Consider the following 115,343-nt stretch of genomic DNA (forward strand, 5'->3'; position numbering starts at 1 on the left):
CCGGCGCCGTCGCGGGGGGGTGGGGGGGGGGGGCGGGGGGGGGGGCGGCCCCGCCGGCCCCCCCCCCCCCCCCCCCCCCCCCCCCCCCCGCGGCGGGAACGGCGGCGCTCTTCGCGAGCGTGAAGCCGCGCAGAAGCGGCGATTGCGGCGGACCGTCGGCGTCGCCATGCACGGCGGGCGATGCGCCGTCCGCGTCCGCATCCTGAGCGCCGCGCAGGAGCGAGGACTGAGGCACATCGTCGGAAGCCGCGCCGCCGACATCGTTTTTTGCGTTCTGCGTGCTCACGCTGCCTTCTTCCAGATCGATCTCCACGCCGCGCACCAGAATCTTGCGACCCTTGCTTCCCGCGCTCGCGACGGGCGGATTGAACGCGAAGCCGTTCTGTTCCGCATAGGCGAGACGGATGACGCTCTTGCCGTCGGGCAGCACGATCTTTCCCGCGCCCTGTAATTGCATAGAGTAGAGCATCGCGGGGTCTTCCACATAGGCGAGCACGGGCGCGCGGCTCATGCCGCGCTCGATATCGGCGCGCGCGTAGTAGGGCACGATATCCGCGCCTTCGCGGCGCAGCCGCAGCTTCTTGTCGCGGATGTCCGGCACGCTGTCGCCGACGCGCAGCGTGTACGTCTTGCCGCTCATCGATACGGTCGACAGCGGAACGACGTTGCGTCCTTCGATGCGCGCCGGAACCGGCGTGCCGCGCGCGCCGGGCGGCAGGCGGCGGGCGTCGAGGAACAGCATGTCGGTCGGCACGCCGTAGACCGGATAGACATACGGCGCGCGGCGCTCGCGGCTGCCCTTCAGGATCGGCTCGTAATAGCCGGTCAGGACGCCGCGCGCGCTTCTGTCGACATTGAGGATCTGATAGACCGTGAAGTTGTCCTCGAAGAAGCGGCGCACCGCGGCGGCGTTGCGCGCATCCACGCCGCGCGAGGCCGCGCAGGGCGCCGCCCACGCCGGCTTGCCGCTCAGCACGCCGCAACTGCGCCGGAACGCGTCCCAGGATTCGGCGACGTTGTCGGTCGCCCAGCCGGGCAGGCTCGCGAAGGCGACGGGCGTATAGAGTGCGTTCTTCGTCGCGAAAGGCGTGGCGTTCATGCCGACCGACGCCGACGGACTCGCCGGCGACGGATTCGCGATGCCCGGCTCCGCGCCTGTCGCGCTGACCATGCGCGCGTCGTCGCCTGGCGCGGAGGGCGGCGCGGCCTCATCGGCGCGCACGGCGGGCGAGGGCGGCGCGCCCGCGCATCCGGCGAGCGTGGCCGCGGTCAACGCAAGGGCGGCGAAGGCGGCGAGCGGATGCGCCGTTCCGGATGAAGCGCCCGGCGCGATGCCCGGCTGCGCGGCGACGCCGCTCGTTCGTGATGCCATGGTGCCCTCGTCTCGCGGCCGAAGCGCTTCGCTTTCGCTTCGAATTTCTCTATTTAGACGAACGGACGACATCGATTTTGAAGGTCGCCGCGCCATACGCGACGGGACACGACGGCGCGTTGCCGCCGCACGCCGGCACGCCCGCGAACGGCGATGCGCTGAGCGTCCGCTGCGCGGCCGCCGCGTTCTGCGCCTCGGGGGAGAGACTGGCGAAGACGGCGTCGTGCGCGAGACCGAGCGCCGGGAACTCGCGCGGCGCGGCGGAAACGATCGCGACGAAATGATTCGCGCCGACGGGCTCGCCCGCCTGCATCGGCCAGCTCGGACGCGGCAGCACGAGACGCTTCTTCCTGCCGATGCGATTGTCGGTATCGAGCGCGTTCGGAAACAGTTGCAGATATTGATTCGCCGGATCGACGACGAAAACATACACATAGCCGTCGCGATTGCTCGTGATCGCGAAGCGCAACAAGTCGCGGTCGACGACGGCGCGCGCGACGGGCACGTCCACCTTGACATCGAACGACGGATCGGCGAGCGAAACGATGCGCGCGAATTCGCCATCGGGCGTGAAAGGCGGCAGCGCGGCGGGCGGCGGAGGCGGCGGCGCTTCGGGCGCGACCTCCGGCGCAGGCGCCGAAGCCGTGACGACCGCCGAAGCAGCGACGCGCTCGGCCGAAGGCGCATGATGCGACGTGAAGCGCGGCACGAACCATCCGAGCGTCGCCGCCGCGCCGAGCAGACACGCGGCGCCGGCCGCCCAGCCGATACGCCTGCGCGCCGCGCTTTTCGCCGTGCGCGGCGCGGGCGCGTCGTCGAGCGAAATGCCGAGCTCGGCGGCGAACTGCCGGTCGGTCTGCGGCCGATGCGCGGGCGCAACCGCGAGCGCATGATCGATCGCCTTCAGGAATCGGTCGGAGTAACGGCCCGCCGCCAGTTTCGCGAGCGGCTGATAACTGTCCTTGACCACGCGCCCGACCGAAGGCGGCGGCGTTCGCCCGGTGATCGCGAAATACACGAGCGCGGCGAGCGCGTAGTGATCGGTCCACGGTCCTTGCCGCATCGACGGCACTTCGGCGTACTGTTCGATCGGCGCGTAGCCCGGCTTGAGAATCACCGTGAGCGCCTGCGTCATGTCGCCGATCACGCGCCGCGCCGCGCCGAAATCGAGCAGCACCGGCCGATGGCTTTCCTCCAGCAGGATGATGTTGTCCGGCGCGATATCGCGATGAAAACAGTCGGACGCGTGCAGCACGGCGAGCGCGTCGATGAGCGGCGTGAGCAGCGCGCGCAGCCAGGCTTCGTCGGGCGGCTTTTTCATCGCCCGGAGCGTTTCCTTGAGCGTCACGCCCTTGTAGTAGGGCATCGCCATGTAGGCGGTGCCGTTGGCCTCCCAGAAGCGGTACACCTTCACGAGCGACTGATGATCGAAGCGCGCGAGCAGCCGCGCCTCGTCGTTGATGAAGCTCTTGAGACCGGCGCGGAACATCGGCTCGTAGCGGCCGGACTTGACCTGAACCTGCGTCACGCCGACGCGCGAGGCGAGCGCCGCCGGCATGTATTCCTTCACCGCGACGTAGCGGTCGAGCGAAGTATCGAAGGCCAGATAGACGATGCCGAAGCCGCCCTCGCCGATGAGCCGCACGATCTCGAACTCGCCGAGCCGCGTGCCGGGCGGCAGGATGCTGTGCGCGGGCGGCGCGTCGGACGTCGATGAAGGCGCGCCCGCGCCCGCCACGTCGGACCGACGCACGCGCGCGCCGCTGACGATCACCGTCTTGTCGTCGCCCGCGTCGCCCGGATTGGTTTCGGTCTTGCCGGCGTTGCCGGTCGTGCCGCCGCCTTCTTCCGGTAGCCTGCCCGTCGCATTCATGATCCGCAGTCCCGCAGCAGGGTGATGAAAAGCGCCGTGTCGGGCAGGCCGTACGCCGGCCAGATCGTGATCGGGCGCGGCGCGCGATCGTCGCGATCGTCGCGATCGTCGGGCTCGTCGGAAGCGGGCGCCGTCTGCGCGGCGGTCCACAGGCTCATCCCTTGGATCTCGGCTTGCCAGAGCGGCGCGAGCGTGCGCGCGAGTGAATCGGGCAGCGTCGCGGCCGATTGCGCGATCCACGGTTCGTCGAGCATGGCGGCGCGCGTGCCGGCGTTCGCCGGCTGCGGCACCGGCAGCGCGGCGAGCTGTTCGTCGAGCCGCTCGATGCTGTGATCGAAATCGAGCGCGGCGAGCGCGACATGTTCGATCGCCGAAAGCCATTGCCAGAGCGCGGCGACTTCGCCGCCCGTCGATGGCGCCGCCTGCAGCGACGCCGCGATCGTCAACGGAAAATGCCGCCCGACGCGGTCCACCGACGCCATCACCACGCCCGTCCAGCATGCGCCCAGCGTCGGCGCGATGGCGCCGGGCATCGCGAAAAAGCGCCACACCGGGCACGTCAGATAGATCGAGAGCCACGCGTCGCCGAGCGCGAGCTGCGTTTCGCCGACGCGCTCGGCGAGCCATGCGTCCCACGGCGCGACAAACGCGTCCGACAGCCGCCGCGCCGCGAAATCGCCGAGCGACGGCAGCTTGCCGTACCAGCCTGCGATCGCCGCGCCGTCGTCCGCGAGCGTGCCGCCGAGCGCGTCGTTCATAGCCGCTCCGGACAGGAGAACTTGCGCAGATCGGCGAGCCGGAACGGATTCTCCACGCTGTTCGCCGTCACTTCGAAGCGCGTCTTGCGCCCTTCGACATCGAACGTGACGATGAAGCGCTCCGGCTGATCGGTCGGCTGCACGTCGAGCCGGTCGAACATGCGAAACAGCGCCCACGGCCCCTCGAACACCAGATTGCTCGCGCCGCTCGTCGGCGGCGGCGTGAGTTGCAGGCTCACGCGTCCCGAGCCGCGCGTGCCGGGCCACTGAATCGCGGTCGCGATCTGCGGGCCGTGCGCGTAGGTGAGCACTTGCCCGTCGACGTCGAGCGTGAAGGAGAGGATCGACGGGTCCATGTCGAGCGGCTTGAACTGCAGCGCGAGCGCGGGCGACTTGCCGCCGCCGCGGAAGAACACGCCGCGGATCGTCGCGGCGCGCTCGAACTGCGCCAGACCGGCCGGACTGATCTGCGACGCCGACGAATCCGACTTCTTGAACGCCCACGGCTTCGCGGAAACATCGACGTCGGGCGCGAGGTTCTTCTGGAAGAAATCGTCGAACTTGCCGCCCGGCGCGAACAGCGCGCCGAAGTCTTCAGGCAGCACGTCGCGCGCGGAATTCGGGTTGAACGGATAACGCCCGCCGACCGCGCGAACGCAGAACGCCGAGATCGACTCCTTCAGGTCCGCCGACAGATTCACGCGCCGCGCCTCCTGCGACTGCGCCGCGCCCTGGCTGCCGAGATCGAGCAGCGCGGTGCGGATCGGCTCGGGCATGCGCGCGGCCTGCGTGCGCAGCTTCGCCGGCGCGTCCGATGGCGGCGGCGCGGTCTTCTGCTGCAGGGCTTCGTCGGTGGCGCTGAGATACGTGTAGACATCGTTGATGACGGCGAGCGTCTGCGCGATCGGCGCGGGCTGCCCCGCGCCCGGGCTCGTCACGAGCGCGCGCAGGCCGGTGAACCGGTCATCGACGATGCTTTCCAGTTGAGCGCCCGGCGCGACCGGCGCGATCTGCGTCGGATCGGCCCCGCGAATCACCTTCAGCAGCTTTTCGCGCGCCGCGCCGAGCTTGTCGCCCGCGCGATCGACGACGGTCGTTTCGCTTTCGGGCTTCGCGCCGAGCGTCGTTTCGCGCGACGCCGCCTTCGCGAGCGCGGCGAGCGGCGAATCGGGCGCGGAGAGAATGCGCGCGATCTGCGTCGATTGCGACAGCGTGTCGGCGCGCACGATGCGGACATCGTTCAGGAACTCGGTCCAGATCCGCGCGTAATCCTGAAGATAGAGCAGCCGCACGTCCTCGGTGATGCGCTGCATCGCCGCCGGATCGCCGCGCGGCAGGCCGCCCTGATCGCGGATGCCGAGCACCCACGGCTCTTCGGCGGCGAGCTGGGCGGCGGTTTCATCGACGGCTTTCAGGAACGCCTTGTGATAGCCGTCGAACGAATAAAGCCCCGCCACGCCGCGCGTGAGCGGCGCGCCGCTCGAACGCGTGAACACGAGCGACGCGTTCGGCCCGCCCGCGTGCGCGATCGTGAACTCCGGATAATCCGTGCCGACGCCTTGCTGCTTCACGCGCCCGTACACGCGCTGCGCGAGCGTGTTGGCGGCGAGCATGGCGCGCAGATGCGCGACGAGACGCTCGTCGAACGGCAGATTCGGATGCACGAGGCCGCGCGCCAGCAACGCATCGAGATGCCCGGCGAGCGCCGCGCGCTCCTCGTTGCCGACCTCGCGCGGCAGCGAGCGGTCCCAGTCGGTGAGAATCCACGCCTTGAGCGAATCGGCATCCTGATGATCGGGCTGATTCAGCATCAGATACGCCTTGAGCGCTTCGTACGCGTAGCCGGGATTCGCGGGCGTCGCGCCGCGCGCCTGTTCCTCGATGCGCGCCGCGAGCTTCGGCAGGAACAGATCGGTCAGAAGGCGCTCGTACGCGAGCGTCGCGGCGGCGTCGAGTTTCGCGCCTTGCCAGAGGCCCCATTGCATCGCGATCGGTGGATGCGCGGCATCGACCTGAGGCGTCGATGCGAGGCCGCGCACCGCCGACAGCAACGGCAGCAGCGCGACGAGATTCGTGCCCGCCGCCGATGTCCCCGCCACGGCTTCCTTCGCCGCGCGCGCGGTGTGATCGACGTTCGCGACATAGCTGCGATTGCGCACATAGCTCGTGCCCCAGAGTCCGAGCACGCCAGCCGTTAGGGCCGCGATGACCGCATACGCGCCGAGCCGCCACAGATGCCGCTTGCGCGCCCATTGCAGATTCGATCCGGCGAGTCCCTGTTCGGCGAACACGACCTGCGTCAGAAGCCGCTCCAGAAAGAAGCTGCGCCCGCTCGACGGACGCGGCGGCTGCACGCCCCGCTCGATGCCGAACGCGCGCGCGAGCGAGCCGAGCACGCGATCGATCGGCGTGCCTTCCTGCGTGCCGCTCGTGAAATAGACGCCGCGCAAAAGCGGTGCATCGTCGTGTTTCGACTGGACGAAGGTCGCGCGCAGCGCATCGGCGACGAGCGGCTTCAACGCGGCGAACTGCTGCGGAAAACTCATGATCGCGGCGCGTTGCGCGAGTCCGCTTTCCGCGTTCAGGCGCTCCGGCAGACGCGCGACGAGCCGGGCTTCGAGCGCGTCCAGCTCGGCATCGATCCGTTCGCCGAATGCGGCCTGCGTGAGCGTGCGTTTCGGCTCGTAGGCAAACGTGAAGCCGAACACCTGCGCGCGCTCTTCCTTCGACATATCCGCGAAAAACTCCGTGAAGCCCGCGAGCAGATCCGTCTTGGTGACGAGCACGTAGACCGGAAAGCGCGTGCCGAACGCCTGCATCAGTTCGCGCATGCGCGCGCGCAAGGTCGATGCGGTTTCGTCGGTGCTCGCGGGCGTCGCGGCGAGCAGATCGGGGACGGCGAGCGTCAGCAGCACGCCGTTGATCGGCTGGCGCGGGCGCGTCTTTTTCAGGAGCGCGAGGAAGCCTTGCCATGCGGTCTGGTCGGCGTCGCGGTCGCTTTCGTGGGTCGTGTAGCGCCCGGCCGTGTCGATGAGCACGGCGTCGTCGGTGAACCACCAGTCGCAATTGCGCGTGCCGCCGACGCCGCGAATCTTGTCGGTGCCGAAGCGCTCGGCGAGCGGAAAGCGCAGCCCCGAATGCACCAGCGCAGTGGTTTTGCCCGCGCCCGGCGCGCCGATGAACATGTACCACGGCAATTGATACAGATATTGCCGGCCGGAGAGCGTGACCCAGTCGCGCCAGCCGGGTTTTCTGCCGGACGCGGTAATGCGCGCCTCGCGCAGCACGGCGAGCGCTTCGTCGAAACGCTTGCCGAGCGTCGCGACTTCCGCTTCGCCGGCGCTCGGTGCGGCAGCCTCGCGGCGCGGACTTTCGCTCTGCGCGGCGAGTCCCGCCGACAGCGCCGCCTGCGTGCGCCGCGCGCGCCACGCGGCCCAGAGCCGCCGCAGCACGAAGAGCAGCACGACGCAGCCGATCGCGATGTAACGCGACATCGCCGATTCGAGCGGATAGCTGCGCGCGAACGACAGGAGCGGCCCGGCGATCCAGATCGCAGCCGCAACGAGCAGCAGCCCGACGATCAGCAGCAGCACCGGATGAAACAGGATCGAGAGGATTTTTTTCATGTCAGGACCCGGGCTTCGCGAACACCGTCACTTCGACGCGCCGGTTGCGCGCGCGGCCGGCGGGCGAATCGTTCGGCGCGACGGGATCGGCGTCGCCCTTGCCTTCCGCTTTGAGACGCGAAGGCGCGATTGTCGCCGCGAGCAGGTCGCGCACGTTCGCCGCGCGTTCCTGCGACAGCTCCCAGTTCGAAGGAAAGCGCGCCGAGCGGATCGGCCGGTCGTCGGTGTGGCCCGTCACGAGCACGTTGCCGGGCACCGCCTTCAGCGCCGCCGCGATCCGTTCGATGAGCGGCCGCGTCTGCCCCGACACTTCGGCGCTGCCGGGTTTGAAGACGTTGTCGCCGTGCAGCGTGACGACTGAACGGTCGACGCGGTCATCGACGGCGACGAGGCCATCGCGGATTTCCTGCGCGAGGAATTCCGCGAGACGGGGTTTCGCCGCCTGCGTCACGACGAGAGGACGCTGCGCGCCCGCGCGGATCGAGGCGAGCGTGCCGAACGCGGGATCGGAGAGGCGTCCGAGCTGGAAGCTCATCGCGAGCCACGCCAGCGCGAGCACGAGCAGCGCGAACGCGCCGACGACCCAAACCGGCAGCACGTCGGTCGTGCGCCGCCGCGCCGTCGGCACGCCTTGCCAGTGCGGCGACAGCGCGCGCTCCGGTTCGCCGCGCTCCTTGCGGATCAGTTGATACAGCCGCGCGCGGATCGCGTCGAGCGTCTGCCGGCCTTGCGCCGCCACGCGGTAACGTCCCTCGAAGCCGAGCGCGAGCACCATGCTCGCCAGTTCCAGCAGATGCAGATGTTGCGCGGGCTTCTGCGCGAGCCGCGCGAGCAGTTGAAAGACCTTCTCGCCGCCCCACGCCTCGTTGTGAAACGTCACGAGCAGGCTTTGCCGCGCCCAGACGCCCGCGCCCCACGGCGTGCCCGACGCGGCTTCGTCGAGCATCGTGCAGACGATGTAGCGCGCCGCCGTCACCTGTTCCGCCGGGATGCCATTGGTGCGCGCCTCGTCCTCGAAGCGGCGCACGCCCGCGGCGAGCGCGTCGCGCAGCGCGGCGGGATCGGCGCACGCGCTCATCGTGCGGATGCGCGCGGCGAGCTGCAACAGCGGCGCGCACGCGGCGACCAGCGGATTCACCGCGCCGCCCGTCGCGAAGGCGGCGTCGAACGCGCGCTGCCCGGAGGCCGCCGCGCCGCTCGCCGAGAACGGTCCCTGCGTGCTTCCGCCGCCCGCGCGGCGCCGCCGCGCGCCGGGGTTGGGCTTGATCATCGTCTGATCGGATTCGAATCCGGCGAAGGGATCGTCGTCGTTCGTCATGTTCGTCGATGACCTCGCTCAATGACGGATCGCCCAGAATTCGAGTTCGAGCGCCGGAAACTCGCCAGCGATGTACATCGCCAGGTTGCCGGTCTGCTCCAGCTCCTTCCACAGCTCGCCGCCGCGATCCAGCTCGAAATAGGAAAAGCCCGCGTGAAACGGAATCTGCCGCGGCGCGACCGGCATCGCGCGCAGGCCGATGCCCGGCAGCGCGAGATTGACGAGATCGCGCAGCTTTTCAGCGGGCGCGATCTTCACCTGCGTCGGAAAGCGCGTGCGCAGCGCTTCGCCCGGCATCTGCGCGTTCGCGGCGAGCACGAAGCCGGCGCTCTTCACGAGCTCCAGATCGTTGATGAGCGCGACGCGCACGCCGGGCTTGCGGCTTTGCAGCTCGATCGCGACGGCGTCGGGTTCGCGCACGATGCCGATCAGTTGCCGCACGTCGCGCATGAGCGGCTCGAACGACGTCGCGACATCGTCATGGCAATACGGCGGATACGCGAGCACGCGGCGGCGCTCGTCGAACGCGGCGAGATCGCCGGCGAGCGCGAGCGTCGTCTGATACAGGCGTTCGGGATGCAGTAGCGGCACTTGCAACAGATGCGCGTACTGCGGCTCGAAGCGATTGAGCGTTTGCAGCAGCAGAAAATCGGCGATCTCCGCGACGCCGCCGCGCCCCGGATTCGCGAGGCGGCTCGCCAGGCGATCCGCATGTTGATGCACGAGGCCGGCGAGTTCCTGCGCATAGCCGAAGAGACGCGGGTCGGCGTGCGCGTGGAGCATCGGCGGGATGTAGCCGGGATCGAGCACGACGCGGTTGTCGGCGCGCCGTTCCAGCACGCGCGCAAGCCCGATGGTCGCGAAGGCGTCGGTCGCGTCGCGCGCGAGCATGAGCCGCACGTTCGGCGCGCCGACGCGAATCTGCGCGACGCGGTCCGTGCTCGTCGTTATATCGGCGACGGAAGTATCCGTCGTGCGAAAGCGCAATCCGTCGATGCGGCCATCGGCAGCGCCATCGGCGTCGAATTCCTTTGCGCCCGCGCGCGCGAGCGGCAGCGCAAGCAACACGAGCTCGTCGCGCGTGCCGGCGGGAATGTCGAGCGGCGGCGGCGCGGGGAAGTCGTCGGGAAAGGAGAACGCGGTGCCGTCGGGCAGCACGCCGAACGCCGACGCAAGCGCGATCTTGCCGAGCCCGAGCGCGATTTCGTCGAGCATCACGGCGGCCCAGCCCCACGACCACGCCTCGGTCGCGCGCGCGTGCGAGCGCACGAGATGCTCGATGAAGCGGTCGTGCTGCTGGAAGTGCTGGGGTTCGAGGAACAGGCCCTCGGACCAGATCATGCGTTGGTGCCAGGTCATGGTGCCTCGTATGGGCTTGGGCTCGATGCTCAAAGAACGATTCAGCGCGGCGGATTTGCAAACCGGCGCGCGCTGTCACTTCTTCTTGCCCGATGGCGGCGGCGCGGGCTGCGCGGCGATCGATACGTCGGCGGCGTCGATACGCACGTTCATCAGCGTCGTCTGGTTCGGCGGCACCGGCGCGCTCGCCCGCCAGCGCGATCGCTCGATGTCGCGATACGCCGCCACGACCGCGACGAACTTCGTGCCGGGCTGCACCGTCTGCTCGACGCTGCGGCTGTCGCCGGGCCGCAGCACGTATTCGTTCTTCGCGTTGAGATCGCCGCCGAGCGTCGCCTGCTCTTTGCCGTAGAGCGTGAAGAAGTCGGCGCTGTCGAAGGCGGCCGTCGTCTTCAGCTCGTACACGCGCACGACGACCGGCGACGGGCGGCCCGCGTGATCGGGATTCGCGCCATCCAGCGCGCTCACGCTGATACGCACGACCGTCGGCGCGGGCGGCGGCGGCGGCGACTTGCAGGCGCTCGCCGCGAGCGCGCAAAAGAGCAGTGCGCAAAGACGCGGACGCGGGTTCTCCATCATCGGATCGTGTGACTTCGCAAGTGGCTTCGGACACCACAACAGACGAACGAAAACGCCGCGCTTTTCAAATCGCTCGCGGTGTTTCGTCTAGTGAGGGCACCGCGCTGGCGCTTCGCCGGTAGCGCCAGTGCGAAGCGGCGGTCATCGAGGAGGGCGTTCGTGAAACCGATCGGGCGGACATGCGCGGGGCTCGCGCTCTTTGCAATGCTTAACGTCTGCGCGCAGACGGCGCAGAAGGCGCATGCGGCCACGGCGGATCAGGCGCTCACGCCGGCCGCGCGTCAGGCCGAAGCCCGCGTGCGCGACGCGGAAACCATCGCGACGCTGTCGCAGGAAGGGCGGCTCCTGCTCGCGCGGGATCAGGTGAAGCTCGACGGCTACGCGTATTGCAGCATGTCGGTGGCGGCGGCCGAGCGCGGCGATTTCCGCGAGAGCATCGAGGCGGCGTCGCGGGCGCTCGTCGTCGCGCGGGAGACGGACAACGCCCATCTCGCCGCGCTGTCGCGGCGCGATCTCGCCATCGCGTACAGCTATGCGGGCGATCTCGACGATGCCGAACGCTACGCGAAGGAAGCCATCGCGGCGGGCGGGAAGAATCCGGAGCAGGTGCTCGCGCCCGCGCACAAGATCCTCGGCGATATCGCGGCGCGGCGCGGCGATCCGTCGGCGGCGCTCGGGGAATATCGCGCGGCGCTCGCGACGGCGTCGGCGCGCTACCGGCCGATGGTGCTCCTCTCGATCACCAACGCGCAGATCGAGACCGGCGACGCGGCCGGCGCGCGCGCCACGTTCGAAGAAACGTCCGGCGTGAAGGACACGTTGCTTGCGCCGTTGCGCAGGCGCATCGAAGGCAATCTGCTGCTCGCGGAGCACAAGCCGCAGGCGGCGCTCGAAGCGTTTTCCGCAAGCGCCACAAAAGGCGGCTCGGACGCGAGCTACGACAACCTGTGGGCGCACGAGGGCATGGGCCGCGCGTATCTCGCGCTCGGCGACCGCGGCAAGGCGCGCGAAGCCTGGCTCGCCGCGCTCGACGATTCGGAAACGATCCGCGCGCGCTTTCGCAGCGACGAGTTCAAGACCGGCCTGTTCTCCGATACGCAGACGGTCTTCGAGGAAACGATCGCGCTCGTCGTCGAGGACGGCGACTACAAGCAGGCGTGGGCGCTTTCCGAGAGAAGCCGCAGTCGCGCGCTGCTCGATGTCGTGCGCAACCGGCTCGCGACGAACGTCGATGAAACGCAACTGAACGGCCGCGCGCTCTCGCTCGACGACGTGACGAGCGCGCTGAATACCGGCGAGGCGATCGTCGAATATCACGGCCTGCCCGACAAGCTGATCGCGTGGGTCGTGCGCCGCGACGGCATTCAGGGCTTCACGCTGCCGGTTCCGCGAAAGGACATGACGCTCGCCGTCGGCGATTTCCGCACGTCGATCATCCGCGGACGTCCGCAGGCGCTGACCTACGGCGCGAAGCTCGATGCGCTCCTGATTCAGCCGCTCGGCTTGCGGCCGAACGAACGGATCGTCATCGTGCCGAACGGCTCGCTGCATTACATGCCGTTTCAGGCGCTGAGGAACGCGCAAGGGTTTCTGATCCAGCGGCATGCGCTTGCGCTCGCGCCATCGGCGAGCATCGCGGTGCAGCTCGTGCGGCGGCAGCAGCGCATCGCGAGCAATCTCGTCGCGTTCGGCAATCCGCGCATCTCGCCGGAATTCGATCTGCCCGGCGCGGAAGCCGAAGTCCGCGCGATCGGACCGCTCTTCGCGCAGCGCGAGACCTTTCTGCAAGGCGACGTCACGCGCAAGACCTTCAGCGACAACGCGCCCGAGGGCCGCATCGTGCATGTGGCGACGCATGCGCAGGCCGACACCATCGATCCGTTGCATTCGCGCGTGCTGCTCGCGCCCGCGAAACAGCCCGCCGACGGCCCCGACCCGATGCTCGCGCAGGACATCTACAACCTGAAGTTCGATTCGGTCGCGCTCGTCACGTTGTCGGCGTGCGAGACGGCGCTCGGGCGCATCGAGCGCGGCGACGAAATCATGGGCTTCACGCGGGCGTTCTTCTATGCGGGCGCGTCGGCATTGCTCGTGTCGATGTGGCCCGTTTCGGACGAATCGACCGCGCTCACCATGCGCACGTTCTACGGCGCGCTCACGAAGGGCGAGGAAGCCATCGACGCGATGCGCGACGCGCAGCTCGCCGTGCTCGCCGACGGCAAGTTCGCTCATCCGTTCTACTGGGCGCCTTTCGATCTGATGGGCAACTGGCGGCTCTCGGTCGCGCGCTGAAAGACGTTTTCCGATCACCGGTGAGGATTGCAGAAGTGAACCACGCCACGAAATCCCCATGCTTTTCCTCACGTTCGAAAGCGCGTGCGGCGGGCGTCGGCATCGTCTGTGCAAGCGCGTTCTCCGCGTGGGCGCAGCAGGTGCCGATGCCGGGCACGGCGCAAGTGCCGAGCGCGGGTACGCTGCTCAACGAGCAGCCGCGTCCGTCGACGTCCGCGCCGCCGCCGGGCGGTTCGAGCGCGCTGCCCGCGCCGCCGGCCGCCGCGCCGGAAGTGCCGGACGGCAAGAAGTTCACGCTGAAGAGCATTCGTTTCGCGGGCAACGAAACGCTGCCCTCGGACACGCTGCTCGCGCTCGTTTCCGACAGGATCGGCCAGGAAGTGTCGATCAACGATCTGAACGCCATGAGCACGAAGGTCGCGCAGGCGTATCGCGAGCGCGGCTATCCGCTCGCGCAGGTCGTGATTCCGCCGCAGGACGTGACGAACGGCGACGTCACGTTCACCGTGCTCGAAGGCAAGATCGGCCGCGTGCGGCTGACGATGGCGCCCGGCGCGCCCGTCAAGGAATCGATGGTGCGCGCGCGGCTCGCCGCGATCGAGCCCGGCAAGCCGCTGCGGCAAAACGAACTCGAACGCACGATGCTCCTGCTGTCGGACCTGCCCGGCATTCGCGTGAGCTCGGCGCTGGAAACGGGCAGCGCGCCCGGCACCGTCGATCTGAACGTGACGGTCGAGCCGACGCGCCGCTGGAACTTCGCGGTTTCCGTCGACGACTACGGCGCGGCGCCCGCCGGGCGCTGGCGGCTCGGCGCGGTGGGACGGCTCGCGTCGCCGTTCGGCATCGGCGACAACCTCGACATCAACCTGCTCGCGGCCGAGCGCGCCGATACCGTCTACGGACGCATCGGCTACGACGCGCCCGTCGATGCGAGCGGCACGCGCGTCGGCATCGCGTATTCGCATCTGTATTACTACCTCGGCGAGCAGTTCTCCTCGCTGAACGCGCATGGCGATGCGGATGTCGTCACCGCGTCGGTGTCGCATCCGCTGATCCGCTCGCGCAGCCAGAACCTGCTGTTGCGCGGCGCGCTCGAATACCGCTCGCTCACCGACAAGATCGACAGCGTCAACTTCGACAATCCGCAGAAGCTGTATGTGGCGAGCGTCGGGCTGTCGTACGAGAGCCGCGACAGCTTTCTCGGCGGCGGCTTCAACAGCGCGGACGTGCAACTGGCGTTCGCGCATCTGAACATCGATTCGGCGCTCGCCGAGGCCATCGATCAGGGACCGTTCGGGCGCAACACGCAAGGCAACAGCGTGCGCCTCACGATGCAGGCCAATCGCCTGAACGCGATCACGCGCAATACGAGCTTTTTCGTCGGCGTGTCGGGGCAATGGGCGAACCAGAACCTCGACAGCTCGTCGCGCATCACGCTCGGCGGGCCGCGTGCGGTGCGCGCGTATTCGCCGTCGGAATCCGTTGTCGATGAAGGGCTGATTGCCACGGCCCAGCTTCGCTATGCGGTGATTCCGTCGCTCACGCTGTCGACGTTTTTCGATATCGGCGTGGGCCGCTACAACGCGCGCTCGATTCCCGGACAGGGCGCGAACACCGTGACGCGCAGCGGCGTGGGTCTCGGCGCGTTCTGGAGCGGGCCGTACGGCATCACCGTGGATGCGAGCGTAGCCTGGCGCACGACCCGCGCCGACACCACCGGCGACGACAAGGTGCCGCGCGTCTACGTGCAGGTATCCAAATCGTTCTAGCGCGGAAACAGGAAACGAGGAGTTCGACATGAGCGACATCACCTGCCTACGGACCCGCAGGCATCGCCGGGAATGGGAGCGCGCGATCAGGCGTTTCGCCAGACGCGCCGCCCGTCACATGGGCGCCGATCTGAGGGTATCCGCGCTGTTGCCGCTCCTCGTGGTCGTCGCGGCGCCGGGCGCGTTCGCGTTGCCGGTCGGCGAGCAGGTTCAGGCGGGCAGCGTGACGGTCAACCGGCCAAACGCGACGTCGATGACGATCACGCAAGGCTCGCAGAAGGGCATCGTGAACTGGAACGGGTTTTCGATCGCGGGCAACGAGCGCGTCGATATTTCGCAGCCGTCGGCGCAGGCGGTGCTGCTCAATCGCGTCGTCGGCAATGAAGTCAGCCGCATCGCGGGGCAGCTCAACGCGAACGGGCAAGTGTTTCTCGTGAATCCGGCGGGCGTCGTGTTCGCGCGCGGGGCATCGGTGAATGTGGGATCGCTCGTCGCATCGACGCTCGGCATTTCGAACGACGCGTTTCTCGCGGGCAAATATCACTTCGCGCAGGGCGGCGCGGCGGCCGGCAAGGTGTCGAACCAAGGATCGATCACGGCCGCGACCGGCGGCGCGGTCGCGTTGCTCGGCGCGCAGGTCGACAACAGCGGACTCGTCAGCGCGACGCTCGGCAAGATCGCGATCGGCGCGGGCAGCGACATCACGCTCGATTTCGCGGGCGACGGCCTCACGATGCTGAAGGTGAACGACAAGGTCGCGAACGCGCTCATCGGCAATTCGGGGACGCTGCAGGCGGACGGCGGACAGATCGTGATGTCGGCGCGCGCCGCCGACGACGCCGCGGCGAGCGTGCTCAACCAGACGGGCACGGTGCGCGCGAGGAGCGTCGAGTCGCGCAACGGGCGCATCGTGCTCGATGGCGGATCGGCGGGCGAGACGGATATCGGCGGCAGCGTCGATGTCAGCGCGCCCGATTCGGGCAAGGGCGGACAGATCGACGTGACCGGCTACCACGTCGCGGTGAGCGACGGTGCGCGTGTCGACGCGAGCGGCGCGGGCGGCGGCGGCCGCGTGCGTGTGGGCGGCGGCGCGGCGGGCAAGGCGCCGGACATCGTCAACGCCGATGCGCTCTGGATGAGCCCGAACGCGCACGTCATGGCCGATGCGCTCGTCGCGGGCGACGGCGGCAACATCGTCATGTTCGGGACGGAAGCGGCGCGCGTGTACGGCGAGCTTTCCGCGAAGGGCGGGCCGGGCGGCGGCAACGGCGGGCTCGTCGAGACGTCGGGCAAGTATCTGGCGACGGACGGTGCGCGGATTCACGTCGAGGCGCTGCGCGGGCACGGCGGGCAATGGCTGCTCGATCCGTCGAGCATCGAAATCGTCAATACGGCGCCGTCGAGCGTGAGCACGGGCACCACCGACAGCACGTCATGCTGCTCGCTTCAGGCGCTCAGCACGAGCCTGGGTCCGGCTCTTTCCACGACGACGAATCCGGTGACGTTCACGCCGGGCGCGGGCGACAGCTACGTGCTCGCGTCGGACATCACGTCGCAACTGGACCGGGGCGCGTCGGTGACGATCTCGACCAGCAAGGACGGCGGAGGCGAATACAACGGCGACATCACGATGCTGAAAGGGACGAGCATCACAAAGACCGCCGCCGACAACGAAGGCACGCTCACGCTGAGCGCCAACGGCTCCATCACCGTGCTCGGAACCATCGGCGGCGCGGCGGGCGACCAGCGGCCGGCGGGCAAGCTGAACGTCGTGCTCGACGCGAACACGGGCGCCTCGGGGCAAAGCAACATTCTGCTTTCCGGCGCGTCGATCAGCACGAATGGCGGTTATCTGGCCATCGGCGTGCCGCAAAGCGTTGCCGGGACGCCCGCCGCCGCGAAGCGCTTCGACGGCGCGGCGGTCGGCATCATCGACTCCAGGATCGACACGACCGTGCCGCAAGGCCCGACCGGTCTCGCGAGCGGCTCGGTGACGATCAACGGGCAAGGCACGCTCAAGGTTCCGGACACGATTTTCGGGATCAGCGACACGGACGTGGGCCTAACGAAGAACCAGGCCTATGCGCCCGTCACCATCAGCAGTTCGAGCATCGCCACTTCGGTCAGCGACATTTCCGTGTCGGGGCAGGCCGGCGGCGACTTCGGGGCGCCGGCGGGCGTCGCCATCGGCGGGACATCGAGCCTGCGCACGTCGTCGGGCAACATCAGCATCACAGGCAGCGCGCCGACCACCAAGGAGCGCGTGCAGACGTTCACCGACATCTACGGCGTCGCGCTTCGTCCGGCATCGCTCGGTCCGTCGACGGCGCTATTGAGTACCACGACGGGCAACATTTCCATCACCGGTACGGGACCGGCGATGGATAGCGCGGTCAGCTCGGTGAGCGGCGGCGGCGTTCTGATCGCGCCGACGGCACGCCTCGACCAGAGCACCACGGTCATACGGACCGGGTCGGGAAACGTGAACATCATCGGCAACGGGATGTCGATCGGCACCGCGTTCGGCGGCGTGAGCGGCGCGGGCGTGATGTTGCGGCCGGAATTCCTCGGCTCGGGCGTCGGTCCGCTCGTGCATACCGGCTCGGGCAACGTCTCGATTTCGGCCTCCGCGACCACGATCGCGAACCTGACCGGGGGAACGCTGTCCGGCTCGGGCGTGAGCATCGCGGCGGACGGGGGCCAAGGCTTTCCCTTCAGCCCGTCCGTCGTTTCGGACGCCGGCAATATCTTCGTTACGGGCAACGGGGCGAGCGTCACGGGAACCGTGAGCGGCGGAACGGTCGGCGGCTCGGGCATCGCCATCGGCGGATCGTCGGTCGCGCTGAGCACAGGCGGCGCGGGCAGCATCACGCTCAACGGCAACGGGCCGAAGGTGCAGGCGCTCAACACCGGATCGGTGTCGGGTTCCGGCGTGAGCATGGTGGCGGCGTCCGTCTCCACGAACATCAACTCGATCAGCACGGCGAACGCACCGCTCGTGCAGACGCAGACGGGCCGCATTTCGATCGACGGCAAGGGGCCCGCCGTGCAGACCGTGGCCTCGCTTTCGACTTCGACCTCGGTGTCGACCGGCATCGGCAGCGTGACCGGCGACGGCGTGAGCCTGCTGCGGGCTTCGCTCAGCACGAGCGCTGGCGGGATCGTTCCGGTGATTTTGTCCGCGAGCGGCGACGTCGACGTTCACGGCACCGGGGCGGTCGTGCAGCGTTCGCCCGGGCGTGTCGGGGGCAACGGCGTGCGGATCATCGGCACGTCGCTCGGCACCGGCGGCGCGATGAGCATTACGGGAACGGGCGCGACGGCCGGCGGCGGCAGCGCCGCCGTCGCGGGCGCGGGTGTGTACGCGCAGAACGCGCGGATCTCATCGACCGGCGCGGACGTGTCGATCACCGGCACGTCGGCGAACGGCAAGCGGCGCTACGTTCCGGCGATCGAGGGCAGCGAAGAACCGGTTCATTTCGACGGCGTGCATCTCGAAGCATCGGATGTCGCGGCAAGCGGCGGCAGACTGTCGATTCGCGGCACCGCGCCCGATGGCATCGCCGCCTACGGCGTGTTCGTGGCGGGCATGAGCCCGGCGCTCGGCTTGCACGCCGACGGCGCGGTCACGATCTACGGTCTGGGCAGCGGCGCGGACGGCGTGGCGCTGGCAGGCACGTCGTCGTCGAATCGCGGCGTCGTCGGCTCGGCGAACGGTTCGATCGATATTCGCGGCGGCACCAACGGCCAGCTCGACGCGAACGGCGCGCATGGCAAAGGCGTATCGCTCGCCGATGTGACGCTTCAGGCCAACGCGCCCGCGCAGACGGTGTCGGTCACGGCATCGACACCCGCCGACGCCGCCACGGCGCTGTATATGAACCGGGCGACGCTCTCGGCGGGCGACTACGGCACGATCGTCGTGCGGGCGTCGAACTCGGGCAAATACGGCTTCGTGTTCGACGATTCGGGCAGCACGTTCTCGTCGCGCTTCGGCACGGTCGTGTTCGTGCCCGGCAAGGTCGGCGCGGACTTCGACATCGTCGGCGACAACGCGCAGGCGATCAACGTGCTCGGCGCAAGCAGCGGCCTCAGCATCGGACCGTCGATGCTCGGCGCGATCGCGTCGAACATCGCGACGGTCGTCATCGGCTCGTCGACCCAGACCGGGAAGATCACGGTCAGCCTGCCGCAAGGCTTCGCGCACGACCTCACGCTGCAGAACACGGGCGCGGGCAGCCAGGGCATCGATCTGCCATCGGGCGCCGCGATGCCGGACAGGACGCTCGCGCTCGATTCGTCCGGTCGCGTCACCGATCCGGGCGGCATAAAAGCGCAGACGCTTTTGCTCGCGGGCGGCGGCGACTTCGATCTCGCAGACGCGGGCAACGACGTCAAAGTGCTCGCGCTGTCGGGCGCGCATGACGTGCGGTTTGCGACGGCGGGTGGCTTCACGATCGGCACGGCGAGCGCCAATGGTTTCGACGGCGCGACGGGCAACCTCGCCAGAATCGGCGGATCGCAGCCGAACGTCACCGGCGACCTCACCGCGATTTCCGATGGCGGCGCGATCGCGATCGGAACACCCGGCACGCCCGGCGCGCCGACGCACCTGAGCGCGGGCGGCAGCATTGACCTCGTGATGGAGCGCGGCGTCTTCGACAACGCGTCGGGCGGCACGATCGGCGCGGGCAACGCGTGGCGCATCTGGGCGGCGACGCGCAACGGCGAGAACCGCAACGGCGTCGATCCGGGCGGCGCGCTGCCGAACTTCTACGGCTGCGTCTACGGCGGATTCTGTAGCTGGAACGGGCAGCCGTCGCAGAGCGTCGTGCCGGCGGACGGCAACCACTTCGTCTACGCCGACCGGCCGACGGTCACCGTCACCATCGGCAGTCAAACGCGCGAGCAAGGCGGAGCGAACGGCGCGTTCGGTTTCGACGTCAGCGGTCTGCTCGCCGGCGATCGGCGCAGCACGTCCGTCGTCGCGGGACGGCTCGGCTCGTCCGCGACGACGATATCGGCGGCGGGCGTGTATGGCATCGACGGCACGTTTTCGTCGCCGGTTGGCTACAACGTCGTCGTGGAGCCGGGCACGCTGACCGTCACGCCGATGCAGCTTCAGGGCGCCGTTTTCAACACCAGCGGACTTCAGCCGCTTTTCACGGCGCAGGAACAGACCTTCGTCTACGAGAGCAATCTGGGCGCGGTCAACATCTGCGTCGGCACGAACGAGCCGATCCTCGCGCTGCAACAGCCCGAAGGCGACGCCGACGCACTCGCGGCGGAATGGAAGCGCGTGCGCTCGCGGCCGAATCTGAACAACTGTCTGGTCGTGAACGGACAGCACGGCTGCGGCGAGTTCTGAGGAGCCGCGATGATCGACATCGAACCGCTCCTCGCGCCGACAGAAACGATGCCGCCCGCAGGCATCGATCTGGAATACGACGCGGCGTTTCTCGAATTCGAAGCGCTCGCGCGCGGCATGCCGCAGCGTCAGTTCGACGTGCTCGTCGAGCCGCCGCCGTGGAACGACGTGCTGGAGCAGGGCGACGCGCTGCTCGCGCGCTCGAAGGATGTGCGCGTGGCGATTGCGTGGACGCGCGCGGCGGCGCATGTCCACGGACTCGCGGGCTTTCATGCGGGTTTGCGCCTGCTGACGGGCCTCGTCGAGCGCTATTGGGACGGCCTCTTCCCGCCGCTCGATCACGATGACGACAACGATGCCGTATTGCGCATCAACGCGCTTGCGCCGCTCGCCGATGCCTACACGCCGTTCGCGGAAGCCGAGACCTTGCTGCACGATCTGCGCGAATGCGAAGTGTGTCGCGTGCATGGCGAGCGGCTCGCCGTGCGCGACATTCTGGTGGCGCAGGGCAGGCTCGCGCCGGAGGAAGGCGCGAACGCCGCGACGCCGGCGCGCGTGGAAGGCATGCTCGCCGATGCCGTGGCGCAGGATGCCGAGCTTCTCGCGAATGGGCTCGATCTGCCGCGCGCCGTGCAGACGCTGTGCGCTTGCCTGACGGAGAAGCTCGGCGCGGAACGCGCGCCTTCGATGACCGCGCTGACGATCGCAACGCGTCACGTCGCCGCGCAGTTTCGCGCGTTCGCTTCGACGGACGCGCCCGAAGCATCCGCCGACATCACGAAGATGAAAGAAGCGCCGACGCTTCGTCGCGCGATTGCCCGCCCCGGCGAGATCGCGACGCGCGACGATGCGCTCGCCGCGCTCGACGCGGTGTGCGCGTTTCTCGAACGCACCGAGCCGACCAATCCCGCGCCGCTGTTGATCCGCCGCGCGCGCGGATTGATGGGCAAGGATTTTCTCGCGGTGATGCAGGATCTCGCGCCCGACAGCCTCGCGCAGATTCATCTGATCGCGGGGACGAGGCCGCAGTGAGCGCGGGTTCTCGAATCGAGTCTTCAATCCGGCCACAACTCGTTCGTTTTAATTGCGTGGCTCATGCCCACTCGAAGGAGACGTCATGGCAACCAGCAGTCAGAAATTCATCGGGCGCAATCGTGCGCCGCGCGTGCAGATCGAATACGACGTCGAAACTTATGGGAGCGAGAAGAAGATTCAGCTTCCGTTCGTGATGGGCGTGATGGCCGATCTCTCCGGCAAGCCCGCCGAAGCGCTGCCGCCCGTCGATCAGCGCAAGTTCCAGGAGATCGACATCGACAACTTCGACAGCCGCATGAAGGCGATGCATCCGCGCGTCGCGTTTCAGGTGCCGAACAAGCTGACGGGCGAGGGCAACATCAGCGTCGATATCACGTTCGAGAACATGGACGATTTTTCGCCCGCGGCCGTCGCGCGCAAGGTCGATGCGCTCGCGAAGTTGCTCGAAGCGCGCACGCAGCTCGCCAATCTCGTCATCTTCATGGACGGCAAGAACGGCGCGGAAGAACTGATCGCGCGCGTGCTCGACGATCCCGCGCTGCTCAAGACGCTCGCCACGGCTGCGCCATCCGCGGCTGCTGCAGCCGAATGAGACCCGAGAGCCTTGAAAGGAAACGACCATGTCCGACATTCCGCAATCCGCCGAACCGCAAGCCGAAGCGCCTTCCGCGTTGCAGGGCGCGCTGCTCGAAGGCGACGATCTCGCCGCGCTGCTCAACCGTGAGTTCCGTCCGAAGAGCGACGAAGCCAAGAGCGCCGTGCAGACGGCCGTGCAGACGCTCGCGCAGCAGGCGCTTTCGCAGACGAAGCTCGTTTCCGGCGATGCGATTCGCTCGATTCAGGCGATGATCGCCGAGATCGACGCGAAGCTCACCGAGCAGGTCAACGAAGTCATGCATCACGCGGACTTCCAGAAGCTCGAGGGTTCGTGGCGCGGGCTGCACTATCTCATCAACAACACCGAAACCGACGAGATGCTCAAGATTCGCGTGATGAACATCTCGAAGAAGGATCTAGGCAAGACGCTCAAGCGCTTCAAGGGCGTCGCGTGGGATCAGAGTCCGCTTTTCAAGCAGATTTACGAGCACGAGTACGGGCAGTTGGGCGGCGAGCCGTTCGGCGCGCTGATCGGCGATTACTACTTCAACCAGACGCCGCCCGATGTCGAGATGCTCGGCGAAGTGTCGAAGATCGCGGCATCGGCGCATGCGCCGTTCATCGCCGCCGCCGATCCGAGTCTCTTGCAGATGGACTCGTGGCAGGAGCTGGCCAATCCGCGCGATCTCACCAAGATATTCGGGACACCGGAATATGCGAGCTGGAGATCGCTGCGCGCATCCGAGGATTCGCGTTACATCGGTCTCGCGATGCCGCGTTTTCTGGCGCGCGTGCCGTACGGCGCGAAGACCGAACCGGTCGATGAATTCGACTTCGAGGAAGACACCGGTTCCGCGGATCACACGAAATACACGTGGGCGAATTCCGCTTATGCGATGGCGGTGAACATCAACCGGTCGTTCAAGTTGTATAGCTGGTGCTCGCGGATTCGCGGCGTGGAATCGGGCGGCGCGGTCGAAGGTTTGCCGGTGCACAGTTTTCCGACCGACGACGGCGGCGTCGATATGAAATGCCCGACCGAGATCGCCATTTCAGACCGGCGTGAGGCGGAACTGGCGAAGAACGGTTTCATGCCGCTGATTCATCGCAAGAACTCGGATTTCGCGGCGTTCATCGGCGCGCAGTCGCTGCAAAAGCCGTTCGAGTATGAAGATCCGGACGCGACCGCGAATGCCGCGCTTGCCGCGCGGTTGCCGTATCTCTTTGCTTGCAACCGCTTTGCGCATTATCTGAAGTGCATCGTGCGCGACAAGATCGGCACGTTCAAGGAACGCTCGGATATGGAGATCTGGCTCAACAAGTGGATCACGCAGTACGTCGATGGCGATCCGGCGAATTCGTCCGAGCACACGAAGGCGCAAAAGCCGCTCGCCGCGGCAGAGGTGAAGGTGCAGGAAGTGCCGGGCGCGCCGGGGTATTACACGTCGCAGTTCTTCTTGCGGCCGCATTATCAGTTGGAAGGGCTGACGGTGTCGCTCAGGCTGGTTTCGAGGTTGCCTTCGGCGAAGCAGGCGGCTTGATGCGTGGTTGGTTGGATGATGCCCGCGATGGTTACGTCGCGGGCATTTGCATCACCGTCACCTGCGAAGCATCCCCCACCCAAACCGCGCTGGCACTAAAGTTATCGTGCCCCGGCCGCGCGGCCTCACGCAGATGCGCCACCATCAGATCCAGCCACGCTTGAGGCGTCCGAGCGCGCCCGATCGCATCGATCATCACCGACTCGTCGAGATACTCCCAAAACCCATCGGTGCAAAGCAGAAAGGCGTCGCCCTCCGCGATGAGAAACGGCTCATCCGACGCCGCGATCGACAGATCATCCGCCGTTCCGAGCGCCGAAAACAGCACGTTACGGCGCGGATGCGTTCGCACGTCCCGGCTCTCCAGCAGATTCGCATCGATCATGCTCTGCACGAGACTGTGATCCTGCGTTTGCACAACCGTCGCGCCGCGCCGGAAGCAGTAAAGCCGCGTGTCGCCGCAATGCGCCCACGCCGCGATGCCCGTGCTTTCGTCGATGCCGAGCAGCACCGCCGTCGAACGCATCTGCGAAAGATCGCGGTCGTGCTCCTGCGCATCGATGATCGCGTCGTTCGCGCGCAGCAGCACGCGCAACAGGTTCGGCCCGGTCAGCGCGACGCCCGCCGATGCCACGCGCGTCAATTCCGCGAGCACGGTATCGACCGCGATGCGCGATGCCGCATCGCCGCCGCCGTGACCGCCCGCGCCGTCCGCGACCACGCTCGCAAAGAGCGCCGCATGCCGCCACGTCGCCAGCGCGTCCTCGTTGCGCGACCGGCCGCCCACATCGCTCACGCTCGCGGTTTGCAATTGCATGTCGTGTCTCTCGTTACCGGCGTTGTTTAAGCTCGTCGATCTGCGCCTCGTAGGCGGCGACGAACGCTCGGCCGAACAGCGTATGGAAATCTTCGGTGGCTTCGCGCGAAAGCTGGCCGTACATCTCGATGAAAAGATCCCAGCAGCGCGCGCGGCGATTCAATCCCGGCAGCACGCCGTCGAGCAGCGAGCGCCCGGACAGCCGCGCCTCGATGCGCTGCGGCTCGAAGCGCTCGAACACGCCGTCGAGCGCCGCGCGCATCCCCGCGACCATGCCGACCTGATGCGCCCGCAGATCGGCGTACGCATCGTCGAGGGCGGCGGCGGGCGGCATGAAGCCGCGCATCTGCGGATTGAGCAGATGCATGAGCGCGGCCTCCACGTTCGGCGAAAACTTGAGCGGATTGTTGTCCGACGCTTCGATCATCGTCGCGCCCGTTCGCATCTCGCGCTTGAGCGCGGCGCGCGCGGCGAGCAGTTCGAGCGTGCCGCGCGCCGCTTCGCGCAGCAGCTCGCCGAGAAGCTGCATCAGCGCGGGCGTCAGCGCATCGATACGCACGCCGTGCGTGTTCAGCCCGCGCAGGAAGGCATCGACGAGCGCGCGATCGTCGGCGGTTTCCGCTCTCGATGCAACCGCTGACGGCGTCGGCGCCGATCGCGGACGCGGCGGCGTGAACGCGCTGTGCAGTTCCGATCCGGCGTCCGGCCGCGTCGCGGGCGTCCCGGCGGGGCGCGCCGCGGCCGTCAGGCTGGCGAACGGATCGGCATCGTGCGCGGTGTTGGGCTGCGCAAGCGGTTCGACGAGCGGATCGGTGATCGACGCTCCGTCGGACGACGCGCCCGGCGCAAGGTCGAACAACTCGTCGATCGAGCGTTTGCCCGCCGGATCGTCGAAGCCGAAGTCGAAGTGTTCGGCAGCTTTCGGCTTCGGCGTGTGGAGGTTGGCGTCGAAATCGCCAGGTGCCGACGAACCCGCGTCGAACAATCCCGCGAACGGATCGTCCGATGGCGCGTTGGCCGTGACCGTATCGTCATCGACGCCGATATCCGCGCGCAGCTGATAGCCGCCGATCTGCACTTCGTCGCCGTGCGCGAGCGCGACTTCCTGGCCCGGATCGAGCGGCGCGCCGTTGACGAGCGCCGGATTGCTGCCGCGGTCGATCAGCAGAAAGCGCCCGTCGCGCCACTCGATCTGCACATGCAGACGCGAGACCGTGCGCTCGGCGTCATCGAGCACGAGCCGGTTCGTGACCGCACGCCCGACCGTGCCGCCGTCGGCATCGAAGGTCGCCGAGAGCGGCACGCGCGGCGGCTGTCCGTTGTGAAGCGTCACCGTGAGCGTGAGCATGGTTCACTCGAACGCGTAGACGAAGTCGCCCGCGCTCGCCGAGAGCCGGATGTGCGCCAGCGCGCCGCCTTCGGTGAGACGCGTCAGATATTCCGTCGAGATGCGCGGCAGGACGGTGTTCGTGAGCAGCGCGTCGATCACGCGGCCGCCCGATTCGGCTTCCGTGCAGCGCGAAACGATGAGCCGCACGGCGTCGTCGTCGTACTCGAACGGAATGCCGTGATTGTCCGCGACGCGCCGCCGGATGCGTTCGAGCTGAAGCCGCACGATGTCGGCCATCATCGCGTCGGAAAGCGGGTAGTAGGGCACCGTGACGAGCCGGCCGAGCAGCGCGGCGGGAAACACGTCGAGCAGCGGGCCGCGCAACGCGCGCGCGAGTTCCTCCGGCGCGACCGCGCGCGCGGGATCGCGGCACATCGACATGATGACTTCCGAGCCGACGTTCGACGTCAGCAGGATGATCGTGTTCTTGAAGTCGATGTAACGCCCTTCGCCGTCTTCCATCCAGCCCTTGTCAAAAACCTGGAAGAAGATTTCGTGGACGTCGGGATGCGCCTTCTCCACTTCGTCGAGCAGCACGACGCTGTACGGACGGCGGCGCACCGCTTCGGTCAGGATGCCGCCCTCGCCGTAACCCACATAGCCGGGCGGCGCGCCCTTCAGCGTCGAAACCGTATGCGCTTCCTGAAACTCGCTCATGTTGATGACGATGACGTTCTGCTCGCCGCCGTAGAGCGTTTCGGCGAGCGCGAGCGCCGTTTCCGTCTTGCCGACGCCCGACGTGCCCGCGAGCAGGAACACGCCGATCGGCTTGTCGGGATTGTCGAGCCGCGCGCGCGAAGTCTGGATGCGCTTCGCGATCATCTCGAGCGCGTGGCGCTGGCCGATCACGCGGCGATCGAGCGCATCGGCGAGATTGAGCACGGCGGCCAGCTCGTTCTTCAGCATTTTGCCGACCGGAATGCCGGTCCAATCGGCGACGACGCCCGCGATCACGCCCGCGTCGACGCTCGGCAAAATCAGCGGCGCATCGGCCTGCAATTCGGCGAGACGCGATTTGAGCGACGCGAGGCGCGCGAGCTGGTCATCGCGTGAAGCGGCGTCGGCGGCTTCGCGCAACGTCGCGCGCAACGCAAGCAGTTCGTCGACGACGCGCTTTTCCTCGTTCCAGCGCGCTTCGAGCCCGCCGAGCGCATCGCGTTCGCGTGCGAGCATCGCGGCGACATCGGCTGCGCGCGTGCCGACATCGACGCCCGCATTCGCCTCCCGCGCGACGATCTGCGCCTCGACTTCGAGCGCCTCGATACGGCGTTGGCAGTCGTCGACGAGCGGCGGCGTCGCGTGCTGGCTGACGGCGACGCGCGCACACGCCGTGTCGATGAGCGACACGGCCTTGTCGGGCAACTGCCGCGCCGGAATATAGCGATGCGACAGCCGCACGGCCGCCTCGATCGCCTCGTCGAGCAACTGCACGCGATGATGCCCTTCGAGCACCGCCGCGACGCCGCGCAGCATCCGCACGGCCTTGTCCTCGTCCGGCTCCTGAACCTGCACGACCTGAAAGCGCCGCGTGAGCGCGGGATCTTTGTCGATGTGCCGCTTGTATTCGGCCCACGTCGTGGCCCCGATGGTGCGCAGATCGCCGCGCGCGAGCGCCGGTTTCAGCAGATTGGCGGCATCGCCGGTGCCGGCCGCGCCGCCCGCGCCGACGAGCGTATGCACTTCGTCGATGAAGAGAATCACCGGCTTCGGACTCGCCTGCACATCCTCGACGACCTGACGCAGACGCTGCTCGAACTCGCCCTTCATGCTCGCGCCCGCCTGCAAAAGCCCGAGATCGAGCGACAGCAGCGCGACCTCGCGCAAGGGCGGCGGCACGTCACCGCGCGCGAGCCGCTGCGCGAAGCCTTCGACCACGGCGGTCTTGCCGACGCCCGCTTCGCCCGTCAGCAGCGGATTGTTCTGCCGCCGCCGCATGAGAATATCGACGAGCTGGCGAATCTCGTCGTCGCGGCCCGTAACGGGGTCGAGCTGGCCGCGGCGCGCCTTGTCGGTGAGATCGGTCGCGTATTTGCGCAGCGCTTCCTGCTGGCCCATGGCGGCGGGCGCGGCTTGCGCATCGGCCGCGTCCGGCTGCGGCTCGGCTTCGCTTTCCTCGACCGAATCCGCGACGATGCGCGCGAAATTGTCCGACAGGTCTTCCGGCTTGATGCGCTCGAATTGCCGCGATATGCCGACGAGCACGCTGCGCAGCCGCTGCGTCTTCAGCATGCCGACGAGCACATGCCCGGTCCGCACTTTGTTCGCGCCGAACAGCAGCGTGCCGTAGACCCAGCCGCGCTCGATCGCATCGCCGATGTGCTCGGAGATGTCGGAGATCGACGTCGCGCCGCGCGGCAGGCGATCGAGCGACGCCGTCAGCTCGCGCGCAAGGGCGGCGGCGTCCACGCCGTAATGCGCGACGATGCGCTGCCAGTCGGAGTTCGGCGTCTCCAGAATCTGCATGATCCAGTGCGCCAGCTCGACATACGGATTGCCGCGCATCTTGCAGTAGACCGTCGCGCTTTCGACGGTCTTGTAGCCGAGCCTGTCGAGCTTGCCGAACAGCGCGACACGACTGATTTCCGCCATCGCCGGACTCCTTTTTTTTCGATGCGCGCGGATCGAAGGCGCGCCTCCATCCGATAAGACGGCGCAGCGGCGGCTTTTTTTCAACGTGTCCGCGTTCAGGCGAGATGCGCGTCGGCGTCGAGCGCGAGATCGGCGCAATCGGCGCGGCGCGCGGCGAGACCGAGCCACGCCGAATAGCCGAGCCGTCCGTAGCGGCCGAGCTGCGCGGTCGGCACGTCGTCGGCGGCGAGGACGAGTTGCGCGTCCCATGCAAGCTCGCCGTTCAGATGCCGGCGCACCACGGCGACGAGCGTCGGCAGCGCGGCGCCGCCCGGCAGCAGCGACTCGAACTGCGCGAGCGACAGCGGCCCGATCGCGAGGCGAAACGCGTGCTGCCGATCCCACACCGCGCGTCCCAGCACCGCGCCGCGTCCGAGTTGGGCGAAGCCCGCTGGATCGCCGGGACCGCGCATCGCCCGATGCCGCAACGCAGTGCGCTCGTCGCGTTGCAGCGTCATCCAGTGCCCGCGATACGGCTCCACGCGCACCGGCACGCGCAAGAGCGCGCTCGCGATCGCTTCGAGCACGTCGGCGGGACGCGTCTGCATGTTGGCGAGGCCCGCGAAATGCAGCTTCGCGTGATCGGAGACGGCGTCGCGATTGCGGCTGGCTTCATCCGCGAGTCCGATCAGCGCGCCCGCATAGAAGGCGAAGCGGTCGTGGCCGGGACGATCCAGCCACGCTACCGGCCGTCCCTGCGCCCACGCGCGATAGAACAGCAGCAGGAATCGATGCAGCAGCGTATCGAGCAGGCGCGCGAAAGCCGTGTCGCCGCGATGCAGCGCGCGCTCGCGGGCGAAGTCCGTCAGATGCAGCGGCAGCGGGCCGTTCGGTCCGAGATAACCGAAGAAGCGCTGTTCGAGGCGCGGCGCGCGGGCGTTCTCATCGCGTGTGAGCGCGGCGAGCGGCGCGGGCGCGAACGAAAGCGATACGTCCTGCGCGAGACGCAGCGGCTCGTCGGCGGGACGCGCGCCGCAGCCGAGACGCGGCAAGTGCGGCGTCAGTGCCTCGACGTGCCGCATCAGGCGATAGAAATCGTGCCGATGCGGCTCGGCGGCGACTGCATCGAAGAGATCGACGAGTGCGCGCGCAGGCTCGGGCAGCGCCGCCGCGCTCAGAAGATCGCTCTCGTCCCGCATCGCGGTGCCAGGCGCAGGATTTCGCCGCGCGCGCTCGTGCGCAAAGCGGTCTGCACGAACGCGTTGATCGACACGTAGCGCGCGAAAAAGCGGTCCAGCACGCAGCCGAAGAGCCACGCGCTGCCGCCCTGAAAGGCGAGATCGTCGACGAGCACGTCGATCATGAGGCCGCGACCGAACGCGATCGGACCGGGCATCGGCAGACGGCGCACGACGCCGCGCGCATCCACCGCGGCGACGCCCGCGACCTGGCTTCGCCCCGCCTGGTCGGCGTCCGCGACATGCAGCATCAACAGCGCGCGCAACGCGGCGGCGGCTTCGCGCGGCCCGTTCGACACCGACAGGTAATGCAGCGACAACTGATCGATGAGCCGCCAGCTCCGCGCCGCGTCGAGATTCGCGGGCGCGGGCCGCGACGGGCCGCTCACACAGCGCACGCGGCTCACGGGCGCGGCGATGTCGAGCGAGAAATCGTCGCCGGTGGCGCTGCGCGGCATCATCAAAGGCAGATCGCGATTGGTGCAGAGCGTCGCGAACGACAGTTGCCGCAGCGAGCCGCGATACGGCGCGGCGTTGGGGTCGACGATCGATACATACGTCTCGCTGCCCACGTATTCCGTGCGCGCGCCGCTCTTGCGCCGTCCGGCGGGCACGATGCGCGGCTCGCGCTCGGTCGTGAAGTACGCGGCGTCGCCGGGGCCGTCCGCGAGAAAGTCCGCGTAGAACGGATGGAATGTCTGCTCCGCATCGTCGTTCGCGCCGTAGCCCGAGACGGCAGTGACGGAATGCACTTCGAAGTCGAGCGGATGCGTGCGGTCCGGCACGACATGAAAGCGCGCGGCGGCTTCGGTCACGAGCGCGCGATCCGCGTGCTTCGCGAAGAGATTGATCGCGGGCACGCAATCGAGCAGCACGTTGTCCTTGGTGACGATGCGTTCGAGCGACGCATCGCCGTTCGCGAGCAGAAACGTCAGTTCGATTTCGCGCGATGCGAACGACGGCAGCACATCGGCGAACCCGGCGAGGCGCGCGAATCGAAACCGCTCGGGCAGCGCGAAATACTCATGCAGCAGCCGATAACCCTGAAACGCGTTCGGCGTGACGGGCAGGAGCGCTTCGCGATCGCCGAAACCGGCGGGCGCGACGGCATCGGCGGGCAACGCGGCAAGCGCGCGGCTCGGGCGCTCGGGCGTCGATACGACGACGGCGAGCGTCCCCGACATCACGAGTTCGTACAGGCGATACGCGGTTTCGTCGCCGCCCGCGAAATGCAGGTTCAGCGCATCGAGACGCAATGCGTCGAAGGACAGGCCTTCGGGCGTCGCGAGGCGGATGCGCAGCGCGCCCTTCACGCGCGGCGCGAGCGTCTGCGTCGCGGGAATCGCGGCGAGCGGCAGGTCCTGCATCTGCGCGACATAGCGCGCGTCCGTCAGCTCGATCGGCCAGAGCGTGAGATCGGCGCCGGTACGGAATTCGCACGGCGTCATGTGCGCGCTCGCGGCATGCCGGGCGATGAGCGCGGTGCCGCGCGGCACGGTGAAGCCATCGGCGAGATTCGGATTCGCGAGATCGGGCGCGAGACGGGCGATCAGCATCGAAGGCGTCGGGCAGGCGGCCTGCGGCAGCACGACATGCGCGAGTTGCTGCGTGAAGCGCGAAAACTCCTCTTCGATCTTCAGTTGCACGCGCGCCGCGAGAAACGCCGTGCCTTCGAGCAGACGCTCGACATAGGGATCGGCCACGTCGATGCCGCTCATGCCGAGGCGCGCGGCGATCTTCGGAAACTGCTGCGCGAACTCCGCGCCCATCTCCCGCAGATGCGCGAGCTCGGTGTTGTAGTGACGCAGAAGTCGCGGGTCCATGTGCGTGGTCGTCGTGGTCAGCGCGGGAGTTCCATCACCGTGATGCCGCCTTCTTCCAGATCGATCTGCGTGCGCAGCGCGAATTCCAGCGGCACGGGCTGCGCCCACAGCAGGCCGCGAATCACGAGCGCGATCTGGTTGTGCATGTCGAGCACGGAACGGTCGAGCACCGGCTCGATTTCGAGCGTCGAGGGATCGATGCGCGGCTCGAAGCGCTCGATCGCCTGGCGAATCGCCTGTTCGAGCAATACCGTGTCGATGGTCGATGCGAATCGCCCCGACAAACACGGCAAGCCGTAATTGAGCACCGACGCGAACGCGTGCGGAAAGTCGTCCTCGACGATCGCATCGCCCAGATTCGTCGTGTTGAAGAGCCACGACACGTCGCGCAGCACGGCCGCGCGCAGCCCGCGATGCGACATGAAGCGCTCGCCGGGCGGATCGGCGCGCGTGGCGGGATCGTCGTCGATCAGGCGGTCGAGCAGCGTGGGCTGCAGACGGTCGGCGGCGCTGGGCTCGTTCATCGCGCGGTCCTTGCGCTCAACTCACGCGCCGCGTCGATACATCGAGCGCGAAGGTCACTTCCGCGCCGCGGCTGCCGGTCGCGGTCTGCGGCGCACAGGTCATCGTCAGTTGTTGCGCCGACAGTTCGAAGACCTCGCAGGGCCGCGCAAGGCGCACGCTCGTGTAGATCTGATAGTTGCGGATGTACGCCTGCTCCAGCTTCATCGACAGATATTCGATCTGCACGCCGTGGTCCGTGCCCGCCGCCTTGAAGCACTTCACATGCGCAACCGCGAGCAGTTCGGCCTGCGCGCACAGCTTCGCGAGGACGGGCGAGGCCGAGTCCACCGACTTGATGACGCAAAGCGCCGTGACGCGCATGTCGTTGGCATTGAGCGCGGCGGCGTGCGGCGCGGCGTCGTAGCCTTGCGCCCAGCGCCAGCCGTGGATCTGCATCGGCGTGTCCCAGTCGCCGCGCTTGGCCGCTTCGCCCTTGACCGGCGTGTTGCTGCGCTTGGGGACGACGTGCAGGAACATGTCGTCCGATTCCGTGAGCGCGAGCAGATCGAACTGGCGCAGGGCGTCGAGCGTGAGGTGGCTGTCGGGGCGCGTATCGCTGGGTTGCATCGTGCTCATCCGGTGGACGGCGGTCTGAACACAAGACGGCGCACATCGCGCGATTTTGAAGTTCAAAAATGCGCGGTGCGTTTCGTTTTACCAGTGGATTGCACGCGCGGCGCGCAACGAAAGCCGATCACGACGGAGGATCACATGGCTACGACCGACTGTTATCTCAAGATCGATGGAATCGACGGCGAGTCGAAGCACAAGGGGGCGGAAGGGCAGATCGAAGTGCTGAGTTTCAACTGGGGCGTGACGAACGCGAGCAACCCGATGACGGGCAGCGGCAGCGGCATCGGCAAGGCGTGCCCCGGCGTGTTCCAGTTCGTGCATCAGTACGACAAGTCCGCGCCCACGCTCAAGAAGAACTGCGCGAGCGGCAAGCACATGGCGAACGCGAAACTCACCGTCAGCAAGGCGGGCGAAGGGCAGAAGGAATTTCTCACCGTCACGATGAAACAGGTCACGGTGACGAAGGTCTCGCTGATCTGCGTGCCGAATGGCCATCCGGAGCAGACGGTCGATCTGAGCTACGCGGACATCGAGTTCGAATACAAGCCGCAGGACGACAAGGGCGCGCTCGGCGGCGCCGTGAAGTTCGGCTGGGACGTGCGCAGCACCGAAGTGCGTTGATCCGTCAGGCGCTTCCCGCGCGGTCGGCCCGCGAGCGTGCTCGCTGACGCGCCAGCGGTCCGAGCAGATGGCTGATTTCGGCGACCGACAGAACCTGATCGGGGCTATCGAAATTCAGGGCGTTCATCGGCATTTGCGGCGCTTCGGCCTGCGCGGGATGTTGCACGATGCTCATTCCGCCCGCCGCCTTGATCGCCTGCAAGCCCCGCGTTCCGTCGCCCCCGCCGCCCGTCAGCACGACGCCCACGACGCGTCCGTGAAAGCACGCCGCCGCCGATTCGAAGAGCGGATCGGCCGCCGGGCGCACGTGATGGACCTTGGGACCGTCGTCGAGCGCGAGATGGCCGTCAGCCGATACCACGAGATGACGGCCCGGCGGCGCGAGATAAATGCGTCCGGGCTCGATGCTTTGTCCGTGACGCCCGTATTCCACGGTGAGCGACGTATGCCGCTGGATGCACTCGCCCAAAAGACGCGGCCCTGTCATTCCCGAATGGAGCACGATCAGAAGCGAGCCTTCATAGTCGGGATCGAGCGCACTCACGAGCCGGCATAGCGCCTTGAACCCGCCCTGCGAAGCTGCAACGACTGCAATGTCGCGTCGCACCGTCATGCTTGTCCTTGATTGTCTCTGAAGTTTTCTCCGTGGACCTAGCAAAGAAGATGCCGCGCGCCCGGATGACCGGCGACGGGCGCGCCTGTTTCAACGAACGCCGGCTTCTTCCAGCAGCCATTCCTTGAACGCGATCACGGGCGCATGGGCCGCGCTTTCCGGCCGATGCACGAGGTAGTACGCCAACTCGCAACTCTGGACGATATCGAACGGCTTGACGAGGCGGCCTTCGGCCAGATCGCGTTCGACGAGCGTCGTGCGTCCGAGCGCCACGCCGTAACCGGAAATCGCGGTTTGCAGGCCCATCGCGGAATCGTTGAGCTGCAGTCCGCGGTCGGTATCGATGCGGTCGCGGCAGCCGGCATGCAGCAGCCATGAACGCCACGTCGGGAAGAGACCGGCGCCGGTCATCGACGTATCGTGGATGAGCAGATGATGTTGCAAATCGGACGGCGCTCTGAGCGCGTGCTCGCCTTCCATCAGCGCCGGGCTGCATACCGGAAAAAATTCGTCGCGCAGCAGGAACGTAGAGACGAGGCCCGCCCATGCTCCCGCGCCGTAGCGTATGCCGACGTCGATCCGTTCGGCGGTGAAGTCGGTGAGGCGGCCGCTCGTGTCGATCCGCAGGTCGTAGTAAGGATGTCTTCGCTGAAAGCGTTCGACGCGCCAGAGCAGCCAGCGATCCGCGAAAGCCGGCGGCACGGTCAGCGTAAAGACGATGCGCGACTTGCTGGCCTTCAGCCGTTCGACGGCACTCGACAGCAGATCGAAGCCGCCTTGCAGATCCGGCAGCGCAGCGCGGGCAGCGTCGGTCAATGTGAGACGCGACGGTCCCGATGCCGATCGATGGAACAACTCGATATCCAGATAGCTTTCGAGTCCGCGAATCAGTTGGCCGACCGCGGCCGGCGTGACGTTCAACTCGTCCGCCGCCGCAGCGTAGCTCAGATGCCGCGCGACCGCCTCGAAGGCTCGCAGTGCGTTCAGATTGCTGGGCGCTCGCATGTTTCTTCATTCAGCCGTGGGATCTCGTGAATGTACAGAATCATGGTGACGCGTGCATCCGCCATCGAAGGCGATGCGTCAGAGCTGCGTCAGTCCGCCATCCACGACGACTTCGGTGCCGGTCACGAACGATGCATCTTCGCTCGCGAGAAAAAGGGCGGCACGCGCGACTTCCTGTGCTTCGCCGAAACGCTTGAGCGGCACGGCGGCTTCGATGGCCGCGCCCGCATCGGCGAGTTCCTTGTCCGACAAGCCCAGTTTCGTGTGAAACGGCGTGGCGATCGGGCCGGGGCTCACCGCATTGATGCGAATGCCACGCGGCGCGAGTTCGGCGCCGGCGGTGCGAACGAGCGAACGCAGCGCGGCTTTCGTCGCGGAAAGAATGGACAGTCCCGGCGCGCCGGTTTCATTCAGGAACGAAGTCGTGACGACGATTGCGCCGCCCTTCGGCAGATGCGGCGCCGCCTTCTGGATCGTGAAGAACACGCCGTTGAAGTTGAGCGAGAATTGCGCTTCGATCTGTTCGGGCGTCACGGCTTCGAGCGGCGCGGCCTGGCCGGCTCCGGCGTTGGCGAACACGATGTCGATACGGCCGTGGCTCTCCACGATATCGACGATCGCGCGATCGATCTGCGCCGGATCGCGCGAATCGACTTTGAGCGCGATCGCCGAATCGCCGAGAATCCGCGCTGCTTCGTCGAGCCGGCTCTGCGTCGTGCCGGTGACGATGACCGTCGCGCCTTCCTTCTGAAACAGCTTGGCCGCTTCCAGTCCGATTCCCGACGTGCCGCCCGTGATGAGCGCGACTTTTTTCTTCAGTTTCATGGCTTGCTCCTTCGATCGATGTTTGAGGTCAGGGGCTTTCGCTTGATTGCGCTGCCCGGTGACTCAACTATCGGCGAGAGGCCCGACACCGGCAAACGAGAAGATCTGCCAACGCGGAGAAGAAAAACTTTTCGGGTGTTGGAGAGGCGCAAGCGATCCTGATGCGCGCGGATCGCGTGGGCGCAGCGGGCCGATGGGCCAGCCGAGTTCGATTCTCAGGCCGCGGCGTCCGAGCGCGCTCACGTATGCCAGCGCCCGTGAATGCGTCAACGAAAGCAGATTCGCGCGCTCATGCCTCGATGCCGAGCGGCGCGAGCACCTTGCGCATGCGCTCGATCGCGAGCGCCGGATCGCGCAGCAGACGCGCCTGATCCGCGAGCCGGAACACATCCGCGAGATAGGCGGGCGGGCGCATGCCGTGATGTCCGCCCGGCATGAAGAAGTGATCCTGAAAGCCGTTCAGATACGCGAGAAAGACCACGCCCGTCTTGTAGTACTGCGTCGGTGCGCGAAAAATGTGGCGCGACAGCGGGACGGTCGGCGACAGCAACGCATGAAAGGTGTCGAGATCGTCGTTTGCGAGTGCGGCGAGCGCCTGCGACGCCGCTGGCGCGATCGCATCGAAAATGCCGAGCAGCGCGTGCGAAAAGCCGTGCTCGTCGCCGGCGATGAGACTCGGATAGTTGAAGTCATCGCCCGTGTACATCTTCACCGATGACGGCAGGCTTCGGCGAAACGCGATTTCCTTCGCGTCGTCGAGCAGCGAGATCTTGATGCCGTCCACCTTCCCGACGTTCTCGCCGATCACGTCGAGGCACACGCGCGCCGCGCCTCGATGATCGTCCGCGCCCCAGTAGCCTTCGAGCTCGGGATCGAACATCTCGCCGAGCCAGTGAAGGATCACCGGCTGATCGCACATCGCGAGCACCTCCCGATAGACGCGCCGGTAATCGTCCGGCGTTCGCGCGACTTTTGCGAGCGCGCGGCTCGCCATCAGAATGACGCGGCCGCCCACGCGTTGCACGGCTTCGAGTTGCTGCCCGTAGGCGCGGATGACTTCATCGCACGTCGAGATATCGCGCGGCGCGACATGATCCGTGCCGCAACCGGACGCGATGCGCGCGCCGGGAATGTCGCGCGTGCCCGCGATCGTGCGCGTGATCAGTTCGAGCGCGCTCGGCCACGGCAAGCCCATGCCGCGTTGCGCGGTATCCATCGCTTCGGCGATACCCAAGCCTTGCTGCAACAGATAGCGCCGATAGTCGAGCGTGCGCGCCCAGTCGATGGCGGGCGTGCCGTTCAGTTCGACCGCGCGCAACGGATCCGCGACGACGTGCGCCGCCGAATACGCGATGCGGTTGAAGGGCGCGGCGGGCGTGCGTACGTCGAGCGGCACGCCTTGCAGACGATATGTCTCGAGTGTGCCGGATGCGGTCGGGAGCCTGATGGTCGAGTTCATGTCGGATCAGTATTTGGTGACGAGCAGGCCGCCGTCGACACGGATGGCCTGGCCAACGCTGTAGGGCAATCCGCCGGTGGCGAGCGTGCGCACGGCGACGGCCACTTCCTGCGGCGTGCCCCAGCGATTGATGGCGGTGAGACCTTGCTCCATTTGCTGGTCGTAGCGTTCCTTCGACGGCGCGGTCATCTCGGTCGCGATGAGTCCCGGCTGCACTTCATACACGCCGATGCCGTGCGGCGCGAGCCGCAGCGCGAACAACGTGTTCGCCATCGAAAGCCCGGCCTTCGATACGCAGTATTCGCCGCGCAACGGCGACGCCGCGACTGCATTCGACGACGTGATCGTGATGACGCTCGGATGCGCCGCGACGCTCGCGCGCGTTCGAGCCAGCATGTGCTTCGCGAACGTCTGCATGAGAAAGAACGTGCCGCGCGTATTGACCGTCATGCAGCGGTCGAAACTTTCCGGCGTGACGTCGAGCAGATCGCCGCGCGACATGACCGAGACGCCCGCGTTGTTCACGAGGCAGTCGATCGTGCTTTCGAGCCGCGCTTCGATATCGAGCAGCATCGGGCGATGGCTGTCGATATCGGCGAGATCGTTGATGACGGCGATGGCGCGCGCGCCGCTTGCCTCGACATCGCGCACGGCCTGATCGAGTTCATCGGATGCGGCGATATCGGTGAGGGCGATATCGAAGCCCGCGCATCCGAGTTCGATGGCGATCGCGCGTCCGATGCCGCGCCGGCTGCCCGTGACGAGCGCAATGGGCCGCGCGCTCACAGCGATGCTCCGTTCGCGACGAGATCGCGCGCGATGATCGTGCGCTGAATCTGATTGGTGCCTTCGTAGATCTGCGTGATCTTCGCGTCGCGATACAGCCGCTCCACTTCATAGCCGCGAATGTAGCCGCTGCCGCCGAATATCTGCACCGCGTTCGCGCTGTGCTTGACGGCGGTGTCGCCCGCGAAGCATTTCGCCATCGAACAGGCGATGCTGGCGCGGTCGCCCGTATCGAGACGCTCGGCCGCGTCGTGCACGAGCAGGCGCGCGGCCTGAATGTCTTTCGCCATGTCGGCGAGCATCCACTGCACGCCCTGAAATTCGGCGATATGGCTGCCGAACTGCTTGCGCGTCTGCGCATAGTCGAGCGCGGCTTCGAGCCCCGCCTGCGCGATGCCGACCGCCAGCGCCGCGATGCCGACACGGCCCTTGTCGAGCACGCTCATCATGATGTGAAAGCCGCGTCCTTCTTCGCCGAGCAATGCATCGTGACGCAGCTTCACGCGATCGAAATGCAGCTCGCCCACTTGCGACGCGCGCTGGCCCATCTTGTGTTCCTTCGGTCCCTTCGACACGCCTTCGAGATCGCAATCGACGATGAAGATGCTCATGCCGCGCTTGCCCGCGGCGGGATTCGTGCGCGCGAGCACGAACGCGACATCCGCGACGGGCGCGTTGTGAATCCACAGCTTCGCGCCGTTCAGCTCCCAGCCGTCGGCGGTGCGCGTGGCCGTGGTGCGAATGCCGGAGACGTCGGTGCCCGCATCGGATTCGGTGATGCAGTACGCGGGCCGCAGCGCCGCGCGCAACAACGGCTCCATGTACTGCGCGCGCTGCGCCTCGGTGCCGTGCACGCTCAGCAACGTGCCGACGAGTTCGAGCAGGCCGCATTGATCCGCCACCGACGAATAGCCGCGCGACAGTTCTTCCATGACGAGCGCGTACGCGGCGGCATCGAGACCCGCGCCGCCGAATGCTTCCGGCACCGTGATGCCGAAAAGCCCGAGCTCGCCCATCTGCCGATAAACCTCCGCCGGAAAGCGCTCTTCGCGGTCGAGTTCTTCCGCCAGCGGACGGATGACTTCCTGCGCGAAGCGGCGCGTCGTGTCGCGAATCTGTTGATGTGTTTCCGAGAGTTTCATGCCGTCTCCGATCGATATGAAAAGGCCCGCAATTTGCATTCGGCCGACCCGTTCAGATAAACCCGAGCGCCTCGCAGAAGACCTTGAATTACGTGGTTTCGTGTGCCGGCATTCGCAGCAAGTAACCATCTGGTGGGTTATTTAAGACCAACGAAACGCCGCTGTCAACGTGTTTCGCGGCCGATGAAAACGGAGGATGACTTGAGCAAGTGGATGCAGGCCGCCGACGCGGTGCTCGCGCAACCCGAGGCGCGTTTCCTTGGCGACCGGGCACTCGCGCGCTCTGACGATCGTTCGTGCGCTCGGCATCGGTGATGGCAAGGGCAGCGGGCTAGGCCGCCTGGCTCACGAGGGAAGGGTCAGGCGTGTGAGCGGCTTCTCGCGGCCGCATAAGCGGCGCGAACGCATTCGCTATTTGCGGATGGTCCGCAGCACCGTGTCGATGTTGAAGGCGAGGCGCGCATCGAGCGCTTCCTTCTCCATGAAGTCGAAGTCGAAGATCAGCCCGCTCGTAAAACGGTTGGTCAGATAGTAGTAGCTGATGCCGGCCATCGTGATGTGCAGTTGCCGCGGATCGATGCCGCTGCGAAATGCGCCCGATGCGACGCCGCGATCGAGGATGCGCTGCAGCATCGACGTGAAGTTCTGATGGAGTTCCATGAAGCGCGCGGACTTCTTCACGTGACGAGCCTTGTGAAGATTTTCGTTGCTGACGAGGTTCAGGAATTCCGGATGACGAAGGTAGTGGTTCCAGGTATGCGTGACGAGGGCGGCGATCGCATCCTCGGGTGACAGATGATCGAGATCGAGTTTTTGCTCGGCGGAACGGATGTCGGCGTAGACATCCTCCAGCACCTCGAGGAACAGGTTCTCCTTACTGCCGAAGTAGTGATAGATCATCCGCTTGTTGGACTTCGCGCGGGCCGCAATGGCTTCGACGCGAGCGCCATCGAGACCGAGTTTCGCGAACTCCTTCTTCGCCGCTTCGAGAATGCGGGCGCGTGTGACTTCGGGATCGCGCTGTCTGGGTTGGCGAGTGGCGGTAGCCTTCGTGGCTTTGGCGGATTTCGCGGCCGCTTTTTCTGGCGTGGTCGCAATGGTCATGGGGTTCTCATGCACAGAAGTCCGGGAGCCGGCCAATGCCGGCGGTCTGGCGACGACTATAAACCAAAACGTTCGTCTTAAGAGAGTAACCGGGTAGTGCATGGAATGAGGCAGACAGGGTGACGACGAGTGAATCGAAAGCAGCCCTGAAGCTTGCGCGCGAGGCGATACGCACCGCGATGTATATCGACGGCAGGCATCACGCGAACGCGGAGTGCGAATTCATCGCGCGCAAGCGTTCAGGCCATGGCGTGCCGGTGGCGGCGACGGCGCGCCCGCGGCCGCACGTCGATGCGGCCACGCTCTCCAACGTCAAACTTCGCTGCGCTTCAGAAGATAATCGAGACCGCCTGCGCGGAACCATCGATAGCCATACGGCTCCAGCACGACCGTATGCTGTCCCTTCGCATCGCCCTGACTATGATCGTCGGATAACAGATTGACCAGCACGTCGTTCTCTCCAGCGCCGAGGCCGACCCGAAACTTCACGGTGCACGCCGCGGCGCTGAAGTTATGCAGGCAGACCACCGAGTTGTTTCGCCAGTCGTAACGCAGCGCAAGCACGTCGTCGCGCGATGCCTTCAGAATCGCGAAGTCGCCCCAGCTTATCTCGGGCACTTCCTTGCGCATCCGGATCATTCTCTCCATCCAGTTCAGCAGCGAGTCCGGATCGCGGCGCTGGCTCGCGACGTTCACACGTTCGTAGCCGTAGGGTCCGCCAGAAATCACCGGGCAAACGGGACGCGCGTGCTTCGTGAAACCGGCATGCGGCTCCGTCGACCATTGCATCGGCGTTCGCACGCTTTCGCGCTCGGGCAGGCGCAGGTCGTCGCCCATGCCGATCTCATCGCCGTAGCGCACGACGGGCGTGCCCGGCAGCGTCAGCATCAGACTGTACGCAAGCTCGAGCCGATGACGATCTCCGTCGAGCATCGGTGCAAGACGACGGCGAATGCCGCGCTTGTACAGTTGCATGTCCGGCTCCGGGGCGAACGCCGCGAACACGGCTTCGCGCTGCGCGGGCGATAGACGGCCAAGATCGAGTTCATCGTGGTTTCGCAGGAATACGCCCCACTGCGCGGTTGCGGCGCGCGATTTCGTCGCGTCGAGCGCGTTCTTCAGAGGCGTGGCGTCGGCGCACGCGAGCGCATGAAACGTGTTCTGATTGACCTGGAAGTTGAACATCATCTGCAATCGCTCGCCCGCGTCGCCGAAGTATTTCATGTCGGTGTCGGGCAGCACGTTCGCCTCCGCGAGAATGATCGCGTCGCCCTGACGCCATTGCAGGAACTCGCGAAACATACGCAGCATGTCGTACTGCTCAACGGGCCGCTTCACCTGTGCGCCCTTGGCGGCGATGACGAACGGCACCGCATCCATGCGAAAGCCCGAAACGCCGAGCTGAATCCAGAAGCCCCTGATCTTCAGCAACTCCGCCTGCACGAACGGATTGGATGTATCGAGGTCGGGCTGAAACTCGTAGAAGCGGTGGAAGTACCACATGGCCGCTTCCTTGTCGTAAGTCCACGTCGTCTTTTGCACGCCGGGGAAGACCACGCCGTCCTTCGCGTTGGCCGGCCGCTTCTTCGACCAGACGTACCAGTCGCGATATTTCGAATCGGGATCGCGCCGCGCCTCACGGAACCACGGATGCTGATCCGACGTGTGATTCACGACGAGATCGATCATCACGCGCAACCCGCGTTGACGGCACGCGTGCGTGAACTCCGCGAAGTCGCCGAGCGAGCCGTATCGCGGATCGACGTTGTAGTAATCGCTGATGTCATAGCCGTTGTCGCGGCCAGGCGACGGCTGGAACGGCATCAGCCAGATGGTGGTGATGCCGAGCCCCTGAAGATAGTCGAGCCGCCGCAGCAAGCCCTGAAAGTCGCCGACGCCATCGCCGTTCGCGTCCATGAACGTGCCGACGGACAGGCAATAGATGATCGCGTTCTTGTACCAGAGGTCGTTGACCATACCGATCGCGTGAAGTCGATGAAGGGCGAACCGGGACGGTGCGCCCCTGCATTGCTTATTACATATGCTTATTGCTTCTTCGCGGCATCGACCTTCGCTTCGGCCGCTTTCTTGTTCGCGTCGTTCTGGGCTTCGACCTTGTTTTCATCGGCCTTGGCCTGCGCTACGTTCGCATCGTGGGCGGCGTCCTGCTTCTTCCTGTCGGCCTTCGCCTGGGCATCGTGCATCTTCTTGTTGGCCTTGCTCTGCGCGTTGGCCGCGTCGTTTCGCGCGCCCGATGCCTCCGCAGCCGTGGTCGCCTTCGCGCCCTTGGCGGCCTTCTTGTCGGCATCGGCCTGAGCGGAAGCCTTGTCTTCGTCCGCCGATGCCTGTGCCTTGGCCGCATCGCTCCGAGCTTCGGCCTTCTTCTTGTTCGCCGTCGCCTGCTCCTCCATCTTTTCGCTGTTTGCCTTCATTTGAGCCTTTTGCGCGTCCGAGGCATCTGCGGCGACTGCCGCGTGCTGAAACGCCGTCGTGGCGAGGAGTGTGGACGCGATAACAGCGATGAGCTTTTTCATGATCGATATCTCCTGTACATCTGTTTTTGAATGACTGCTCCCGACGCGGCGGGCTAACGGCATCGCCGATCAATGAAGTTCGCTTCAGAGTTCCGGGGGCACGTTGCGATACGTTGCGTCGTCCCGCTCGAAGCGTTGCCAATAGGGCGGCCGGCTGTAGTACCGGTGAATCGAGTCGGCCCACGAGCGATCTGCCATCGATGGCCACGCATCCTTGTCGAAGCCGGGCGCGCTCTTCACTTGTTCCGTGGTCGCTGAAATCCGAAAGCACTTGTTGTTGGTATCCAGCGTCAAGGCGCTCCATGGAATCGCGAGCAGCTTGTCGCCGATCCCAAGGAAGCCGCCGCTCGAAAGGACCGCATACGCGATGCGTCCGGATGTGACGTCGAGCATGATCTCCTTGATCTTGCCGACATCGTCTCCATCGGAACTCAGTACGTTGTTTCCATCCAGCGTGCTCGCGGCCATGACGTCGGGGCCCGGACCATCCGCGGTCTCGGCGCCTTTCCCGACAATGTTCATCTGGCTTGTATCGACTGACATGATTTGTCTCCCAATGAGCCGACGTTCGACATCGGCATGTCGTTATCGACGCAAAGAACGTTCCGCATATTGGGAGACTTGCTTTCGTACGACCGTCGGATGTTTTGCGACTGGATGCTTCTCAGTTCGCCGCGGGACGGACCGTTGCAGTCAGTGCTCCAGTCAGCGTGCCGTCACGCGAATGAGCCTTGCTGCCGGACCTCGATTGATGGGCGCGTCTGCGCGATCAGCGGCGACGCGCCACTTCGGGAACGTGCCGGAGCTGTCGACTTGCCACGCATCACCCGCTTCATCGACGTAGATCGCGCTCGCGCTTCCCTTGGCAGCCGATGTCCTGCGCGCACGCGGCGCATCGCGTTCGAATGACCGGCTGCCCAGCTCGTTGAAGACCGTCGCAAGCGGGCGGTCTGCCTGACCCGACTCGCTGAGCGGAGCGGCGTGCGGTCCTGCGGGCGCGCGCAGCACTGCTTCGGCAGGCTTGCGACCAGCGAGGATCGCGGAGAGCAGCGCCGACGGACCAGTCCAGGCCGATGCTTCGGAAACCTTATCGTCTGCACGCTTCGCGGATGCCGCGCCCGGTGAATCGAGCGTGAGCGGCTCGCTCGCGTTGTCGATCTGCACGACGAGGATGACGTGCCAGTCGTCCGGCGTGTTCCTGTAGCGCGGCGCGAGCGACACGAGACGCATGCGCGCGATGTCGAAGCCCGCGTCGCGCAGCAGCAGATATTTGGCGACGGCGAAATCCTTGCACACGCCGCTTTCGATGAAGAACCGCGCCGGCGCGTAGTAGCTGCCATCGGTTCCGTCGCGGTAGCGGATCTCGTTGACGAGCGCGTCGGCGAGCAGCGCGGCGGAGCGATCGCCGGTCTTTGCGCGCGCGGCCTTGACCTGCGCAACGAGCCGAGTCCATCCGGCGGGTTCGCGCATCTGATGGATGCGCAGCGCTTCGCGCAGGCGCTGCACGCGGCCGATCGCATCCGATGAGGGCTCGAGCTTGCTGTCGGCAAGGGGCAAGAGAAAGATCAGGTCGCCGACCTGCGCGAGTTCCGGGCGCATCTTGCGGTTGGCTTCCCACCATGTGCCGGTGCGCAGGCGCTCGATGCCGGCTTTGAGCGCGTGAGGCGTGGCCGTATCGTCAGGAACCGCGACATGCGCGCCGGATGCGGCTACGTTCGCTGCGCCCGCGACGACGGGCAAAAGCAGCGCGGCTGCCAGCGAGCACTGGAGAAAGCAGACAAGCAGTCGGGCGAGTGGCATGGGCGGACTCCTGACAACCGTACCGCGCGCCAATGCGCCCGGTGACTGGAAGCCGCTCATGCTGTTCGTATCGATGGCAACGCGGGCTTTGAACCGACATTGCATGCGACGTGCCAATTTTCAGTGGCACCCCAGATCGTTGATTAGACGAGACATTGCGATCGTGAACGGGAATGCCGCAAGTCCGCGGTGATGCCCGCCGACCAACTGCCGCGCGATATCTGTTGCCGTCGCGCGGACATTCCGGGCGCGCGCGCATAGACGTGGCGGCCAATCTGGCCCCGTCATCCATTCACGATAATTAATCCAAACCGAAATTTTTAATAACTTTCCCTTATATTTTTTCTCGCGCACGATGCTCACACTGTCCACTCTCGATACCACTTGGAGGAAAGCGCGGACGTAGCAGGAAACGACGGCACACCTCGATCGCGTGCCCGTCGAGCGAAATCGTTGCCTCAATACACGCGCCACTCGCGCGCGTCAATCGGCTTTCCCCCTGCACGCCCGTCTCGCAAACAAACCTGACGCATCGGCTTTTCAGCACGACATCAAGCGCCGAACGAGCGCAATGACACATAACGGAGACAGACATGGTGAGCGCAGATACGACGGTGGCCGGGCAGTCGCACGGGCGTCGTCAGAACAGGTGGGTGCAGTTGGTCATCGGCATCGTCTGCATGGGGCTGGTCGCCAATTTCCAGTATGCGTGGACGTTGTTCGTCATGCCGATGGACGCAAAGCACCATTGGGGGCAAGCGGCGATTCAAACCGCCTTCACGATCTTCATCGTGACCGAAACGTGGCTCGTGCCTGTCGAAGGCTGGCTCGTCGATAAATTCGGACCGCGCCCGGTGGTGATGGGCGGCGCGATCTTCGCTGCGATCGGCTGGATCATCGACGCCCATGCCACCACGCTCATGCATTTGTACATCGCCGCAGTCGTTGCGGGCATCGGTGCCGGCTGCGTGTACGGTACATGCGTCGGCACGGCGCTCAAGTGGTTCCCGGACAAGCGCGGTCTCGCGGCGGGCCTGACCGCTGCTGGCTTCGGCGCGGGCGCGGCTGTCACGGTGATTCCGATCTCGAACATGATCCAGAGCTCAGGCTACGAGCGTGCGTTCATGTTCTTCGGCATTCTGCAAGGCGCCGTCATATTCGTGCTGGCGCTGTTGCTCGTGCGGCCGAATCCGCCGAAAGGCATCGTGCCGGCCAAGCGCATCGTGGCGACCAAGATCGACTACACGACCGGACAGATGGTGCGAGCGCCCATCTTCTGGGTGCTCTATGCGATGTTCGTCGCGGTGGCGGCGGGCGGTGTGATCGCCACTGCGCAATTCGGGCCGATCGCCAAGGAATACGGCTTCGCAAGTTTGCCAGTGAGTCTGTTCGGCGCGACCTTGCCGCTGCTCGCGATGACCTTGTCCATCGACAATCTGTGCAACGGCTTCACGCGCCCGCTATGCGGTTTCATCTCGGACAAGATCGGTCGCGAGAACACCATGTTCATCATCTTCCTGGGCGAAGGCGTCGCGCTGCTGGGGTTGATGCAGTTCGGGCAGAACCCCTACATGTTCATGCTGTTCGCGGCGCTGACCTTCCTGTGTTGGGGCGAGATATTCTCGATCTTCCCGGCGACCTGCGCGGACACCTTCGGCAGCAAGTACGCCGCCGCCAATGCAGGAACGCTATACACGGCCAAGGGCACGGCTTCGATGATGGTGCCGCTCGCGTCGGTGCTCGCGTCGCTCGGTTCATGGAACGCCGTGTTCATCGCTACCGCGATCACGTCGATCGCGGCGGGCGTGTGCGCGAAGTTCGTACTCGCGCCAATGCGTCGCCGATGGATAGAGAACACGGTCACGCAGGCTTCGCCGCAGTCCTATATCGACTTGCCCTTCCAGACCGACTGGACGGACGCGCCGAGCAAGTCGTCGACGCGATGAATCCCGCCTGCTGATACCGAAGCGACGCGTTTCAAGCGCACGCTGTCGCGCGTCATCCGCAAGAGCTGCGCATTCGATTTGAAAAAAGAAAGGCCGCGTGACAGATGTCCGCGGCCTTTCTTTCTTTAGCGGTGCCGCGCCTGATCTGATGATCGTCAGCGCCTTGACACCGAAACATCTCATCTAAGGGTTCATCCCGATCCTGAACAGCAAACTAAGCTTTGACAAATTCTGTATCTAGTATCTAGTATCTAGTATATCACCAACATAACCGGCCCTCTGGGGGAGACAAATGGCAGACGTACTCGAGGCAAGAACACAGGAAGCCGCCGAAGTTCAGGCGCCGCAATTGACCGACGGTTTCCATCTCGTCATCGACGCGTTGAAGCTGAACGACATCGATACGATCTTCGGCCTCGTCGGGATTCCCATCACCGACCTCGCGCGACTCGCTCAGGCCGAAGGCATGCGTTTCATCGGCTTTCGCCATGAGCAGCATGCGGGCAACGCAGCCGCGATCGCGGGCTACATGACGCAGAAGCCGGGCATCTGCCTGACGGTGTCGGCACCGGGCTTCCTGAACGGACTCACGGCGCTCGCCAACGCGACCACCAATTGCTTCCCGATGATCCTGATCAGCGGTTCGAGCGAGCGTGAAATCGTCGATCTGCAGCAGGGCGATTACGAAGAGATGGATCAGCTGAACGCGGCGAAGCCGTATGCGAAGGCCGCCTATCGCGTGCTGCATGCGGAGGACATCGGCATCGGCATCGCGCGTGCGATCCGCGCGGCCGTGTCGGGCCGTCCGGGCGGCGTGTATCTCGATCTGCCCGCCAAGCTGCTGTCGCAGACGATGGACGCGCTCAAGGGCCAGCAATCGCTCATCAAGGTGGTCGATGCCGCGCCGCGTCAGTTGCCGTCGCCGGATTCGGTGAAGCGCGCGCTCGACGTCATCAAGGGTGCGAAGCGTCCGCTGATCCTGCTGGGCAAGGGCGCAGCGTATGCGCAGGCCGACGCGCAGATTCGCGAACTGGTGGAGAAGAGCGGCATCCCGTATCTGCCGATGTCGATGGCCAAGGGCCTGCTGCCGGACACGCATGCGCAATCGGCGTCGGCTGCGCGGTCGTTCGTGCTGCAGGAAGCGGACTGCGTCGTGCTGATCGGCGCGCGTCTGAACTGGCTGCTCGCGCATGGCAAGGGCAAGACGTGGGGCTCGGCGCCGAAGAAGTTCGTGCAGATCGATATCTCGCCGACCGAAATCGACAGCAATGTCGCGATCGCCGCACCGCTGATCGGCGACATCGGCTCGTGCGTGGCGGCGCTCGTCGAGGGCATCGGCGCTGATTTCCCGAAGCCGTCCGTCGAATGGACGGGCGCGATCAACGAGCGCAAGAACAAGAACCTGGAGAAGATGGCCGCGACGCTCGCGAAGAATCCGTCGCCGATGAACTTCCACAGCGCGCTGCGCGCCATTCGCGACGTGTTGAAGACGCGCCCGGACATCAATGTCGTCAACGAAGGCGCGAATACGCTCGACTATGCGCGCAGCATCATCGACATGTACGAGCCGCGCAAGCGCTTCGATTCCGGAACGTGGGGAATCATGGGCATCGGCATGGGCTTCTCGATCGGCGCCGCGGTGACGAGCGGCAAGCAGGTCGTCGCGATCGAAGGCGATAGCGCGTTCGGCTTCAGCGGCATGGAACTCGAAACCATCTGCCGATACGACTTGCCCGTCTGCACCATCGTGTTCAACAACAACGGCGTGTATCGCGGCACCGATGTGAATCCGACCGGCGGCAAGGACGTCGCGCCGACCGTGTTCGTGAAGAACGCACGCTACGACAAGATGATCGAGGCATTCGGCGGCATCGGCTACAACGCGACGACGCCCGAAGAGCTCACGCATGCGCTCGAAGAAGCGATCAAGTCGGGCAAGCCGACGCTCATCAACGCAGTGATCGACGAAACGGCCGGCACGGAGAGCGGTCGCCTGACGAATCTGAACCCGCAAAGCGCGGCATCGAAAAAGTAACCAAGACTAGCCACCCAGGAGAAATTCGTGAGCAAGAAACCACTCGAAGGCATCAAGATCATCGACTTCACGCACGTTCAGGCGGGTCCCGCATGCACGCAGATGCTGGCCTGGTTCGGCGCCGATGTCATCAAGGTCGAGCGTCCCGGTTCCGGCGACGTCACGCGTAACCAGCTGCGCGACATTCCGGATGCGGATGCGCTGTACTTCACCATGCTCAACAGCAACAAGCGCTCGTTGACGCTCGATACGAAGCAGCCCGAAGGCAAGGAAGTGCTCACGAAGCTCATCAAGGAATCGGACGTGCTGGTCGAGAATTTCGGGCCGGGTGCGCTGGACCGGATGGGCTTCTCCTGGGAGAACATCAGCAAGCTGAATCCGAAGATGATCGTGGCGTCCGTCAAGGGCTTCAGCGACGGCCATCACTACGACGATCTGAAGGTCTACGAAAACGTCGCGCAATGCGCGGGCGGCGCGGCATCGACGACGGGCTTCTGGGACGGCCCGCCGACCATCAGCGCGGCGGCGCTCGGCGACAGCAACACCGGCATGCACCTCGCGATCGGCATTCTCACGGCGATCATCGGCCGCCAGCAAACGGGCAAGGGACAGAAAGTCGCCGTGTCGATGCAGGACAGCGTGCTCAATCTGTGCCGCGTGAAGCTGCGCGATCAGCAGCGTCTCGATCGCGTCGGCTATCTCGAGGAATATCCGCAGTATCCGCACGGCACGTTCAGCGACGTCGTGCCGCGCGGCGGCAATGCGGGCGGCGGCGGTCAGCCGGGCTGGGTGCTCAAGTGCAAGGGCTGGGAAACCGATCCGAACGCCTACATCTACTTCACGATTCAGGGGCACGCATGGGCGCCGATCTGCCGCGCAATCGGCAAGGAACAATGGATCGAGGACCCGGACTACATGACGGCCGAAGCGCGCCAGCCGCATATTTTCGATATCTTCGGCAAGATCGAAGAATGGCTCGCCGACAAGACCAAGTTCGAAGCGGTCGATATCCTGCGCAAGTTCGATATTCCGTGCGCGCCGGTGCTGACGATGAAGGAACTCGCTAACGATCCGTCGTTGCGTGCGAGCGGTTCCATCGTCGAGGTCGATCACAAGGTGCGCGGCAAATATCTCACGGTCGGCAGCCCGATCAAGTTCTCGGACCTGAAGCCGGAGATCACGGGCTCGCCGCTGCTCGGCGAACATACCGAAGAAGTGCTGCTCGAACTCGGCTATAGCAAGGAGCAGGTAGCGCAAATGAAGGAAGCGCGAGCTGTCTGACGCGCTTGAAAAGGTAACCGCTGCCGTCCACGAAAGCCCAAGACGGCAGCGGCCCTTCAGAAATCAGTCTCGATCGATACCCAAGCATGGACGACACAATGACCCCCACGATCGACTACGAACAACTCGTCAATGCGATCGGCGATGCCGTGATCGTTTCGGATGCGAGCGGCGCGATTACGCTATGGAATCCGGCGGCGCAACGCATGTTCGGCTTCACCCAGAGCGAAGCTTTGGGGCAGTCGCTCGATCTGATCATTCCGGAGCGCCTGCGCGGTCGTCATTGGGACGGCTATCACAAGACGATGGCGACCGGCGAGACGCGCTATGGGCACGATCTGCTCAAGGTTCCCGCCGTCGATAAGGCCGGACGCGCGATGTCGATAGCGTTCACCGTCGCGCTGCTGCATTCGCCGCAAGGCGAGCTGACCGGTATCGTCGCGATCATCCGCGATGAAACGGCGCGGTTTCAGGAAGAGCGTGCGCTCCGCAAGCGTATCGCCGAACTGGAGGCGAAAGTCGACGCCTGATGATTCAGCGATTCAAAGTATAAAAAGCACCATAGAGATAACGGCTCGCGTCCGCGCAACAAAAGGCGCATGAACGCAGCTCAAGGACGAAGCGGCCACCCATCCCACCGGCCGCTTCGCTCGATGCCCGTATACGCGGCTGACCGACCAGACACTGACCATTATTCGTATCTCGCGCCAGCTTTCTCGCTGATGCGAGGTTCGGCATGCTCGCCAGCCGAATGCAGGCGCGCGCCACTGAAGAATTGAAACCGTCGATTGGGAATTTAGTCATGCCAATGATGATTGCTGTGCCACGGGAACGCTTTCCCGGGGAGCGTCGCGTCGCGTTGACGCCGGAAGTAGTCGGGCATCTGCTGAAGCTCGGATTTGAAGTGAGCGTCGAGGCCGGCGCGGGTGAGCTTGCCGCATTCTCCGACGATGCCTATCGCGCTGCGGGTGCGCGAATCGTGGAGAATGCGCCGTCGCTCTATGCGGACGCGGATATCGTCGTGAAAGTGCGTGCGCCTTCCATTGCGCCCGTGGGCGATGAAGTCGAGTTGCTGCGCGAAGGATCGACGCTCATCAGTTTCATCTGGCCGGCGCAGAACGAAGCGTTGTTGACGCGCCTCTCTGCGCGCAACGTCACCGTGCTCGCGATGGACTGCGTGCCGCGCATCTCGCGCGCTCAAAAGCTCGATGCGTTGAGTTCGATGGCCAACATGGCGGGCTATCGCGCGGTCATCGAAGCGGCGCACCAGTTCGGCCGCGGCTTCATGGGACAGATCACGGCGGCGGGCAAGATCGCGCCCGCGAAAGTGATGGTGATCGGCGCGGGCGTCGCGGGATTGGCGGCGATCGGCGCGGCGCGCAGTCTCGGCGCGATCGTCCGTGCTTTCGATACGCGGCCCGAAGTGCGGCAGCAGGTGGAAAGCATGGGCGCCGAGTTTCTCGAACTGGACTACGTCGAGGACGGCAGCGGCAGCGGCGGCTACGCGAAAGAGATGAGCGCCGAATTCATCGCGGCTGAAATGGCGCTGTTCGCCGCGCAGGCAAAAGACGTCGACGTCATCGTGACGACCGCGCTGATTCCGGGCAAGCCCGCGCCGAAACTGATCACCGCCGACATGGTGCGCAGCATGCGCCAAGGCAGCGTGATCGTCGACATGGCGGCGGAGCAGGGCGGCAACTGCGAGCTGACGCGGCCGGGCGAGGCGGCATCGATCGAAGGCGTCACGATCGTCGGCTATACGGATCTGCCATCGCGCATGGCAACGCAATCGAGCCAGTTGTACGGCACCAATCTGCGGCATCTTCTGACCGATCTGACGCCGCAGAAGAACGGCGAAATCACGCTCGATACCGATGACGAAGTGATGCGCGGCGTCACCGTCGTGCTGCGCGGCGAGGTGAAATGGCCGCCGCCCAAGAAGCCGGAGCCCGCGATTGCGCCGCCCGCTGCCGCAAAGCCCGCTGCAACGATTGCCGTGACCATCGAACAGAAGCGTCGCGCGGGATGGATCGGCGTGGCCGGGCTCGTCATCGCGGCTGCGTTGCTTGCCGCGCTCGGCGCCGTTGCGCCGCCTGCGTTCGTCGCGCACTTCACGGTGTTCGTGCTGGCGATCTTCGTCGGCTTTCAGGTCGTGTGGAATGTGACGCCCGCCTTGCACACGCCGCTGATGAGCGTGACCAACGCGGTCAGCGGAATCATCGTGACGGGGGCGCTGCTGCAGGTCGGCACGCCGGATCATCTGGTCGCGATTCTCGCGGGCCTCGCGATCCTCGTCGCGACAATCAATATCGCTGGCGGCTTTCTCGTCACTCAACGCATGCTGAACATGTTCCAGCGCTAAGGAGATCGACATGCAAACTGGAATCGGAAGCATCGCCTATCTGGCGGCGAGTGTGCTGTTCATCCTGAGCCTGCGCGGGCTCAGTCATCCATCGACGGCGCGGCGCGGCAATCTCTATGGCGTCGCCGGCATGGCCATCGCGATCGTCACCACGCTCTGGCTCAACGGCGGGGAAGCGTTGCCGGCCGTCGCCGCGCTGATGGCGATCGGCATCGCGGGCGGCGCGATCCTCGCGCGGCGCGTCGAGATGACGCAAATGCCGCAACTCGTCGCGGCATTGCACAGCTTCGTGGGTCTCGCGGCCGTGCTGGTCGCCATTGCGAGCTACCTGTCGCCGGCAGCCGGCGCGGAATCGGACAGCGCGGCGCAGTCGGTCCACAACGTGGAGATCTATCTCGGCGTGTTCATCGGCGCGGTAACGTTCACGGGGTCCATCGCCGCGTTTCTGAAGTTGCAGGGCGTGGTAGGCGGCAAGCCGTTGCTGCTGCCGATGCGGCACACGCTGAATCTCGTCGGCGTGTTCGCGTGCATCGCGCTCGGCTATGTGTTCCTGACAGCGCCCGACGCCGATGTGGGCATCAGCTCGCTCTTGACGATGACCGTCATCGCCGCGCTGATCGGCGTGCATCTGGTGATGGCGATCGGCGGCGCGGACATGCCGGTGGTCGTGTCGATGCTGAACAGCTATTCGGGCTGGGCCGCCGCCGCGACGGGTTTCATGTTGAGCAACGATCTGCTGATCGTGACCGGCGCGCTGGTCGGGTCGAGCGGAGCGATTCTGAGCTACATCATGTGCCGCGCGATGAACCGCAAGTTCCTCTCCGTGATTCTCGGCGGATTCGGCACGGCGACCTCGACCGCTTCGAAGACGATCGAGGGTGAAGTCGCGCCGGTCACGGTCGATGAAGTCGGCTCGCTGCTGCGCGATGCGTCGGAAGTCGTCATCGTGCCCGGTTACGGCATGGCGGTCGCGCAGGCTCAGGCGACGATCAGCGAGATCACGAAGAAGCTGCGCAGCAAGGGCGTGAACGTGCGATTCGGCATTCATCCGGTGGCGGGCCGCTTGCCGGGGCACATGAACGTGCTGCTCGCGGAGGCGAAGGTGCCCTACGACATCGTCCTCGAGATGGACGAGATCAACGACGACTTTTCCAACACGGATGTCGTGCTGGTGATCGGCGCAAACGACATCGTGAATCCCGGCGCGCTGGAGGATCCCGGCAGTCCCATCGCCGGGATGCCCGTGCTCGAAGTGTGGAAGGCGCGCACCGTGGTCGTGTCCAAACGAAGCATGGCGGCAGGCTACGCCGGCGTCGACAATCCGCTCTTCTATAAGGAAAACACGCGGATGCTCTTCGGCGATGCGAAGGGCAGTGTCGATGCGTTGCTCAGTCATCTTGGCGCTTGAGATAGGGGTCTAAACGATGAAGATCTGTGTGTATGGCGCCGGAGCGATCGGTGCATATATGGGCGCGCAACTGGCGTCGGCGGGCGCGGACGTGAGCTTCGTTGCGCGCGGTCCGCATCTCGCGGCGATGCAGGAAAACGGTGTACGGCTGCAAATCGATGGCGGGGAACGTGTCGTCAAGGTCAGATGCGCGCCGGATCCGCGCGAGCTGGGTCCGCAAGACTACGTGATCATCGCGTTGAAAGCGCATTCGGTGCCGGGCGTCGTCGGCCAGATCCAGACTTTGCTCGGACCAGAGACGGCTATCGTCACGGCCGTCAACGGCATTCCGTACTGGTACTTCTACAAGCATGGCGGCGAGCTGGAAGGCTCCACGCTCGACAGCATCGATCCCGGCGCGAAGCAATGGAACGCGCTCGGACCGGAGCGTGCGATCGGTTGTGTCGTGTATCCGGCGGCGGAAGTCGTCGCGCCGGGCGTGATTCGCCATGTGTACGGCAAGAAGTTCCCCATCGGCGAACCGAATGGAGCGCGCAGCGAGCGCGTTCAGAAGCTGCATGAAATCATGAGCGCGGCGGATCTGGATGCGCCCATTCGGGAGCGTATTCGCGATGAAATCTGGCTGAAGCTCTGGGGCAACCTCTGCTTCAATCCGATCAGCGCATTGACTCATGCAACGCTCGATGTCATTACGAGCAATCCGGCCACGCGCGCCGTGTCGAAAGCGATGATGCTGGAGGCGAAAGCGATCGCGGATCGCTTCGACGTGCATTTCCGTGTCGATGTCGAAAGACGTATCGACGGTGCGGGTGCGGTCGGCGCGCACAAGACGTCGATGCTCCAGGATCTCGAGGCCAACCGGCCGATGGAAATCGATCCGCTCCTTACCGTTGTCCAGGAAATGGGGCGTCTCGTCGGGCAGGCGACACCGACGATCGATACGGTGCTCGCGCTCATCAAGCTGCGAGGACAGATGGCAGAGCCTTCGCTTCAATCGGCGGGACAATCGACCCCCGTGGCCGAGAAGTCTTCGCGGACGGGCCTGGCAGCAGTAGCCAGCGCGTAATTGCAGCGTAGCGACACGTCGGGCAGGCGTGCCCGGCGTTTCAAGGCGCGAGTGCGTTCGAGAATCGCGGGTCGCCGAGATACGCGACATTGAAGCGAAACCACGGCGAAACGATGTTCGCGTGCGCGGAAAAAATCGTCCCCGGCGCGAGGATCACGTGCTTGCCGAGCATCTCCTTCGCGAACGCTATCGAATCGTCGTGCGCGGGCAAACGCGCCCATAGATAAAGACTCTGATCGCTGACCTTGAAGATGGTCGCGCCAAGACGCGTCAACGCTTCGACGCCCGTCGCCGTCGCGCGTTTGAGGCGGTCCTGCAAGCGGTTCGTGTGACGCAGAAAGTGTCCGTCGCCGACGATCGCATCGAGCGTGCGCTCGCAGTATTCGCTGCTGCTTACGTGCGTGAGCATCTTCACGTCGGCGAGATCGCTGGCGAGATCGGCATCGCAGGCGAGAAAGCCCACGCGCAGCGCCGCCGACACCGACTTCGAAAAGCTGCCGATATAAATCGTGCGCCGCAATTGATCCAGCGCGCTGATGCGCGTCGCCGAGCGCGGCTTGAGATCGGCGAGGGCGTCGTTCTCGACGACGATCAGATCGTGCGCTTCCGCCAGTTGCAGAACGCGGTGCGCCTTCGCCGCGCTGATGTCCGTCGCGGTCGGATTATGTCCGACCGATTGCGTGAAGAAGAGCCGCGGCCGATGCGTCTTGAGCCGCTCCTCCAGCGCCGCGATATCCGGCCCGTCGACCGCGCGCGGCACGCCGACGATATTCGCGCCCGACAGCTTCAGCTTGCCGAACAGCGCGTAATAGCCGGGATCGTCGACGAGCACGGTGTCGCCCGGGCGCACGAAGTAACGCACGACCATGTCCATCGCCTGATTCGCGCCGTGCGTGAGGACGATCTGTTGCGGCGCGGCTTCGATCTCATAGCCGGCGAGCTTTTGCTGCAGATGCTGACGCAAGGGCAGATAGCCGAAGCGGCTGCCGTAACGAAACAGCGACGCGACACCGGTTCGCACCACGCGCTGGTGGAAGTGATCGAGCCGCGTCTCTTCGAGCCATGCGACGGGCGGAAATCCCTCACCGAGATTGAGAAAGTCCGTCTTGCTCTGCAACTGTTCGCGCATGAGCCAGACCGAATCCATCGCGCGATCGAGCGTCGGCGCATCTTCGTCATGCTGCTGCGGCTTCGCCACGCTCGCGACGTAAAAGCCCGCGCCGCGTCGCGGCTCGATGAGACCGTTCGCCGTCAGCATGTCGAACGCGCTGATGACGGTGTTTTTTGCGCAGCCGTTCGCCTCAGCGTATTCCCTGATCGACGGGAGTTTGTCGCCCGCGCGCAGCACACCTTCGGTGATCTGTCTGGCGAGATTGTCCGCGAGTGTCGCAGACAGGCTCGGCTTCTCATGCCGCATCGTATCGACCTGTTCTGAAAATGATCCTGCTGTAATGGGTACAGCAAGGTCACTGTTTGTCGGAATTGTACCTTTGAAATGGGTACAGTCAGCCTATTATTCGCTCACCCGGTGCGTTGCTGCAAGCATCGAAAGCGAACACTCACGACACACATCCAGACAGAAGAGGAAGACACATGATCGATTCGAAGTTGCCGAACTTCCGCGCGATGTCGCCCGCGCAACGCCTCTCGCACATCGCGCAGGCAGCGGACCTCGACGACGCCGAGCACGCGCTCCTCGCGAAACCCGGCGCGCTGCCGCTCGAAACCGCGAACGGCATGATCGAAAACGTCGTCGGCACGTTCGAATTGCCGATGGCGGTGGCGGGCTACTTCCAGATCAACGGCCGCGACGTGCTGGTGCCGATGGCGGTCGAAGAGCCGTCGATCGTCGCCGCGGCGTCGTTCATGGCGAAGCTCTCGCGCGAGGCGGGCGGCTTTCGCACCTCCAGCACCGGGCCGTTGATGCGCGCGCAAGTGCAGATCGTCGGCGTGTCGGACCCGTATGGCGCGCGGCTTGCGATTCTCAAGCATCGCGACGAGCTGATCGAAATGGCGAACGCGCGCGACAAGGTGCTGATCGGTCTCGGCGGCGGCTGCCGCGACATCGAAGTGCACGTGTTTCCGGACACGCCGCGCGGCGCGATGATCGTCGCGCATCTGATCGTCGACGTGCGCGACGCAATGGGCGCGAACACCGTCAACACGATGGCCGAAACCGTCGCGGGCCGCATGGAGGAAATCACGGGCGGCAAGGTGCGTCTGCGCATCCTGTCGAATCTCGCGGATCTGCGCCTCGCGCGCGCGCAGGTTCGCTACAGTGCGGCCACGCTGCAAACGAAGGAATACGCGGGCGAGGACGTGATCGCCGGCGTCGTCGATGCGTATCTGTTCGCGGCGATCGATCCGTACCGCGCCGCCACGCACAACAAGGGCATCATGAACGGGATCGATCCGGTGATCGTCGCGACGGGCAACGACTGGCGCGCGGTCGAGGCGGGCGCGCACGCGTACGCGAGCCGCGGCGGGCGCTATACGTCGCTGACGACGTGGGAAGTGGCGAACGACGGCGACCTCGTCGGCACGATCGAAATGCCGATGCCCGTCGGACTCGTCGGCGGCGCGACGAAGACGCATCCGCTCGCGCGTCTCGCGTTGAAGATCATGAACGTGGGCTCGGCGCAGGAACTCGGCGAGATCGCCGTCGCGGTCGGTCTCGCGCAGAACATGGGCGCGTTGCGTGCGCTCTCGACGGAGGGCATCCAGCGCGGCCACATGGCGCTGCACGCGCGCAACATCGCGCTGGCAGCGGGCGCGAGTGGAACGGATATCGACTGGGTCGTGAAGAAGATGGTCGCCGCGCGCAACGTGAGCGTCGATTACGGCATGAGTCTTCTGCAAGGGCCGCGCGATGAATGAGCTGCCGAAGCGCGTACGCATCGTCGAAGTCGGTCCGCGCGACGGCTTGCAGAACGAGCCGTCGCCCGTATCGGCCGATGTGAAGGCCGAACTCATCGAGCGCCTGATCGATGCGGGCGTGCGCTATGTCGAAGCGGCCTCGTTCGTATCGCCGAAATGGGTGCCGCAAATGGCCGATGGCGCGCACGTGCTCGAACGCGTGCGCGACAAGGCGTGCGCCACGCACACGACGCTCGCCGCGCTCGTGCCGAACATGAAGGGCCTCGACGCCGCGCTCGCATCGCATGTCGATGAAATCGCGGTCTTCGCGGCGGCATCCGAATCGTTCTCGCAGAAGAACATCAACTGTTCGATCGACGAAAGCATCGCGCGCTTCGAACCGGTGATCGCGGCGGCGCGCGAGGCGAACGTACGCATTCGCGGCTATGTATCCTGCGTGCTCGGATGCCCGTTCGAAGGCGAGATTGCGCCGCAAGCCGTCGCGCGCGTCGCAAGGAAGCTCTTCGACATGGGCTGCTACGAGATCAGTCTCGGCGATACCATCGGCGCGGGCACGCCGCTAAAAACCCAGGCGATGCTCGACGCGTGCATCGAACACATTCCCGTCGATGCGCTCGCCGGTCACTTCCACGATACGTGGGGCATGGCCGCCGCGAACGTGCACGCGGCGCTGCAACGCGGCGTCGCGGTGTTCGATGGCTCGGTATCGGGCATCGGCGGATGTCCGTATTCGCCGGGCGCGACGGGCAACGCCGCAACGGAGGACATCGTCTATTTGTGCGAGGGCATGGGCATCGAGACGGGCGTCGATCTGAACGGACTTGTGCAAGCGGGCGCATTCATTTCGACGGCATTGAAGCGCGAAACGTCATCGCGCGTGGCGCGCGCACTCGAGGCCAAGCGTCAGGGACAAGAAGAGCAGTGCATCTGATCACTCCATTCAAGGAGGAGACATGGAACAGCAACTCGCCGCGCACGAGCGCGGCCGGGCGCTCTCGCAAAGCGCCGAAACGACGGAGTATCAGCTCGTCGAAATATGGGGCGATACCGTCGATACGCGGCATCTCGCGTGGTCGGTCGTGCTCGGCATCGCGATCAGCTACGGCGCGTTCGCCATCGCGAATCGCGTGCTCGCCGCTTATGTGCCCGATGCCGCGATGGCCCGCGCTTACGCGATGCTCGTCGGCCTCGCCGGATGCCTGATCGCGGGCGCGGTCTGCGCGAAGCTCTTCAAGCCGAAGCGCGAAGTGGTCGAGGAAGCGCACGGCGCGGCGGGCCGCGAGGAAGTGCTGAAGCAGCTCGCGAACGAAGCGGGCGGACTCGGGCGCGTCGCGGACCTGCCGCCTTCGGTCGTCGCGGAAATGAAGGAGCTCGGTTTGTACGAGCTTTTCGCCGAATATGAACAACGCGATGAACAACGCGAAGGAGCGCGCTGATGGAACCGTTCGTCACTCAACTGCTCGTCGCGCTCGGGATGGGACTCATCGGCGCGATCGTGTTCTCCGGCATCGGCCTCATTTCGGGCACCGATGAAACCACGACGCTCGCGCCGCTCACCTTGCTCGTCGTGCTGCTCGGCGTGCCGCCCGTCGGCGTATTTTCCTTCTTCATGGCGGGCGCGGTGTCGAAGCACATGACGCACGCGATTCCGACCGCCTTGCTCGGCATTCCCGGCGACACGCTCGCCACGCCCCTGCTGCAACAGGCGACGATGCTGCGCAACCTCGGCGTGCCGCATATCGCCCTGCGCAAGATGATCTCGGGCGCGATCGTCGCGGCGTTCGTCGCCGTGCCGCTCGCGGTGCTGTTCGCGGTGCTGCTCGCGCCGTTCGGGCCGGTCATCACGAAGGCCGCGCCGTGGGTGTTTCTCGCGGCATCGGTCGCCATTGCGTTCTTTTCGTCGGGACGATGGGCCTCGGTGTTTCTGCTCGTGCCGTTCGTGCTGGTGATCGTCGGTCTTCAGGCGCTCACGGGCAAATACGGCGTGAAGCTCTCGGTGAGCTACTTCCTCGGCATCGCGATCGGGCCGCTCATCGCCGATCTGTTCTCGATACTCTCGCCCGCCGATCGCGCCCGCATGCGCCGCGAACGCGTCCGCACGTTCTCGCTCGCGCCCGACGTGAAGGGCTGGAGCGGCTACTTCCCCAATCCGATGAAAGTGCTCGACGGCCAGCAACGCGGCTGGGTCGCGGCCACCGCGGCGATATCGAGCGCGACATTCGTGTTCAGCCCGGTCGCGATGACGGTCGTGCTCGGCGAACTCGTCGGCTCGCGTGTGAAGCATGCGTATCATCGCCTGACGACGGTGATCTCCGCGCGCAACGGCGTGACCGAAGCGACTTACCTCGCCGAAGCGCTGATTCCGCTGATCGCGTTCGGTCTGCCGCTGAGTCCTGTCGCGGCGGGACCGGCCGCGCCGCTATTCAACGCACCGCCGCGCTTTTTCGTCGATACGGCGACGGGCCACATCAACAATCTGCATACGTTGATGACGACGTGGCAGTTCCTCGGCTTCGGCTTGCTCGCGGTCGTGCTCGCGGCGCTCGTCGCGTATCCGCTGTCGATGAACTACGCGCATCGCGCGGCGTCGTTCGTCGCGAGGAAGCTGAGTCACGAGGCGATCATCGCGACGTTCGTCGGTCTGATCGTCGTAATCAGCGTGTGGGAAGGGCAACTGCTCGGTCTGCTCGTGATTCTGAGCGTGGGCTTGCTCGGCGGATTGCTGTCGCGCAACTTCGGCTTCAATACCGGCGTGCAGTTCATGGGCTATTACACGGCGGTGTTGAGCGTGCCGGCTTTGACGAAGGCCTTTGGCGCGTGACGCGGTGCGCGCTGCGTTTCGTTATCCGACCGGCGGCAACCGGTCGGACGCCGCCGATCGAGGGCGCAAAGGCGACCGCTCACTGCCGGCGCGGATGTTCGAGAAAGAATCGCAGCATTTCGGCACTGGCGTCGGGGCCGGACGGATCGGTATAGCTTCCGCTTGACGAGCCACCGGACCACGCATGCGGCGCGCCGTGGATGATCCAGAGTTCTGCATCCACCCCGGCTTGCGACGTCATGTGCCGGACCGTATGTTTGCGCGCCCGGCCGTCACCGCTCGACGCGCGGGCGGGTGTCGCTTCGCCCGCAGAAAACTCGCGTACCAGTTCGTTGGCGTTCGAAGGATGCACGGTGGCATCGGCATCGCCGTGAAAGACGATCAGCGGGCATTGCGACGCCTGCGCGTGATGAATGTCCGCCCGGCCGGCTTTGCGCGCCTTGGATCGGGCCTTGCCGCCGCGCATGGCCGCCAGCGCCGATGGCAAGTCGTGCGCGCATCCCACGGGCAGGCCCGAGTGAATGCCTGCTGCCGCGTAAAGGTCGGGATAGGTTTGCGCCACGATCGCCGCCATTGCGCCGCCGGCCGAAAGCCCCGCAACGAAGACGCGTTTCGGATCGACGTCGTGATCGGCCATCACCTCTCGCGTGATGCCCGCGATCAGCGACGGCTCGCCGTGGTCGCGCTGCTGGTCGCCGTGCCTGAACCAGTTCCAGCATTTCGACGTATTCGCGTTCTGCGGCTGGATCGGATAAGCGACGATAAAGCCGTGCGTTTCGGCGAGCGCGTTCATCCGCGTGCCGGATGCGAAGTCGTCGGCGTCCTGGGTGCAGCCGTGCAGCATGACGATCAGCGGTAAAGGATCGCGACGTGAATGAGCGGGTACGTAGACCTTGTAATCGCGTTGACCGGCGGCGCCGACATAACGACGCGTGCTGAAGTGCCCGCGATCCTGCACGTCCGCATCAGTCCGCGTCTTGCCGGCGTGGCGCCGGGGTTGCAAGAGATCGGCGAATCGCGCGGTCGTCGTGTCGTCCTGCGGGTTAGGGTGCGCGGTTGCCGTGTCCGTCCGTTCGCCGCGCATGGCGCGTTTGACGATTTCCGCGGCCGCGGCGGGATCGTTGCTGCGAAAGAGCGCGAATGCCTCTTTCATCGAGTCCAAAAAACCTTCGTTGAGTTTCATGTTCATTCCGTTAGCGGGAAGGCGTCAGGCGCATCAGCGGATTCGATCCGCCAATGCGGCCTTGACTGCCGGTGACGCATGGAGCGCGCCTCGAACCAGAATCGAGTCGATCGCTGCCAGCGCGAGTTCGGGGGAGACGTCCATGGCAATGCTCGCCAAACCGAGCACCTGAATCCGCAGACGCTGATTGGCCGCGCATGCCGCCTCGAGATCCTGTTTCGAAAAATGCTGAAGGCCGAGCACGAGTTCGCGGCGCGTCACGGTGTCCTTCAGAGCCGGCGCATGAATCGACAACTGATTGCGGATGGCCGTGCGGATCAGATCCGTCCGGTTCGAGTAAAAGCCTTCCTCGACGAGCAGATCGATCTGGCCCAAGTCGACCGGACCGAGATTGATCGTGATTTTTTCGGTTTCGCTGCCTCGCGAGCGATCCGGCACTTCTTTTGCCATAGTGTGAAAAACCTCCCGTTACCATCCATGTGGATGGTTATAGGAGGATTTCAAGAGAGCGTCAACGATGATTTTTGCGATTTAGCGCAGACGCGATCGCGACTCAGACGCGCACCCAGCAACCCGATTCCGGGCACACGGCGGTTCGTGAGCCGTTCAGCCAGACTTGCGCTTCCTCGAGTTGCAGCGCGTTCGAGCGGTCGCTATCGAAGACGACGTTCAGCGCGTTTCCGGTATCGGCGTCTTCGATGGGAAGTTCCCACGTCAGGAAAATCTGGGTGAAGTCGTGGTCCGGGGGGAAGTCAGCGGCGCAGAAGCGGTCGCTGTCGCGCTGAATGACGCCGTGAGGCTGGACCGTATCGAAGATCACGGCCGTTCCCCTCGTCAGCGCAATGCGTTGTCCGGTAGCGGGGAAGTGCAGGTCCAGACCTTTGTCTTCGCTCAGGAAGAGATTGCAAAAAGCGGCGCCGCCATACTGCTCGCCGTCATGGTGATACCTGGCGCCACGACAGGCCATCAACGCCATGTCGCTATCGTCGAGCACCGCGGGAAGCCGCAGCGCGCCGGTCCAGTCGGACATGGCCTGCACGCAGCGTTTGTAGTCCGGCCAGCGAAATTGCGTCCGCGCGAGATGCATCGGCTCGACATCACCGGGTTGCAGCGCGCGACGCGTCGTGGTTTCTCTCTGCCAATCCGCGAGCATCGACGCGGGAGGCGCAGGCAGATCGAGCGTGCCGGATAGAACGATGTCACTGACGCGACGACTGCGGATCGCGTCGCCGCTCCAGAAGAAAGAAGTCAGCATGTCTCGCATTGGGCAGGACTTTCGGAGCTAAAAAGAAATGTTCGCGGCGCATAATACGGCCTTGTCACATCTCAGCAGCATTCGACATGATAACTTTGACCGGGGAAGACGGCCCTGACGCACTGAAGGACGACATCGAGGCTATCGGCCGCATGAGTGCCGTGGGCTCGATGCTCAAGGCGATTTGCGAAAGAACATCGATGGGCTACGCCGCGGTCGCGCGCGTGACAGACAATACATGGACAGCGTGCGCCGTTCACGACGACATTGGCTTCGGTCTGGAAGTCGGCGGTCAACTCGATCTGAAGACGACGCTATGCTTCGAATCGCGAGAAGCGCGCGAATCGATCGTCATCGATGACTTCGGGAACGATCCGCGTTACTGCGGTCATCACACGGCCAGAATCTATAACCTTCAAAGTTATATCTCCGTGCCGATCGTTCTATCCAACGGCCGGTACTTCGGCAATCTATGCGCGATCGATCCGCGTCCGCGCTATCTGTCCGATGTCCGCACCGTGTGCATGTTCGAGGCGTACGCCAAGCTCATCGCGCTTGAGCTCGAACTGGAGGAAAACCGCTCTGCGTCGGCAACTGCGCTATCGCACGCGCGCGAGACCGCGGAATTGCGTGAGCAGTTCATCGCCGTTCTCGGACATGACCTGCGCAATCCGCTAACAGCGGTGCATTCGATTGCCGAATATCTTTCGATCAAAGGTGGAACCACCGAGATCACTCAACTCGGATTGCGATTGAAGGCGGTCGCCGGCCGAATGGCGGGTTTGATCGACGATGTAATGGACTTCGCGCGCGGACGCCTGGGCGCCGGACTGGGCGCCCACATCGCGCCGGTGCCCGATCTCGGCAAGCTTTTGCGCGATATCGTTTCCGAGGCAAAGGCGGGTCATCCCGGCTTGATGATAGAAGACAGCATCGCCATTGAAGGAACCGTCCACTGCGATTCGGTTCGTATGCAGCAGCTATTGTCCAATCTGTTAGGCAATGCAATCACGCATGGCGCGGCGGACTTGCCTATTACCGTAAATGGGAAAGTCGAGGCCGGGAAATTGATCATCGCCGTGAAGAACGGTGGCGATGCCATTGCGCCCGAGGACATCAGGAAAGTGTTCGAGCCATATTGGCGGCCCGCCGATCAACCGCGAGGCGGGGGTCTCGGTCTCGGTCTTTTCATCTGCAAGCAAATCGTGCAGGCTCACCATGGCGATCTGCAGGTATCGTCATCGCTCGCCGATGGCACATGTTTCACTGCAATCATCCCCGTTCGGCAAGTGTGACGTCGGGATCCGCTGATGCCGGCGTCGAGACGATAACCTCTCAACTGCCGTAAGGATCGAACTGGAAATACCTGGCTGCGAGTTGTTTATAGGTGCCGTCGGCGAGCATGTCGGCGATCGCCTTGTTCATCTTTTCCTTCAGTTCGATATCCGACTTGCGGATTCCAATGCCCGCGCCGTTGCTCGCATAGACATTGCCGCCGGTGAACTTGAAACCGGCGCCTTGCGGCGTTCTCAGGAATCCGTACTCGCCGACGGCTGCATCGGTGAAGCAGCTATCGAGACGGCCTGCGGCGAGATCCGCGAATACCTGATCGAAATTCGGATAAGAAACGACGCGCGCGCCGGCGGGCGCCCAATGTTCCTTCGCATAGGATTCGGGAACGGTGCCCTGCTGGACACCGATCGATCTTCCTTTCAGCGATTCCGCGGTGGGTTCGAGGTTCGTGTCTTTACGCACGATCAGTTTGTTCGGCGTCTTATATAACCTCGATGTGAAATCGATCACCTGTTTGCGTTTGTCGGTAATCGACATGGACGCGAGAATGGCATCGAATTTCTTGGCCTGAAGCGCGGGAATCATGCCATCGAAGTCGTTCTGAACCCATTCGCATTTTGCGTGCATGCGCTTGCAGATTTCGGTCCCGAGATCGATGTCGAATCCGACGAGCTTGCCGCTGGAGTCGCGCGATGAAAACGGCGGATGCGACGGATCCACGCCGTATCGAAGCGTCGACGCATCCTGAGCGCTTGCATACGATGAGGTGAAGGCGGCCGCGCAAAACAGCAGGGTCGACACGAATCGTTTCATTACAGAAGTCTCCGGCTGATGATCTTGTTGTCGATAAAGAGAAAGAAAAGCTATGCCGCGGACAGAAACCTTCGGAGTCGGCTGCTTGCGGAATTGGCGAACAGGTCCGCCGGTTTTCCTTGCTCTTCGATTCGTCCTTCATGCAGAAAAATGATCTCGCTGGAAACATTGCGGGCGAAGTTCATCTCATGCGTCACCACGATCATCGTCCGTCCTTCCGCCGCGAGTTTCTGCATGACCTTCAACACTTCGGACACGAGTTCGGGATCGAGAGCGGAAGTCGGCTCGTCGAAAAGCAGAACGTCGGGATCCATCGTCAGTGCGCGGGCGATTGCGACGCGCTGTTGCTGGCCACCCGAGAGATGCGCGGGGTAACGGCCGGCGATATCGACGCCCAAACCGACCTTGTCGAGATTGGCCCGGCCATATTCTTCGGCTTCGCGCCGACCGAGTCCGAGTACGTGAACCGGCGCATGAATCACGTTTTCGAGCACCGTCATATGCGGCCATAAGTTGAAGTGCTGAAACACCATCGCGAGCTTGGACCGTATGCGCCGCAACTGATGTTTGTCGACCGGCCTGAGCGTGCCCGTTCTGTCCTGCTTCATGCGGATTTCCGTCTGATTGACGAAGATGCGGCCCGCCGACGGATGTTCGAGCAAGTTCATGCAGCGCAAGAGCGTGCTTTTGCCCGAGCCCGACGAGCCGAGAACGCTGATGACGTCGCCGGCGCGCGCGCTGAGCGACACGCCTTTCAGCACTTCGTGCGTGCCGAAGCTTTTGTGAAGATCGGCGACCACGACTTTTTCAGGTGAACGCGACGAATCGATGCAGACATCGTTAGTCATTTTTGCGGTGTCAGGTAAGCGAGCCAACGGTTTTCCGCCTGGCGAAAGAGCCAGACCAGCGAAAAGGTGATCGCGGAATAGAGCAGAAACGCAATGCCGAATGCGGCGAACGATTGATAGGTCGCGGAATTCACGTCGCGCGCCACTTTCAGCAGATCCGGCACGGTTGCAGCGAATGCAACGGAAGTCGAATGGAAGACCAGAATGACTTCATTGCTATAACTCGGTAACGAGCGCCGCAGCGCGGAGGGGAGAATGACGTGCAGATAAAGCTGCAACGTCGACATTCCCGCGGCCACGCCGGCTTCGATCTCGCCCGCAGGCGTGGCCTTGATCGCGCCGGCGAAAATCTCGGTCGTGTAGGCGCATGTATTCAATGCGAAAACGAGTAGCGAACAATGCATTCCGTCCCGAAAGAACGCGTTCGTGAGCTCGTGATTACGAATCACGTCGAGGCTGAACACGCCCGTATAGCAAAGCAGTAACTGAACGAATAGCGGTGTGCCGCGAAACAGATAGGTGTAAAGCCAGACCGCGCGCGACAGGAAACGGTTCGCGGAACTGCGCGCGATGGCCATCGGCACCGCCAGTGCGGATCCGAGCACGACGGAGAACAGCAGCAGCCAGATCGTGACGATCAATCCGGTGAACTGATAGCCGTCGGTATAAAGATAGTGCCGCCAGTATTCGCGAAAGACGTCGATCATACGTTCACCTTGCGCACGCCGACGTCATATCGATTTTCGAGGTGACGTAATACGAGATTGGATGCTGTCGTGATCAGCAAATAAACGAATGCGGCCACGCCGATAAAAAAGAAGTAGTGCGTGGTGGTCTTGCCTGCGTCTTGCGCGGCTTTGACGACATCCGAGAGTCCGATGATGGATACGAGCGCCGTCGATTTGACGATGACTTGCCAGTTGTTTCCGAGCGCCGGCAGCGCATAGCGCATCATTTGCGGAAACAGGATATGCGCAAGGACATGACCGAACGACATGCCGAGCGAAGTGCCCGATTCGAGTTGCCCGCGCGGAATCGCCAGAAAAGCGCCACGGAGCGTCTCGGTAAAGTACGCGCCGTGGATCAGACCCAGCACGATCACACCGGCCGCGAAAGGCTTGATATCGATCTGCGTCCAATGCAAACGCTCGGTGATGCCGTTTAGCAGAATCTGGATGCTGTAGTAGAGCAGCAGCATCAGCACGAGATCCGGTGCGCCGCGCACGATCGTCGTGTAGAGACGGGCCAGTTTTGCGATCCATCGGCTGCCGAACAGCTTCGCGCAGGCGCCGAGCAAGCCGATCGCGAAGGCCAGCGCCAGCGAACAGACCGCCAGTTGCACGGTCTGCAGCGCGCCTTCGAGAACGAGCGCGCCATATCCGTGTAGAAGAGAACTCATGGACGATGTCCCTTGTGTGTCCGATGTGGCACATTTGAGCGCATGCCAAATTCGATGTCAATAAAGTTCCGATGAGTGGAACTACTTAGAACCGGAAAACGGCATTTTTCAGATGCGCGAGTTTAGAATCTTGTTGCGCAGCCGGAACCTCGCGCGTCATCGTAGAAAGGAGACGAAAGGTGCTACTCAAGCGGACGCCGTTACTCGCAGCGACCATCGGTACGCAGCGCGATCTCGTAAGCCTGACGTTCGGGCCGCCGGGCGCGGACATGAAGGTTTATCTGCAGGCATCGCTTCATGCCGACGAAACGCCCGCGATGCTCACGGCGCACGTCCTGCGCGACGAACTCCAGGCGCTCGAAGCCGCGGGCAAGCTCGACGCGACCGTCACGCTCGTTCCGATAGCGAATCCGATCGGCCTGAGTCAGCATGTCTTCGGCCAGTTCTTCGGCTGCTTCGAGCTGAATAGCGCCGCGAACTTCAATCGCGGCGTCGCGCGCCCCTCGGACATCTGCGCGCATCTGGAAGGCCGTCTCGGCAGCGACGAAGACGCGAACAGGCGCGCGATAAAGAACGCAATGCGCGCATCGCTCGATGCTTGCGCGCCGACGACGGAATTCGACGCGCTGCGTTCGACCCTGCTGAAGCTGTCTTGCGATGCCGACATCGTTCTTGACATTCATTGCTCGCTGGAAGCGGTCGTCCACGTCTATGCCGACACCGCCGCGTGGCCACGCGTCGAACCGCTCGCGCGCCATCTGCAATCGCGGGCGCAGATGCTGTTCGACGGCGCGGATCTCGGGCTTTTCATCGACTGGACGCGCCTGGCGTGGGCCGACGTCGAAGCGCGCTTCGGCGACCGGTATCCGGTTGGCGAGGGCGCTGTCGCCGCCATCGTCGAGTGCGCCGGCGAGCGCGACGTCACGTATGAATCGGCGCGGCGTCATGCGCGAGCGATCGTTGCCTATCTCGTCGATCGGGGCGCTATCCGCGATACGCCGTCGCCATGCCCCGCCTTGATTCATCCGGCGACGCGACAAGCGGCGAGCGAGCATTTCTACGCCGCGACCAGCGGCATCGTGGTGTACGCGGCGAACATCGGCGACGTGGTGGAGGTCGGGGAGGCGATCTGCGACATCGTCGACCCGATCACCGGCGCAACGACGACGCTCAGAAGCCGCACGAAAGGCGTGTTCTACATGCGCCGCGCGATCCGCTTCGTCACCGCCGGCGCGGAGATCGGTCGCGTGACGGGCGGTTGATCAGGAGCGCTTGCGGCGCGTCGCCTTGCTATCGGTATCGGCATTGTCTTCGGCGGTCGTTCCGCCGTCGATCACGCCGAGAATCTTTGTGATTCGCAGCGCCGCTGCCTGCAAGGTCGGCACCAGCAGGGTAATGTCTTCCAGCGACTTGCGCGCTTTGGGCGCCGAGATGCTCAAGCACGCGATCAGGCGGCCGTGCGGCCCCGAGATCGGCACGGCGGCGCCGACCACGCCGATCGCGAACTCGGAATCGTTGGTCGCATAGCCATTCTTTCGCGCGAGGTCGATTTCGAGCCTGAGCCGTTCCGGATCGACGATGGTGTAGGGCGTGATCGGTTCCCACGGTCCGCTCAGCAGATAAGCGTCGAGCTGCTTCTTCTCCATGTTCGCCAGAAACACGCGCCCGCTGGACGTGCAGTGCACGGGCGCGCGATGCCCTTTCTGAAAATTGAGCGTCAACGGCGAATTGCCGATCGCGCTGTCGATATACACGACCTCGGAGCCGCGCATGACGCCGAGGCTCACCGTTTCATCCGTGCGTCGCGACAGTTCCATCAGCAGCGCGTGGATCGGCCCATGCGAGGTGGACGCCGCCAGGATGTTCGTCGCGAGTTCCAGCAGGCGCGGGCCGACCTGATATCGGCCGCGTTCCATGCCGTGTTCGAGAAAGCCGAACTCTTCGAGATTGCTGACGAGGCGATGCGCAGTGGTCTTCGGAATGCCGAGCGCGGTGATGATGTCGGCGGTCGTCACGCGACCGGTTTGCGCAGCCATTTCGATGATGTGAAACGCGCGCTCGGTGGGAGAGACCTCCGGCTCGGACGTCTCGACGATGGCTTGTTCTTCCTTGCGCATGTGTGCTGGGTTTTCTGGTTTTATGGGCCTGTGCCGCGCATCCTTCGCGGATCAGGCGAAAAGCGGTTCCCTAGGATACTCGATTCGAATTGCGGGCCCGGAGGGTGACAGGAAGGTTCGCGATGGTGGGAGACATGCGGCCAGTTTAGCATCTCCGTCTAATGATTCCATAAATAGGAACTCGGTAGTTCCACTTATCGGAATGTATTTGACATCGCTTCTCGGCGATCGTCTAATGCCTCGACGGATTCGTGCCGTGCCGTGTATGCCCTCGCAAAGAAAACCTGAAATGAGACATCGCTCATGATCCCGACTGCAAAGCTCGCCGCTGTCCGCGAGCAGTTCCCCGTCACCACAAGGCAGCTTTATCTCGACTCCGCCCACCAGACGCCGCTTGCGCTAAGCGTGCGCGAAGCGCTCGAAGCCTTCTTGTCGGAAGGCTTCGAGATGGCCGGTCCGAAGCCGGTCTGGTTGCGACGTGTCGAGGAAACACGCGAGAGCGTCGCGACGTTCTTCAACGCGGCGCCGACCGAAATCGCATTCACCAAGAACACGTCGGAAGGACTCAATATCGCGGCGAACGCGGTCCCGCTCCGGGCCGGCGACAACGTCGTGCTGATAGAAGGCGATCATCCCAACAACGCCTATGCGTGGTTGAACCTCAAGCGCAATGGCATCGAAGTGCGGTTCGCGCCGTTGCCGGACGACGAGATTGCCACCGCCAAGACGTTCGAGCCGTATATCGATGCGCGTACGAAAGTCGTTTCGCTTTCGCATGTGACGTTCCATGCGGGCCAGGTCCATGACCTGATGAGCATCGGACGGCTGTGCAAGGCGCGCGGCATTTACCTGATCGTCGATGCGATGCAGTCCGTCGGCGTCATTCCGCTCGACGTCAAGGCGCTGAACATTTCGGTGCTGGCAGCCGGCACGCACAAGGGCTTGCTCGTGCCGCAAGGACTCGGCGTGCTTTATATCGCCGACGGTCTCGACGAATTGCAGCCGGCTTACCTTGCGATGTCCAGCATGGCGAATCCGCCAGCCGACTATGTCGCCCGTCCCGACGACATGGCTTTACGCAAGGACGCGCGGCGCTTCGAATTCGGCAACGTCAATCTCCCGGACCTGCACGCACTTTCCGCGGCGATTTGCCTCATTCGGAGCGTAGGCGTCGCGGCGATCCAAAAGCATGTGCTGGCGCTCGGCGATCTGCTGCTCGAACGCCTCGATGCGCTGGGTGTGAGCGTCGTCGGTCCGCGAGCGCGTGGCAAGCGCAATCACATATACGTGCTGAAACTGCCGGTCGACAAGTGGACCGACTACTTCGCTCGAAACAACGTGCGCGTCTCGCCGGAGCGTGGCGGCATCCGCGTGTCGCTCGCGATGTTCAACACCGTAGGCGACATCGAACGGCTGATAGAAATGCTTCGTATCGGCCTTACGACAGGCACGCTGGCCGCGACGGAGCAGATCGACTGAAACGACGCGAGCCCATCGCCCCACGCCTCACGCCGCGACCTCGCCGCGTGCGCAATATTCCGCGAGCGCCTTTCTGTCGATTTTGCCGTTCACCGTCAGCGGGAACGCATCGATGATGACGATCCGTTGCGGCATCGCATAGACCGGCAGACGCTGCCGGCACGCCCGCAAAACATGCGTGGTCTCGACTTCCGGATTCGTCACGAACGCGACGAGGCCGGTTGCTCGTCCGACTTCGTCGAGCGGCCACGGGACAACCGCGCACGACGCGGCGTGGCTGGCCGCTTGCACGACATGTTCGACTTCTTCCAGCTCGAGCCGGTGGCCGCGGATTTTCACCTGTGTATCGAGACGGCCCTGAAACACGATCCCGTGTGGCGTCGTTTCGCGCGCGGCGTCGGAGGATCGATACCAGCGATGCGCGGTCTTGCCCGGATAGTTCATCGCGATGAACCGGCTATTGCCGGGTTCGTCGGACGACAGATAGCCTTCGGCAAGCTGCGGTCCCGCGATCAGCAATTCGCCCGTCTGGCCCGGGGCGACCGGTTCGAGCTCGGCATCCACGATCATGAGTTCCACGCCGGGCAGGCCCTGGCCCAACGGTATGACCGTGTGCTGCGGATCGTCCAGGAATTCGGGCGTGACTTCGAAGCACGTACAGGCGACGGTCGCTTCCGTGGGCCCGTACATGTGCAGCAGCCGGCTGTTCGGCGCGGCACGCATCCACGCCTGCGCGAGCGAGCGAGGCAACGGCTCGCCGCCGAACATCGACACGCGAATGCTCGGAAATGCGCCCGCTGGCAGCTTGCGCATTTGCTGCATGATGCCGGCGACCGATGGCACGCTGCACCAATGCGTGATCCGGTGCGTCTGGACGAAGCTCGCGTTACCGACGGGATCGACGTTTTCGGGCACATATAGGCAGCCGCCGTTCGCCCAGCAGACGAACATGTCATGCACGGACGGATCGAAGCTCAGCTCGCATAGCTGCATGTAACGCGCATCGCGCACCTTGTCGACCAGTTGCAACTGGCCGTTCACGTACGCATCGGCGTTCGCATGCGTGATCGGCACGCCCTTCGGCGATCCCGTCGAACCGGACGTGAAAAGTATGTAGGCGATGTCGTGCGCGGCGCCTCGGCTCTGCATGAGCGAGAAAGCAGGGGATGGAAGTTGCGATTCTTCCGCGTCTGCGTCGAGCAGGACAATCTGCGGAGGTTCGTCGAGCAGGGACAGCACTTCATCGAGCGACTCGGCGCAACGCCGATCGACGAGCATCAACGGCGCGCCGGATTGCCGGATGATCGCCGCGATCCGCGCTGCCGGCATCTTCGGGTTGAGTGGCACATAGGCCATGCCGGCATCGAGAATGCCCAGGATGCCGACATACGCGCCGACGCTGCGATATGCAAACAGCAGGCATCGGCTCGTGTAAGTGCTTCGTGCGAACGCCGCCAGTCCCGCCGACAAGCGACGGACCCGGGTTTCAATCTCGCGGTAGCTGTAAAGACGCTCATCGACCCATAACGCAGGGCTGTCCGGCTGGTTCGCAGCAGAATCGAAGAAGTGAGAATGCAGCATCCGACGGTCCCCCTGGCACGCGAGTGTTGATGTTTTTTTCGAGTCCGCGACTGCTCGATCCGGTCGATGCGATCAATCGCAATTCGACGGATTCAGATTTCGCACACTCCTCGGTTCAGCCTTCGCTTATTCGCCACTGCCGCGAAGTGAGTGCATTGTTATCTTTCTGTAAGGTTGCGTATGTGCGCCGTCGAACCCATTTTTGTCTGAAGTAACGAATGAAAAGCCTGCGCGGCCGGCGTCACTCCTGCTCGCGAATTTCGGCGGGGCCTTTGCCGGTCCAGCGCTTCAGCGCCCGGCGGAAATTGGCGGTGTCGGTGAAGCCGACCAGCATGGCGACATCGTCCGTGCTCAGTTTCGTCGTCTTCAGATACTCGGTCGCGAGCGAGCACCGCACATCGTCGACGATGGCGACGAACGACGTGCCTTCCGACTCGAGCCGTCGACGCAGCGTGCGGCTCGTCATCTTCAACGCGCTAGCGACGGTCTCCATGCCGGGAAACTCGCCCGGCTTGCGCATGAGAACCTGATAGACCTCGCCGGAAACACCGGTCGATGTCTTCGCCTGTCCGATGAGCCTGTCGCACGTCTCCTGCAGAAGCGCGGCGGAGTGCCTGTCCGCGAGATGAGGCTTGAGTTCGAGTATCGCGCCGTCGTAGATGAGCTGACATTCGTCGGCGTCGAACTCGCATGGGCAGCCGAGATACTCCGGATAGATGGAGGCGTGCGGCGGCGCGGGATACGAGAAGCGCGCGAGCATCGGCGGACAGCTTCTGCCCGCGACATCCTGCAAGTGCGTCACATGCTGCGTGTACTGCTGTTCGAGCAGGAACTGCTGCACGTCATGCGGGAAGGGCGACGTGAACGCGTCGGGAAACGTCCATACCGACGTGTCCGGATGTTCGTGCCATTCGATGGTGATGGTCGGCGTCGCGAGCCGATGGTATTTGACGCCGAGCCGAAAGTAATCGCGCAGCGACAGGCACGACATCAGCGCGTAGCCGTACATGCCATACGCGGCCAGATGCAGCCGCGCGCCCGTCTTGAACGGCGTTCGCGGATCGGCGGAAAGCGCGACGGCGTTGCTGCATACAGCGGCGTACTGCCGGACGGACGTCATCACCGAGGCATCATAGATCTCCTCGGGCGCAACGCCGCTTCCCTTCAGGCTGTCCGCCGGCGCAATGCCTTGCTCAGCGAGCACGTCCACCAGCGCGGCGATCTTGTAGGGCGCATAGATGCGCTCGTTCAACAGTGGCAGTCTCGACGACACAGCGCCTCCTCGTGTGTCCTGCGGGGACACCACCTTGTCCGAATATGACCTTTCGCAGCGCATCGTATCCCACTACTATCACCGTAACAAGACGAGTCCGCATTGCGAATGCGCGACTCGCGAATCCATCGGAGACAGCCATGCAACGCCAACTTCACGTCAGTTCGTCGCCGCCGGCTTAAGCCGGCGCACGGTCGTTTCCCGTTCCGCCCTACGTTTTCCAACGGCGTCCTCCCGCGCTTGCCTCGTTCAGGCGCGCCGGGGCATTGCCGAAGCTCGCCCATCGAGCGCGTTTTCGAAGGACATTCAATGAGCAATCCGAGCAGCAAAGTCATCATCACCTGCGCCGTGACCGGTTCGGCGCATGTGCCGTCGATGTCGGAATATCTGCCTATCACGCCCGATGACATCAAGCATCAGGCGCTCGAAGCCGCCGAGGCCGGGGCCGCGATTCTTCATCTGCATGCGCGCAATCCGGAAGACGGCCGCCCGACGCCATCGCCCGAAATATTCCGGCGATTCGTGCCCGCGATCGCCGCGCAAACCGACGCCGTCATCAACATTTCGACGGGCGGCAGCACGCGCATGACGCTCGACGAGCGCCTCGCTTACGCACGCGTGGCGAAGCCGGAAATGTGCTCGCTGAACATGGGCTCGATGAATTTTTCGCTTCATCCCGTCGCGGCGAGGATGTCTTCGTGGCGCTTCGACTGGGAGAAGGATTATGTCGAAGGCATGGAGGACATGATCTTCCGCAACACGTTCCGCGACATCAAAAACATCCTCACCGAATTCCGCGACTATGGAACGCGCTTCGAATTCGAGTGCTATGACGTGGGGCATCTGTACAGCCTCGCGCATTTCATCGATATCGGGCTGATCAAGCCGCCATTCTTCATCCAATCCGTGTTCGGCATTCTCGGCGGAATCGGCCACGATCCCGAGAATCTTTCGATGATGCGCGCGACCGCCGACCGTCTTTTCGGACGCGAGAACTACCATCTTTCGATTCTCGGCGCCGGGCGTCATCAGATGTCACTGGTGACGATGGGCGCGATCATGGGCGGCAACGTGCGAGTCGGCCTCGAAGACAGCGTCTACCTGTCGCGAGGCGTGAAGGCGAAATCGAATGCCGAACAGGTCCGCAAGATTCGCCGCATTCTCGAAGAGTTGTCTTTCGACATCGCGACACCCGCCGATGCGCGAGCCATGCTCGGGCTCAAAGGGCGCGACAACGTTTCGCTCTGACTCGAAGAAGTCAAATCTGGAGACATCATGACTGCCGCTACTGTTGACCACAGCCTCGGAGAAACGCATTGGCTTGCGACTCGCAAGGCCATGGCAAGACTGCTTCCGCTGATGTGCGGAATCTACTTCCTGTCGTTCATCGATCGCACGAACGTGGCGCTCGCCAAGAGCGCTCTGGCTGCCGACCTCGGCATCAGCGCCGCGGCGTATGGACTCGGCGCCGGCATCTTCTTCATCGGCTATGCGCTGCTCGAAGTGCCGAGTAATCTGATCGCGCATCGCGTCGGGCCGCGCGCGTGGATCGCGCGAATCGCGGTGACGTGGGGCGCGCTTTCGACCGCGATGATGTTCGTTCAGGGCGAGTGGTCCTTCTACATATTGCGCGTGTTGCTGGGCGTCGCCGAAGCGGGATTGTTTCCCGCGCTGATGTACATGGTGACGCTCTGGTTCGCGCCCAAAGACCGCGCCGTTGCCGTCGGATGGATCTACACCGCGCCGTCGATCGCGCTCATCATCGGCAATCCGCTGGGCGCGGGTCTGATGCAGCTCGGCGGCATCGGCGGTCTTCACGGCTGGCAGTGGATGTTCCTGCTCGAAGGCTTGCCGACCATCGTGTTGGGCATCGTGCTGTTCTTCAAGCTTCCGAATCGTCCGTCCGAAGTGAAGTGGCTGTCCGCGCAGGAAGCGCAGGCGCTCGAAACGCACGCGGTCATCGACACGCACGGACACGCGGACCTCACCACGGCAGACTGGCTCGCCGCGCTCAAGCGCCCGACGACCGTGCTGATCGCGCTCATCTACTTCCTGAATCAGGTGGCGTTCGTCGGCCTGTATTTCTTCACGCCGTCGATCGTCGCGCAGATGCATGTGAGCTCGCCGATTCTCGTCGGCGTTCTGTCGAGCAGTGTCGGCATCGGCTTTCTGCTCGGCGTGCTGACCCTTCCGCGCATTCATCGCCGTGTGAGCAACGAATGCGGCTTTCTCGGCGTGCTGACCGCGGGCGTCGTCGTCAGTGCGTGTGCGTTCCTCGCCAGCCGGAATCAGGCAGTGCAGATTACGCTGCTCGGCATCACGGGCTTCTTTGCAGGCGGCATTCTGCCGTCGTACTGGGCCGTCGCGATGAAGCGGCTGCAAGGCGTGCAAGCGGCGGCCGGCCTCGCGTTCATCAACACGATCGGCTTGCTGGGCGGCTTCGTCGGACCTTATCTTTTCGGGCTCGCCGAAACGATGACCGGCAGAAGCGATGCGGGCTTCAACGTCGTCGTGGCTGCCTCGGTGCTGGGCTTGCTGCTGGTGCCGCTGCTCGCGAAATCGATTCACGCCGCGCAGCGTCCCGTCGCCGATGCTTCTCCCGCTCGCTGATGAACCGAACGAATGTCGATATCGAACATGAATACTTTTGAGCTTCTCAAACCGGTCCCGGGCTTGCGCGTACTCATCTCGGGCGCGGCTGCCGGCATCGGCGCTGCAATCGCGGACGCATTCGTGCATGCCGACGCGCAAGTCTATATCTGCGACGTGAACCAGCAGGCGGTCGATGGCGCCAAAGCGCGCAATCCGAAGCTGCATGCCGGTGTCGCCGATGTCGGCGCGCGCGAGCAAGTCGATAGCGTCATCGACGACGCGCGCTCGCGGCTCGGCGGGCTCGACCTGCTCATCAACAATGCGGGCATCGCGGGTCCCACTGCGGGGATCGAAGCCATCGATCCGGACGATTGGGAGCGAACCATCGCGACGAATCTCAACAGCCAATACTATTTTCTGCGCCGCGCGGTGCCGCTGCTCAAGGAGACGTCGGATCGCCCCGGCATCATCGCGATGTCGTCCGTCGCTGGCCGGCTGGGTTATGCGTACCGTACGCCGTATGCATCGACGAAATGGGCGATCGTCGGTCTCGTCAAGTCGTTGGCCGTCGAACTCGGGCCGAGCAATATCCGCGTCAACGCGATCCTGCCGGGCGTCGTCGAGGGCGAGCGCATGGACAAGGTGATCGCCGCGCGCGCCGAATCGGCGGGCGTCGGCTTCGATGAAATGAAAGCGCAGTACCTGAAGAAGATTTCGCTGCGCCGCATGGTCACGGTCGACGATATCGCAGCGATGACGCTGTTCCTGGCATCGCCGGCGGCGCGCAACATCTCGGGACAAGCCATCAGCGTCGACGGCAACGTCGAATATCTCTGACCATCCGAAAAGCGCAACCGAAGCGGGCGCCGGGCACGGCGGCGCCCGCCGTCACACTCACGCGTGCGCGCGTGCCAGCCATTCATCCAGACCGATGCCGCCGCGACGCGCTTCGCCGGTCGGCACGAGCGAGTCTTCGCTGATCGTGCCGCCGAAGTACGTCGCGTCCGGATCGACGACGATCTCGCGCACATCGCCCTTCGCCTTCAGATACCGGCCGATGATCCGATTGAGCGGCGCACGCTCCGGCCCCGCGATATCGACGATGCCGAGCAGCGGCGCGCCGAGCGCGACATCCGCGACGATCGCGGCGACATCGTCCGCGGCGATCGGCTGAAACTGTCCCGGCGACAGATGCACCTTGCCGTCCTGCATGCCGGCATCGGCGATGCCGCCGAGAAACTCGTAGAACTGCGTCGCGCGAACGATCGAATACGGCACGCCCGCTTCGGCGATCAGCTTCTCCTGCGCGGCCTTCGCGCGGAAATAGCCGTTGTCCGGCATGCGGTCCGTTCCGACGACCGACAACGCCACATGATGCTGCACGCCCGCCGCGGCCTCGGCCTTGCCGAGATTCGTCGCCGATGCGCGGAAGAAGGCCATGACGTCGTCCGGCGCCCACGAAGGCGCGTTCGTCAGATCGATCACCACTTGCGCATCGCGAAGCGCTTCATGCAATCCTTCGCCCGTTACGGCATTCACACCGCTGCGCGGCGAAGCGGCGACGGCCTCGTGACCCTTCGAACGCAGGATCGCGACCGTTTTCGCGCCGATCAAACCCGAACCTCCCATGACGACGATCTTCATGATGCACCTCGTGCTTAAAGTGAAAAGACAGTGAACGTGAAGTCATTGTGTGAGAATCATGGCTTAGCGAAAAGGGACAAGAATCGTCGATCGAACTAGTCCATGAGACATGTCATGCCATCAGCCGACCATGCGTTGAAGATAGCAATCGACCGGCATGAGGCCGCGCCGATTTACCTGCAGATTTGCGAGCGCTTCAAGACGGCCATTGCGGCGGGTCATCTGAAACCCGGCGACCGCGTGCCCGCGTTGCGCGGCCTCGCGACGCAACTGAACATTGCGCGCGGCACCGTCGAAACAGCCTATACCATTCTCGTCGACGAAGGCTATCTGCAGATGCGCGGCGCCGCGGGCACGTTCGTGTCGTCGTCGCTGCCCGAAGCCGCGACGCCGTCGGGCGCGCGCAAGGACCGCGAGCGCGGGAACGCGCCGCGCACGGCACGCGCAACGCGCGCCGAACCGGCGGCCGAGATCGGCCACGATGCGAAGCCGCTGCGTCCCGGTCTGCCCGCGCTCGATGCCTTTCCGCGCAAGGTATGGAGCCGTCTCGTCGCGCATCGCGCGCGCAGCGGCGATCTCGCCACGCTTGCCTATCCCGATCCCGCCGGATATCGGCCGTTGCGCGAACGCATCGCGACATATCTCGGCCTGTCGCGCGGCGTGGCGTGCGATCCGCAGCAGGTTTTCGTGACGAACGGTTATCGCGCGACGCTCGAACTCGTGCTGCGCGGTCTCGCGAAACCGGAGGATCGCGCGTGGTTCGAAGAGCCCGGCTATCTGCTCGCGCGTAACTTTCTTCTCGATGCCGGCATGCGGCTCGTGCCCGTGCCGACGGATGACGAAGGGCTCGACGTCGATGCCGGCATCGCGCTCGCGGCCGATGCGCGTTTCGCGTTCGTCACGCCAGCGCATCAGAGTCCGCTCGGCGTCACACTGTCGCTCGCGCGGCGCATGAAGCTGCTCGACTGGGCGAGCCGCGCGCAGGGCTGGATCGTCGAGGACGATTACGACAGCGAGTTCCGCTACGCGGGCCGCCCGTTGCCGGCGCTGAAGAGCCTGGATCGCGACGATCGCGTGATCTATTGCGGCACCTTCAGCAAGGTGCTTTTTCCGGGCCTGCGGCTCTCGTATGTGGTCGCGCCCGGCCGGGCCGTGGAGCGCTTCGGCCAGGTCACGGCGAGCATGAACGCGGGCTCGCCGTATCTTTACCAGGCGGCCGTGGCGGACTTCATCGCGCAGGGGCATTTCGCGCGGCATCTGAAGCGCATGCGCGCGCTGTATGCGCAACGGCGCGAGTGGCTTGCGACGGCGATACAGAAGGCGTTCGGAGATCGCGTGAGCATCGGGTTGCCGACGGGCGGCATGCATCTCGTCGCGATCTTCCGTGCGGATCGCGACGGTCCCGTCGACGATCTGGCGATGGCCGCCCGCGCGCGGGAGGCGGGTCTCGCGGTGCTCGCGCTGTCCGCGTGGTATCTCAACGGGCGAAGCAAGGAAACGTTGCGCGGTATCGTCGTCGGCTTCGCGAATGTCGCCGATGCCGGCGAAGCGGCGCGTCTCGCGCGCATGCTTCGCCGGGCGTATGACGGTTAGGGCGTGACGGTGTCGCCGTCGGATGCGAAGAGCGCGTGCCTCGCGATGTGCTCGCGCGCGAGATCGAGCGCCTGTGCGACGGCTTCGCTGCCGCGCACGAGGCCTTGGAGCGTCACGAAGCGCAGGTCCTGCAAGCCGATCGAACCGAGCGCGTAACGCAGGTACGGCGTAAGGAAGTCTCGCTGACGCGCAAGCTCACCGCCATGAAATCCGCCGGAACCGACGATCACGAACGTGGGCCGGTCGCGCATCAGACCGACCTTGCCTTCGGGCGTCGAAACGAACGTGCGGTGAATGCGCAGCACGTAGTCGATCCATAGCTTCAGCGCGGCGGGCACGGTGAAGTTGTGCATCGGCGTATTGATGATGAGCGTGTCGGTGGTTTCAATTTCGCGGATCAATTGTTCGGAGATGTCGAACTGCGCTTCGTCCGGATGGCGCGACGTGATGGCGCGCGCGTAGTCCTGCGTGAGCGGAGGCAGCGGCGTTGCGGCGAGATCGCGTTTCACGGTATCCACGCGCGCACGCTTGCGCAACGTATCGATCATTTCGAGCGCGAGCCGGTAGCCGTGACTCGCGTCGCCGTGCGGGCTCGCGTTGATGAAGAGCACTTTCATCGCGCGCGCTCCTCGCCGGGCACAGCTAGCGTCTGCACAAAATGCATGCCCTTGGCGAGCAGGGCGTTGCGGTAATAAAAGCGCTGTGCGAGCGCCATATGCAGGCCGGTGTCGAGCACGAAGTGGGCGCAGTGTTCGTCCCGTGCGATCCCGCGGACGGTGTCCAGCAAACGGGCACCGATGCCGCGGCCTTGCAGACGCGCCGTGACGACGAGATCGTCGACATAAACGAAGCGTCCGTACAGCGTGTTCGTCTGCGTTCGATACCCGGCGAGGCCGAGAATCGCGCCTTCGTCGTCACAGGCAGCCAGCAGCCGATAGCTTTCCTCGCGTTGACGGCGCAGTTGTGCGCAAAACGTATCGGGGTCCGTAAGGTGCGGCCGGAGTTCCTTCATTATGTCGAAGGCGCGCGTCCAGTCTTCGGGGGTATCGAGGTGTCGAAAAACGATCGATGTGTCCATGCGTGTTCTCCACAATGCATGACACATACATTACCGATGCGATGGCGCAGTCTGAAGGGCCAAGAAACGCGCTTCGGTAGGCCATGACGGCGTGCTCGATCGCGCGGGCGATGCTGCGCCGGATCGGAAACGTTCGCCGCTCGACAAGTGCTAGAACCTGCCCGCGCGATACGGAACTGGATCGGTGAAGCACGCTTCCCCGTTCATCAGCTCGCCGACAAGCCTGCCCGTCACCGGACCGAGCGTGAGGCCGTGATGCGCGTGCCCGAACGCGAACCAGAGCCCGCGATGGCGATCCGCCGGTCCGATCACCGGCCGCATGTCCGGCGTGCAGGGCCGAAGCCCGAGCCACGGCGACTCGTCGATGCGCGCCCCGAGGCCGAACACCGGTCGCGCGATCCGCTCCGCGCGTTCGAGTTGCACGGGGCTCGGCGGCCGGTCAGGGCTCGCGAGCTCGACGCCGGTAGTCAGACGCAAGCCGCGCCGCATCGGCGCGACCACGTAGCCGTTCTGGATATCGACCACCGGCCGCGATAGCGCGGCGCGTCCGTCGGGTGCGTAGTGCATGTGATAGCCGCGCTTGGCCATCAACGGGATGCGATATCCGAACCGGCGCACGAGGTCGCCGGACCATACGCCGAGCGCCACCACCGCCGCCTGCGCTTCGACCGGTCCGCTCGACGTCATGACGCGCCAGCCGCTGCCCGATGGTTCGAGCGTCGCGGCGTCGCCGCTCAGGAAGCGTCCGCCCTCGCGCTCGAACAGCGCCGCATAGCCCTTCGTCAGCGCGCCCGGATCGATGACGCTGCGCGGATCGGTCCAGTGCATCGCGCCCGCGTATCCGCCATCGAGCGATGCCTCCAGCCGATGCAGCGCCTCGGCATCGAGCACCTTCAAGCCGAGCCCGTGCTCGCGCGCGATCCGTTCGGCGGCGCTTGCTTCGCGCTCGAACTGCTCGCGCGAGCGATACGCTTCGAGCCAGCCGGTGGGCCGCACGAGATCGGCGAGACCCGCCCGCGCGATCAGCGCCTCATGCTCGGCCACGCTTCGCTGAATGAGCGGCAGCATGTCGCGCGCGGCGGCGGCCAGACGCGCGGGCGCCGATTCCCACCAGAACCGCGTGAGCCACGGCGCACACGCGGGCAGCGAGCGCAGGTCGTAGCGCAGCGCGGTCGAGCGATTCATCGCGAACTTGAGCACGGTGCCCCAGTCGCGCGGAAACGCATAAGGCACGACCGACGACGCCTCGATCAGGCCCGCATTGCCGAAGCTCGTCGCCTCGCCGGGCGCGCGGCGATCGACGAGCGTCACCTGCCATCCGCGCTGCCGCAGATGCAGCGCCACGCTCACTCCCACGATGCCCGCGCCGAGCACGATCACGTCCTGAGCCATTTTTTCCGATGCCTGATGAAGTGCCTATTTCGCAATGATGTCGCGTTTGAAGTACTTTTGCGACAAAGCGCTCAGTGTGCCGTCTTTCTTCAGCGAATCGAGCGCGGCGACGACCTTCGCCTTCAACGCCGCATCGTCCTTGCGCAAGCCGATGCCGGTGCCTTCGCCGAGCGTGGACGGGTCGGTGAGGGCGGCGCCCGCGAAATCGAAGTTCTTGCCCTCGGGTTTCGCGAGGAAACCGTCGATGGCGGTCTGCACTTCCTGCACCGCGCCGTCGAGCCGTCCGGCGCTCAGGTCCGCGAAGATCTGGTCCTGGCTCTGGTACGTCACGACCTGCACGCCTTCGCTCGCCCAGTGCTTGCGCACGTAATCCTCTTGCGTCGAGCCTTGCAGCACGCCCACGGACTTGCCCTTGAGGCTCGCGGGTGTCGGCTGCAGCTTCGCGTCGCGGCGCGCGACCATTTGGATCGGCATGACATAGACGGGCGGCGTGAAGTCGATCACCTGCCTGCGTTTGTCGGTGATGTTCATCGCCGAATTGATCGCGTCGAACTTGCGCGCCTGCAGCGCCGGAATCAGCCCGTCGAAGCTGTTCTCCACCCATACGCACTTCATCTTGATGCGCTGGCACACAGCGTTGCCGATGTCGATGTCGAAGCCTTCGAGCTGGCCCGCCGGCGTCTTGCTCTCGAACGGCGGATAGGAGGCCTCGACGCCGAATCGCAAGGTCTGCGACTCCGCGTGCGCCAGTCCAATTGTGAACGCGAGGCTCGCCGCGCCCGCGAAGCAGATCATCTTCCAGTTCATTGTCGTCACCAAGGTCGTTTGTGAACCCGCACCGTCTCTGTCTTGCGCCAGGCGCGCGGAGATGTCCGCGCGCCCAATCGAAATATAGACGAAAAATAAAATAAAAGTCTAGAATGGACAAAATAGTCTACGTCGAAGCAGTCACGAAGCAATCGCTCAACGGCCACGAACCGGAGGTTTTCGAATGATTTCCTTGCCCGAAGAAGCGCGCGAGGCCGCGCCCGGCGCGCAGATTCCTTTCATCGTTCACGAAGAGGAAGTGAGGCGGGCGCTGCCTTCGCTCGATATCCGCGGCGCGCTCGAAGACATGTTCGCCGCGCTCGGTGATGGCGAAGCCGTTCAGCCGCCGCAGACGCTCACGTTGTTTCCGCGCGATGCCGGCGATTTCATCACCTATCTCGGCGTTTTGGCGAAGCACGAGGTCTTCGGCGCGAAGCTCTCGCCCTACATCGCGCAGCCTGGCGCGCCGATCGTCACCGCCTGGACCGCGCTCATGTCGATGCGCACCGGCGCGCCGCTGATGTGGTGCGATTCCGCGCTCCTCACCACCGAGCGCACGGCGGGCACGACGGCGCTCGCGGTCGACCGGCTCGCGCGCGTATCGAGCGAGCGGCTCGCGGTCATCGGATCGGGAAGCGTCGCGCTCGCGCATCTGCGGCATGTCGCGCCGTTGCGCGGATGGTCGGAGATCCGCATCCATTCCCCGCGCCTCGCAAGCGATGGCGAGCGTGCGGACGCGCTGCGGGCGCTCGATGCGCGTGTGCGCGTCGCGGCGTCGGTTGACGAGTGCGTGCGCGATGCGGATGTCGTGATGCTGTGCACATCATCGGGCACGCCGGTGCTCGCGCTCGATGCGCTCACGAAGCCTGCGCTTATTACCTCCATCAGCACGAACGTCGCGCGCGCGCACGAGATCGACGCGGCCGCGCTGAACGCGCTCGATGTCTACTGCGACTATCGGCGGACGACGCCCGCGAGCGCCGGCGAAATGGTGATCGCGCGGGAGCGTCACGGCTGGTCGCCCGATGCGATTCGCGGCGATCTTGCAGAGCTTGCGCGCGGCGCGTGTCCCGTACCTTCGCATGAGCGCGCGGTGTTTTTCCGCTCGATCGGGCTCGGCCTCGAGGACATCGCGGTCGCGCACGCGCTGTATGTTCATCTCGCGAAGCAGCGCGCGGCGGCCTAGCGGTATCATCGCCATTCGCCGTTCCGAACTCATGCCGACTTCCATGCCCCGACGCAAGACGCCGAAGCCCGATGACGCCGCTCGCGAATCGCTGCTCGCGCGCTACGCGCACATCGCGGACAGCATCACGACGCTCTTCTTCCCCTATGCGGAAGTGGTGATCCACGATCTCTCCGACCAGACCATCGCGTACCTGTCGAACAATCTCTCGAAGCGCGAGATCGGCGACGACTCGGCGCTCGAAGATGTCGAGGAGACCGCGCGCGAGCGCCTCGTCGGTCCGTACGAAAAGCTCAACTGGGACGGACGCCGCATGCGCTGCGTGAGCACGGCGCTCTTCGACGACGCGGGCAATGCCGCGGGCGTGATGTGCATCAATTTCAACATCGCGGCGTTCGACGAGATGCGCTCGACGCTCGATCTCTTTTTGCGTGGCGCGGGCGTCGTCGCGCAGCCTGTCGAGCTTTTCAAGGACGACTGGCAGGAGCGCATCAACACCTTCCTGCATGGCTGGCTGCGCGAGCGGCAGATCGCGCTCAACTCGCTCACGCGCGATCATCGGCGTGAGCTCGTCGAGGCGCTGCACGCGCAGGGCGCATTCAAAGGCAAGAGCTCGGCGAACTATGTCGCCAAGGTGCTCGGAATGGGCCGCGCGACGGTTTACAAGCATCTGCGCGAGATGAAGGACGGCGGTTGAGGCGCTCTGCTGCATCCGCGGCAGCAGAGCGCCTAGTCCGTCTTCCTGATGTAACGCTGACCCCCGTCTGACTCATGCTAACGACGACGAGGACATCGTCAAATTTGCGGTCGGGCGTTTGGCGTGTTGCGCGCGCTGGGTGCCAGGATCCTGCCGATCTGCGAGGTGCGCGTGACGGAACTCTCGTCCGTGGTGTCGCTCGAGTTCTCCGTATCGGGGGCATTGCCGCGACGGCGGGACTCGACGCGCCCCTCTCGTCAAACGCGAATCACGATGCATCGCGGCCGCAGTCGCGAAGTATTCACGCTTCGTCCTCCGCAGAAGGACCGCGGTCTACCGCGTTCCAATTCATCGGATTGGCGGTGGTGAATCGAAAGCGTGCGCGTAGTTCCGGATGGGCAGCGCCAAGGTTCAGTACGGCCAAACCTCCCAACTGGTGTAGCAACTCGTCGGTGACCGGCGACTGGCTCTCATCGTCTGCACCGAGCGGAAGGTTCATTGCCGATCCTCGCGCGATTTCACGATCGATCGATCGCTGAACCTCGTCTTGGTTCACCATGCAGATCTGAATTTGCTGCGTATCGGGGTTATAAAAGACGATGCTCACGCGCGGTGGTTTTGCCATCAAAAGCCTCTACAGGTTTGGTAGTTGAAGAATGCGTCCGACGTGCACTTCGCATACGCCCGTAAGTCTTGCGTCATCGCACGAACAAACTGGCAGCGGTCCAGGTCATTCTCGTAAGCGCTGAAGCAATCGGCTTCATCAGCTTCGCTTACACCGCGGTGACCTGCGAGCTGGAGCGCACTGTCTAGGAACGACGAGTCGTCAGCATACTCAAAAGGGGCGTCGCCGGAGGGTGATGCGTTCCCATCGAACCCCAACGCAAGGGTGCCGCCTCCCCCCACGACCACCCCGAGCGCCTGTTGCGCGGCGCTGAGCCAATCGGTCCCGCCGTGGGACTCGCTGTTGCGGCTTCGAATTGCTGTGGCGATACGGCCGTCGGGCAACACGTCACCCGGGTTCGCTCTAAAAATTGCAGGCCCATCTTCGGCAGCTAGTTTGCCCCAGGTTCGAGGCGCGCGTTCGAAATAACTGCTTGACGAAGACGCACGAGCCCGACCAAAAAGTTGAGAGGGCGTCACCGTCGCGTGGCGGTGTCGCGGCGGCTGTTCCGCTGAACCCCCGCTGTATAAGCGCTCTCGTCGGGACGACACGACCACGATCCGCCCGCCTGCAACCGCGTCGCGCAACAGTCGCAAAAGTTCCGAGGGTGGCGCGTGATGAGGCACATAGATGCCTCCAATTCCGCTCAGCAGAAGGCGCACGTCATCGGCCTGCTTCCCCGAAAGATGCACCGACGACGCGTTTTCGATAGCGCGCCGTCCTTCTATATCGCTGACTGTCCGCGCTTCATTGCGCGAAAACATTAGGCAGTCGGTAAATCCAATTGACAAGCGACACGCCATAAACATCAATACGAAATCCGAAAGGATTCAGGATACGACCGCACCTGCCTTCGCGGCTTGGTCGGAACAGAATTCGACAACAAGAGCTGTTCGTCATCATCGTGCGCTAGGCGCCGATGTTCGAAACGAAACACGGTCATGCGTCAAACAAAAGCGTTAGATGGCAACTATTAGCGCAGCGGACTAACCCGACATTGAGACCTACTGCGCGTAAAAATATTGACTTGGCCCAACCTGAGCGCGCAAATCGAATGACGGCATGCCACCTGCGTGCCCCTTCGAGACGCCCACATCGGGTCCGTCGTGGGCGCTTGGCGTTTTCTGACGCGGACGACTTCCATACCAGTGCCGAACATTCGAATCGTGATAATCGCGACGAAGCGCCGAAAGTGGACGGCCTTTACAGATGGCAGAATACTTGCTTCCCAACGCGCTCACTTTGACTCGCCCGTAGACCGTCCATGCCGAGACCGTCGTTCTCAACTCAACTCTTCACGCTCTGGCTTCTGGTCGCCGTTCTGTGCGGGCTCTTGAGCGGTGCCGTATGGCTCACGCTTTCGTCGGCGCTTGGGGAACGCGTGGTCGTCGCGAAGGAGCAGGCTGCTGCAGCATGCGAGGCGGTGGCCTCGCGCTACGACATGTCCATGCAGCATCCCGACGAAACCAATGTCGATCTCATGCACGCGGTGCTCGATCTGGTTCTGATACGGACCGAGGGCATCGAAGGCGGGTTCTGGGCGAAAGAGCCGGCATCCGGCGCGCCGAACGGCTTCCTGGCCTATGCCTTTCCGACCTATGGCGGGAGCGGCATGAAACGAGACGTTCCCGAAGCGGAGACACCGCTTATCCTGCGCACGCTTCAGCACGCAGCCAGCATCGGACAGATGCGCGCCGATGTCGTTTCGAGCGGAACGGACGCCGTCATCGCGATCGCTTGCCCCGTGCCGCGCCAAGCGGGCCTGCTGGCCTGGACGCTCACGCGCGCGCGGCCGCCGCTCGGGCCATACGGACAGCGCGCAGCGGCCATCCTCGCCGGCGTGCTCTCGGTCATCGTCGTGCTCGCCGTGTTTCTGGCGCTGACGCTCAAGCGCTGGAAGCACAACCTGACCCGGCTTGAACGCGCGCTTGCGCCAGAGGGCGAATTCGAGCGCGGCGAACGGCTGGAACGGTTGGGCGAGCGTGATCTGGATCAGATCGTCGAAGCCCTCAACCGCTACGTCGCGCGTGCGGAGCAGCTCAAGCGGGACGCAGACGCACTGAACGCCCAGCTCGCACAGGCCGAACGGTTCAGCACGCTCGGCAAAATGGCGGCGCAAATCGCGCATGAAATTCGCAATCCGGCTGGCGCCATGCGTCTGAAGGCCGAGAACGCGCTGGCAGGCGATGCTGCGCGCCGCGAAGCAGCGTTGAGGTCGATCATCGAGCAGGTGGGCCGTATCGAGTCGCAGGTGACGAGCCTGCTCGCGCTGACGCAGCCCGTTTCGCTGCAGACGCGTGAGGTCAGCCTGCACGCATGGCTCGACGACATTATTCATACGCATGAGCCGGGCGCCGAACGCCGTGGCATCGCGCTCGGCAAAGATGTGGACGTCGAGCAAGACGCAGGCATGCCGATCTTCGATCCCGTGCAACTGGCGCGCGCGCTCGACAACCTCATCCTGAACGCGCTGAGGCACGCGCCGTCTGGCACGCAGGTAATGCTCCGCGCACGCGGCGTCGAGTCGGCGAAAGGGAAGCGGCTTCGGCTCATGGTCATCGATAATGGTCCCGGCGTCGGCGCGGCCGAGCGCGAACGGATCTTCGAGCCATTCGTGACGGGGCGGCCCGACGGGTCCGGCCTGGGCCTTGCCGTCGTGCGGGAGATCGCGTCGGCGCACGGCGGACGTGCTTATCTCGACGACGACTCGAACATGACGTGCTTCGTGATCGACTTGCCATGGCGACCATATTAATCACCGACGATGACGATGCCTTCCGCGAAGGACTCGTGGAAACCGTGCAAGACCTCGGCCACCGGGCGATCGAGGCGCGCTCCGGCGAAGAGGCACTGCATTGGCTGCGCGCGAACCCGGCGCCCGAGTGCATCTTTCTCGACTTCCGCTTGCCGGGCGCGGACGGTCTTGCGGTGCTCGAGTCACTGCGTGCGATCGCGAAGCTGCAAGCCGTGCCCGTCGTCATGCTGACGGCCCATGCCACGAGCGACAACACCATCGGCGCGATGCGGCTCGGCGCGTTCGAACATCTGACCAAGCCGGTCGGACGCGATGAGATCGTCGCGCTGCTGGAGCGGATACTATCGGCGCAGCGAAGCTCCCCCCTCACGCCCGCATTCAGCGACGACGTGACTTCTCGCGAGCCGCGACTGCTCGGCGTAAGCGAAGCCATGCGCGACGTGCAGAAGCGCCTGGGCCGCGCGGCGGGAACGAACTCGACCGTGCTGATCACCGGCGAGACCGGGACCGGCAAGGAAGTGGCCGCTCGCGTGCTCCATCGCGCCTCGGCGCGCGCGAACGGTCCCTTCGTCGCGGTGAACTGCGCGGCCATTCCCGAAGACCTGCTCGAAAGCGAACTCTTCGGGCACGCGCGAGGCGCGTTCACCGGCGCTCAGGGCGAGCGCAAAGGCCGGATCGAAGAGGCGCACGGCGGCACGCTGTTTCTCGACGAGATCGGCGACATGCCCCGTTCCATGCAGGCGAAACTGCTGCGCGCGCTACAGGAACGGCAAGTCACGCCGCTCGGAACGAACCGGACAATATCGGTCGATGTGCGCGTGATCGCGGCAACGCATCGCGATCTTGCCGCGATGGTCGAGGCGGGCACGTTTCGACAGGACCTGCTCTTTCGCCTCAACGTGATCCCGTTGCACATGCCGCCGCTACGGGAGCGTGTGGCCGACATCCTGCCGCTTGCCGAGCACTTTCTGGAAGCTGCATCGACCGAAGCGACGCGCAAGCATCTCTCCGCCGATGCCCAGCGCCTTCTGGCCACTTTCCTTTGGCCAGGGAACGTGCGCGAACTGGCCAACGCGATCGAGCGGGCGAGTGCGCTTGCGCCGGGGCAAGTGCTCACACGCGAAGATTTCGCGTTTCTCGTTGCGGCAAAAGACAAAACCGGCGAGGCAATTCCGCCAGCGTTGCTCGAGCTTCCGCTTACGGAAGCCGTTGCGCGGCTCGAACGCGCGCTGATTACTCACGCGCTGGCTGCGTCGGGTGGCAATCGCGCGGAGGCGGCAAGGAGGCTCGGCATCAGCCGTCAGTCGCTCTATACGCGGATGACGAGTCTCGGAATGTCCGATGCGTCGTCGTAGGGAAACGAGTGTCAACGAATCGGACAGGCGATGTCCGTTTCGTTGACACATCGACGATCTTCGTTCGCGCAAGACGTCGAAGTCTTCAGCATTCTTCGAATGGCATAGCACTTGCAGAACACTCCGCGCCACGCGAAAGGAGTGAAACATGCAATCGACCCAGCCAGCCAATCGGCGAATCGCCGTTCGCCTGCTCGGCGCGACGAGCCTTGCCGCCGCCCTCGTGATGAGCGCGAGTTGCGCAGCGCAAACGAGCGCTGTGACGGCGCCGCCGCCCCCGCCGCCGGTCTCCGCAGACGCGCCGCCGCCTCGGCCTCCGGGCCCGGCCCCGAGACCGATCTCCAACGCGGCCTCGATGACCACGACGCAAGCGACCGTAGCGCGCTTTCTGACGAATCCCGATGGCGACGTCGACGGCTTTCTCGCCAGCGACGGGACGCTCGTACGGTTCCCGCCGCACATGAGCGCGCAACTGACTTCGACGGTTCGCCAAGGCGACAGCGTGCAGTTGAGCGGCTGGCGCGATGAAGGCGGCAACTTCATCGCGCAACGCATCGCCGACACGCGAAGTGGACAGCAACTGATCGATCAGCCGCCGATGCCCGGCGCGCTACCACTTCCGCGGGAACTGCGCGGCGCCGGTCTCTCGCGCCTCAGTGCGCAGGGGCAGGTGGCGCACGTAACGACCGCGCCGCGTGGCGAGCCCGACGGCGTGATTCTCTCCGATGGCACGGTCATCAAACTCACGCCTCCGGTCGCACAGCAGTTCGGAAGCCTGGTTCGAACGGGAGCCACGGTTTCGGCGCGCGGCTATGGCACGCGCAATCAATACGGCACGGCGCTTCAGGCGACGTCGTTCGGTTCGCCGGGCAATCTCACGCAGATTTACGACCGTCCGCCGACAGCGCCCTGATCGGCGCAAGCCTGACCTACCCACTCACGCTCATTCAGGAGTAGCGACATGCATTGGATCGATCCCGCCAGCCTTCCCGAGACCCGCGGAAAGGTGACACGTTTTCTGCTCAATTCACACGGAGAAATCGACGGCCTCGTGCTCGGCTCGCGTCAGGTTCATTTTCCACCGCATCTATCGAAGGAACTCGCGCGGCATGTCGCGCCGGGCGATCAGATCCGCGTGCGCGGGATAAAGCCGCGAGACGCGGACATCATCGCCGCTGTCTCGCTGACATCGAAAAGCGGTGTGCTCATTCGCGACGAAGGTCCGCACGCTAACGGCGAAACGCATCAGAGACCGCATGTCGAGCGCAAGGCGATGGAAGCGTCGGGCGAGGTCCTGCTGTCGCTCTTCGGACCGAAAGGCGAATTGCGCGGCGCCTTGCTCCACGATGGCACCTCGTTGCGCATGCCACCGCACGCCGCGGCCGAGCTGGCCGATTACCTGAGTCCGGGCGCGCATGTCCACGCCTGGGGGCACGGCGTCAGGAACAGGCATGGTCGGACGATCGAGGTCGATGAAATCGCCCAGCTCGTCGACGCGCCCGAAAACGGTTGAGGGCGATCCCAAAGTCTCAAAGCGAAGCCCGCGCTCGGAACCGACCAAGGCCCAACGAAACGGACGTCATTGGTGAACCATGAATCCCTCATACGCGTTAGAAGGGCTGAACTTCTTCATGGCGGACGTGCAGGCGGGCATCGGGCCGTTTCTCGGCGTTTTCCTGCAGGCGCACGGCTGGCATGCGGATGCGATCGGAACCGTGATGACGTTGGGCGGCATCGCCGGCATGCTGGCCACGTCCCCGGCTGGCGCATTGGTCGATGCGACGCATCACAAGCGCGGCGTCATCGTCATCGCAGGCGTGATGACGACGCTTGCATCGCTCGTGCTATGGGTATCGCACAGCTACTGGATGGTCGCTGCATCGCAGATATTCACCGCGGTCACGGGCGCTGCGCTCGGTCCCGCCGTCGCCGGCATCACGCTGGGAATCGTGCGCGAGAAAGGATTCGACAGGCAGTTCGGCCGCAATCAGGTGGCCAATCACGCGGGAAACGTCGTGGGCGCCGCGCTGTCCGGCTGGCTCGGATGGCGCTATGGGTTCGGCGCGGTGTTCGTGCTCGCGGGCGTGTTCGGCGCGATGACGGTGATTTCGACGCTGCTCATCCGGCGCGATGCGATCGATCACGACAGCGCGCGCGGCTTGAGCAGTTCGTCCCCGACCGGGCATGAACAGGCGAGCGGATTTCGCGTGCTGCTGACGTGCCGGCCCATCTTGCTCCTCGCCGCCTCGCTGGCGATGTTCCATCTCGGCAACGCGGCGATGCTGCCGCTTTACGGGCTCGCGGTCGTGGCGGCGCATCAGGGCGATCCGAGTGCGTTCACTGCGCAGACCATCGTGATTGCGCAACTCGTGATGGTCGTCGCGGCGGTCTTCGCGAACCGCCTCATCCAGCGAATCGGCTACTGGGGTGTGATCCTGATCACGTTTCTCGCGCTGCCGGCGCGCGGACTCGTGGCGGGAATGTTTATCGCGGCATGGGGCGTGTGGCCCGTGCAGGCACTCGACGGAATCGGCGCGGGTCTGCAAAGCGTCGCGGTCCCCGCGTTGGTCGTGCGCTTGCTGCGGGGAACCGGACGGGTGAACGTGGGGCAGGGCGTCGTGATGACCGTGCAGGGCATGGGCGCTGCGCTTAGCCCGGCACTGGGCGGCGTGCTCGCGCAGCATTTCGGTTATGCAACGGCGTTCTTCGTGCTGGGAGGCGTATCGACAGGCTCGCTCGCACTCTGGCTCATCTTCGGCGCTTCGCTCAAAAAGGCGTGCGGGATTCACCGCGACGTCGCGCAAGATTCCTCTCTGGCGACATGAATCCGCTTTTCCTTTGCCGGGCCTTGCGCTCGCTGCAGACTGCGCGTTGACAAATCCGATCGATCAACCAGGCGCGGCTTGAGGATGCCGACCGTCGAGCCACGCGCGCCATCCGCCGAACGCCGATATGTCTTCGGCGGATTGCACCGCGTACGGCTCGCAGATGAAACCGGCCGTCCACGAACCGTCCGACAGCTCGACCTTGCCCAGCCCGAGCGGAGAAGGAATCGTCGCGAGGAACGATCCGAATTCCGCGCTCGGCATCTCCCAGACCTCCACGGCGATGCCGACGCCATCGTCCGCGACGCGCCACATGCCTGGCCTGCGCGTGCCGTCGGCCGATGCGGGCAACGCGCATAGCCGATAGCAAGGCGCGGTGCGCGTCGCCCGCACGAGACGCGCGCCGCGCGCGACGAGATCGCGATTGAGCGGCAAGCCCTGCATGTGCGCGCCGCATACCGCGACCGTCATGCGATCGTTGGCCGCCGCGCCGTGCGGACTCGCATCGACTTCGCCTCCCCCGACGCAGCGCATGCCGCTTCTGCGCTGAAGCAGATCGGCGACGCCGAGCAGATATTGATCCGTGAACGCGCGGCCGAAGACGGTCACGCCCCACGGCAATCCGTTCTCCATGAAGCCGGCGGGCGCGGCCACCGCCGCATAGTCCAGCAGGTTCATGAAGTTCGTGTAGTAGCCGAGCAGCGAATTCGGGCCGATGGGATCGCGCTCCAGTTCAGCGAGCGTCACCGGGCGCGGATACGTCGGCGTGAGCACGAAGTCGAGCGTATCGAGCGATGCATCGCATAGCGCCTTCAGATCCTGAAGCCGATACTGCGCGCGAAACAGCTCCACGGCAGTCGCGCCCGGCGCTTTCGCCAGCACATCGCGAATGACGGGCAGCACGGCATCCGGCTGCGTCGTCATCAACTCGCCCGTCACGCTATAGCGCTCGGCAACCCACGGTCCCTGATACAGCAATTGCGCCGCCTCGACGAACGGCTGAAAGTCGATCTCGACCGCTTCGCCGCCCGCTGCTTCGAGTAGCGCACGCGTTTGCGCGAACAATGCGGGGCTTTCGCTGCAGCCCGCGAACTCCAGTTGCGCGGGCACGCCGAAACGGAACGCGTGCGGCGTGCCGAACGCACGCGCCGCGTTCCATTGCGGATTGCGTCGGCTGTATGCGTCGCGCGGATCGTGCCGCGCGGTCAGCGCGAGCAGTTCGCTGGCTTCGGCGGCGGTTGCCGTGAAGAACGTCACGCAGTCGAGCGTGCGGCATGCCGGCACGACGCCCGCGGTCGAGAGCAATCCTTTCGTCGGTTTGAGGCCGACGAGATTGTTCAGCGCGGCAGGCACGCGTCCCGATCCGGCCGTGTCGGTGCCGAGCGCGAAGCTCGCGACGCCGAGCGCGACCGCAAGCGACGACCCCGCGCTCGATCCGCCCGACGGATACCCGGGATGCACGCTGTTGCGGCACTTGCCATACGGCGAGCGCGTGCCGTTGAGACCGGTCGCGAACTGGTCGAGATTGGTCTTGCCGAGCGGAATCGCGCCGAGCGCGATCAACTGGCCGACGAGCGTCGCGGATTCATCGGGCGTGTAAGCGAACGCGGGACAGCCCGCCGTCGTTTCGATGCCCGCGAGGTCGATGTTGTCCTTGATCGCGAACGGAATGCCGTAGAGCGGCAAACTGTCCGGATCGTGGCCTTCGAGCCGATCGACGAAAGGCGCGATCTCTTCTTCCGTCAGCAGATGGATGAAGAGATTGAACTCGGGATTGAGCGCGGCGGCTTTGTCGCGCAACCGGGCGATGAGCTTGCGCGGCGTGAGCGAGCCTTCGCGATATTCGCGGCGCAGCGTGGAGAGACGCAGATCGAATGTCGACATGGTTTTCCGTTGGATAGATTCAGTGACGTTCGATGACCGCGATGCGCTGTCCCGCGCGCAGCGGAGAACCCGGCGCGACATGGATCGCGGCGACGGTGCCCGCGCACGGCGCGCAGACGGCAATCTCCATCTTCATCGACTCGATGACGAGCAGCACGTCGCCCGCCGCGACTTCATCGCCAGGGGCCGCTTTCACTTGCCACAGGCTGCCCGCGATCTCGCTGTCGATGGCGACTTCGCCAGTCTTGAGCGGTGCGAGTTCGGTGTCATCGACGAGTGGCGCATCCTGCGCGTCTTCCGATGCGCCCGCTTCGCGCCAGCGCTCGCGTTCGGCCTGAAACGCCGCTTGCTGACGCGTGCGGAACGCATCGATGCTCGACGCTTCGTCTGCGAGAAACGCCTGATAGTCCGGCAAGGACAGCTCCGTTTCCTCGATGCGCAGCGGATAGCGCCCGAGCGGAAAATCCGCGCGAATGCGCATGAGTTCGTCGGCGGACACTTCGTAGAAGCGGATCTGATCGAAGAAGCGCAGCAGATAGTGCTGGCCGCAGAAATCCGCGGTCTGCGCGTAGCGGTTCCACATCTGCAGCGTGCGTCCGACGAACTGATATCCGCCCGGACCTTCCATGCCGTACACGCACAGATACGCGCCGCCGATGCCGACCGAGTTCTCCGCCGTCCACGTTCGCGCCGGGTTGTACTTCGTCGTCACCAGACGATGACGCGGATCGAGCGGCGTCGCGACCGGCGCGCCGAGATACACGTCGCCGAGACCCATCACGAGATAGCTCGCATCGAAGACGATCTTTCTGACGGCATCGATGGAATCGAGATCGTTGATGCGCCGGATGAACTCCAGATTGCTCGGGCACCACGGCGCATCCTTGCGCACCGTCGTCATGTACTTGTCGATCGCGAGCCTGCACGCCGGATCGTCCCACGAAAGCGGCAGATGCACGATGCGCGACGGCACGCGCAGATCGCCTTGCAGCAGCACTTGCGCCCACGCTTCTTCGACGATCGCAAGCAGACGCGCGAGCGGCAAGTCGTCGGGCCGATAATGAATCTGCAGCGAGCGGATCCCCGGCGTCAGATCGACCACGCCGGGAAGCGCCTGCGATTCGAGCGACTGCATCAGCGCATGACCGCGAAAGCGCGATACGAGATCGAGTTCCGCCGGGCCGATTTCGAGCAGCAGATGCGTATCGCCGGACACGCGCGCGACGAGTCTTTCGCGGCCCGATCCGCTATCGAGCACGATGGGCGAGGTCAGCGCCGCACGTCGTTCGGTCACTTCGCCGCGTTCGATATCGAGCGATTCGATTTCACGACGCCGCCGCCGCGCGGCCTCACGCGCTTCGCCGATCTCGACGGGAAGGAAGCGCACCTTGTCGCCCGCCTTCAACTGGCCGATCTGCCACAAGTCCGCTTCGATGATCGTCACCGGACACACGAAACCGCCGAGGCTCGGGCCGTCGGGGCCGAGGATCACGGGCATGTCGCCGGTGAAGTCGATCGCGCCGACGGCATACGGATTGTCGTGAATATTCGACGGATGCAGGCCCGCCTCGCCGCCGTCCTCGCGCGCCCATTCGGGCTTCGGCCCGATCAGGCGCACGCCGGTACGGCTCGAATTGAAGTGCACTTCCCATTCGGTATCGAAGAAGCGTTCGATATACGCCGCGCTGAAATACTCGGGCGCGCCATGCGGACCATAGATGACGCGGATCGTGCGAACAGGTTCGAGGCGCAGCGCATCGCCGAGCGTCGCGCCTGCTTGCGCGTCGCCGAGCGGATAGACGTGCAGCACGTCGCCGGCGCGGATCGCGCGTCCGCCGTGTCCGCCGAACTGGCCGAGCGTGAACGTGCTGCGGCTGCCGAGATACGACGCGACATCGAAGCCGCCGCGCACGCACAGATAGGCACGCGCGCCCGCGCCGCGAATGGTGCCGAGCGCGAGCGTCGAGCCCGCCGCGACATGGATGCTGGTGTGCATCGGCTGCGCGATATCGTCGAGCGTGACGGGAATGTCAGCGCCCGTGATCGCGATCACCGCATCGGTATTGAAGCGCAGCGTCGGGCCGCTCATCGTCACTTCGAGCGCGGCGGCGTCGGCGGCGTTGCCGATGAGACGATTGCCGAGGCGCATCGAGCGGTCGTCCATCGGTCCCGACGGCGGAATGCCGACCGCCCAATAGCCGAGCCGGCCCGGATAGTCCTGCACCGTCGTCTGTGTGCCGCCGCTCGCGACGTCGATCGTGCTCGCGCGATACTTCAGCGCTTCGAGGCAGCGCGTCCACGGCTCGCCCGACGCGAACGGCGCGTCGCCGATGATCTGCCGCAGATAGTCGCGATTCGTCTCCACGCCGTAAAGCCGCGTGTTCGCGAGCGCCTCGTCGAGCGCGTGGCGCGCTTGGTCGCGCGTCGGCGACCACGCGATGATTTTCGCGAGCATCGGATCGAAGTAGGGCGGCACTTCGCATCCGGCTTCGATCCACGTATCGATGCGCAGCGCGCGGCCATCGGCTACGGGGAAGGCGACATCGGTCACGAGGCCGGGGCTCGGCTTGAAGTCGCGGCCCGGATCTTCCGCGTACAGGCGCGCCTGGATCGCGTGGCCGCGCGGCTTCAGGCCCGCCATCAGCGAGGAAAGCGGCGCGAGCGTTCCAGCGGCGAGTTCGATCATCCAGCGGACGAGATCGACGCCCCAGACCTGCTCGGTGACGCCGTGCTCGACCTGCAAACGCGTGTTCACTTCGAGGAAATAGAACCGTTCCGCCGCGCTGTCGTAGACGAATTCGACCGTGCCGGCCGACCGGTAATCGACGGCCTTCGCAAGACGGATCGCGGCATCGCACAGCGCAGCCGATACGCCTTCGGGCAACGATGGCGCGGGCGTTTCTTCGAGCACTTTCTGATTGCGCCGCTGCACCGAGCAGTCGCGCACGCCCAATGCGATGGCGTCGCCTTGGCCGTCGCCGAAGACCTGCACTTCGAGATGCCGCGCCCGCTCGATGTACTTCTCGAGGAACACGCCCGCGTCGCTGAAGTTGTTCTCGCCGAGACGGCGCACGGCGTCGAAATGCGCGCCGAGTTCGCCCGCGTTCCAGCACACGCGCATGCCGATGCCGCCGCCGCCCGCCGTGCTCTTCAGCATCACCGGATAGCCGATGCGCTCTGCCGCAGCGAGCGCGGACGGCAAGTCGTCGAGGAGGCCCGTGCCTTCGAGCATCGGCACGCCTTCCTTCGCGGCGATTTCGCGGGCGGTGTGCTTGAGGCCGAACGCGCGCAATTGCGCGGGCGTCGGTCCGATGAACGCGATGCCCGCCGCTTCGCACGCTTCGCCGAACGCCGCGTTCTCCGACAAAAAGCCGTAGCCGGGATGAATCGCCTGCACGCCTTCGGCACGCGCGATGTCGAGGATCTTCGCCGTGTCGAGATAGGTCGTCGCGGCGGGACCGTCGCCGAGCGAATGCGCAATCGAGGCTTCGCTTACATGGCGGCTAGCGCGATCCGCTTCGGCATACACGGCGATGCCGGTGACATCGAGCGCGCGCAAGGTTCTGAGAATGCGGCAGGCGATCGCCCCGCGATTCGCAATCAGGATCTTCTCGAACATGGAAAGGGAAGGGTCGTTCGGAGGCGGGCCGTCCCGCCGTGAGCATGGCGAGCCGCGGTCGTCCGCGGCCGCGATCGCTTCAGCGATAGCTTCGGTTCAGTTGTTCGCGCGTGGTCGTGCAGCAGCGTCCCGAGCGAACGAGCATGACGTGATAGATCCAGCTGCGAATGCGCTTCAGTTCCATATGATCAGCTCCGCGGGTGTCGGGTTATAGGCGTTACACGGATTGTTCAGTTGCGGACAGTTGGAGATCAGCACGATGACGTCCATCTCCGCGCGCAGCTCGACATACTTGCCCGGCGCCGAGATGCCGTCTTCGAAGGTCAGGCCGCCTTCGGCCGTCACCGGCACGTTCATGAAGAAGTTGACGTTCGCGCCGATATCGCGCTTCGCGAGCCGTCCGTCGTGCGCGCATGCACGCAGGAAGTTGTCGCGGCAGCTATGCATGTAGCGCTTTTCCAGCGCATAACGCACCGTGTTGCTCTCTTGCGCACATGCGCCGCCGAGCGTGTCGTGACGGCCGCAGGTATCGGCGACGATCGTCAGCATCGGATTGCCGAGATTCGAATACAGCACCGAGCCGGACGTCAGATAGAGGCTCTGCTGCCGACGCAACGTGCGTTGCGGATCGAAGCGTTCGCGCGGATCGTGAAGGCTGTAGAAGAGCGTATCGACGGCCTGATTGCCCTCCAGATCGACGATGCGCAGCGTCTGCCCCGCTTTCACTTCATGCAGCCACGGTTCGCCCGCGGCGAGCGTTTCGCGATACACCGCGCTTTCTGGATGTTTTTCACTGACGGTAAGCGCTTGGGTCATGTTGCTCATCTCTCAGGTTCGCTCAAAGGAAAAAGCGTTCGGTATTGATGAAGCCGCGCACGTTCTCTTCGCATGCGGTACGGCAGATTTCCGCGACTTCCGGATGCGATTCCTTCAGTTCCAGCTTGACGGGCTTCGGCGAGTATTCGGGATGCGGGTCGAGCGGATGCTGGATCGCGGTCAGCACGACGAGGGTGTTCATCGGCGCATACAGTTCGACGTAATCGCCCGCTTTTGAATTGCCGGGCACGAAGGCGAGCGCGCCATCGCTCGTCACGTCGATGCGGCTGAAGAGATTGAGCGTCATCAGCAGGTCGGAAACGTCGAGGCCCCACTTGCTCATCTCGACGAGCAGGTTGTCGGTGCCATTGCGATAGAAGCCGTTGCGCAACTCCTGATAGCGGCCCGCGCCGTATCGTTCGAACACTTCCTGCGCATTCGATACCCCGCCGATGCTGTCGTGCCAGCCGCATGTATCCGCGACGATGGCGGCCAGGACGCGCCCCATGTCGGAATAGAGGCAATGGCCCGTGGTGAGCTTCGCGGTGTGCTGGCACTTCAGCGAATCCGGCAGATTGAGCCGCTCGCTCTTTTCGGCCGCGTTGACCATCATCACGCTGACGTTCGCGCCGCCGCGAATATCGGTGATGCAGAGCGACTGTCCGCGCTTGACGATCAGCGATGCATGACCGCCACCGGGGACCGTTTCTTCGAGTAACACTGTCATGGCGTAGAGCTTCCTTTAGTCGGAGACGAGTTCGATGCTGGATGCGCCCTGCACCGCGGCCTGCGCCATATGCACCGCCGATGCCGAGGCGCGCGTGCGGTCGAGCGGAATGTCGTAGGTGATGCGCGCGCCGTACGCGCCGGGCGCTTGCGGATCGACGCGCACCTTGTCGAAGACGAGCACGCGGCTGCCGAGCGTGAAGCCTTCCTTGAGGTCGTGCGTGACCATGAAAATCGTGAGCTTCGATTCGCGCCACAACTCCGACAACAGCACATGCATGTCCTTGCGGATGCCGGGATCGAGCGCGCCGAAGGGTTCGTCGAGCAGCAGCACGCGCGGCTTCATCATCAGCGCCTGCGCGATGGCGAGCCGTTGCTGCATGCCGCCCGAAAGTTGCTGCGGATACTTGTCGAGCGCCGCGCCAAGACCCACGCGTTCGAGCATCGCGGCGGCTTCGTCGCGTGCGGCGCGTCGTTGTGCGCCGAAGAGCCGTCCCGTGAATTTCCCGCGCGGCAGTTCGAGACCGAGCATCACGTTGCGCAGCACGCTCAGATGATCGAAGACCGAGTAGCGCTGAAACACGACGCCGCGATGCGCGTCCGGTTCGGCGGGAAGCGGTTCGCCGTCGAGCAGAATCGCGCCGCGCGTCGCCCGTTCCTGTCCGAGCAGCAGGCGCAGAAACGTGGACTTGCCGCAGCCGGACGCGCCGACCATCGAACAGAATTCGCCTTCCTTCACGGTGAGATTCAGCCGTTCCAGCACGACCTGATCGCCGTAGTTTTTCCATACGTTGCGAACGACGATCATCGCGCGCCTCCGCCGTACCACGGAAAGCACCACTGCGTGAGTCGACGCAGCAGTTCGTCGGTGAGCCACGCGAGCAGCGTGATCCACGCGACGTAGGGAAGAATGAGATCCATCGACAGATAGCGCCGCACGAGAAAGATGCGATAGCCAAGCCCGTCGGTCGATGCGATCGCTTCCGCTGCAATGAGAAAGAGCCATGCGGCGCCGAGCGAAAGCCGGATCGCGACGAGCAGACGCGGCAGAAGCTGCGGCAGCACGAGCCGCAGAACAAGCGTCCAACTGTTCGCGCCGAGCGTCTGCGCCTTGATCCACATCTCGGCCGGGATTTCGGCGGCGCGCGCGTGCAGATCGCGAATGATCATCGGCGTGATGCCGATGACGATCAGCACGACCTTCGACAGTTCGTCGAGACCGAAGACGATGAAGAGAATCGGCAGCACGGCGAGCGGCGGCACCATCGATATGACGGTGATGAACGGCGAAAGCGTCGCGCTTGCGAGCGGAAACGATCCCGTCGCGATGGCCGCAACGAGCGCGATCGCCGCGCTCACGACGAGCCCGATGCCGAGCCTTCGCAAGCTCGACGCGGTATCGGTCCAGAGCAGATACTCGCCGGTGCGTTTGTCTTCGGTGAAGGCGGCCGACTTCATCGCATCGCTCATCTGCGTCGCGCTCGGCAACAGCTTGTCGTCGGGATTGTCGGCGAGCCGCATCGAAGAGCCGGTGAAATACACCGCGAGCAGCACGACGAACGGCAGCAGTAACAGCATCAGCGCGCCGGTCCTGCTCGGATGTCGATTGATGAGTCGCATGTTGGCCGCCATGTAGTAGAACCTGAAGCGCTCAGAGCTTGCCGGCCGCCGCCATCTCGACGTAGGCCGGATCGAAGCGCAGCTTCACGTTGTTCTTGTTGCCGACGACGACGCCCTTGTCGAACGCCATGCCGACGGCATCCGCGCTCTTCGCGTCTTGCCCCAGCAGGCCGTGATCGAACGAAAACTTGGCGACGCGCGTCATGATCTTCGGCATGTCGGGGCTGGTCACGAATTCGAGCGCGGCCTTCGGCGTGTAGAAGAGGGCGGTGGTCGAGAGCTGGCCTTTGAAGTTGGCGAGATCGGTGCCGGACGCCTTGGCCATCGAAGTCAGCGCGCTCGTGGTTTCGGGGGAATCGCCGTGCATCAGCGCGACCATCTCGAACCATGCGCCGGTCAATGCCTTGCCGAGCGCCGGGTTGTCCTTCAGCGTCTTCGTATTGACGACCATCATGTCCATGATCTCGCCGGGAATCTTGCTGGAGTCGAAGACTTCGGTGACGTTCGGCTGCGCCTTCAAATCGGCGAGCATCGGATTCCATGTGACCGTGTTATGCACGGTGGGCGTGGCGAATGCGCCGGAGATATCGGCGTCGGACGTGTTGACGACCTTGAGGTCGCGCTCGCTCATGTGCGCGCTTTCGAGTGCGCGTGCGAGCAGATAATGCGAGACCGAGAACTGGACGAGGTTGATCTGCTGGCCTTTGAGATCGGCGATCTGCTTGCCCTTGCCCTTCATGAGCACGCCGTCGTTGCCGTTCGAGTAATCGCTGACGATCAGCGCCGTCGAGTCCACGCCGCCCGAAGCCGGGATCGTGAGCGCGTCCATGTTGGTCATCGCGCAGCCGTCGAACTTGCCGGCCGTGTATTGATTGATGGACTCGACGTAGTCGTTCAGCTGGACGACATCGATGTTGATGCCGTACTTCTTCGCCCACTTGGAGACGATGCCCTGCGTCTTGGCCTGGCCCCACGGCATCCAGCCCGCGTAGATAGTCCAGCAGACCTTGAAGTCGTTGCGCGGCGCGGCGGATGCGGCGCTGGACGCGAAAGCGGCGACGGAGAGTGCGGCGATGCCAAGAAAGCGAGCGAGCTTGCGCATGAGGTTGACCTCGAAGGAGACGGTTGGCGACGGCAAGGGAGCAGCGCGACTCATCGCGTTCTCTCCCGGGCTTTTATCCCGCCGTGTAACCTCGCCTGAGGTCGACAGCTCTCGGACCAGCATCCGCGTGAAGCAGACCGGAACCCTAGCCGTCCATTTCCAGATTGTTCGATGAACCGGATGATGCGCCGGCTCCTTGCCATCCCCTCTAAGCGGGAATCGTGCCAACGGTTTTTATGGCTGCTGGCGGCGTTGCGCAGGTTCGGACGGAGCGCATTGCCCATCCGCGGTGAAAGCGGCGCACGTTTGATGTATCGGCTGCACCAACATCGGGCGTCGTCCCTGGTTGCCAGCAAACGTTTCCTTGGGTAGACGCGCGAAAACATCGGCGCAACGCTTTTAGCCGATGCGTCGTTGCTTGCGATTTTCTTGGCATGAATGTGGCGCGGACAACATAGCCATTACCGGTTATTACGGAGAATCCGTCTCGTCGTACAAATAAAAACGAAGCGTTTAAAACAGACCGTCTGAAAGCAGCACCATAGCGGCCAAAGACATACGGGGAAGTCATGCAGCGTGAGAAGAACAACGCGCCTGTCAAAGGGCGGGTCATCGCAGTGTGCATCGGGGTTTCGATCGTCGCGATCAATGCGAATGCGCAGGATGCGGAAACGCAGCCGGCCGCGCACGTGAACACGGCGTCTCAGGCTCAACCGCTCATCTCGCTGCCCAGCACGCCGACGCCCGGTCCGGTCGGCAACACCGGCGCATTGCCGGCCGCCAATGGCGCGCCTCTCACGCCGCGCGGCACGGTGAATGCCGCATCGTCGCTCGACAAGAGCGCCACCCTCGCCGGCACGGCACGCTCGCGCACCGTCGATATCGAAGGCAAGCAAGCGCTCGACGATACGCTCGGCGGCGTGGTCACGACCGACACGGTGACGCTCGCGGGGCAGGACTTCTACACCTGGTTCGCGCAGGCTTGGGGCGCCATCCCGCTGTCCGAGCGCTACATCGTTTCGGTGCACGAGCGGCCGTCGCCGCGCTACGGCAGTCTCGTGTGGGTGGAGTACGGCCAGCGTCGCGTGTTCCAGGCGTTCCTGCCGATTGCGCGCTCGAACGTGAAGCCGATTGCCGAAGGCGCGGCGCAGATCGCCTTTCAGAACGTGATGCAGGCGGACCTGACCCGTCTGCTGTTCCGCGACGCCGACATGGCGATGGACGAACTATAAAAAAATCGCATCATAAGAAAATCGATGCAGTAAGGCCAAAAAATACGGGGAAACCGCAATGAAAACGAATGCGCTCTTGAAACGCGCGTTGCTCGCTTGCGCGCTTGCGATGCCGGTTATCGCCGCGCAAGCCACATCGCTTGTGTATGAACCGGTGAATCCGAACTTCGGCGGCAATCCGCTGAACGGGACGAATCTGCTCAACGAGGCGAACGCGCAGAACAAGTACAAGGATCCGTCGACGGAGAACCTCGGTACGAGCAGCCAGTCCACGCTCGACCAGTTCAACACGCAATTGCAGCAGGCGATTCTGTCGCGCGTCGCGTCGTCGATATCGAGCTCGATCGTCGGCACGGACGGCACGCTGCATCCCGGCACGATCAACACGGGCAACTTCTCGATTGCGATCACGCAAGTTACCGGCGGCAATCTGCAAGTGACGACGACCGACAAGACCACGGGTGCCTCGACGACCTTCGTCGTCGGCAACGGACAGTAACGCGAGCGCGCATACGACATGAACAAAGAAGCTATCACGACACTGGCGACGCGCGCGGCACTGGGCGCCACGCTCCTTGCAACGATGCTGTTGACCGGCTGCGTCACGACGCCGATGCCTTCGGCGGGCAACGCGACGCTCACGCCGCCGACGCGCGTGACGCGCGACCTCACGCACCTGCCGCCGCCGAAAGGGCGCATCGTCGCGGCCGTGTACGGTTTTCGCGATCTGACGGGCCAGTACAAGCCGTCGCCGGACAGCTCGTTCTCGTCGCAGGTGACGCAGGGCGGCGCTTCGTTTCTCGTGAAGGCGATGCGCGATTCCGGCTGGTTCACGCCCGTCGAGCGCGAAAACCTTCAGGACCTCCTGACCGAACGCAAGATCATGCGCGCGCTGGAAACGCCGGACGACAAAAAGAACGCGATACCGCAGATCGGCGCGCTCGCACCGGCGAGCATCGTGCTGGAAGGCGGCATCGTCGGTTACGACACGAACATTCGCACGGGCGGCGCGGGCATCGCGTATCTGGGTATTTCGGCATCCCAACAATATCGCGTGGATCAAGTGACGGTGAACCTGCGCGCCGTGGATATCCGCAACGGCACGATACTCAACAGCGTGTCGACGACCAAGACCATCTATTCGATTCAGGTCGATACCGGCGTGTATCGCTTCATCGGCTTCAAGGATCTGTTGCAGGCCGAAGCCGGCATGACGCGCAACGAGCCGCAGCAGCTGTGCGTGAACGAAGCGATCGAATCGGCGCTCGTGCATCTGATCGTGCAAGGCGTCGCGAACCAGTCGTGGGCGCTCAAGGACACGAAGGACTGGTACGACCCGACGATGCAGCGATATCTGCAGGAAAACCAGGGCTACGCGCAGACGATGGAAGACGTGAACCCGTCGTATAGCCCGGTGAGAATCGATCCGCCGAAGACCATCGGCAGTTAATCAGTCTCAGCGAAGGAGATCAGCATGAAAGCATCGCGTGCGCCAATGCGCGCATCGAAGGTCGCTGTGTGCGCGGCGCTCGGCGCGGTCGTCTCGCTCGCGGTGTATGCGGCGGACCTGTCGTCGGTCTCGGATTTCGGTCCGCCGGAACCGGGGTTCGGCGGCGCGACGCAAGTCGCTCGCGTGTCGCAACACGGCCAGGGTAATCGTCTCGACGCGATTCAGGCCGGACATAACGGCTTGATGGCCAATCAGATCGGCATCGCGAACGCGGCGGCGACGGCGCAGGCCGGCAACGACAACTGGACCGTGCTTCAGCAAAGCGGCGCCGCCAATCTTTACGCCGGATATCAGTCGGGTCAGTACAACCGGTCGATCGCGATGCAGAACGGCAGCGGTAACGAAGCAACGGTCACGCAGGTCGGGAATTCGATGTCGTCGTCGGTGACGCAGCTTGGCAACAACAACGAGATTTCGATCTTGCAGAGCAGGAACGGTTCAGGATTATCGGTTACGCAGACGGGCGGCGCCCGGGCTGCGGTTCTGATGAAGTAGGCAGGCGAGGAGACCACGCAGTACAGGTAGGTGTGTGAGTGTGCAGGGCCGGGCGTCAGCGGGGGTTGACGTCCGTTAGGGTTACGAATCTACGTGCATAAAACATCAAGTCAACGAGGCATAAAAATGAAAGTGAAGGCAATCATCATCGCTATGGGTCTGGCAGCATTGGCATCGACGTCGGCTTTTGCAGCGTCGGTCGGCGAAGGCGCGATCGTCGAGCAGTATGGCAACGGCAACACTGCTGGCGTGACGCAGACGGCGTCCAGCCATGACCGCGTGAAGGTCCAGCAGAACGGCGACGGTTCGAGCGCGACCGTTACTTCGAGCAACGGCGGCGCCAACGTGACCGACATCCAGCAAAACGCGGCACGCGTTTCGGGCGAATCGAAGCTGAGCGCGACGCTCACGCAGCAGCAGGCGATCGGTGAAAAGACCACCATCAAGCAATCGGGCAGCAACAGCACGGTGAACGTGACGCAGACGGCTTCGTCGTACGACAAGGACACGGTCACGCAATTCGGCAAGAACGACTCGGCGACCATCAATCGCACCGGCTCGAGCTGGAACACGGTCAACATCGATCAAGGCACCGGCAAGACGGCAGGCGTGAGCGACGGCGCAAAAGCGACGGTCACGCAGACGACCACGATCGGCAACCGCGTCGGCATCCTGCAAGGCAACAAGAACGGCATCGCGACCGTGACGCAGACGAATGGCGGCTACAACTCGGCTCGCATCGATCAGATCGGCGATCATAACGACGGCAAGATCGAGCAGGTTTCGGAAATCGGCGACAACGTGTCGATCAGGCAGGCCGACTTCGCCCGCGCGCAAGTGCATTCGGAAAACGGCGGCGGCAACACGACCACCATCGACCAGAGCGGCGCAGGCGCACCGCACTATGCGCAGGTGACGCAAGGCAACGCGACCAACGAAACGACGACGATCCTGCAAACCGGCTCGGCCTACAACACGGCATACGTCGATCAGTATCGCGAAGCCAACGATCACACGTATGTCGTTCAGGCGGGCGATCGCAACACGGCGGCCGTTCATCAGACGGATGGCGGCAGCAACCTGGCAGCCGCGGTGCAGGTCGGTTCGAACAACAACATGGATCTGACGCAACAAGGCGCGTTCGAATCGACGCTGCTGGCCGGTCAGGGCGGCGGCTTCAACGAAGCGAAGGGCAAGCAGTCGGGCTCGCACGAAGACATGACGCTGACGCAAGTCGGCTACTTCAACTCCGCGGATGCTTCGCAAACCGGTGCGTATAACACGGCTTCGATCGTCCAGATCGGCAACGCCAACTACGGCTCGGTGACTCAGAGCGGTATCGGCAATGCGGCTGCGATCATGCAGGGCGGTTCGTTCAACAAGGCTGTCGTCGTTCAGAAGTAAGGAACGCGGCGCAACGAATGGCGGTATGGCGGGCGGCGAGCGGTTCGAAAGTACCGCTCGCCGCTGTTTCATTCACGCGATGTCGCGAATTGGCCGATCGGTGCCATCGGCCGTACACGAGCCCAAAATTCTAGCCCGGCAATTCACGAGGAAGCTGACTGTATTCCGCCTGTTTCGATCTCGGCACCACTGACTTTTTGTCGAGTAATCATGTCACTCATCCGAGGCGACAATAGATGCGTCGGCACTTGTGCGCCACGCAGGCGCTCGCCCGTTTCGCAGTCGAGACGCATCAGCGTCACAGCACAATCGCAAGGGGTCAAACGATGCTCACCTGCTTCGCAGTAAGCCATACCGATGACGACCAGCTCGTTCAATCCGCCGAGCATGAGATTCTTCAGGCGATTGCCGACGAAGCCGAAGTAAGTTTCGAGCCGGGCTTTGCGGGCAAGAGCTACCTGGACGTTCCGACCAATGCCGACGCACGCGAGGCAATGACTGCACGCCTGGAACAGAACGATATGTCCTTCAGCGTGGTTACGCGCATCGCTTATTAGGCGTGGATCACGAAGCGGGATGCGATCGCGGACATGCCGTCGACGCGCTGAACGTTCGTCTTGCGATGTGGCCCAGCACGCGCTCACGTGCGCAACGACCTCAACCCCGCACGCACTTCCCCGGCGAACAGGTCCGGCTGTTCCCACGCCGCGAAGTGTCCGCCCTTGTCGAGCCGGTTGTACCAGATGAGGTTGTGATAAGCGCGCTCCGTCCAGCTTCGCGGCGCCTGATAGTTCTCGCGCGGGAACACGCTCACGGCCGCGGGAACCGATACGTCGGCGGCCGCAAGGAAGTTGAAGTGCGATTCCCAGTAGAAGCGCGCGGACGAGACACCCGTGTTCGTCAGCCAGTAGAGCGTGATGTCGTCGAGAATGTCGTCTCGCGTCATCGCCCCTGATGATTCGCCGTTGACGTCGCGCCCGAATACCGCCGAAGTCAGCGCCGCCGCAGGCTGCACGTAGCCGTCGCCATGATCGAGCAGCCATGCGGCAAGACCTGTCGGCGAATCCGCGATGCCGTAGAGCGTTTGCGGGCGCGTGCCCATTTCCAGCGCGTACGCCCGGCGTTTTCTTGCGGCCCTGGCAAGCTGCTCGTACGCGTGCTTTTCTTCATCGTTGAGGCCCGCAGGTGGCGGATCGCCTGCCTGCAGCGCTTTGGCGATATCGGCGGGAACGGTCGCCGGGAAGTTGACGTGAAGGCCGAGCAACTCGGGCGGCGCCTGCTTGCCCATCACGTTGGCGACCACGCCGCCGAGGTCGCCGCCTTGCGCCGCGAACTTGTCGTATCCGAGCCGCTTCATGAGCGTGACCCACGCGCGTGCGGTGCGCTCGGGTCCCCAGCCGGTCGCCGTCGGCTTGCCCGAGAAGCCATAGCCCGGCAGCGACGGGATCACCAGATGAAACGCATCCGACGCACTCGCGCCGTGTGCCGTGGGATTGGTCAGCGGATCGATGATCTTGAATTGCTCGATCACCGATCCGGGCCATCCGTGCGTGACGATGAGCGGCATCGCGTTCTCGTGCTTCGAGCGAACGTGGATGAAGTGGATGTCCAGCCCGTCGATCTCGGTGATGAAATTCGGATAGCCGTTCAGTTTCGCCTCGCACTTGCGCCAGTCGTAGTCCGTGGACCAGTGGCGCGCGAGTTCCTGGATCATCGCGAGCGGCACGCCTTGCGATTCGTCGGAAACGGTCTCGCGCTCGGGCCAGCGCGTTGCCTTGATGCGGCGGCGCAGATCGGTGAGTTGCGCTTCGGGAACATGCACGCGAAGCGGACGAATCGCTTCCTTGTCGATATTCGCGGTCTTCGCGACTGAGACGATCGATGAGTTCGGTTCAGCAAACGCAAGCTTGTTCAGCGATGCCGCTGCGATACCGACCGCCGCAACCTCGACGAAGCGGCGGCGCGACGGCGACTTGGGAAGCGTCTTGTTATATGACATGAGAACTCCTGATGAAGGCGAAGCTATTTCGGCGGCCGACTCCGTCACGCGTACTGCGCTTCGAACACGATCGTTCGGCTCGGATCGCGTTGCATACGTAATACGGCGGATCCCGCTGCTGGCGCTGCTCACTGCTGCGCGATGGACGTATTGAAGCGCGCCGACGTATCCCGTGCGTGTCGAAATCGAGGCGTTGTGTAATCGCGCGTATCCGCCGCCGCCGCCGATACGTTGCGATACAAGTTGCGGCAGTCGTCGACTTGGTTGAGCGTGTCAGCTCTCCGGGTCGTACCCGAACTCGCGGAGTTCCTGCGCACAGCGGCAGGCTTCGGCGATGTCAGCGGCCCATTGGACGGCCGCTTCGCGCGATGGAAGTTCCAGCACACAGAAGCCGCCGTCGAACTCTTTCGTCTGCGGATACGTCCCGTTCGTGACGGTGCCGTCGGCGGCGACCATCAGCGGCGTCACGTTCCCATTGATACCGCCGCCGAACACATAGACGCCCGCTTCCTTCGCCTCTCTGATGACCGCGCGTGCCGCTTCGCCGACCGCGTCGATGTCTTCATCGGAGACGTTCATCGCCGATGCAGGGAAGGAGATTAGGTACTTCGTCATCGTTCGATCCTCCGGGTGTGAGTCGGCCTCCCGCGTCGAAAGGCCACTGGAACGGCGCGAAAAAAGAATAAAAATCGCATCGAAAGATTACTAGGCTTTCAATCGGGCCGAGCGAACGCGTCTTACCTAAGGTGCCGATAAAAACGCGCGCTGCAAGGTAAGCGGACGATCTTCGCAATGCGGCCCTCAAAAAACCGTTGCGCCCATTCTGACCAAGAACGCGAATCATGGGCGCCGTATCACGGCGCGTCCCTTCGATCGAGGCTGTATTTCTTCGGCATCCCGATCACTGCGAGCTGACCTGATGGCGCGCAGACGACGAGCGTGTTCAACACGCGCTTCCTGAAGACCCCTTACTCAATGGCCTTCCAGGAAATCCCTATCTCTTCAAAGGAGGTTGAAATGGCCGGTGATATCAACATTCGTGAACGTGTCGTGATCTTGCCCGAGACAGGCGCATTCGCCGAGGCGCGGCGTCATCCCGAATCCACATCGAGCCGCCGTGTCGTGCATGTCTACGGTTCGCGCGTGATCGTGATGGAGGAATCGGCGGAACCCGCCGCAAAGGCGCTGGCGTACGAATCGCTGCAGGCATCCGCGATGGTGGTCGACTCGCTGTCGGCGACGGAGCAGTTGGGCTACAACGCGTTCGCCTTGCGCGAATCGAGCGCGTATCGGACCGCGAAGTCATCGCGTCCGCGCGAGGGCGAGTCGTGGGATTCCAGCGAGGAAATGCAGTATTCGTGTACGCCGCCCGAAGACTCCAGGGAGCGCGCCGAAAGGGCGATGGCGCAGGCGGGCGCGCCGACGAGCCAGCGTCTGACCGGCTCGGTCGCGGTGGGAATCGTGATCGTGGAAGGACCGAACGACAATCTCAAGTTTTCGCAGGACGAGCGTACGAAGGTCGTCGCCGAAGTGCAGAACGGACTGAGCTGGCTGGCGACGCAAAACCCGGAAGGCTTGACCTTCAAGTACGACATCAAGATCGTCGCGGTGGAGGTGCAGCCCGGCGCGGACACGCTGACTTTCGATGAAAAAGAGACGCTGTGGCGCGATCCCGCGATGACGCAGCTCGGCTACGGCACGGGCATGGGCGCGGTGACGGCGTACATCGAAAAGCTGCGCACCGATCTCGGCACCGACTGGACGTATTGCGGCTTCTTCACCAAGTATCCGCTCGGGCATTTTGCTTATGCGTCGATCGGCGGCCCGCGTCTCGTGATGAACTACGACAACGATGGATGGGGCCCCGACAACATCGACCGCGTATTCGCGCACGAAAGCGGGCACATTTTCGGCGCGCCGGACGAATACGCGGCGAGCGGCTGCAACTGCGGCGGATCGTGGGGCGTGTACTTCAAACCGAACGCCAACTGCGCGAATTGCGCGCCAGGGGGCGGCGTCGATTGTCTGATGAAGGGCAACACCTGGAACATGTGCGTGCACACGCCGTTCCATCTCGGCTTTCCGCTCGTTACACAGACCTACACCGGCGTATGGCGGCAGGGCAACGACGCGCACTATCTGTGGGTCAACGCATCGTGGAACAGTTTCGTCGCGAAATGGCAGCAACTCGCGGAGCAGAATCTGCGTCTCGCCGATCTCAAGATCACGCGCGAGAACGGTTCCGAGCGATTCCACGGCGTCTGGCGCGAGGGCACGGGCGGCTATTACCTTTGGGTCAACGCGAATCAGGCGGACTTCATCACCAAATGGCAGGAGCTGGGCGCCCAGGGGTTGAGGCTCGTCGATCTCGAAGTGCAGAACGTCAACGGCACGCTGCTGTATTCGGGCGTCTGGCTGCCCGGCGACGATGGCTACTATCTCTGGATCAACGCCGACTGGAACAGCTTTGTCGCGAAGTGGCAGCAGCTCGCGGATCAGAACCTTCGTCTCATCGATCTCAAGATCGTCGATGTGGGCAACGAGCAGCGCTTCTTCGGCGTGTGGCGGCAGGGCACGGGCGGTCATTATCTCTGGGTCAATGCGGACTGGAACAACTTCGTCGCGAAGTGGCAGGAGCTCGCCCAGCAGAATCTGCGTCTCGTCGATATCGAGATCACGCAGTCCGCGCAAGGTCAGCGCTTCTCGGGCGTCTGGCTGCCCGGCGCGGATGCGTACTACCTGTGGTCCGGCGCCGACTGGCAGCACTTCGTCGCGAAATGGGAAGAGGTATCGGCGCAAGGCATGCGGCTCGTCGATCTCGACGTAGTGCCGGGCTCCGGCGCGCAGAGTCCGACGCCATCATCGGTCGCGGCTTCTTACGGCGGCATGGCGAGCGCATCGGCATCGGCGTTCGATTCTTACGAGGATGGCAAGGGCGGTCCCGGCGCAGCCACGCTGGCAGGGGAAGCGGGCTATGGAATGGGGAGCGTGAACGGCGAGGGCACGGCGGTATCGGCCCCGGATTCGGGCAGGCTCGCGGGCGTCGGCGGCGGTTCGTCGAACGGCGGCGGCCTCGCGTCGACTTCGACCGCGACCCGCACCCCTACCGCCGGCGGCGGCAACGCGTTCGGCGGCGGATACTTCGGCGGCAGTCCGCAACCCGGCGATGCGCCCGCGCCGCAACCGGAACTCACGATGGAAGCACTCGGAGGCGGATCGGTTTCCTGAGCGCGATGGGCTAGGGGTCCACGCGGCCGATGCGTCACCGCTTCGGATCGGGCGGTTGCATCGGCGGCGTGTCCCAGTCGAGCTGATCGCCACGGCGCGTCTTGACCTGGCCGAGCCGCGACATCCATGCATCGACGAAAAGCGCTTCGGTATCGTCGAGCCCGTTCGACTGCTTCACCGACGATTCCGCGTGCGTCAGCACGCTGGCGACGCCGTGCATCGACGCGATGCGTGGAACGGCCGAAGCATCCGCGGTGCTCACGTATACGCGGTTCGAGATGGATTGCGTCGGCGGGGCGGCGCGCATGACGGCATCGCGCTCGGCGGCCGATATGGATAACTGGAGAATGACGAGGACTTCGACCATGACACGTTGCTCCCGCGCGCGATGCGCGTAGCCAAGTGTAGGGCGGGCCGCATCCGGTCGCAACGCAGCGGCATGGATACTCGCGATGCTGCCCGACGAACTTATGGGCTCGTGATGGCGGATTTTGTCCGCAAAGATGACGCGTAATGCTCTTTCCTGCGCGGTTGGGGGGCATTATGATGATTGCACGTTCAATCATCGAGGCCAAAAATGACCGCTGACCAACGCCGTTCCGCTCTCGTCATCATCGACGTTCAGGAATCGTTTCGCCACATGCCCGACTGGTCCGACACGGATCTGCCGGCTTTCAAGGAAGCCGTACTGCGCCTCGACCGCGGCGCGCGCGAAGCCGGCGTTCCGGTGGTTCATATCTTCCATGTCGGCAAGGCCGGACCGTTCAAGAAGGAATCGGGCTTCGTGAAGCCGCTGGACTGGTTGCCCGCTTCGCCCGATGCCGTCTTCGAGAAACACACGCACAACGCGTTCACCGATACCGGCCTGGACCTGTGGCTGCGCCGGCGCCAGATCCATCATCTGGTGATCGCGGGCATCCGCACCGAACAGTGCTGCGAGACGACGACGCGAGTCGCCTCGGACATCGGCTATACCGTCGACTACGTGACCGAGGCTACCCTCACGTTTCCGATGACTCACGCCATCAGCGGCCGCGTCTACTCGACGTCCGAGATCAAGGCGCATACGGAACTCGTGCTGCAGGGACGCTTCGCGCGCATCGCCACAACCGACGACGCGCTCGCTGCGTGGCGCACGGCAAAAGCCGCATGATTCCGCCGATATCCGTATGGTTCGTGCTGACGCCGCCCGTGCTGATGCTCGACTATGCCGGCCCGGCCGAGGCGATGCGAATGGCGGCCGAAGCCGGCGGGCCTTTCGCGCTGCATCACTGCGGCCCGCTCGAGCGCGCGGCGACGTCGCTCGGCACTTTCATCGACGGTATCGAACCGTTGCCCGACAGGCTGCCGCGGAACAGTCTCGTCATGGTCGTCGGCAGCACGGAGTCGCCGGAGCCGGGCACGAACGCGCCGTTCGATACGGTCGCGCAGTGGCTTCGATGCGCCCCGGCCGAAGACACGCGCATCGCCAGCATCTGTTCCGGCGCGCTCCTGCTTGCGCGCGCGGGGCTGCTTGCGGGACGGCGCTGCACCACGCACTTCGGACTGGTCGATGAACTCGCGCGCGCGGAACCGACCGCGCGCGTGCAATACGACTGCCTGTTCGTCGATGACGGCGACGTGCTGACGAGCGCCGGAATCACCGCGGGTATCGACCTGTCGCTGTATCTGATCGAGCACTATGCGGGAGCCGAGCGCGCCGCCGATATCGCACGCCGTCAGGTGGTCTATCAGCGCCGTGCAGGCGACGACGTGCAGCTTTCGCCGTGGCTTGCGCATCGGAATCACATGCATCCGGCGGTGCATCGCGCGCAGGATGCCATCGCGCAAAACCCTGCGCGCGACTGGAGCGTCGCCGAACTCGCGCGTGCCGCGCATGTGAGCCAGCGGCATCTGAGCCGCCTGTTTGCGGAGCACGCGGGCGTCACCGTACTGGAGTATCAGCAGAGTCTGCGGGTGGCGAGCGCGCAGCGCTTGCTCGCGCAGTCGGACTACAACATCGAGCGCGTGGCGGAGGAATCCGGTTTCGCATCCGTCCGGGATTTCCGGCGAGTGTGGCGGCGGTATCACGACGTGTCGCCCGCGCGGTTTCGCAGCGGTTCGGAGCTCGAATCTTCTGTCGACTGAACGCATCGGAACCCGCCGCCGGGCATATCTCGCCGCTTCCCGTCTGCCGTTTTGCCGCCGTCCACAGTCGGAATCTGGCAAGCATGGAGCCGGGGCTGCACCTCGACTATCGCGTCGTCTACCGCAGGGGCCGCCCCGGCATCGCGTTTCACGATGGTGCCTTGCCGAAATAGCACGTACAACGCAGTGCGTCTGGCGCATGATGCTCTCACAACACCGACCCGCCGAGCGTACGCAAGCGTTCGCAAACGGCGCATTCACGGAGTGAGACGAAGCGATGCAACTCGAACAAGGAGCGGGTCGCCCGCGCACGCTTTACGACAAGATCTGGGACCGTCACCGGGTCATGTCGCGTGACGACGGACAGGATCTGTTGTTCATCGACCGCCATTTCATTCACGACGTCACCGCGCAGTCCTTCGATCTGTTGCGTCAGCGCGGCCTGACGCCACGCTCCCCCGAGCGCATCTTCGGCACGGCGGATCACTACGTTTCCAGCGTCGCAAACGACCTGTCCGCGGTGGCCGACCCGGAGCGGCGCGGCATGATTCAGGCGCTTCAGCGCGACGCCGCCGAGTCTCGGATCACGCTGTTCGACATGGACGATTCCCGTCGCGGCATCGTGCACGTGGTCGGGCCCGAGCAAGGGTTGAGCTTGCCCGGCATGACCGTCGTCTGCGCCGACAGCCACACATCGACACATGGGGCGATGGGCGCGCTTGCTTTCGGAATCGGCGCGACCGAGGTGGCTCACGTGCTCGCCACGCAATGCCTGTGGCAACGCAAGTCGGGCAACATGCGCGTCACACTCGATGGCAGGCCGGGCACGGGCGTCACCGCCAAGGACCTGATTCTCGCCGTGATCGCCCGGATCGGCGTGGCCGGCGCCGTGGGCCACGTCATCGAGTACGCGGGCTCCGCGATCTCCGGCCTGTCGATGGAAGGCCGGCTGACGCTCTGCAACATGACCATCGAAGCTGGCGGACGAGCAGGCATGATCGCACCGGACGAAACCACGTTCGCGTACATCGCGGGGCGTCCCTACGCACCCGATGGCGATGCGTGGGACCGCGCGATGTCGCAATGGCGCGACTTGTTCACCGATCCGGGCGCGCCCTTCGATCGGGAAATACACATCGACGTCTCCGACATCGCCCCGATGGTCACGTGGGGCACGACGCCCGAATACGCCTGCGGCATCGACGGACGCGTTCCCGATCCCGCGCGACAAGCCGACCCGGATCGACGCGCGGCGATGTCGAAAGCGCTGAACTACATGGGGTTGCCTCCGAACGCGGCGCTGGAAGGCGTGGCGATCGACAGGGTGTTCATCGGATCGTGCACGAACGGGCGCATCGAGGATTTGCGCAGCGCGGCGGAGGTGGCGCGCGGCCGTCACATCGCATCTCGCGTCGAGGCGTGGGTCGTGCCGGGCTCGCACGAGGTACGGGCTCAGGCCGAGGCGGAAGGACTGGACCGCGTGTTCAAGGAAGCCGGTTTTCAGTGGCGTTATCCCGGCTGCTCGATGTGCCTTGCAACCAACGGCGATATCGCCGCGCCCGGGCAGCGTTGCGCTTCCACTTCGAATCGCAATTTCGTGGGCCGTC

Annotated in this window: 94 protein-coding genes and 1 riboswitch (1 of these 95 running past the window's edge); of the genes, 42 read left to right on the forward strand and 52 right to left on the reverse strand. The window is 64.5% G+C overall.

Features of this window, described 5'->3' with window-relative positions:
- From NCS67_RS28940 to tssJ, 7 genes are all read right to left on the reverse strand, one after another.
- Nucleotides 1–1,372 (reverse strand): MltA domain-containing protein (locus tag NCS67_RS28940; protein ID WP_250437615.1); only part of this gene is annotated, 1,372 nt, incomplete at its 3' end.
- Nucleotides 1,373–1,421: 49 nt separating this feature from the next.
- Nucleotides 1,422–3,245, reverse strand: coding sequence for a serine/threonine protein kinase (locus NCS67_RS28945; RefSeq protein ID WP_250437616.1), 1,824 nt, complete (start codon nucleotides 3,243–3,245; stop codon nucleotides 1,422–1,424).
- Nucleotides 3,242–4,003, reverse strand: coding sequence for a type VI secretion system-associated protein TagF (tagF, locus tag NCS67_RS28950; protein ID WP_250437617.1), 762 nt, complete (start codon nucleotides 4,001–4,003; stop codon nucleotides 3,242–3,244). Before tagF ends, NCS67_RS28945 begins: the two co-directional genes overlap by 4 nt.
- On the reverse strand, nucleotides 4,000–7,629 hold the full coding sequence (gene tssM, locus NCS67_RS28955; RefSeq protein ID WP_250437618.1) for a type VI secretion system membrane subunit TssM: 3,630 nt from the start codon (nucleotides 7,627–7,629) through the stop codon (nucleotides 4,000–4,002). The genes tagF and tssM overlap by 4 nt, the downstream gene beginning before the upstream one ends.
- Nucleotide 7,630: 1 nt before the next feature.
- Nucleotides 7,631–8,947, reverse strand: a complete 1,317-nt coding sequence (locus tag NCS67_RS28960; protein WP_250437619.1) for a DotU family type VI secretion system protein — start codon at nucleotides 8,945–8,947, stop codon at nucleotides 7,631–7,633.
- 18 nt (nucleotides 8,948–8,965) lie between these two features.
- Nucleotides 8,966–10,306, reverse strand: a complete 1,341-nt coding sequence (gene tssK / locus NCS67_RS28965; RefSeq protein WP_250437620.1) for a type VI secretion system baseplate subunit TssK — start codon at nucleotides 10,304–10,306, stop codon at nucleotides 8,966–8,968.
- Between the two features lie 75 nt (nucleotides 10,307–10,381).
- Entirely contained in the window at nucleotides 10,382–10,882 is a 501-nt protein-coding gene (gene tssJ, locus NCS67_RS28970) for a type VI secretion system lipoprotein TssJ (protein WP_008346442.1), read from the reverse strand.
- 162 nt (nucleotides 10,883–11,044) lie between these two features.
- Between tssJ and NCS67_RS28975 the strand changes: the two genes are divergently transcribed.
- The 6 genes from NCS67_RS28975 (at nucleotide 11,045) to tssC (ending at nucleotide 23,487) form a co-directional block, all read left to right on the forward strand.
- The gene (locus NCS67_RS28975; protein WP_250437621.1) at nucleotides 11,045–13,177 is read left to right on the forward strand and encodes a CHAT domain-containing protein; all 2,133 of its coding nucleotides are present in this window, start codon (nucleotides 11,045–11,047) and stop codon (nucleotides 13,175–13,177) included.
- A 35-nt stretch (nucleotides 13,178–13,212) separates the two neighbouring features.
- Complete coding sequence (locus tag NCS67_RS28980; RefSeq protein ID WP_250437622.1) at nucleotides 13,213–14,946, forward strand: ShlB/FhaC/HecB family hemolysin secretion/activation protein; 1,734 nt, start codon at nucleotides 13,213–13,215, stop codon at nucleotides 14,944–14,946.
- 28 nt (nucleotides 14,947–14,974) lie between these two features.
- Nucleotides 14,975–20,314: a beta strand repeat-containing protein gene (locus NCS67_RS28985; RefSeq protein WP_250437623.1), complete on the forward strand. Its 5,340-nt coding sequence runs from the start codon at nucleotides 14,975–14,977 to the stop codon at nucleotides 20,312–20,314.
- A 9-nt stretch (nucleotides 20,315–20,323) separates the two neighbouring features.
- Nucleotides 20,324–21,346, forward strand: a complete 1,023-nt coding sequence (gene tssA / locus NCS67_RS28990) for a type VI secretion system protein TssA (RefSeq protein ID WP_175980200.1) — start codon at nucleotides 20,324–20,326, stop codon at nucleotides 21,344–21,346.
- 85 nt (nucleotides 21,347–21,431) lie between these two features.
- Nucleotides 21,432–21,941, forward strand: coding sequence for a type VI secretion system contractile sheath small subunit (gene tssB, locus NCS67_RS28995; RefSeq protein ID WP_008346450.1), 510 nt, complete (start codon nucleotides 21,432–21,434; stop codon nucleotides 21,939–21,941).
- Between the two features lie 28 nt (nucleotides 21,942–21,969).
- A complete protein-coding gene (tssC, locus tag NCS67_RS29000; RefSeq protein WP_008346451.1) occupies nucleotides 21,970–23,487 on the forward strand; it encodes a type VI secretion system contractile sheath large subunit in 1,518 nt (505 codons plus the stop codon).
- Nucleotides 23,488–23,518: 31 nt separating this feature from the next.
- On the opposite strand, the gene NCS67_RS29005 is transcribed toward tssC, so the two are convergent.
- From NCS67_RS29005 to NCS67_RS29035, 7 genes are all read right to left on the reverse strand, one after another.
- Nucleotides 23,519–24,304, reverse strand: a complete 786-nt coding sequence (locus NCS67_RS29005) for a PP2C family protein-serine/threonine phosphatase (RefSeq protein WP_008346453.1) — start codon at nucleotides 24,302–24,304, stop codon at nucleotides 23,519–23,521.
- A 13-nt stretch (nucleotides 24,305–24,317) separates the two neighbouring features.
- Nucleotides 24,318–25,652 carry a type VI secretion system-associated FHA domain protein TagH gene (gene tagH, locus NCS67_RS29010; RefSeq protein ID WP_250437624.1) on the reverse strand — a complete coding sequence of 445 codons (1,335 nt, stop codon included), beginning with the start codon at nucleotides 25,650–25,652 and terminating at the stop codon, nucleotides 24,318–24,320.
- A 3-nt stretch (nucleotides 25,653–25,655) separates the two neighbouring features.
- Nucleotides 25,656–28,283, reverse strand: coding sequence for a type VI secretion system ATPase TssH (gene tssH / locus NCS67_RS29015; RefSeq protein ID WP_250437625.1), 2,628 nt, complete (start codon nucleotides 28,281–28,283; stop codon nucleotides 25,656–25,658).
- Nucleotides 28,284–28,378: 95 nt separating this feature from the next.
- Nucleotides 28,379–29,461 (reverse strand): type VI secretion system baseplate subunit TssG, encoded by a 1,083-nt coding sequence (tssG, locus tag NCS67_RS29020; RefSeq protein ID WP_250437626.1) that lies wholly within the window; start codon nucleotides 29,459–29,461, stop codon nucleotides 28,379–28,381.
- Nucleotides 29,437–31,323 (reverse strand): type VI secretion system baseplate subunit TssF, encoded by a 1,887-nt coding sequence (tssF, locus tag NCS67_RS29025; protein ID WP_250437627.1) that lies wholly within the window; start codon nucleotides 31,321–31,323, stop codon nucleotides 29,437–29,439. Before tssF ends, tssG begins: the two co-directional genes overlap by 25 nt.
- A gap of 17 nt (nucleotides 31,324–31,340) precedes the next feature.
- Complete coding sequence (gene tssE, locus NCS67_RS29030; protein WP_250437628.1) at nucleotides 31,341–31,847, reverse strand: type VI secretion system baseplate subunit TssE; 507 nt, start codon at nucleotides 31,845–31,847, stop codon at nucleotides 31,341–31,343.
- 16 nt (nucleotides 31,848–31,863) lie between these two features.
- Entirely contained in the window at nucleotides 31,864–32,454 is a 591-nt protein-coding gene (locus tag NCS67_RS29035) for a type VI secretion system tube protein Hcp (RefSeq protein WP_008346463.1), read from the reverse strand.
- Nucleotides 32,455–32,598: 144 nt separating this feature from the next.
- Between NCS67_RS29035 and NCS67_RS29040 the strand changes: the two genes are divergently transcribed.
- The gene (locus NCS67_RS29040; protein WP_008346465.1) at nucleotides 32,599–33,081 is read left to right on the forward strand and encodes an Hcp family type VI secretion system effector; all 483 of its coding nucleotides are present in this window, start codon (nucleotides 32,599–32,601) and stop codon (nucleotides 33,079–33,081) included.
- 4 nt (nucleotides 33,082–33,085) lie between these two features.
- On the opposite strand, the gene NCS67_RS29045 is transcribed toward NCS67_RS29040, so the two are convergent.
- From NCS67_RS29045 to NCS67_RS29095, 11 genes are all read right to left on the reverse strand, one after another.
- On the reverse strand, nucleotides 33,086–33,694 hold the full coding sequence (locus tag NCS67_RS29045; protein ID WP_008346467.1) for a chemotaxis protein CheB: 609 nt from the start codon (nucleotides 33,692–33,694) through the stop codon (nucleotides 33,086–33,088).
- 90 nt (nucleotides 33,695–33,784) lie between these two features.
- On the reverse strand, nucleotides 33,785–34,699 hold the full coding sequence (gene gcvA / locus NCS67_RS29050; RefSeq protein WP_250437629.1) for a transcriptional regulator GcvA: 915 nt from the start codon (nucleotides 34,697–34,699) through the stop codon (nucleotides 33,785–33,787).
- A gap of 78 nt (nucleotides 34,700–34,777) precedes the next feature.
- Nucleotides 34,778–35,524 carry an SDR family oxidoreductase gene (locus NCS67_RS29055; RefSeq protein WP_250437630.1) on the reverse strand — a complete coding sequence of 249 codons (747 nt, stop codon included), beginning with the start codon at nucleotides 35,522–35,524 and terminating at the stop codon, nucleotides 34,778–34,780.
- A gap of 289 nt (nucleotides 35,525–35,813) precedes the next feature.
- On the reverse strand, nucleotides 35,814–36,983 hold the full coding sequence (locus tag NCS67_RS29060) for a dihydrodipicolinate synthase family protein (protein WP_250437631.1): 1,170 nt from the start codon (nucleotides 36,981–36,983) through the stop codon (nucleotides 35,814–35,816).
- A gap of 6 nt (nucleotides 36,984–36,989) precedes the next feature.
- Nucleotides 36,990–37,769, reverse strand: coding sequence for a 3-ketoacyl-ACP reductase (locus tag NCS67_RS29065; RefSeq protein ID WP_008346475.1), 780 nt, complete (start codon nucleotides 37,767–37,769; stop codon nucleotides 36,990–36,992).
- Nucleotides 37,766–38,911, reverse strand: a complete 1,146-nt coding sequence (locus NCS67_RS29070) for an acyl-CoA dehydrogenase family protein (protein WP_250437632.1) — start codon at nucleotides 38,909–38,911, stop codon at nucleotides 37,766–37,768. The genes NCS67_RS29065 and NCS67_RS29070 overlap by 4 nt, the downstream gene beginning before the upstream one ends.
- Nucleotides 38,912–39,322: 411 nt before the next feature.
- The gene (locus NCS67_RS29075; protein ID WP_404989944.1) at nucleotides 39,323–40,117 is read right to left on the reverse strand and encodes a TetR/AcrR family transcriptional regulator; all 795 of its coding nucleotides are present in this window, start codon (nucleotides 40,115–40,117) and stop codon (nucleotides 39,323–39,325) included.
- A 210-nt stretch (nucleotides 40,118–40,327) separates the two neighbouring features.
- The gene (locus tag NCS67_RS29080) at nucleotides 40,328–41,992 is read right to left on the reverse strand and encodes an alpha-amylase family protein (RefSeq protein ID WP_250437633.1); all 1,665 of its coding nucleotides are present in this window, start codon (nucleotides 41,990–41,992) and stop codon (nucleotides 40,328–40,330) included.
- 68 nt (nucleotides 41,993–42,060) lie between these two features.
- On the reverse strand, nucleotides 42,061–42,549 hold the full coding sequence (locus NCS67_RS29085; protein ID WP_008346481.1) for a hypothetical protein: 489 nt from the start codon (nucleotides 42,547–42,549) through the stop codon (nucleotides 42,061–42,063).
- Between the two features lie 84 nt (nucleotides 42,550–42,633).
- The gene (locus tag NCS67_RS29090; protein ID WP_008346482.1) at nucleotides 42,634–43,092 is read right to left on the reverse strand and encodes a PRC-barrel domain-containing protein; all 459 of its coding nucleotides are present in this window, start codon (nucleotides 43,090–43,092) and stop codon (nucleotides 42,634–42,636) included.
- 162 nt (nucleotides 43,093–43,254) lie between these two features.
- A complete protein-coding gene (locus NCS67_RS29095) occupies nucleotides 43,255–44,349 on the reverse strand; it encodes a transglutaminase-like domain-containing protein (protein ID WP_250437634.1) in 1,095 nt (364 codons plus the stop codon).
- Nucleotides 44,350–44,942: 593 nt separating this feature from the next.
- Between NCS67_RS29095 and oxlT the strand changes: the two genes are divergently transcribed.
- From oxlT to NCS67_RS29130, 7 genes are all read left to right on the forward strand, one after another.
- The gene (gene oxlT / locus NCS67_RS29100) at nucleotides 44,943–46,295 is read left to right on the forward strand and encodes an oxalate/formate MFS antiporter (RefSeq protein WP_250437635.1); all 1,353 of its coding nucleotides are present in this window, start codon (nucleotides 44,943–44,945) and stop codon (nucleotides 46,293–46,295) included.
- A 292-nt stretch (nucleotides 46,296–46,587) separates the two neighbouring features.
- Nucleotides 46,588–48,330, forward strand: a complete 1,743-nt coding sequence (gene oxc, locus NCS67_RS29105) for an oxalyl-CoA decarboxylase (RefSeq protein ID WP_175980183.1) — start codon at nucleotides 46,588–46,590, stop codon at nucleotides 48,328–48,330.
- A gap of 27 nt (nucleotides 48,331–48,357) precedes the next feature.
- Nucleotides 48,358–49,611 (forward strand): formyl-CoA transferase, encoded by a 1,254-nt coding sequence (gene frc / locus NCS67_RS29110; RefSeq protein WP_008346490.1) that lies wholly within the window; start codon nucleotides 48,358–48,360, stop codon nucleotides 49,609–49,611.
- A gap of 98 nt (nucleotides 49,612–49,709) precedes the next feature.
- On the forward strand, nucleotides 49,710–50,141 hold the full coding sequence (locus NCS67_RS29115) for a PAS domain-containing protein (RefSeq protein WP_008346492.1): 432 nt from the start codon (nucleotides 49,710–49,712) through the stop codon (nucleotides 50,139–50,141).
- 272 nt (nucleotides 50,142–50,413) lie between these two features.
- Nucleotides 50,414–51,973: a Re/Si-specific NAD(P)(+) transhydrogenase subunit alpha gene (locus tag NCS67_RS29120; RefSeq protein WP_250437636.1), complete on the forward strand. Its 1,560-nt coding sequence runs from the start codon at nucleotides 50,414–50,416 to the stop codon at nucleotides 51,971–51,973.
- A 10-nt stretch (nucleotides 51,974–51,983) separates the two neighbouring features.
- On the forward strand, nucleotides 51,984–53,381 hold the full coding sequence (gene pntB / locus NCS67_RS29125; RefSeq protein ID WP_008346496.1) for a Re/Si-specific NAD(P)(+) transhydrogenase subunit beta: 1,398 nt from the start codon (nucleotides 51,984–51,986) through the stop codon (nucleotides 53,379–53,381).
- Between the two features lie 16 nt (nucleotides 53,382–53,397).
- Nucleotides 53,398–54,447: a 2-dehydropantoate 2-reductase gene (locus NCS67_RS29130; protein WP_250437637.1), complete on the forward strand. Its 1,050-nt coding sequence runs from the start codon at nucleotides 53,398–53,400 to the stop codon at nucleotides 54,445–54,447.
- Between the two features lie 40 nt (nucleotides 54,448–54,487).
- Here NCS67_RS29130 and NCS67_RS29135 read toward each other — a convergent pair whose 3' ends face one another.
- On the reverse strand, nucleotides 54,488–55,864 hold the full coding sequence (locus tag NCS67_RS29135) for an aminotransferase-like domain-containing protein (protein WP_250437638.1): 1,377 nt from the start codon (nucleotides 55,862–55,864) through the stop codon (nucleotides 54,488–54,490).
- Nucleotides 55,865–56,040: 176 nt separating this feature from the next.
- Here NCS67_RS29135 and NCS67_RS29140 point away from each other — a divergent pair, with 176 nt between their 5' ends.
- From NCS67_RS29140 to NCS67_RS29155, 4 genes are read left to right on the forward strand one after another with little or no spacing between them, the layout of a single operon-like run.
- Nucleotides 56,041–57,324 carry a hydroxymethylglutaryl-CoA reductase, degradative gene (locus NCS67_RS29140; RefSeq protein WP_008346501.1) on the forward strand — a complete coding sequence of 428 codons (1,284 nt, stop codon included), beginning with the start codon at nucleotides 56,041–56,043 and terminating at the stop codon, nucleotides 57,322–57,324.
- Nucleotides 57,317–58,255 (forward strand): hydroxymethylglutaryl-CoA lyase, encoded by a 939-nt coding sequence (locus NCS67_RS29145; protein ID WP_250437639.1) that lies wholly within the window; start codon nucleotides 57,317–57,319, stop codon nucleotides 58,253–58,255. The genes NCS67_RS29140 and NCS67_RS29145 overlap by 8 nt, the downstream gene beginning before the upstream one ends.
- A 22-nt stretch (nucleotides 58,256–58,277) precedes the next feature.
- Entirely contained in the window at nucleotides 58,278–58,760 is a 483-nt protein-coding gene (locus NCS67_RS29150) for a hypothetical protein (protein ID WP_250437640.1), read from the forward strand.
- On the forward strand, nucleotides 58,760–60,145 hold the full coding sequence (locus tag NCS67_RS29155; RefSeq protein WP_250437641.1) for a tripartite tricarboxylate transporter permease: 1,386 nt from the start codon (nucleotides 58,760–58,762) through the stop codon (nucleotides 60,143–60,145). Before NCS67_RS29150 ends, NCS67_RS29155 begins: the two co-directional genes overlap by 1 nt.
- Nucleotides 60,146–60,224: 79 nt before the next feature.
- Here NCS67_RS29155 and NCS67_RS29160 read toward each other — a convergent pair whose 3' ends face one another.
- The 3 genes from NCS67_RS29160 to NCS67_RS29170 form a co-directional block, all read right to left on the reverse strand.
- Nucleotides 60,225–61,328, reverse strand: a complete 1,104-nt coding sequence (locus NCS67_RS29160) for an extracellular catalytic domain type 1 short-chain-length polyhydroxyalkanoate depolymerase (RefSeq protein WP_250437642.1) — start codon at nucleotides 61,326–61,328, stop codon at nucleotides 60,225–60,227.
- 33 nt (nucleotides 61,329–61,361) lie between these two features.
- Entirely contained in the window at nucleotides 61,362–61,778 is a 417-nt protein-coding gene (locus tag NCS67_RS29165) for a ribbon-helix-helix domain-containing protein (protein ID WP_008346513.1), read from the reverse strand.
- Between the two features lie 103 nt (nucleotides 61,779–61,881).
- Nucleotides 61,882–62,583 (reverse strand): hypothetical protein, encoded by a 702-nt coding sequence (locus NCS67_RS29170; protein WP_250437643.1) that lies wholly within the window; start codon nucleotides 62,581–62,583, stop codon nucleotides 61,882–61,884.
- Nucleotides 62,584–62,591: 8 nt separating this feature from the next.
- Here NCS67_RS29170 and NCS67_RS29175 point away from each other — a divergent pair, with 8 nt between their 5' ends.
- A complete protein-coding gene (locus NCS67_RS29175) occupies nucleotides 62,592–63,878 on the forward strand; it encodes a GAF domain-containing sensor histidine kinase (protein WP_350029145.1) in 1,287 nt (428 codons plus the stop codon).
- Between the two features lie 40 nt (nucleotides 63,879–63,918).
- Here the strand turns inward: NCS67_RS29175 and NCS67_RS29180 are convergent, their stop codons facing one another.
- From NCS67_RS29180 to NCS67_RS29195, 4 genes are read right to left on the reverse strand one after another with little or no spacing between them, the layout of a single operon-like run.
- Nucleotides 63,919–64,689, reverse strand: a complete 771-nt coding sequence (locus NCS67_RS29180) for an ABC transporter substrate-binding protein (RefSeq protein WP_008346519.1) — start codon at nucleotides 64,687–64,689, stop codon at nucleotides 63,919–63,921.
- A 50-nt stretch (nucleotides 64,690–64,739) separates the two neighbouring features.
- Nucleotides 64,740–65,537 carry an ABC transporter ATP-binding protein gene (locus NCS67_RS29185; RefSeq protein WP_008346522.1) on the reverse strand — a complete coding sequence of 266 codons (798 nt, stop codon included), beginning with the start codon at nucleotides 65,535–65,537 and terminating at the stop codon, nucleotides 64,740–64,742.
- Nucleotides 65,534–66,244 carry an ABC transporter permease gene (locus NCS67_RS29190; protein WP_250437644.1) on the reverse strand — a complete coding sequence of 237 codons (711 nt, stop codon included), beginning with the start codon at nucleotides 66,242–66,244 and terminating at the stop codon, nucleotides 65,534–65,536. The genes NCS67_RS29185 and NCS67_RS29190 overlap by 4 nt, the downstream gene beginning before the upstream one ends.
- Nucleotides 66,241–66,936, reverse strand: coding sequence for an ABC transporter permease (locus NCS67_RS29195; protein ID WP_008346526.1), 696 nt, complete (start codon nucleotides 66,934–66,936; stop codon nucleotides 66,241–66,243). The genes NCS67_RS29190 and NCS67_RS29195 overlap by 4 nt, the downstream gene beginning before the upstream one ends.
- A 179-nt stretch (nucleotides 66,937–67,115) precedes the next feature.
- Here NCS67_RS29195 and NCS67_RS29200 point away from each other — a divergent pair, with 179 nt between their 5' ends.
- Entirely contained in the window at nucleotides 67,116–68,198 is a 1,083-nt protein-coding gene (locus tag NCS67_RS29200) for a M14 family metallopeptidase (RefSeq protein ID WP_250437645.1), read from the forward strand.
- On the opposite strand, the gene NCS67_RS29205 is transcribed toward NCS67_RS29200, so the two are convergent.
- On the reverse strand, nucleotides 68,199–69,053 hold the full coding sequence (locus NCS67_RS29205; protein WP_008346531.1) for an IclR family transcriptional regulator: 855 nt from the start codon (nucleotides 69,051–69,053) through the stop codon (nucleotides 68,199–68,201).
- A 303-nt stretch (nucleotides 69,054–69,356) separates the two neighbouring features.
- Between NCS67_RS29205 and NCS67_RS29210 the strand changes: the two genes are divergently transcribed.
- Nucleotides 69,357–70,532 carry an aminotransferase class V-fold PLP-dependent enzyme gene (locus NCS67_RS29210; protein ID WP_250437646.1) on the forward strand — a complete coding sequence of 392 codons (1,176 nt, stop codon included), beginning with the start codon at nucleotides 69,357–69,359 and terminating at the stop codon, nucleotides 70,530–70,532.
- Between the two features lie 27 nt (nucleotides 70,533–70,559).
- On the opposite strand, the gene NCS67_RS29215 is transcribed toward NCS67_RS29210, so the two are convergent.
- Nucleotides 70,560–72,113 (reverse strand): amino acid adenylation domain-containing protein, encoded by a 1,554-nt coding sequence (locus tag NCS67_RS29215; RefSeq protein ID WP_250437647.1) that lies wholly within the window; start codon nucleotides 72,111–72,113, stop codon nucleotides 70,560–70,562.
- Between the two features lie 241 nt (nucleotides 72,114–72,354).
- Complete coding sequence (locus NCS67_RS29220; protein WP_175980168.1) at nucleotides 72,355–73,386, reverse strand: AraC family transcriptional regulator; 1,032 nt, start codon at nucleotides 73,384–73,386, stop codon at nucleotides 72,355–72,357.
- Nucleotides 73,387–73,695: 309 nt separating this feature from the next.
- On the opposite strand from NCS67_RS29220, the gene kce reads away from it, so the two are divergent.
- The 3 genes from kce to NCS67_RS29235 are packed head-to-tail and all read left to right on the forward strand — an operon-like array spanning nucleotide 73,696 to nucleotide 76,815.
- The gene (kce, locus tag NCS67_RS29225) at nucleotides 73,696–74,634 is read left to right on the forward strand and encodes a 3,5-dioxohexanoate:acetyl-CoA acetone transferase (protein ID WP_008346539.1); all 939 of its coding nucleotides are present in this window, start codon (nucleotides 73,696–73,698) and stop codon (nucleotides 74,632–74,634) included.
- A 27-nt stretch (nucleotides 74,635–74,661) separates the two neighbouring features.
- Nucleotides 74,662–75,996 carry an MFS transporter gene (locus NCS67_RS29230; protein ID WP_033536003.1) on the forward strand — a complete coding sequence of 445 codons (1,335 nt, stop codon included), beginning with the start codon at nucleotides 74,662–74,664 and terminating at the stop codon, nucleotides 75,994–75,996.
- 27 nt (nucleotides 75,997–76,023) lie between these two features.
- On the forward strand, nucleotides 76,024–76,815 hold the full coding sequence (locus NCS67_RS29235; RefSeq protein WP_250437648.1) for an SDR family oxidoreductase: 792 nt from the start codon (nucleotides 76,024–76,026) through the stop codon (nucleotides 76,813–76,815).
- A 57-nt stretch (nucleotides 76,816–76,872) separates the two neighbouring features.
- Here the strand turns inward: NCS67_RS29235 and NCS67_RS29240 are convergent, their stop codons facing one another.
- The gene (locus tag NCS67_RS29240) at nucleotides 76,873–77,622 is read right to left on the reverse strand and encodes an SDR family oxidoreductase (protein ID WP_008346543.1); all 750 of its coding nucleotides are present in this window, start codon (nucleotides 77,620–77,622) and stop codon (nucleotides 76,873–76,875) included.
- A gap of 114 nt (nucleotides 77,623–77,736) precedes the next feature.
- Between NCS67_RS29240 and pdxR the strand changes: the two genes are divergently transcribed.
- Nucleotides 77,737–79,215 carry a MocR-like pyridoxine biosynthesis transcription factor PdxR gene (pdxR, locus tag NCS67_RS29245; protein WP_008346545.1) on the forward strand — a complete coding sequence of 493 codons (1,479 nt, stop codon included), beginning with the start codon at nucleotides 77,737–77,739 and terminating at the stop codon, nucleotides 79,213–79,215.
- Here pdxR and NCS67_RS29250 read toward each other — a convergent pair.
- The 4 genes from NCS67_RS29250 to NCS67_RS29265 all read right to left on the reverse strand — a co-directional run bounded on the left by NCS67_RS29250 (nucleotide 79,212) and on the right by NCS67_RS29265 (nucleotide 82,492).
- Nucleotides 79,212–79,832 (reverse strand): FMN-dependent NADH-azoreductase, encoded by a 621-nt coding sequence (locus NCS67_RS29250; protein WP_008346547.1) that lies wholly within the window; start codon nucleotides 79,830–79,832, stop codon nucleotides 79,212–79,214. The genes pdxR and NCS67_RS29250 overlap by 4 nt on opposite strands.
- Complete coding sequence (locus NCS67_RS29255) at nucleotides 79,829–80,293, reverse strand: GNAT family N-acetyltransferase (RefSeq protein WP_250437649.1); 465 nt, start codon at nucleotides 80,291–80,293, stop codon at nucleotides 79,829–79,831. Before NCS67_RS29255 ends, NCS67_RS29250 begins: the two co-directional genes overlap by 4 nt.
- A gap of 150 nt (nucleotides 80,294–80,443) precedes the next feature.
- A complete protein-coding gene (locus NCS67_RS29260; protein ID WP_250437650.1) occupies nucleotides 80,444–81,685 on the reverse strand; it encodes an NAD(P)/FAD-dependent oxidoreductase in 1,242 nt (413 codons plus the stop codon).
- Nucleotides 81,686–81,709: 24 nt separating this feature from the next.
- Entirely contained in the window at nucleotides 81,710–82,492 is a 783-nt protein-coding gene (locus NCS67_RS29265) for an ABC transporter substrate-binding protein (protein WP_008346553.1), read from the reverse strand.
- Between the two features lie 184 nt (nucleotides 82,493–82,676).
- Here NCS67_RS29265 and NCS67_RS29270 point away from each other — a divergent pair, with 184 nt between their 5' ends.
- Nucleotides 82,677–83,678, forward strand: a complete 1,002-nt coding sequence (locus tag NCS67_RS29270; RefSeq protein ID WP_250437651.1) for an ornithine cyclodeaminase family protein — start codon at nucleotides 82,677–82,679, stop codon at nucleotides 83,676–83,678.
- A gap of 43 nt (nucleotides 83,679–83,721) precedes the next feature.
- Nucleotides 83,722–84,375 (forward strand): helix-turn-helix transcriptional regulator, encoded by a 654-nt coding sequence (locus NCS67_RS29275; protein WP_033536029.1) that lies wholly within the window; start codon nucleotides 83,722–83,724, stop codon nucleotides 84,373–84,375.
- Between the two features lie 301 nt (nucleotides 84,376–84,676).
- On the opposite strand, the gene NCS67_RS29280 is transcribed toward NCS67_RS29275, so the two are convergent.
- Nucleotides 84,677–85,000, reverse strand: a complete 324-nt coding sequence (locus NCS67_RS29280; RefSeq protein WP_175980163.1) for a hypothetical protein — start codon at nucleotides 84,998–85,000, stop codon at nucleotides 84,677–84,679.
- Nucleotides 85,001–86,303: 1,303 nt separating this feature from the next.
- Between NCS67_RS29280 and NCS67_RS29285 the strand changes: the two genes are divergently transcribed.
- From NCS67_RS29285 to NCS67_RS29305, 5 genes are all read left to right on the forward strand, one after another.
- Nucleotides 86,304–87,794: a sensor histidine kinase gene (locus tag NCS67_RS29285; protein WP_250437652.1), complete on the forward strand. Its 1,491-nt coding sequence runs from the start codon at nucleotides 86,304–86,306 to the stop codon at nucleotides 87,792–87,794.
- Entirely contained in the window at nucleotides 87,779–89,149 is a 1,371-nt protein-coding gene (locus NCS67_RS29290) for a sigma-54-dependent transcriptional regulator (RefSeq protein ID WP_250437653.1), read from the forward strand. Before NCS67_RS29285 ends, NCS67_RS29290 begins: the two co-directional genes overlap by 16 nt.
- A 148-nt stretch (nucleotides 89,150–89,297) precedes the next feature.
- On the forward strand, nucleotides 89,298–90,062 hold the full coding sequence (locus tag NCS67_RS29295; RefSeq protein ID WP_250437654.1) for a hypothetical protein: 765 nt from the start codon (nucleotides 89,298–89,300) through the stop codon (nucleotides 90,060–90,062).
- A 48-nt stretch (nucleotides 90,063–90,110) separates the two neighbouring features.
- Nucleotides 90,111–90,662, forward strand: coding sequence for a hypothetical protein (locus NCS67_RS29300; protein WP_250437655.1), 552 nt, complete (start codon nucleotides 90,111–90,113; stop codon nucleotides 90,660–90,662).
- A gap of 79 nt (nucleotides 90,663–90,741) precedes the next feature.
- Nucleotides 90,742–91,974, forward strand: a complete 1,233-nt coding sequence (locus NCS67_RS29305; protein WP_250437656.1) for an MFS transporter — start codon at nucleotides 90,742–90,744, stop codon at nucleotides 91,972–91,974.
- Nucleotides 91,975–92,037: 63 nt separating this feature from the next.
- Here NCS67_RS29305 and atzF read toward each other — a convergent pair whose 3' ends face one another.
- The 7 genes from atzF to NCS67_RS29340 form a co-directional block, all read right to left on the reverse strand.
- Nucleotides 92,038–93,858, reverse strand: coding sequence for an allophanate hydrolase (gene atzF / locus NCS67_RS29310; RefSeq protein WP_250437657.1), 1,821 nt, complete (start codon nucleotides 93,856–93,858; stop codon nucleotides 92,038–92,040).
- Between the two features lie 19 nt (nucleotides 93,859–93,877).
- Nucleotides 93,878–97,477 carry an urea carboxylase gene (gene uca, locus NCS67_RS29315; protein ID WP_250437658.1) on the reverse strand — a complete coding sequence of 1,200 codons (3,600 nt, stop codon included), beginning with the start codon at nucleotides 97,475–97,477 and terminating at the stop codon, nucleotides 93,878–93,880.
- A gap of 174 nt (nucleotides 97,478–97,651) precedes the next feature.
- Nucleotides 97,652–98,293 (reverse strand): urea amidolyase associated protein UAAP2, encoded by a 642-nt coding sequence (locus NCS67_RS29320; RefSeq protein WP_008346571.1) that lies wholly within the window; start codon nucleotides 98,291–98,293, stop codon nucleotides 97,652–97,654.
- Between the two features lie 22 nt (nucleotides 98,294–98,315).
- The gene (locus tag NCS67_RS29325; protein ID WP_033536001.1) at nucleotides 98,316–99,020 is read right to left on the reverse strand and encodes an urea amidolyase associated protein UAAP1; all 705 of its coding nucleotides are present in this window, start codon (nucleotides 99,018–99,020) and stop codon (nucleotides 98,316–98,318) included.
- Between the two features lie 15 nt (nucleotides 99,021–99,035).
- On the reverse strand, nucleotides 99,036–99,827 hold the full coding sequence (locus NCS67_RS29330; RefSeq protein ID WP_250437659.1) for an ABC transporter ATP-binding protein: 792 nt from the start codon (nucleotides 99,825–99,827) through the stop codon (nucleotides 99,036–99,038).
- Nucleotides 99,824–100,639 carry an ABC transporter permease gene (locus NCS67_RS29335; RefSeq protein WP_175980156.1) on the reverse strand — a complete coding sequence of 272 codons (816 nt, stop codon included), beginning with the start codon at nucleotides 100,637–100,639 and terminating at the stop codon, nucleotides 99,824–99,826. The genes NCS67_RS29330 and NCS67_RS29335 overlap by 4 nt, the downstream gene beginning before the upstream one ends.
- Before the next feature lie 31 nt (nucleotides 100,640–100,670).
- Nucleotides 100,671–101,741 carry a putative urea ABC transporter substrate-binding protein gene (locus NCS67_RS29340; protein ID WP_008346580.1) on the reverse strand — a complete coding sequence of 357 codons (1,071 nt, stop codon included), beginning with the start codon at nucleotides 101,739–101,741 and terminating at the stop codon, nucleotides 100,671–100,673.
- Nucleotides 101,742–101,801: 60 nt separating this feature from the next.
- A riboswitch (guanidine-I (ykkC/yxkD leader) is annotated at nucleotides 101,802–101,901 on the reverse strand.
- Nucleotides 101,902–102,310: 409 nt separating this feature from the next.
- On the opposite strand from NCS67_RS29340, the gene NCS67_RS29345 reads away from it, so the two are divergent.
- The 6 genes from NCS67_RS29345 to NCS67_RS29370 all read left to right on the forward strand — a co-directional run bounded on the left by NCS67_RS29345 (nucleotide 102,311) and on the right by NCS67_RS29370 (nucleotide 106,939).
- Nucleotides 102,311–102,973, forward strand: a complete 663-nt coding sequence (locus NCS67_RS29345; protein ID WP_250437660.1) for a CsgE family curli-type amyloid fiber assembly protein — start codon at nucleotides 102,311–102,313, stop codon at nucleotides 102,971–102,973.
- A 58-nt stretch (nucleotides 102,974–103,031) separates the two neighbouring features.
- Nucleotides 103,032–103,472: a curli assembly protein CsgF gene (locus tag NCS67_RS29350; RefSeq protein WP_008346584.1), complete on the forward strand. Its 441-nt coding sequence runs from the start codon at nucleotides 103,032–103,034 to the stop codon at nucleotides 103,470–103,472.
- Between the two features lie 18 nt (nucleotides 103,473–103,490).
- The gene (locus NCS67_RS29355) at nucleotides 103,491–104,423 is read left to right on the forward strand and encodes a CsgG/HfaB family protein (RefSeq protein ID WP_250437661.1); all 933 of its coding nucleotides are present in this window, start codon (nucleotides 103,491–103,493) and stop codon (nucleotides 104,421–104,423) included.
- Between the two features lie 24 nt (nucleotides 104,424–104,447).
- Nucleotides 104,448–104,978, forward strand: a complete 531-nt coding sequence (locus tag NCS67_RS29360; protein ID WP_008346589.1) for a hypothetical protein — start codon at nucleotides 104,448–104,450, stop codon at nucleotides 104,976–104,978.
- A 126-nt stretch (nucleotides 104,979–105,104) separates the two neighbouring features.
- A complete protein-coding gene (locus NCS67_RS29365) occupies nucleotides 105,105–106,382 on the forward strand; it encodes a hypothetical protein (protein WP_250437662.1) in 1,278 nt (425 codons plus the stop codon).
- Between the two features lie 326 nt (nucleotides 106,383–106,708).
- Nucleotides 106,709–106,939, forward strand: coding sequence for a hypothetical protein (locus NCS67_RS29370; protein WP_144403629.1), 231 nt, complete (start codon nucleotides 106,709–106,711; stop codon nucleotides 106,937–106,939).
- An 83-nt stretch (nucleotides 106,940–107,022) separates the two neighbouring features.
- Here NCS67_RS29370 and NCS67_RS29375 read toward each other — a convergent pair whose 3' ends face one another.
- Both NCS67_RS29375 and NCS67_RS29380 read right to left on the reverse strand, forming a co-directional pair.
- A complete protein-coding gene (locus NCS67_RS29375) occupies nucleotides 107,023–108,381 on the reverse strand; it encodes an epoxide hydrolase family protein (RefSeq protein ID WP_250437663.1) in 1,359 nt (452 codons plus the stop codon).
- A 273-nt stretch (nucleotides 108,382–108,654) separates the two neighbouring features.
- Complete coding sequence (locus NCS67_RS29380) at nucleotides 108,655–108,996, reverse strand: YciI family protein (RefSeq protein WP_250437664.1); 342 nt, start codon at nucleotides 108,994–108,996, stop codon at nucleotides 108,655–108,657.
- Nucleotides 108,997–109,398: 402 nt separating this feature from the next.
- On the opposite strand from NCS67_RS29380, the gene NCS67_RS31960 reads away from it, so the two are divergent.
- The gene (locus NCS67_RS31960; RefSeq protein WP_241814120.1) at nucleotides 109,399–111,609 is read left to right on the forward strand and encodes a hypothetical protein; all 2,211 of its coding nucleotides are present in this window, start codon (nucleotides 109,399–109,401) and stop codon (nucleotides 111,607–111,609) included.
- Between the two features lie 34 nt (nucleotides 111,610–111,643).
- On the opposite strand, the gene NCS67_RS29390 is transcribed toward NCS67_RS31960, so the two are convergent.
- The gene (locus tag NCS67_RS29390) at nucleotides 111,644–111,976 is read right to left on the reverse strand and encodes a hypothetical protein (RefSeq protein WP_008346602.1); all 333 of its coding nucleotides are present in this window, start codon (nucleotides 111,974–111,976) and stop codon (nucleotides 111,644–111,646) included.
- A gap of 210 nt (nucleotides 111,977–112,186) precedes the next feature.
- Between NCS67_RS29390 and NCS67_RS29395 the strand changes: the two genes are divergently transcribed.
- From NCS67_RS29395 to leuC, 3 genes are all read left to right on the forward strand, one after another.
- Complete coding sequence (locus tag NCS67_RS29395; RefSeq protein WP_250437665.1) at nucleotides 112,187–112,762, forward strand: isochorismatase family protein; 576 nt, start codon at nucleotides 112,187–112,189, stop codon at nucleotides 112,760–112,762.
- Nucleotides 112,759–113,736 carry a GlxA family transcriptional regulator gene (locus NCS67_RS29400; RefSeq protein ID WP_008346605.1) on the forward strand — a complete coding sequence of 326 codons (978 nt, stop codon included), beginning with the start codon at nucleotides 112,759–112,761 and terminating at the stop codon, nucleotides 113,734–113,736. Before NCS67_RS29395 ends, NCS67_RS29400 begins: the two co-directional genes overlap by 4 nt.
- Nucleotides 113,737–114,013: 277 nt before the next feature.
- A protein-coding gene (gene leuC, locus NCS67_RS29405; RefSeq protein ID WP_250437666.1) for a 3-isopropylmalate dehydratase large subunit crosses the window boundary here: on the forward strand, nucleotides 114,014–115,343 show its 5' portion. Its footprint extends 101 nt past the window's final position; the window shows 1,330 of its 1,431 coding nt (coding positions 1–1,330); the start codon lies at nucleotides 114,014–114,016; its stop codon lies off the right edge, out of view.

Origin of the sequence: Caballeronia sp. ATUFL_F2_KS9A, from assembly GCF_023630765.1 — a bacterium.
In the GTDB taxonomy this organism is placed as follows: Bacteria; Pseudomonadota; Gammaproteobacteria; order Burkholderiales; family Burkholderiaceae; genus Caballeronia; species Caballeronia zhejiangensis.

Excerpts from the sequence above, each read along its gene's own strand:
- NCS67_RS28945 (WP_250437616.1), bottom strand. The coding sequence starts at position 3,245 with ATGAATGCGACGGGCAGGCTACCGGAAGAAGGCGGCGGCACGACCGGC.
- tagF (WP_250437617.1), bottom strand. The coding sequence starts at position 4,003 with ATGAACGACGCGCTCGGCGGCACGCTCGCGGACGACGGCGCGGCGATC.
- tssM (WP_250437618.1), bottom strand. The coding sequence starts at position 7,629 with ATGAAAAAAATCCTCTCGATCCTGTTTCATCCGGTGCTGCTGCTGATC.
- NCS67_RS28960 (WP_250437619.1), bottom strand. The coding sequence starts at position 8,947 with ATGACGAACGACGACGATCCCTTCGCCGGATTCGAATCCGATCAGACG.
- tssK (WP_250437620.1), bottom strand. The coding sequence starts at position 10,306 with ATGACCTGGCACCAACGCATGATCTGGTCCGAGGGCCTGTTCCTCGAA.
- tssJ (WP_008346442.1), bottom strand. The coding sequence starts at position 10,882 with ATGGAGAACCCGCGTCCGCGTCTTTGCGCACTGCTCTTTTGCGCGCTC.
- NCS67_RS28985 (WP_250437623.1), top strand. The coding sequence starts at position 14,975 with ATGAGCGACATCACCTGCCTACGGACCCGCAGGCATCGCCGGGAATGG.
- tssA (WP_175980200.1), top strand. The coding sequence starts at position 20,324 with ATGATCGACATCGAACCGCTCCTCGCGCCGACAGAAACGATGCCGCCC.
- tssB (WP_008346450.1), top strand. The coding sequence starts at position 21,432 with ATGGCAACCAGCAGTCAGAAATTCATCGGGCGCAATCGTGCGCCGCGC.
- tssC (WP_008346451.1), top strand. The coding sequence starts at position 21,970 with ATGTCCGACATTCCGCAATCCGCCGAACCGCAAGCCGAAGCGCCTTCC.
- NCS67_RS29005 (WP_008346453.1), bottom strand. The coding sequence starts at position 24,304 with ATGCAATTGCAAACCGCGAGCGTGAGCGATGTGGGCGGCCGGTCGCGC.
- tagH (WP_250437624.1), bottom strand. The coding sequence starts at position 25,652 with ATGCTCACGCTCACGGTGACGCTTCACAACGGACAGCCGCCGCGCGTG.
- tssH (WP_250437625.1), bottom strand. The coding sequence starts at position 28,283 with ATGGCGGAAATCAGTCGTGTCGCGCTGTTCGGCAAGCTCGACAGGCTC.
- tssG (WP_250437626.1), bottom strand. The coding sequence starts at position 29,461 with ATGCGGGACGAGAGCGATCTTCTGAGCGCGGCGGCGCTGCCCGAGCCT.
- tssF (WP_250437627.1), bottom strand. The coding sequence starts at position 31,323 with ATGGACCCGCGACTTCTGCGTCACTACAACACCGAGCTCGCGCATCTG.
- tssE (WP_250437628.1), bottom strand. The coding sequence starts at position 31,847 with ATGAACGAGCCCAGCGCCGCCGACCGTCTGCAGCCCACGCTGCTCGAC.
- NCS67_RS29035 (WP_008346463.1), bottom strand. The coding sequence starts at position 32,454 with ATGCAACCCAGCGATACGCGCCCCGACAGCCACCTCACGCTCGACGCC.
- NCS67_RS29040 (WP_008346465.1), top strand. The coding sequence starts at position 32,599 with ATGGCTACGACCGACTGTTATCTCAAGATCGATGGAATCGACGGCGAG.
- NCS67_RS29045 (WP_008346467.1), bottom strand. The coding sequence starts at position 33,694 with ATGACGGTGCGACGCGACATTGCAGTCGTTGCAGCTTCGCAGGGCGGG.
- gcvA (WP_250437629.1), bottom strand. The coding sequence starts at position 34,699 with ATGCGAGCGCCCAGCAATCTGAACGCACTGCGAGCCTTCGAGGCGGTC.
- NCS67_RS29055 (WP_250437630.1), bottom strand. The coding sequence starts at position 35,524 with ATGAAACTGAAGAAAAAAGTCGCGCTCATCACGGGCGGCACGTCGGGA.
- NCS67_RS29060 (WP_250437631.1), bottom strand. The coding sequence starts at position 36,983 with ATGAACTCGACCATCAGGCTCCCGACCGCATCCGGCACACTCGAGACA.
- NCS67_RS29070 (WP_250437632.1), bottom strand. The coding sequence starts at position 38,911 with ATGAAACTCTCGGAAACACATCAACAGATTCGCGACACGACGCGCCGC.
- NCS67_RS29075 (WP_404989944.1), bottom strand. The coding sequence starts at position 40,117 with ATGCACTACCCGGTTACTCTCTTAAGACGAACGTTTTGGTTTATAGTC.
- NCS67_RS29080 (WP_250437633.1), bottom strand. The coding sequence starts at position 41,992 with ATGGTCAACGACCTCTGGTACAAGAACGCGATCATCTATTGCCTGTCC.
- NCS67_RS29085 (WP_008346481.1), bottom strand. The coding sequence starts at position 42,549 with ATGAAAAAGCTCATCGCTGTTATCGCGTCCACACTCCTCGCCACGACG.
- NCS67_RS29090 (WP_008346482.1), bottom strand. The coding sequence starts at position 43,092 with ATGTCAGTCGATACAAGCCAGATGAACATTGTCGGGAAAGGCGCCGAG.
- NCS67_RS29095 (WP_250437634.1), bottom strand. The coding sequence starts at position 44,349 with ATGCCACTCGCCCGACTGCTTGTCTGCTTTCTCCAGTGCTCGCTGGCA.
- oxlT (WP_250437635.1), top strand. The coding sequence starts at position 44,943 with ATGGTGAGCGCAGATACGACGGTGGCCGGGCAGTCGCACGGGCGTCGT.
- oxc (WP_175980183.1), top strand. The coding sequence starts at position 46,588 with ATGGCAGACGTACTCGAGGCAAGAACACAGGAAGCCGCCGAAGTTCAG.
- NCS67_RS29115 (WP_008346492.1), top strand. The coding sequence starts at position 49,710 with ATGACCCCCACGATCGACTACGAACAACTCGTCAATGCGATCGGCGAT.
- NCS67_RS29120 (WP_250437636.1), top strand. The coding sequence starts at position 50,414 with ATGCCAATGATGATTGCTGTGCCACGGGAACGCTTTCCCGGGGAGCGT.
- pntB (WP_008346496.1), top strand. The coding sequence starts at position 51,984 with ATGCAAACTGGAATCGGAAGCATCGCCTATCTGGCGGCGAGTGTGCTG.
- NCS67_RS29130 (WP_250437637.1), top strand. The coding sequence starts at position 53,398 with ATGAAGATCTGTGTGTATGGCGCCGGAGCGATCGGTGCATATATGGGC.
- NCS67_RS29135 (WP_250437638.1), bottom strand. The coding sequence starts at position 55,864 with ATGCGGCATGAGAAGCCGAGCCTGTCTGCGACACTCGCGGACAATCTC.
- NCS67_RS29140 (WP_008346501.1), top strand. The coding sequence starts at position 56,041 with ATGATCGATTCGAAGTTGCCGAACTTCCGCGCGATGTCGCCCGCGCAA.
- NCS67_RS29145 (WP_250437639.1), top strand. The coding sequence starts at position 57,317 with ATGAATGAGCTGCCGAAGCGCGTACGCATCGTCGAAGTCGGTCCGCGC.
- NCS67_RS29150 (WP_250437640.1), top strand. The coding sequence starts at position 58,278 with ATGGAACAGCAACTCGCCGCGCACGAGCGCGGCCGGGCGCTCTCGCAA.
- NCS67_RS29155 (WP_250437641.1), top strand. The coding sequence starts at position 58,760 with ATGGAACCGTTCGTCACTCAACTGCTCGTCGCGCTCGGGATGGGACTC.
- NCS67_RS29160 (WP_250437642.1), bottom strand. The coding sequence starts at position 61,328 with ATGAAACTCAACGAAGGTTTTTTGGACTCGATGAAAGAGGCATTCGCG.
- NCS67_RS29165 (WP_008346513.1), bottom strand. The coding sequence starts at position 61,778 with ATGGCAAAAGAAGTGCCGGATCGCTCGCGAGGCAGCGAAACCGAAAAA.
- NCS67_RS29170 (WP_250437643.1), bottom strand. The coding sequence starts at position 62,583 with ATGCTGACTTCTTTCTTCTGGAGCGGCGACGCGATCCGCAGTCGTCGC.
- NCS67_RS29180 (WP_008346519.1), bottom strand. The coding sequence starts at position 64,689 with ATGAAACGATTCGTGTCGACCCTGCTGTTTTGCGCGGCCGCCTTCACC.
- NCS67_RS29185 (WP_008346522.1), bottom strand. The coding sequence starts at position 65,537 with ATGACTAACGATGTCTGCATCGATTCGTCGCGTTCACCTGAAAAAGTC.
- NCS67_RS29190 (WP_250437644.1), bottom strand. The coding sequence starts at position 66,244 with ATGATCGACGTCTTTCGCGAATACTGGCGGCACTATCTTTATACCGAC.
- NCS67_RS29195 (WP_008346526.1), bottom strand. The coding sequence starts at position 66,936 with ATGAGTTCTCTTCTACACGGATATGGCGCGCTCGTTCTCGAAGGCGCG.
- NCS67_RS29205 (WP_008346531.1), bottom strand. The coding sequence starts at position 69,053 with ATGCGCAAGGAAGAACAAGCCATCGTCGAGACGTCCGAGCCGGAGGTC.
- NCS67_RS29210 (WP_250437646.1), top strand. The coding sequence starts at position 69,357 with ATGATCCCGACTGCAAAGCTCGCCGCTGTCCGCGAGCAGTTCCCCGTC.
- NCS67_RS29215 (WP_250437647.1), bottom strand. The coding sequence starts at position 72,113 with ATGCTGCATTCTCACTTCTTCGATTCTGCTGCGAACCAGCCGGACAGC.
- kce (WP_008346539.1), top strand. The coding sequence starts at position 73,696 with ATGAGCAATCCGAGCAGCAAAGTCATCATCACCTGCGCCGTGACCGGT.
- NCS67_RS29230 (WP_033536003.1), top strand. The coding sequence starts at position 74,662 with ATGACTGCCGCTACTGTTGACCACAGCCTCGGAGAAACGCATTGGCTT.
- NCS67_RS29235 (WP_250437648.1), top strand. The coding sequence starts at position 76,024 with ATGAATACTTTTGAGCTTCTCAAACCGGTCCCGGGCTTGCGCGTACTC.
- NCS67_RS29240 (WP_008346543.1), bottom strand. The coding sequence starts at position 77,622 with ATGAAGATCGTCGTCATGGGAGGTTCGGGTTTGATCGGCGCGAAAACG.
- pdxR (WP_008346545.1), top strand. The coding sequence starts at position 77,737 with ATGCCATCAGCCGACCATGCGTTGAAGATAGCAATCGACCGGCATGAG.
- NCS67_RS29250 (WP_008346547.1), bottom strand. The coding sequence starts at position 79,832 with ATGAAAGTGCTCTTCATCAACGCGAGCCCGCACGGCGACGCGAGTCAC.
- NCS67_RS29255 (WP_250437649.1), bottom strand. The coding sequence starts at position 80,293 with ATGGACACATCGATCGTTTTTCGACACCTCGATACCCCCGAAGACTGG.
- NCS67_RS29260 (WP_250437650.1), bottom strand. The coding sequence starts at position 81,685 with ATGGCTCAGGACGTGATCGTGCTCGGCGCGGGCATCGTGGGAGTGAGC.
- NCS67_RS29265 (WP_008346553.1), bottom strand. The coding sequence starts at position 82,492 with ATGAACTGGAAGATGATCTGCTTCGCGGGCGCGGCGAGCCTCGCGTTC.
- NCS67_RS29270 (WP_250437651.1), top strand. The coding sequence starts at position 82,677 with ATGATTTCCTTGCCCGAAGAAGCGCGCGAGGCCGCGCCCGGCGCGCAG.
- NCS67_RS29275 (WP_033536029.1), top strand. The coding sequence starts at position 83,722 with ATGCCCCGACGCAAGACGCCGAAGCCCGATGACGCCGCTCGCGAATCG.
- NCS67_RS29280 (WP_175980163.1), bottom strand. The coding sequence starts at position 85,000 with ATGGCAAAACCACCGCGCGTGAGCATCGTCTTTTATAACCCCGATACG.
- NCS67_RS29285 (WP_250437652.1), top strand. The coding sequence starts at position 86,304 with ATGCCGAGACCGTCGTTCTCAACTCAACTCTTCACGCTCTGGCTTCTG.
- NCS67_RS29290 (WP_250437653.1), top strand. The coding sequence starts at position 87,779 with ATGGCGACCATATTAATCACCGACGATGACGATGCCTTCCGCGAAGGA.
- NCS67_RS29295 (WP_250437654.1), top strand. The coding sequence starts at position 89,298 with ATGCAATCGACCCAGCCAGCCAATCGGCGAATCGCCGTTCGCCTGCTC.
- NCS67_RS29300 (WP_250437655.1), top strand. The coding sequence starts at position 90,111 with ATGCATTGGATCGATCCCGCCAGCCTTCCCGAGACCCGCGGAAAGGTG.
- NCS67_RS29305 (WP_250437656.1), top strand. The coding sequence starts at position 90,742 with ATGAATCCCTCATACGCGTTAGAAGGGCTGAACTTCTTCATGGCGGAC.
- atzF (WP_250437657.1), bottom strand. The coding sequence starts at position 93,858 with ATGTCGACATTCGATCTGCGTCTCTCCACGCTGCGCCGCGAATATCGC.
- uca (WP_250437658.1), bottom strand. The coding sequence starts at position 97,477 with ATGTTCGAGAAGATCCTGATTGCGAATCGCGGGGCGATCGCCTGCCGC.
- NCS67_RS29320 (WP_008346571.1), bottom strand. The coding sequence starts at position 98,293 with ATGACCCAAGCGCTTACCGTCAGTGAAAAACATCCAGAAAGCGCGGTG.
- NCS67_RS29325 (WP_033536001.1), bottom strand. The coding sequence starts at position 99,020 with ATGACAGTGTTACTCGAAGAAACGGTCCCCGGTGGCGGTCATGCATCG.
- NCS67_RS29330 (WP_250437659.1), bottom strand. The coding sequence starts at position 99,827 with ATGATCGTCGTTCGCAACGTATGGAAAAACTACGGCGATCAGGTCGTG.
- NCS67_RS29335 (WP_175980156.1), bottom strand. The coding sequence starts at position 100,639 with ATGCGACTCATCAATCGACATCCGAGCAGGACCGGCGCGCTGATGCTG.
- NCS67_RS29340 (WP_008346580.1), bottom strand. The coding sequence starts at position 101,741 with ATGCGCAAGCTCGCTCGCTTTCTTGGCATCGCCGCACTCTCCGTCGCC.
- NCS67_RS29345 (WP_250437660.1), top strand. The coding sequence starts at position 102,311 with ATGCAGCGTGAGAAGAACAACGCGCCTGTCAAAGGGCGGGTCATCGCA.
- NCS67_RS29350 (WP_008346584.1), top strand. The coding sequence starts at position 103,032 with ATGAAAACGAATGCGCTCTTGAAACGCGCGTTGCTCGCTTGCGCGCTT.
- NCS67_RS29355 (WP_250437661.1), top strand. The coding sequence starts at position 103,491 with ATGAACAAAGAAGCTATCACGACACTGGCGACGCGCGCGGCACTGGGC.
- NCS67_RS29360 (WP_008346589.1), top strand. The coding sequence starts at position 104,448 with ATGAAAGCATCGCGTGCGCCAATGCGCGCATCGAAGGTCGCTGTGTGC.
- NCS67_RS29365 (WP_250437662.1), top strand. The coding sequence starts at position 105,105 with ATGAAAGTGAAGGCAATCATCATCGCTATGGGTCTGGCAGCATTGGCA.
- NCS67_RS29370 (WP_144403629.1), top strand. The coding sequence starts at position 106,709 with ATGCTCACCTGCTTCGCAGTAAGCCATACCGATGACGACCAGCTCGTT.
- NCS67_RS29375 (WP_250437663.1), bottom strand. The coding sequence starts at position 108,381 with ATGTCATATAACAAGACGCTTCCCAAGTCGCCGTCGCGCCGCCGCTTC.
- NCS67_RS29380 (WP_250437664.1), bottom strand. The coding sequence starts at position 108,996 with ATGACGAAGTACCTAATCTCCTTCCCTGCATCGGCGATGAACGTCTCC.
- NCS67_RS31960 (WP_241814120.1), top strand. The coding sequence starts at position 109,399 with ATGGCCGGTGATATCAACATTCGTGAACGTGTCGTGATCTTGCCCGAG.
- NCS67_RS29390 (WP_008346602.1), bottom strand. The coding sequence starts at position 111,976 with ATGGTCGAAGTCCTCGTCATTCTCCAGTTATCCATATCGGCCGCCGAG.
- NCS67_RS29395 (WP_250437665.1), top strand. The coding sequence starts at position 112,187 with ATGACCGCTGACCAACGCCGTTCCGCTCTCGTCATCATCGACGTTCAG.
- NCS67_RS29400 (WP_008346605.1), top strand. The coding sequence starts at position 112,759 with ATGATTCCGCCGATATCCGTATGGTTCGTGCTGACGCCGCCCGTGCTG.